At 30.9% G+C, this 115,343-nt stretch carries 114 protein-coding genes, 10 pseudogenes and 1 CRISPR repeat array (2 of these 125 cut by a window edge); of the genes and pseudogenes, 71 read left to right on the top strand and 53 right to left on the bottom strand.

The window, feature by feature from the left end; genetic code table 11:
* Positions 1–388, top strand: the 3' portion of a protein-coding gene (locus GCU34_RS06125) for a T9SS type B sorting domain-containing protein (RefSeq protein WP_072784754.1). It extends 1,427 nt beyond the left edge of the window; 388 of the gene's 1,815 nt are visible here — the last part of the coding sequence; its start codon lies beyond the left edge, outside the window; the stop codon is at positions 386–388.
* Here the strand turns inward: GCU34_RS06125 and GCU34_RS06130 are convergent, their stop codons facing one another.
* Positions 389–1,108, bottom strand: a complete 720-nt coding sequence (locus tag GCU34_RS06130) for an RDD family protein (RefSeq protein WP_072785109.1) — start codon at positions 1,106–1,108, stop codon at positions 389–391.
* A gap of 24 nt (positions 1,109–1,132) precedes the next feature.
* Between GCU34_RS06130 and GCU34_RS06135 the strand changes: the two genes are divergently transcribed.
* The 10 genes and pseudogenes from GCU34_RS06135 to GCU34_RS06175 all read left to right on the top strand — a co-directional run bounded on the left by GCU34_RS06135 (position 1,133) and on the right by GCU34_RS06175 (position 9,047).
* Positions 1,133–2,110 carry a stage II sporulation protein M gene (locus tag GCU34_RS06135; protein WP_072784756.1) on the top strand — a complete coding sequence of 326 codons (978 nt, stop codon included), beginning with the start codon at positions 1,133–1,135 and terminating at the stop codon, positions 2,108–2,110.
* Positions 2,094–3,035 (top strand): hypothetical protein, encoded by a 942-nt coding sequence (locus GCU34_RS06140; protein ID WP_072784758.1) that lies wholly within the window; start codon positions 2,094–2,096, stop codon positions 3,033–3,035. Before GCU34_RS06135 ends, GCU34_RS06140 begins: the two co-directional genes overlap by 17 nt.
* Positions 3,025–3,726, top strand: coding sequence for a DUF4129 domain-containing protein (locus GCU34_RS06145; protein WP_072784760.1), 702 nt, complete (start codon positions 3,025–3,027; stop codon positions 3,724–3,726). The genes GCU34_RS06140 and GCU34_RS06145 overlap by 11 nt, the downstream gene beginning before the upstream one ends.
* A 3-nt stretch (positions 3,727–3,729) precedes the next feature.
* Positions 3,730–4,920, top strand: coding sequence for a DUF4350 domain-containing protein (locus tag GCU34_RS06150; RefSeq protein WP_072784762.1), 1,191 nt, complete (start codon positions 3,730–3,732; stop codon positions 4,918–4,920).
* Positions 4,920–5,926 (top strand): annotated as a pseudogene (locus GCU34_RS06155) (AAA family ATPase). Before GCU34_RS06150 ends, GCU34_RS06155 begins: the two are co-directional and overlap by 1 nt.
* A 14-nt stretch (positions 5,927–5,940) precedes the next feature.
* Positions 5,941–7,274 (top strand): annotated as a pseudogene (locus GCU34_RS06160) (DUF58 domain-containing protein).
* Between the two features lie 41 nt (positions 7,275–7,315).
* Entirely contained in the window at positions 7,316–7,666 is a 351-nt protein-coding gene (locus GCU34_RS06165) for a hypothetical protein (RefSeq protein WP_143146226.1), read from the top strand.
* A 12-nt stretch (positions 7,667–7,678) separates the two neighbouring features.
* Positions 7,679–8,041 carry a hypothetical protein gene (locus GCU34_RS06170; protein WP_072784770.1) on the top strand — a complete coding sequence of 121 codons (363 nt, stop codon included), beginning with the start codon at positions 7,679–7,681 and terminating at the stop codon, positions 8,039–8,041.
* A gap of 21 nt (positions 8,042–8,062) precedes the next feature.
* Positions 8,063–8,230, top strand: coding sequence for a hypothetical protein (locus GCU34_RS13635; protein ID WP_178138358.1), 168 nt, complete (start codon positions 8,063–8,065; stop codon positions 8,228–8,230).
* A gap of 29 nt (positions 8,231–8,259) precedes the next feature.
* Positions 8,260–9,047: pseudogene (locus GCU34_RS06175) on the top strand (TrmH family RNA methyltransferase).
* On the opposite strand, the gene GCU34_RS06180 reads toward GCU34_RS06175, so the two are convergent.
* The 8 genes and pseudogenes from GCU34_RS06180 to GCU34_RS06210 all read right to left on the bottom strand — a co-directional run bounded on the left by GCU34_RS06180 (position 9,048) and on the right by GCU34_RS06210 (position 19,418).
* Positions 9,048–9,809, bottom strand: a complete 762-nt coding sequence (locus tag GCU34_RS06180; protein ID WP_072784774.1) for a shikimate dehydrogenase family protein — start codon at positions 9,807–9,809, stop codon at positions 9,048–9,050.
* Positions 9,809–10,783, bottom strand: coding sequence for a DUF368 domain-containing protein (locus tag GCU34_RS06185; protein WP_072784776.1), 975 nt, complete (start codon positions 10,781–10,783; stop codon positions 9,809–9,811). Before GCU34_RS06185 ends, GCU34_RS06180 begins: the two co-directional genes overlap by 1 nt.
* 66 nt (positions 10,784–10,849) lie before the next feature.
* Positions 10,850–12,246: pseudogene (locus tag GCU34_RS06190) on the bottom strand (tetratricopeptide repeat protein).
* A gap of 179 nt (positions 12,247–12,425) precedes the next feature.
* A complete protein-coding gene (locus GCU34_RS06195) occupies positions 12,426–13,604 on the bottom strand; it encodes an aspartate aminotransferase family protein (protein WP_072784779.1) in 1,179 nt (392 codons plus the stop codon).
* Between the two features lie 5 nt (positions 13,605–13,609).
* Positions 13,610–15,277, bottom strand: coding sequence for an OstA-like protein (locus GCU34_RS06200; protein ID WP_072784781.1), 1,668 nt, complete (start codon positions 15,275–15,277; stop codon positions 13,610–13,612).
* Positions 15,278–15,378: 101 nt separating this feature from the next.
* Positions 15,379–16,650, bottom strand: a complete 1,272-nt coding sequence (locus tag GCU34_RS06205) for an adenylosuccinate synthase (protein ID WP_072785111.1) — start codon at positions 16,648–16,650, stop codon at positions 15,379–15,381.
* Positions 16,651–16,710: 60 nt separating this feature from the next.
* Positions 16,711–17,118, bottom strand: a pseudogene (locus GCU34_RS13895) (Fur family transcriptional regulator); the annotation flags it as partial.
* Between the two features lie 78 nt (positions 17,119–17,196).
* A pseudogene (locus GCU34_RS06210) lies at positions 17,197–19,418 on the bottom strand (RelA/SpoT family protein).
* Between the two features lie 235 nt (positions 19,419–19,653).
* On the opposite strand from GCU34_RS06210, the gene GCU34_RS14215 reads away from it, so the two are divergent.
* The 5 genes and pseudogenes from GCU34_RS14215 (at position 19,654) to GCU34_RS06225 (ending at position 22,547) form a co-directional block, all read left to right on the top strand.
* The gene (locus GCU34_RS14215) at positions 19,654–20,856 is read left to right on the top strand and encodes a DUF349 domain-containing protein (RefSeq protein ID WP_317162530.1); all 1,203 of its coding nucleotides are present in this window, start codon (positions 19,654–19,656) and stop codon (positions 20,854–20,856) included.
* Between the two features lie 2 nt (positions 20,857–20,858).
* Positions 20,859–20,909 (top strand): annotated as a pseudogene (locus tag GCU34_RS14220) (hypothetical protein); the annotation flags it as partial.
* Between the two features lie 9 nt (positions 20,910–20,918).
* Positions 20,919–21,539, top strand: coding sequence for a DUF349 domain-containing protein (locus GCU34_RS14225; protein WP_317162533.1), 621 nt, complete (start codon positions 20,919–20,921; stop codon positions 21,537–21,539).
* 70 nt (positions 21,540–21,609) lie between these two features.
* Complete coding sequence (locus tag GCU34_RS06220) at positions 21,610–22,332, top strand: hypothetical protein (protein WP_152378386.1); 723 nt, start codon at positions 21,610–21,612, stop codon at positions 22,330–22,332.
* A complete protein-coding gene (locus GCU34_RS06225; RefSeq protein ID WP_152378387.1) occupies positions 22,329–22,547 on the top strand; it encodes a hypothetical protein in 219 nt (72 codons plus the stop codon). The genes GCU34_RS06220 and GCU34_RS06225 overlap by 4 nt, the downstream gene beginning before the upstream one ends.
* 8 nt (positions 22,548–22,555) lie before the next feature.
* On the opposite strand, the gene GCU34_RS06230 is transcribed toward GCU34_RS06225, so the two are convergent.
* From GCU34_RS06230 to def, 4 genes are all read right to left on the bottom strand, one after another.
* Entirely contained in the window at positions 22,556–22,843 is a 288-nt protein-coding gene (locus GCU34_RS06230; RefSeq protein WP_072784791.1) for an antibiotic biosynthesis monooxygenase family protein, read from the bottom strand.
* A gap of 397 nt (positions 22,844–23,240) precedes the next feature.
* Positions 23,241–24,020, bottom strand: coding sequence for a nucleoside triphosphate pyrophosphohydrolase (mazG, locus tag GCU34_RS06235; RefSeq protein ID WP_072784793.1), 780 nt, complete (start codon positions 24,018–24,020; stop codon positions 23,241–23,243).
* Positions 24,021–24,169: 149 nt separating this feature from the next.
* Complete coding sequence (locus tag GCU34_RS06240; protein WP_072784795.1) at positions 24,170–24,595, bottom strand: DUF5606 family protein; 426 nt, start codon at positions 24,593–24,595, stop codon at positions 24,170–24,172.
* A 125-nt stretch (positions 24,596–24,720) separates the two neighbouring features.
* Positions 24,721–25,308, bottom strand: coding sequence for a peptide deformylase (def, locus tag GCU34_RS06245; RefSeq protein ID WP_072784797.1), 588 nt, complete (start codon positions 25,306–25,308; stop codon positions 24,721–24,723).
* Between the two features lie 202 nt (positions 25,309–25,510).
* Between def and GCU34_RS06250 the strand changes: the two are divergent.
* From GCU34_RS06250 to argH, 8 genes and pseudogenes are all read left to right on the top strand, one after another.
* A pseudogene (locus GCU34_RS06250) lies at positions 25,511–26,211 on the top strand (GNAT family N-acetyltransferase).
* Between the two features lies 1 nt (position 26,212).
* The gene (locus tag GCU34_RS06255; RefSeq protein WP_072784801.1) at positions 26,213–27,415 is read left to right on the top strand and encodes an argininosuccinate synthase; all 1,203 of its coding nucleotides are present in this window, start codon (positions 26,213–26,215) and stop codon (positions 27,413–27,415) included.
* Between the two features lie 9 nt (positions 27,416–27,424).
* Positions 27,425–28,384 carry an N-acetyl-gamma-glutamyl-phosphate reductase gene (gene argC / locus GCU34_RS06260; RefSeq protein ID WP_072784803.1) on the top strand — a complete coding sequence of 320 codons (960 nt, stop codon included), beginning with the start codon at positions 27,425–27,427 and terminating at the stop codon, positions 28,382–28,384.
* Between the two features lie 12 nt (positions 28,385–28,396).
* Positions 28,397–29,533, top strand: coding sequence for an aspartate aminotransferase family protein (locus GCU34_RS06265; RefSeq protein WP_072784805.1), 1,137 nt, complete (start codon positions 28,397–28,399; stop codon positions 29,531–29,533).
* A gap of 28 nt (positions 29,534–29,561) precedes the next feature.
* On the top strand, positions 29,562–30,512 hold the full coding sequence (locus GCU34_RS06270) for an N-acetylornithine carbamoyltransferase (protein ID WP_072784807.1): 951 nt from the start codon (positions 29,562–29,564) through the stop codon (positions 30,510–30,512).
* Positions 30,509–31,318, top strand: a complete 810-nt coding sequence (argB, locus tag GCU34_RS06275; RefSeq protein ID WP_072784809.1) for an acetylglutamate kinase — start codon at positions 30,509–30,511, stop codon at positions 31,316–31,318. Before GCU34_RS06270 ends, argB begins: the two co-directional genes overlap by 4 nt.
* Positions 31,284–32,369 carry a M20 family metallo-hydrolase gene (locus GCU34_RS06280; protein WP_072784820.1) on the top strand — a complete coding sequence of 362 codons (1,086 nt, stop codon included), beginning with the start codon at positions 31,284–31,286 and terminating at the stop codon, positions 32,367–32,369. The genes argB and GCU34_RS06280 overlap by 35 nt, the downstream gene beginning before the upstream one ends.
* A gap of 2 nt (positions 32,370–32,371) precedes the next feature.
* Positions 32,372–33,682: an argininosuccinate lyase gene (argH, locus tag GCU34_RS06285; RefSeq protein WP_072784822.1), complete on the top strand. Its 1,311-nt coding sequence runs from the start codon at positions 32,372–32,374 to the stop codon at positions 33,680–33,682.
* Between the two features lie 48 nt (positions 33,683–33,730).
* Here the strand turns inward: argH and GCU34_RS06290 are convergent, their stop codons facing one another.
* The 3 genes and pseudogenes from GCU34_RS06290 to GCU34_RS06300 form a co-directional block, all read right to left on the bottom strand.
* Complete coding sequence (locus GCU34_RS06290; protein WP_072784824.1) at positions 33,731–34,201, bottom strand: Lrp/AsnC family transcriptional regulator; 471 nt, start codon at positions 34,199–34,201, stop codon at positions 33,731–33,733.
* 19 nt (positions 34,202–34,220) lie between these two features.
* Entirely contained in the window at positions 34,221–34,634 is a 414-nt protein-coding gene (ruvX, locus tag GCU34_RS06295) for a Holliday junction resolvase RuvX (RefSeq protein WP_072784826.1), read from the bottom strand.
* Positions 34,635–34,687: 53 nt separating this feature from the next.
* Positions 34,688–36,168: pseudogene (locus GCU34_RS06300) on the bottom strand (malate:quinone oxidoreductase).
* Between the two features lie 219 nt (positions 36,169–36,387).
* Between GCU34_RS06300 and GCU34_RS06305 the strand changes: the two are divergent.
* The 3 genes from GCU34_RS06305 to GCU34_RS06315 are packed head-to-tail and all read left to right on the top strand — an operon-like array spanning position 36,388 to position 38,262.
* Positions 36,388–37,203 (top strand): 2,3,4,5-tetrahydropyridine-2,6-dicarboxylate N-succinyltransferase, encoded by an 816-nt coding sequence (locus GCU34_RS06305; protein WP_072784830.1) that lies wholly within the window; start codon positions 36,388–36,390, stop codon positions 37,201–37,203.
* A gap of 4 nt (positions 37,204–37,207) precedes the next feature.
* Positions 37,208–37,651 carry a glycosyltransferase family 9 protein gene (locus GCU34_RS06310; RefSeq protein WP_152378388.1) on the top strand — a complete coding sequence of 148 codons (444 nt, stop codon included), beginning with the start codon at positions 37,208–37,210 and terminating at the stop codon, positions 37,649–37,651.
* The gene (locus tag GCU34_RS06315) at positions 37,642–38,262 is read left to right on the top strand and encodes a glycosyltransferase family 9 protein (protein ID WP_193702261.1); all 621 of its coding nucleotides are present in this window, start codon (positions 37,642–37,644) and stop codon (positions 38,260–38,262) included. The genes GCU34_RS06310 and GCU34_RS06315 overlap by 10 nt, the downstream gene beginning before the upstream one ends.
* Here GCU34_RS06315 and GCU34_RS06320 read toward each other — a convergent pair.
* Genes GCU34_RS06320 through GCU34_RS06335 form a run of 4 tightly spaced genes read right to left on the bottom strand, consistent with a single transcriptional unit; the run spans position 38,252 to position 41,628 of the window.
* Entirely contained in the window at positions 38,252–39,196 is a 945-nt protein-coding gene (locus GCU34_RS06320) for an NAD-dependent epimerase/dehydratase family protein (RefSeq protein ID WP_072784844.1), read from the bottom strand. The genes GCU34_RS06315 and GCU34_RS06320 overlap by 11 nt on opposite strands.
* Positions 39,197–40,024: a glycosyltransferase family 2 protein gene (locus tag GCU34_RS06325; RefSeq protein ID WP_072784845.1), complete on the bottom strand. Its 828-nt coding sequence runs from the start codon at positions 40,022–40,024 to the stop codon at positions 39,197–39,199.
* On the bottom strand, positions 40,017–40,838 hold the full coding sequence (locus GCU34_RS06330; RefSeq protein ID WP_072784847.1) for a glycosyltransferase family 2 protein: 822 nt from the start codon (positions 40,836–40,838) through the stop codon (positions 40,017–40,019). Before GCU34_RS06330 ends, GCU34_RS06325 begins: the two co-directional genes overlap by 8 nt.
* A 22-nt stretch (positions 40,839–40,860) precedes the next feature.
* Positions 40,861–41,628 (bottom strand): BUD32 family EKC/KEOPS complex subunit, encoded by a 768-nt coding sequence (locus GCU34_RS06335; protein WP_072784849.1) that lies wholly within the window; start codon positions 41,626–41,628, stop codon positions 40,861–40,863.
* A 73-nt stretch (positions 41,629–41,701) separates the two neighbouring features.
* Here GCU34_RS06335 and GCU34_RS06340 point away from each other — a divergent pair, with 73 nt between their 5' ends.
* Both GCU34_RS06340 and GCU34_RS06345 read left to right on the top strand, forming a co-directional pair.
* Entirely contained in the window at positions 41,702–42,211 is a 510-nt protein-coding gene (locus tag GCU34_RS06340; RefSeq protein ID WP_152378390.1) for a glycosyltransferase, read from the top strand.
* Positions 42,212–42,264: 53 nt separating this feature from the next.
* Positions 42,265–42,468: a hypothetical protein gene (locus tag GCU34_RS06345; protein ID WP_227658750.1), complete on the top strand. Its 204-nt coding sequence runs from the start codon at positions 42,265–42,267 to the stop codon at positions 42,466–42,468.
* An 82-nt stretch (positions 42,469–42,550) separates the two neighbouring features.
* Here the strand turns inward: GCU34_RS06345 and GCU34_RS06350 are convergent, their stop codons facing one another.
* Positions 42,551–43,651 carry a glycosyltransferase family 4 protein gene (locus GCU34_RS06350; protein ID WP_072784853.1) on the bottom strand — a complete coding sequence of 367 codons (1,101 nt, stop codon included), beginning with the start codon at positions 43,649–43,651 and terminating at the stop codon, positions 42,551–42,553.
* 55 nt (positions 43,652–43,706) lie between these two features.
* Here GCU34_RS06350 and GCU34_RS06355 point away from each other — a divergent pair, with 55 nt between their 5' ends.
* The 5 genes from GCU34_RS06355 to GCU34_RS06375 all read left to right on the top strand — a co-directional run bounded on the left by GCU34_RS06355 (position 43,707) and on the right by GCU34_RS06375 (position 48,479).
* Positions 43,707–44,276, top strand: coding sequence for an L-threonylcarbamoyladenylate synthase (locus GCU34_RS06355; RefSeq protein ID WP_072784854.1), 570 nt, complete (start codon positions 43,707–43,709; stop codon positions 44,274–44,276).
* Between the two features lie 95 nt (positions 44,277–44,371).
* Complete coding sequence (locus tag GCU34_RS06360; RefSeq protein ID WP_072784856.1) at positions 44,372–45,796, top strand: CCA tRNA nucleotidyltransferase; 1,425 nt, start codon at positions 44,372–44,374, stop codon at positions 45,794–45,796.
* 28 nt (positions 45,797–45,824) lie between these two features.
* Complete coding sequence (locus GCU34_RS06365; protein ID WP_072784858.1) at positions 45,825–46,334, top strand: GNAT family N-acetyltransferase; 510 nt, start codon at positions 45,825–45,827, stop codon at positions 46,332–46,334.
* Between the two features lie 64 nt (positions 46,335–46,398).
* A complete protein-coding gene (locus tag GCU34_RS06370) occupies positions 46,399–47,427 on the top strand; it encodes a COX15/CtaA family protein (RefSeq protein ID WP_072784860.1) in 1,029 nt (342 codons plus the stop codon).
* Between the two features lie 56 nt (positions 47,428–47,483).
* Complete coding sequence (locus GCU34_RS06375) at positions 47,484–48,479, top strand: hypothetical protein (RefSeq protein ID WP_193702262.1); 996 nt, start codon at positions 47,484–47,486, stop codon at positions 48,477–48,479.
* 284 nt (positions 48,480–48,763) lie between these two features.
* Here the strand turns inward: GCU34_RS06375 and GCU34_RS06380 are convergent, their stop codons facing one another.
* The 6 genes from GCU34_RS06380 to GCU34_RS06405 form a co-directional block, all read right to left on the bottom strand.
* The gene (locus GCU34_RS06380; protein WP_072784864.1) at positions 48,764–49,534 is read right to left on the bottom strand and encodes a LytR/AlgR family response regulator transcription factor; all 771 of its coding nucleotides are present in this window, start codon (positions 49,532–49,534) and stop codon (positions 48,764–48,766) included.
* 88 nt (positions 49,535–49,622) lie between these two features.
* Positions 49,623–49,925, bottom strand: coding sequence for a 2TM domain-containing protein (locus GCU34_RS06385; RefSeq protein ID WP_072784865.1), 303 nt, complete (start codon positions 49,923–49,925; stop codon positions 49,623–49,625).
* Positions 49,926–49,980: 55 nt separating this feature from the next.
* Entirely contained in the window at positions 49,981–50,280 is a 300-nt protein-coding gene (locus tag GCU34_RS06390; protein ID WP_072784866.1) for a 2TM domain-containing protein, read from the bottom strand.
* Between the two features lie 14 nt (positions 50,281–50,294).
* Complete coding sequence (locus tag GCU34_RS06395) at positions 50,295–51,626, bottom strand: 2TM domain-containing protein (RefSeq protein WP_072784868.1); 1,332 nt, start codon at positions 51,624–51,626, stop codon at positions 50,295–50,297.
* Positions 51,626–51,964 carry a hypothetical protein gene (locus tag GCU34_RS06400; RefSeq protein WP_152378393.1) on the bottom strand — a complete coding sequence of 113 codons (339 nt, stop codon included), beginning with the start codon at positions 51,962–51,964 and terminating at the stop codon, positions 51,626–51,628. The genes GCU34_RS06395 and GCU34_RS06400 overlap by 1 nt, the downstream gene beginning before the upstream one ends.
* Before the next feature lie 35 nt (positions 51,965–51,999).
* On the bottom strand, positions 52,000–52,248 hold the full coding sequence (locus tag GCU34_RS06405) for a hypothetical protein (RefSeq protein ID WP_152378394.1): 249 nt from the start codon (positions 52,246–52,248) through the stop codon (positions 52,000–52,002).
* 119 nt (positions 52,249–52,367) lie between these two features.
* On the opposite strand from GCU34_RS06405, the gene gloA2 reads away from it, so the two are divergent.
* From gloA2 to GCU34_RS13905, 6 genes are all read left to right on the top strand, one after another.
* Positions 52,368–52,757 (top strand): SMU1112c/YaeR family gloxylase I-like metalloprotein, encoded by a 390-nt coding sequence (gene gloA2 / locus GCU34_RS06410; protein ID WP_072784872.1) that lies wholly within the window; start codon positions 52,368–52,370, stop codon positions 52,755–52,757.
* Positions 52,758–52,822: 65 nt separating this feature from the next.
* Complete coding sequence (locus tag GCU34_RS06415) at positions 52,823–53,353, top strand: IS1096 element passenger TnpR family protein (RefSeq protein ID WP_072784874.1); 531 nt, start codon at positions 52,823–52,825, stop codon at positions 53,351–53,353.
* A gap of 91 nt (positions 53,354–53,444) precedes the next feature.
* On the top strand, positions 53,445–54,503 hold the full coding sequence (locus tag GCU34_RS06420; protein WP_072784876.1) for a nucleoid-associated protein: 1,059 nt from the start codon (positions 53,445–53,447) through the stop codon (positions 54,501–54,503).
* A 150-nt stretch (positions 54,504–54,653) separates the two neighbouring features.
* Positions 54,654–54,851, top strand: a complete 198-nt coding sequence (locus GCU34_RS06425) for a hypothetical protein (protein WP_072785113.1) — start codon at positions 54,654–54,656, stop codon at positions 54,849–54,851.
* Entirely contained in the window at positions 54,838–55,218 is a 381-nt protein-coding gene (locus GCU34_RS13900) for a hypothetical protein (protein ID WP_227658751.1), read from the top strand. The genes GCU34_RS06425 and GCU34_RS13900 overlap by 14 nt, the downstream gene beginning before the upstream one ends.
* Entirely contained in the window at positions 55,215–55,604 is a 390-nt protein-coding gene (locus tag GCU34_RS13905; protein ID WP_227658752.1) for an HNH endonuclease, read from the top strand. The genes GCU34_RS13900 and GCU34_RS13905 overlap by 4 nt, the downstream gene beginning before the upstream one ends.
* Before the next feature lie 145 nt (positions 55,605–55,749).
* Here the strand turns inward: GCU34_RS13905 and carB are convergent, their stop codons facing one another.
* Both carB and rpmH read right to left on the bottom strand, forming a co-directional pair.
* Positions 55,750–58,605, bottom strand: coding sequence for a carbamoyl-phosphate synthase large subunit (carB, locus tag GCU34_RS06435; protein ID WP_072784880.1), 2,856 nt, complete (start codon positions 58,603–58,605; stop codon positions 55,750–55,752).
* Positions 58,606–58,722: 117 nt separating this feature from the next.
* Entirely contained in the window at positions 58,723–58,884 is a 162-nt protein-coding gene (rpmH, locus tag GCU34_RS06440; protein ID WP_007136275.1) for a 50S ribosomal protein L34, read from the bottom strand.
* A gap of 168 nt (positions 58,885–59,052) precedes the next feature.
* Between rpmH and GCU34_RS06445 the strand changes: the two genes are divergently transcribed.
* On the top strand, positions 59,053–59,571 hold the full coding sequence (locus GCU34_RS06445) for a DUF2892 domain-containing protein (RefSeq protein WP_152378395.1): 519 nt from the start codon (positions 59,053–59,055) through the stop codon (positions 59,569–59,571).
* A 45-nt stretch (positions 59,572–59,616) separates the two neighbouring features.
* Here the strand turns inward: GCU34_RS06445 and GCU34_RS06450 are convergent, their stop codons facing one another.
* Together GCU34_RS06450 and GCU34_RS06455 are read right to left on the bottom strand one after the other, a co-directional pair.
* Complete coding sequence (locus GCU34_RS06450) at positions 59,617–60,486, bottom strand: lytic transglycosylase domain-containing protein (protein ID WP_072784884.1); 870 nt, start codon at positions 60,484–60,486, stop codon at positions 59,617–59,619.
* Positions 60,487–60,495: 9 nt separating this feature from the next.
* A complete protein-coding gene (locus GCU34_RS06455; RefSeq protein WP_227658753.1) occupies positions 60,496–61,152 on the bottom strand; it encodes an alpha/beta hydrolase in 657 nt (218 codons plus the stop codon).
* Between the two features lie 202 nt (positions 61,153–61,354).
* Between GCU34_RS06455 and GCU34_RS06460 the strand changes: the two genes are divergently transcribed.
* Complete coding sequence (locus GCU34_RS06460; protein WP_072784886.1) at positions 61,355–61,636, top strand: GNAT family N-acetyltransferase; 282 nt, start codon at positions 61,355–61,357, stop codon at positions 61,634–61,636.
* 52 nt (positions 61,637–61,688) lie between these two features.
* Here GCU34_RS06460 and rho read toward each other — a convergent pair whose 3' ends face one another.
* A complete protein-coding gene (rho, locus tag GCU34_RS06465; protein ID WP_072784887.1) occupies positions 61,689–63,350 on the bottom strand; it encodes a transcription termination factor Rho in 1,662 nt (553 codons plus the stop codon).
* 196 nt (positions 63,351–63,546) lie between these two features.
* On the opposite strand from rho, the gene GCU34_RS06470 reads away from it, so the two are divergent.
* Positions 63,547–63,957 (top strand): DUF4293 domain-containing protein, encoded by a 411-nt coding sequence (locus GCU34_RS06470; RefSeq protein WP_072784889.1) that lies wholly within the window; start codon positions 63,547–63,549, stop codon positions 63,955–63,957.
* Between the two features lie 304 nt (positions 63,958–64,261).
* Here the strand turns inward: GCU34_RS06470 and GCU34_RS06475 are convergent, their stop codons facing one another.
* From GCU34_RS06475 to GCU34_RS06505, 8 genes and pseudogenes are all read right to left on the bottom strand, one after another.
* Complete coding sequence (locus tag GCU34_RS06475; protein WP_072784891.1) at positions 64,262–64,756, bottom strand: metallophosphoesterase family protein; 495 nt, start codon at positions 64,754–64,756, stop codon at positions 64,262–64,264.
* Between the two features lie 43 nt (positions 64,757–64,799).
* A complete protein-coding gene (locus GCU34_RS06480; RefSeq protein ID WP_072784893.1) occupies positions 64,800–65,273 on the bottom strand; it encodes a hypothetical protein in 474 nt (157 codons plus the stop codon).
* Between the two features lie 173 nt (positions 65,274–65,446).
* On the bottom strand, positions 65,447–65,638 hold the full coding sequence (locus tag GCU34_RS06485) for a hypothetical protein (protein WP_152378396.1): 192 nt from the start codon (positions 65,636–65,638) through the stop codon (positions 65,447–65,449).
* A 967-nt stretch (positions 65,639–66,605) separates the two neighbouring features.
* A complete protein-coding gene (locus GCU34_RS13640) occupies positions 66,606–66,869 on the bottom strand; it encodes a hypothetical protein (RefSeq protein ID WP_072784896.1) in 264 nt (87 codons plus the stop codon).
* Positions 66,870–66,981: 112 nt separating this feature from the next.
* A CRISPR array of direct repeats spans positions 66,982–68,544; the repeat unit is 46 nt; unit sequence GTTGTGAATTGCTTTCAAAAGTTCTATTTTTACTATGATTTACAAC.
* 252 nt (positions 68,545–68,796) lie between these two features.
* A complete protein-coding gene (cas2, locus tag GCU34_RS06490; protein ID WP_072784897.1) occupies positions 68,797–69,144 on the bottom strand; it encodes a CRISPR-associated endonuclease Cas2 in 348 nt (115 codons plus the stop codon).
* On the bottom strand, positions 69,137–70,033 hold the full coding sequence (gene cas1 / locus GCU34_RS06495; RefSeq protein ID WP_072784898.1) for a type II CRISPR-associated endonuclease Cas1: 897 nt from the start codon (positions 70,031–70,033) through the stop codon (positions 69,137–69,139). Before cas1 ends, cas2 begins: the two co-directional genes overlap by 8 nt.
* A 4-nt stretch (positions 70,034–70,037) precedes the next feature.
* Positions 70,038–74,356: pseudogene (gene cas9, locus GCU34_RS06500) on the bottom strand (type II CRISPR RNA-guided endonuclease Cas9).
* A 491-nt stretch (positions 74,357–74,847) separates the two neighbouring features.
* Positions 74,848–75,597, bottom strand: a complete 750-nt coding sequence (locus tag GCU34_RS06505; RefSeq protein WP_072784902.1) for a hypothetical protein — start codon at positions 75,595–75,597, stop codon at positions 74,848–74,850.
* A 429-nt stretch (positions 75,598–76,026) separates the two neighbouring features.
* On the opposite strand from GCU34_RS06505, the gene truA reads away from it, so the two are divergent.
* The 3 genes from truA to lpdA all read left to right on the top strand — a co-directional run bounded on the left by truA (position 76,027) and on the right by lpdA (position 80,120).
* Entirely contained in the window at positions 76,027–76,764 is a 738-nt protein-coding gene (gene truA / locus GCU34_RS06510) for a tRNA pseudouridine(38-40) synthase TruA (protein ID WP_072784904.1), read from the top strand.
* Positions 76,765–76,836: 72 nt separating this feature from the next.
* Positions 76,837–78,588 (top strand): ABC transporter ATP-binding protein, encoded by a 1,752-nt coding sequence (locus GCU34_RS06515; RefSeq protein ID WP_072784906.1) that lies wholly within the window; start codon positions 76,837–76,839, stop codon positions 78,586–78,588.
* A gap of 143 nt (positions 78,589–78,731) precedes the next feature.
* A complete protein-coding gene (lpdA, locus tag GCU34_RS06520) occupies positions 78,732–80,120 on the top strand; it encodes a dihydrolipoyl dehydrogenase (protein ID WP_072784908.1) in 1,389 nt (462 codons plus the stop codon).
* A gap of 64 nt (positions 80,121–80,184) precedes the next feature.
* Here lpdA and GCU34_RS06525 read toward each other — a convergent pair whose 3' ends face one another.
* On the bottom strand, positions 80,185–80,418 hold the full coding sequence (locus tag GCU34_RS06525) for a hypothetical protein (protein ID WP_072785117.1): 234 nt from the start codon (positions 80,416–80,418) through the stop codon (positions 80,185–80,187).
* A 210-nt stretch (positions 80,419–80,628) separates the two neighbouring features.
* A complete protein-coding gene (locus GCU34_RS06530) occupies positions 80,629–81,783 on the bottom strand; it encodes a THUMP domain-containing class I SAM-dependent RNA methyltransferase (RefSeq protein ID WP_227658754.1) in 1,155 nt (384 codons plus the stop codon).
* 94 nt (positions 81,784–81,877) lie between these two features.
* On the opposite strand from GCU34_RS06530, the gene GCU34_RS06535 reads away from it, so the two are divergent.
* The 7 genes from GCU34_RS06535 to GCU34_RS06565 all read left to right on the top strand — a co-directional run bounded on the left by GCU34_RS06535 (position 81,878) and on the right by GCU34_RS06565 (position 85,961).
* Positions 81,878–82,618 carry an SAM-dependent methyltransferase gene (locus GCU34_RS06535; RefSeq protein ID WP_072784910.1) on the top strand — a complete coding sequence of 247 codons (741 nt, stop codon included), beginning with the start codon at positions 81,878–81,880 and terminating at the stop codon, positions 82,616–82,618.
* On the top strand, positions 82,618–83,328 hold the full coding sequence (locus GCU34_RS06540; RefSeq protein WP_072784912.1) for a ZIP family metal transporter: 711 nt from the start codon (positions 82,618–82,620) through the stop codon (positions 83,326–83,328). Before GCU34_RS06535 ends, GCU34_RS06540 begins: the two co-directional genes overlap by 1 nt.
* Positions 83,329–83,399: 71 nt before the next feature.
* Positions 83,400–84,215 carry an N-acetylmuramic acid 6-phosphate etherase gene (gene murQ / locus GCU34_RS06545; protein WP_072784913.1) on the top strand — a complete coding sequence of 272 codons (816 nt, stop codon included), beginning with the start codon at positions 83,400–83,402 and terminating at the stop codon, positions 84,213–84,215.
* 12 nt (positions 84,216–84,227) lie between these two features.
* The gene (locus GCU34_RS06550; RefSeq protein ID WP_072784915.1) at positions 84,228–84,728 is read left to right on the top strand and encodes a hypothetical protein; all 501 of its coding nucleotides are present in this window, start codon (positions 84,228–84,230) and stop codon (positions 84,726–84,728) included.
* A complete protein-coding gene (locus GCU34_RS06555; protein WP_072784917.1) occupies positions 84,728–84,961 on the top strand; it encodes a DUF6095 family protein in 234 nt (77 codons plus the stop codon). The genes GCU34_RS06550 and GCU34_RS06555 overlap by 1 nt, the downstream gene beginning before the upstream one ends.
* A complete protein-coding gene (locus GCU34_RS06560; RefSeq protein ID WP_072784919.1) occupies positions 84,942–85,523 on the top strand; it encodes a DUF1572 family protein in 582 nt (193 codons plus the stop codon). Before GCU34_RS06555 ends, GCU34_RS06560 begins: the two co-directional genes overlap by 20 nt.
* 69 nt (positions 85,524–85,592) lie before the next feature.
* Complete coding sequence (locus tag GCU34_RS06565; protein ID WP_072784921.1) at positions 85,593–85,961, top strand: DNA topoisomerase IV; 369 nt, start codon at positions 85,593–85,595, stop codon at positions 85,959–85,961.
* 233 nt (positions 85,962–86,194) lie between these two features.
* Here the strand turns inward: GCU34_RS06565 and GCU34_RS06570 are convergent, their stop codons facing one another.
* The 9 genes from GCU34_RS06570 to GCU34_RS06610 form a co-directional block, all read right to left on the bottom strand.
* Positions 86,195–88,441 carry a multicopper oxidase family protein gene (locus GCU34_RS06570; protein ID WP_072784923.1) on the bottom strand — a complete coding sequence of 749 codons (2,247 nt, stop codon included), beginning with the start codon at positions 88,439–88,441 and terminating at the stop codon, positions 86,195–86,197.
* A 3-nt stretch (positions 88,442–88,444) separates the two neighbouring features.
* Positions 88,445–90,967 carry a heavy metal translocating P-type ATPase gene (locus tag GCU34_RS06575; protein WP_072784925.1) on the bottom strand — a complete coding sequence of 841 codons (2,523 nt, stop codon included), beginning with the start codon at positions 90,965–90,967 and terminating at the stop codon, positions 88,445–88,447.
* A gap of 79 nt (positions 90,968–91,046) precedes the next feature.
* Positions 91,047–91,610, bottom strand: coding sequence for a helix-turn-helix domain-containing protein (locus GCU34_RS06580; RefSeq protein WP_072784927.1), 564 nt, complete (start codon positions 91,608–91,610; stop codon positions 91,047–91,049).
* A 47-nt stretch (positions 91,611–91,657) separates the two neighbouring features.
* Positions 91,658–94,306, bottom strand: coding sequence for a DNA gyrase/topoisomerase IV subunit A (locus GCU34_RS06585; RefSeq protein ID WP_072784928.1), 2,649 nt, complete (start codon positions 94,304–94,306; stop codon positions 91,658–91,660).
* 35 nt (positions 94,307–94,341) lie between these two features.
* Positions 94,342–96,240 carry a DNA topoisomerase IV subunit B gene (locus GCU34_RS06590; protein ID WP_072784940.1) on the bottom strand — a complete coding sequence of 633 codons (1,899 nt, stop codon included), beginning with the start codon at positions 96,238–96,240 and terminating at the stop codon, positions 94,342–94,344.
* 249 nt (positions 96,241–96,489) lie between these two features.
* Positions 96,490–97,140 carry a porin family protein gene (locus GCU34_RS06595; protein WP_072784942.1) on the bottom strand — a complete coding sequence of 217 codons (651 nt, stop codon included), beginning with the start codon at positions 97,138–97,140 and terminating at the stop codon, positions 96,490–96,492.
* 4 nt (positions 97,141–97,144) lie between these two features.
* Complete coding sequence (gene ychF / locus GCU34_RS06600; RefSeq protein WP_072784944.1) at positions 97,145–98,239, bottom strand: redox-regulated ATPase YchF; 1,095 nt, start codon at positions 98,237–98,239, stop codon at positions 97,145–97,147.
* A gap of 46 nt (positions 98,240–98,285) precedes the next feature.
* A complete protein-coding gene (locus GCU34_RS06605; protein ID WP_072784946.1) occupies positions 98,286–99,455 on the bottom strand; it encodes a peptidase associated/transthyretin-like domain-containing protein in 1,170 nt (389 codons plus the stop codon).
* A 105-nt stretch (positions 99,456–99,560) separates the two neighbouring features.
* Complete coding sequence (locus GCU34_RS06610; RefSeq protein ID WP_072784947.1) at positions 99,561–99,911, bottom strand: 4Fe-4S binding protein; 351 nt, start codon at positions 99,909–99,911, stop codon at positions 99,561–99,563.
* Positions 99,912–100,032: 121 nt separating this feature from the next.
* On the opposite strand from GCU34_RS06610, the gene GCU34_RS06615 reads away from it, so the two are divergent.
* From GCU34_RS06615 to GCU34_RS06645, 7 genes are all read left to right on the top strand, one after another.
* A complete protein-coding gene (locus GCU34_RS06615) occupies positions 100,033–101,088 on the top strand; it encodes an acyl-CoA reductase (RefSeq protein ID WP_072784949.1) in 1,056 nt (351 codons plus the stop codon).
* A gap of 135 nt (positions 101,089–101,223) precedes the next feature.
* Positions 101,224–102,294: a 3-phosphoserine/phosphohydroxythreonine transaminase gene (serC, locus tag GCU34_RS06620; RefSeq protein WP_072784950.1), complete on the top strand. Its 1,071-nt coding sequence runs from the start codon at positions 101,224–101,226 to the stop codon at positions 102,292–102,294.
* A gap of 81 nt (positions 102,295–102,375) precedes the next feature.
* The gene (locus GCU34_RS06625; protein ID WP_072784952.1) at positions 102,376–103,332 is read left to right on the top strand and encodes a D-2-hydroxyacid dehydrogenase; all 957 of its coding nucleotides are present in this window, start codon (positions 102,376–102,378) and stop codon (positions 103,330–103,332) included.
* Between the two features lie 137 nt (positions 103,333–103,469).
* Positions 103,470–104,108, top strand: a complete 639-nt coding sequence (locus GCU34_RS06630) for a DUF937 domain-containing protein (RefSeq protein WP_072784954.1) — start codon at positions 103,470–103,472, stop codon at positions 104,106–104,108.
* Between the two features lie 82 nt (positions 104,109–104,190).
* On the top strand, positions 104,191–104,625 hold the full coding sequence (locus GCU34_RS06635) for a DUF6146 family protein (protein ID WP_072784956.1): 435 nt from the start codon (positions 104,191–104,193) through the stop codon (positions 104,623–104,625).
* A 4-nt stretch (positions 104,626–104,629) separates the two neighbouring features.
* A complete protein-coding gene (locus GCU34_RS06640) occupies positions 104,630–104,962 on the top strand; it encodes a DUF6787 family protein (protein WP_072785121.1) in 333 nt (110 codons plus the stop codon).
* 53 nt (positions 104,963–105,015) lie between these two features.
* On the top strand, positions 105,016–105,405 hold the full coding sequence (locus GCU34_RS06645; RefSeq protein ID WP_072784957.1) for a hypothetical protein: 390 nt from the start codon (positions 105,016–105,018) through the stop codon (positions 105,403–105,405).
* 457 nt (positions 105,406–105,862) lie between these two features.
* Here GCU34_RS06645 and GCU34_RS06650 read toward each other — a convergent pair whose 3' ends face one another.
* Both GCU34_RS06650 and msrA read right to left on the bottom strand, forming a co-directional pair.
* The gene (locus tag GCU34_RS06650) at positions 105,863–106,165 is read right to left on the bottom strand and encodes a hypothetical protein (RefSeq protein ID WP_072784959.1); all 303 of its coding nucleotides are present in this window, start codon (positions 106,163–106,165) and stop codon (positions 105,863–105,865) included.
* A gap of 53 nt (positions 106,166–106,218) precedes the next feature.
* On the bottom strand, positions 106,219–106,857 hold the full coding sequence (gene msrA / locus GCU34_RS06655; protein ID WP_072784960.1) for a peptide-methionine (S)-S-oxide reductase MsrA: 639 nt from the start codon (positions 106,855–106,857) through the stop codon (positions 106,219–106,221).
* 146 nt (positions 106,858–107,003) lie between these two features.
* Between msrA and GCU34_RS06660 the strand changes: the two genes are divergently transcribed.
* The 11 genes from GCU34_RS06660 to GCU34_RS06705 form a co-directional block, all read left to right on the top strand.
* Positions 107,004–107,663 carry an ABC transporter ATP-binding protein gene (locus tag GCU34_RS06660; protein WP_072784962.1) on the top strand — a complete coding sequence of 220 codons (660 nt, stop codon included), beginning with the start codon at positions 107,004–107,006 and terminating at the stop codon, positions 107,661–107,663.
* Positions 107,664–107,824: 161 nt separating this feature from the next.
* Positions 107,825–108,589 (top strand): TIGR02757 family protein, encoded by a 765-nt coding sequence (locus GCU34_RS06665; protein WP_072784964.1) that lies wholly within the window; start codon positions 107,825–107,827, stop codon positions 108,587–108,589.
* Positions 108,590–108,711: 122 nt separating this feature from the next.
* Positions 108,712–108,870, top strand: coding sequence for a DUF1328 family protein (locus tag GCU34_RS06670; RefSeq protein ID WP_072784966.1), 159 nt, complete (start codon positions 108,712–108,714; stop codon positions 108,868–108,870).
* A gap of 138 nt (positions 108,871–109,008) precedes the next feature.
* Complete coding sequence (locus GCU34_RS06675) at positions 109,009–109,911, top strand: ABC transporter ATP-binding protein (protein ID WP_072784968.1); 903 nt, start codon at positions 109,009–109,011, stop codon at positions 109,909–109,911.
* A gap of 4 nt (positions 109,912–109,915) precedes the next feature.
* Positions 109,916–110,764: an ABC transporter permease gene (locus GCU34_RS06680; protein WP_072784969.1), complete on the top strand. Its 849-nt coding sequence runs from the start codon at positions 109,916–109,918 to the stop codon at positions 110,762–110,764.
* Between the two features lie 16 nt (positions 110,765–110,780).
* The gene (locus GCU34_RS06685) at positions 110,781–112,802 is read left to right on the top strand and encodes a choice-of-anchor L domain-containing protein (protein WP_072784971.1); all 2,022 of its coding nucleotides are present in this window, start codon (positions 110,781–110,783) and stop codon (positions 112,800–112,802) included.
* A 1-nt stretch (position 112,803) separates the two neighbouring features.
* Positions 112,804–113,175, top strand: a complete 372-nt coding sequence (gene crcB, locus GCU34_RS06690) for a fluoride efflux transporter CrcB (RefSeq protein ID WP_227658755.1) — start codon at positions 112,804–112,806, stop codon at positions 113,173–113,175.
* Between the two features lie 4 nt (positions 113,176–113,179).
* Entirely contained in the window at positions 113,180–114,193 is a 1,014-nt protein-coding gene (locus tag GCU34_RS06695) for a DHH family phosphoesterase (RefSeq protein ID WP_072784973.1), read from the top strand.
* Complete coding sequence (locus GCU34_RS13910; RefSeq protein WP_227658756.1) at positions 114,194–114,388, top strand: FKBP-type peptidyl-prolyl cis-trans isomerase; 195 nt, start codon at positions 114,194–114,196, stop codon at positions 114,386–114,388.
* Between the two features lie 29 nt (positions 114,389–114,417).
* Positions 114,418–114,744: an FKBP-type peptidyl-prolyl cis-trans isomerase gene (locus GCU34_RS06700; RefSeq protein ID WP_262884258.1), complete on the top strand. Its 327-nt coding sequence runs from the start codon at positions 114,418–114,420 to the stop codon at positions 114,742–114,744.
* Between the two features lies 1 nt (position 114,745).
* Positions 114,746–115,343: the 5' portion of a peptidylprolyl isomerase gene (locus GCU34_RS06705; protein WP_072784976.1), read on the top strand. Its footprint extends 524 nt past the window's final position; 598 of the gene's 1,122 nt are visible here — the first part of the coding sequence; the start codon lies at positions 114,746–114,748; its stop codon lies off the right edge, out of view.

Consider the following 115,343-nt stretch of genomic DNA (forward strand, 5'->3'; position numbering starts at 1 on the left):
TAATTATGAAGCACAAACTACTCCTAAGGAAATTTTTGTAAGAGTAGAAAATGATTTAGGCTGCTACACTATAACTTCTTTTCAATTACTTACAGAGAACTGTCCACCAATTATTTACAACGCTGTTTCTGCTGATAATGACGGAATTAATGAAACGTTTTTTATTGAAGGATTACATGATATTTTTGTAGATTATAAACTCGAAATTTACAACCGCTGGGGAAGATTAATTTGGACTGGAAATAATTCTAAACCAGATTGGAACGGATATATTGAAGAAGGAATTGGAACTAAACTAGCTCCAGATGGTACTTATTTTTATGTATTACATTTAAACGATGAAAAATATCCTAATGCGCTAACAGGCTATTTATATTTAACGCATTAATTACATATTTTGAGTATAAAAATTGTAATCTTTTAAAAGAGTTCTAATAAAATCTTGATCGTTACCCGAAACATTTTTTATTCCTGTAACCTGAATCACTTTCTCACGAAGTTTTATTAAAGTTGCATAATCTCTCGTAGCAACAGCTGTTTCAAAGGTTTCTTTTACAATGCGCACATCGTTATCTGATAATTTTATAACCAAAGGATACGTTGGAACATAGTCATTATTTACTTCTTGCAAAATGGTATGATTAATATTGATATTATTTTTTAAAGAAATAACCGCTGTTCCTGCAGCCATATCGCCTAGTCTTTGATTGGTTTTACTAAAAATTAAAGCTAACAAACCTATAATAGCAATATTAAATTCGATAATTCTAAACATCCATCTAATTAAATAATCTACAAAAGAAGCTTGATAACCGTCAATTTTGATAACCTTTATCTTCATTAGCTTTTTACCAAATGTTTGTCCTTCCCATAAACTTTCTAAAACAAGTGAGTAAATTAAAATAGGAGAATATACCACAATTTCCACAGCCATAACTTCCCAACCGTCATTTGAAGGTAAAAAATCTAGAACTCCAGATAAGTTTATGACAAAAACATAAGCCAAACGAATTAAGGTATCGATAACTTGCGCTAAAATTCTATCACCAACAGAGGCTACTTGAAAATTTAATGTAACATTTTGGGTTGTATTGATTGCTAATTGCATCTTAATTTCTATTTTAGCAATTCCATGAGAGAAGTTGCTTTTATTAAACAAAATAAGGAAAAATGGCTTGAATTTGAACAAGCTATTTATGGCAAAACTAAAAAAAATCCTGATGATTTGGCCAGTTTATACATTCATTTAATGAATGACTTGTCGTATGCACAAACTTATTATCCAAAAAGTAAAACAACTGTTTACTTAAATCATCTTGGCTCCCAAACTTATCAAAAAATTTATAAAACGAAGAGAACTGAAACTAATCGTTTAAAATATTTTTTTAAAACCGAGGTTCCTTTATTAGTTTATCAATATCGTCGTTACATTCTATATGCTTTTATTGCCTTTACATTGCTTACTCTTATTGGTGTTGTTTCAGCACAAAACGATGAAAGTTTTGTTAGAGTAATTCTTGGCGATCAATATGTAAACTTGACATTGGAAAACATTAAAGAAGGAGATCCTGTTGCGGTTTACAAAAGTAGTAGCGATTGGGCAAGTTTTATTGGCATTACTATAAATAACCTGAAAGTTGGTACATTTTCTTATTTCTCAGGAATTTTAGTAGGAATCGGAACTTTTTATTCCATGTTTAACAATTGCATCATGTTAGGTTCGTTCCAATATTTCTTTTATCAAGAAGGTGTTTTTTGGGAAAGTGTTCGTGGCATTTGGATACATGGTTCTATGGAAATTTTTGCTATGGTTATTGAAGCTGCAGCTGGTTTTATTTTAGGAGCTAGTATACTGTTTCCTAAAACACTATCGAGAATGAATTCTTTTAAAATTGGCTTTAAAGAAAGTTTCAAAATCTTTATCAGTACGATGCCTTTTACATTTGCTGCCGGATTTTTAGAAGGTTATATAACCCGATTTTCAAAAGCAATGCCTACATTTTTGAGTGTAGCAATTATACTTATAACTTTATCAATTATAAGTTTTTATTATTTAGTTTATCCATTTATTGTTCATAAAAAATTAAAAACAAATGTTTCAACTTTATAAAAAAAGAGATTTTAGCCAATTTATTAGTGATACTATCAGCTTTTTTAAAATTGAAGGAAAAAATTATTTTAAAAGTTATTTCACTATAAATGGAGGTTTATTACTTATTCTTGTTGTTCTAATTTCTCTTTTTGTTAAAATATTTTTTGAAGGCATGTTTTCTGCAATTCAAAACAATGAAAATCCTAACTTTTTTGTAGAACAAATGTTTTCTAATTTAGGTTTGTTCATCGGATTAGGATTTCTAATGTTCTTTGCAATTATTTTGGTAAGTGTAATCAATTATACATTTCCAGTAATTTATTTAAAAATATTAGAAGAAGGAAAAACTCCTACAACTAAAGAAATTATTGACCGATTAAAATTAAAAGCAGGACGTTCCATCTTGTTTTTTATCATTTCAATTTTTGTACTGATTCCGGTTTTTATGATCTTGTTTTTCATAACTTTTTTACTCATAATGGTTATCATTGGTTTTCCATTATTATTCATTTTAATTCCAGCTGTTTCTAGTTGGATTGCGCAAAGTTATTATCACTATATAAATACTAATTCAGGTTATTTTGATGCTCTTTTTAAAGGTTATGAAATAATCGGCAAGAAGTTTTGGCCTATAATTGGTTCAACCGCAATTATGTATGTTATTGTACAAATAATATTAACGCTAATTACATTTATTCCTTATATTTTTGGATTAATGACTATGTTTACAAATCCAGATTTAAATGAAACTAATACTCAAGAAACATTTGGATTTATCATGATATTTGTAACTGTGCTAATGGCTATATCCATATTATTCAATTACACATTACAGAATTTAATATTAATTAATCAAGGTATTATTTATTACAGCATTAAAGAAGCTGACGAAAATATTTCTGTTAATAATGAAATAGAAAGCATTGGTTCAAATGAAGAATAAACGTTCAACTTTACTTCTATCGATACTAACTCCTTTTTCAGTTTTTGCTGTAAAAAGCAACGATTCTATTGTTTATTTACAACGAAAATTTGAAGAAAACTTTCAAGACAAATACAAAGGAAGCGATTTTCAATATGAAACCGTTACTAAAACTGATCTCTCGGCTTGGGAAAGATTTTGGGCTGCCGTGTGGAGAAAACTTGGCGACCTTTTTAGTTTTGCTGATACTGGCGGAGCTTTAAATGGATTAGAAATTGTTTTCAAAATAGTAGCTTTTGCCATAATTGGACTTGTTATTTATTTAATAGTTCGCATTATTCTTAAAAAAGAAGGACGATGGATTTTTGGAAAATCGGCTAAAAAAATATTGGTTACCGAAAATGTGGAAGAAAACATTCACACTATCGATTTTAATACCATTATTAAAAATGCTACATCACAAAAAGATTATCGTGTTGCGGTTCGTTATTACTATTTATGGTTACTAAAAACATTGTCTGATAAAAACATCATTGAATGGGATATCGAAAAAACAAATAGCGATTATTTAAGAGAAATTTCAAATAGCGAACTTAAGAAAGAATTTCGCTTTTTGTCTTATATCTACGAATACAGTTGGTATGGTGAGTTTGAATTAAATGAAGAAGATTTTTCAAAAGCGCAAAATGCTTTTATCAAAAACATTAAATAACGCATGTCTAGAAGTTTAAAAGTATATATCGGAATTTTAATTGTCATCTTGATTGGTATAATCATGATTGATGCCAACCGACCTAAACCTATAGATTGGACACCAACTTTTTCTATTAAAGATAAAATTCCATTTGGTTTATATGTTTTCAATAACGAATCAGATGCTTTTTTTAAACCACAAAAAGTCACTCAATTTGGCAAAAGTCCATATGAATTTTTTGATTCAAAATACAGTTATATTGATACTACTTACTCTATAAAAGGAAACTTTTTATACATCAATGGAAACTTCGACATCGATGAAGAATCTGTTGAAGAGCTTTTATATTTTGCAGAACATGGCAATAATATCTTTTTAAGTTCTAGTGACTTCCCTTCTATTTTTGCTGATACTTTACATTTTAAAATGGAATATGATAATTCTTTTACCGATTCGCTTCAAATGAATGTCGAGTTCAAACAAAAGAAAAATTCGTTCTACTTTAATAAAGGAATAAACGCATCATATTTTACTGAAATTGATAGTACTTCAAAAGTTTTAGGAACTCAAAAAAGAAGCAATGGTAAAGTTCAAAGTAATTTTATAAAAATCCCTTACGGGAAAGGAAATTTCTACCTTCATTGCCAACCTATTGCCTTTACAAATTATTATTTATTAAAAGAAAATCAGTCTTATGCTGCTGATGTTTTAAGTAATTTACCAAATGAAAATGAAGTGTTTTGGAAAATAAAACGCTACGAAAGTGACGGATTAGAACAATCACCATTACGCTTTTGGTTCAGTCAACCTGCGTTAAAATCGGCTTGGCTACTTGCTATTTATGCTTTAATTGTTTTCATGATTTTTAATGCTAAAAGAAAACAACGCGTAATTCCAATTATTACACCACTTAAAAACACCACTATCGAGTTCACCAAAACCATTGGTAACCTTTATTATCAGGAAAAAGATTATTTGAATATCATTGATAAAAAAATTATTTTCTTCCTTGAAAAAGTAAGAAACGATTATTATTTAGATACTTTTAATTTAGACGAAACGTTTTGCAAGCGATTACAACAAAAAAGTGGTAAGAATTTACAGGACATCGAAAAATTAGTTCAACTTATAAAACAATTAAGAACTCAATCTTCTGCTACCGAAACAGATGTAATTGAGTTAAACAATTTAATAGAAAAATTTTATTCGTAATGGAAAATACATTTGAACAAAACGAACAGCAAGAAAGTGTAAACTTTCAATCTAGAATAAATTTACAGCCTTTACAAGAAAGTGTAGATAAATTAAAAGACGAAATAGCAAAAGTAATTGTAGGCCAGCACGAAATGATTGACCAATTATTGGTTTCTATTTTAGCAAATGGTCATGTTTTATTAGAAGGAGTTCCTGGAGTTGCTAAAACCATAACCGCAAAATTATTAGCAAAAACTTTGGACTTAGATTTCAGTCGAATTCAATTTACTCCAGATTTAATGCCTTCAGATATCATTGGAACATCAGTTTTTGATTTATCAAAATCTACTTTCGAATTCAAAAAAGGTCCTATTTTCTCAAATTTTGTATTAATTGATGAAATAAATCGTGCGCCAGCTAAAACACAAGCTGCACTTTTTGAAGTAATGGAAGAAAGACAAATTACTGCTGATGGTACTACTTATAAATTAGAACAGCCTTTTTAGTAATTGCTACACAAAATCCTATTGAACAAGAAGGAACTTACAGATTACCTGAAGCACAATTAGACCGATTTTTATTTAAAATTAATGTTGGCTATCCAAACCTTCAGCAAGAAATTGATATTATTCAAAAAGAGAACGAATTACAAAGTCGTGATAAATTTGAAAACATTATTTCTATTATTTCTCAAAGTAACATTATTGAGTTCCAAAAACTCGTAAAACAAATCATCATAGAACCAAATTTAGTAGAATACATTGCTAAAATTGTTATAAATACTCGTGAAAATGCCTTTTTATATTTAGGTGCTTCTCCGCGTGCTTCAATTGCAATTTTGAATGCTGCTAAAGGTTTTGCTGCGTTAAAAGCACGCGATTTTGTAACGCCAGATGATATTAAACAAGCCGCAATTCCAGTTTTACAACACCGTGTAGTGGTAACTCCAGAACGCGAAATGGAAGGTATTAGTAGTACTGAAATCATCAAACAAATAGTGGATGCTGTTGAAATTCCGAGATAAAAATTAAATTATTGATGAAGAACTTTTTCAAACAATTATACCTAAACAACTTTTTCTTTTACTGCCTTATGGGAATTATCTTCTTATTCCTATTGGCATTCTTTTTCCCTATGTTTTATAGTGCAAGTTGGTATTTATTGTTTGTACTTTTAACCTTTACAGTAATTGATGTTATTTTACTTTTTAGCTCAAAAAACGCTGTAACAGGAATACGAAATACACCCGAAAAATTATCAAATGGTGATGAAAATGATGTAACCATCTATTTACAAAATAAATATTCATTTCCGGTTTGGGTAAAAGTAATTGATGAAATTCCTTTTCAGTTTCAAAAAAGAGATTTTGAAGTAAAACGAAAAGTTAATGCTAATGAAAAAGATTCTTTTAAATACTTTTTAAGACCAACAGAACGTGGGGAGTATCTTTTTGGAAAACTAAACGTTTATGCAGCTTCACCATTACGATTAATAAGCCGTCGGTTTGTATATGAAGATCAAAAAATGGTTCCTACCTACCCTTCTTATGTACAATTAAGAAAGCATGATTTAATGGCGTTTTCAAACCATTTATTTCAATACGGATTAAAAAAGATAAGAAGAATTGGTCATACTATGGAATTTGAACAAATTAAAGAATATGTTCAAGGCGACGATTTAAGAACTATTAACTGGAAAGCTACCGCTAAAAAAATCAGTTAATGGTGAAGCAATACCAAGATGAGAAATCTCAAAATGTGTATATGGTAATCGATAAAGGTCGTGTTATGAAAATGCCTTTTAACGGTTTAAGTTTATTAGATTATGCCATTAATGCTACTTTAGTTTTATCGAATGTAATCTTGAAAAAAGGCGATAAAGCCGGAATGTTTGCTTTTTCTAAGAAAGTTGAAAACAGAATTGTTGCAGAAAAACGTTTGAGTCAAATGCAACAAATCATGGAAAATTTGTACAACATAAAAACCGATTTCTTTGAAAGTGATTTTAGCCGATTGTATGTTGATGTAAAAAAACATATTAACCAACGTAGTTTAATTATTTTGTACACTAATTTTGAAACGCTCGATGGTTTACACCGACAACTTCCTTATTTAAAAGGAATTGCTAAAAGTCACTTGTTGGTAGTTGTTTTTTTCAATAATACTGAATTAAACGACCTAATCCAGAAGAAAGCTACCAATATTCAGGAAGTCTATGATAAAGTTATTGCTGAAAAGTTTGCTTTCGAAAAACGTCTTATTGTAAACGAATTAAAGAAATATGGTATTTATTCTGTTTTAACACAACCCGAAAATTTAACTTTAGATACTATCAATAAATATTTAGAAATTAAAGCAAGAGGAATTTTATAATGCTAACAAATATAAAAATCGATAAACTAAATATTTTTTTGATGTCGTTATCAGCTTTGTTAGCTTTTTTTATTCCATTCGAATTATTTCTGTTAGTTTATGCTTTCTTGGGACCATTACATTATCTAACAGAAATTAATTGGTTACATCAAAAAAACTATTACACTACAAGCAAAAATGATTATTGGCTTTTAATAGCAATTCTATTATTCATTGGACTTATAGTTTTTAGTCCATTACGAAATTATGGTCGCAGTTTTCTACCTGTTTTTATAGCATTTGCATTCTTTTCAGCATTTGTAATGCAATTTTATGAAACTAAAAAAAGTAAATTTATAGGTTACATAATCAGTTTAATAATCAGTATTTTATTATTTGTTTTAGTCCAATAAAAAACTGAAATTGTGTTTTCTATTTTCTTACCAAGTTTAATTCACGTTTTTATTTTTACAGGATTATTCATCTTAATTGGTGCTCTAAAAACTAAAAGTTTATGGGCTAAAATTTCTCTTGTCGCTTTTATATTATGTGCAATTTCATTAATCTTCTTACCAGTTCATTCAGAATTCAATTTCATTACTAATTTAAAACTTCAAGAAAATTATCATTCATTTGAAAAGATCAATCAAACTTTAATTAACTTTTTTTCAGACAATTCAAATACTGTTTTTACCTCTACAATTGGTATCCAAATTATGCGATTTATCGCTTTTGCTTACACTTATCATTATTTAAATTGGTTTTCTAAAACATCTATTATTCAGTAGCATAAAACAACGAAATTAAAAATGATTGCAATTATTACCATTTGGATAATTTCTGTAGCTCTTTATATCTACAATTACAATTTAGGATTAAAATGGTTGTATTTATTAAGCCTCGCTCATGTATTTTTAGAGTTTCCTCTAAATTTCACTACTTTTAGAATGTTATTTTCAAGTGTAAAGAATAAATAATTAAAAGTATCTTTGCATAAATTTTCAATATGAAAAAAATAGAATCGGTTCAAAATTCGTTTATCAAATCATTAGTTCAACTTCAAGAAAAAGCCAAAGTTCGTAAACAAGAAGGAAAATTTTTAATTGAAGGAAAACGCGAAATAGAATTGGCTTTAAAAGGCGGTTATGAAATTGAAACTATTTTATTTTTACCCGAAATTATTTCTGAAAATCAACTAAGCGAATTAACTACTAAACATCTAAACGTTATAAAAATTTCAAAAGAAGTCTATCAAAAACTAGCTTATCGTGATACTACTGAAGGTTTATTGGCTGTGGCTAAAACAAAAAATTAAATTTATCCGAATTAAAGCTTTCTAAAAATCCGTTAATTCTTGTTGCAGAAGCAATTGAAAAACCTGGTAATCTAGGTGCTATTTTAAGAACTGCTGATGCTGCCAATATTGATGCTGTTATTATTGCAAATCCAAAAACCGATTTATACAATCCTAACATTGTGCGTTCGAGTGTCGGTTGTTTGTTTACGAGACAAATTGCAACTGGAACATCTGAAGAAGTGGTACAATTTTTAAAAGAAAATAACATTAACTTTTACAGCGCTACGCTTCAAAATTCGAATTCGTATCATGTTGAAGATTATACACAACCCACAGCACTTGTTGTAGGAACTGAAGCAACAGGTTTAACAGAAATTTGGAGAACAGAAAGTACTCAAAACATTGTTATTCCAATGCAAGGTGAAATTGATTCAATGAATGTTTCGGTAGCAGCTGCAATTTTACTTTTTGAAGCAAAAAGACAACGCGGTTTATAATTATTTATTCCAAATTTTCCACGCTTTCTCAGCTTGAAAAACTAGCATTTCATATCCGTTTTGAACCTTAGCACCATTTTCTTTAGCTTGCTTCATAAAAGTTGTTTCTTCTGGATTATAAACTAAATCGAAAGCAATGTGCTTATTAGTAAATAAATCATAATCTAAAGGAGGACAAGATTCAATATTGGGATGTGTTCCTAGTGGAGTTGTATTAATAATAATTTGGTAATCATTAAAAACCTCAGCATTTAATTCTTCATAAGAAAACTCATATTCTGTTGGGTTTCTAGACACAAAATCAAATTCAATTTTTAATTTTCTTAGAGCATAAGCAATTGCTTTACTAGCACCACCAGTTCCTAATATCAATGCTTTTTTATGATGATTTTCTAAAAGTGGAACCAATGCTTTTTTAAAACCATAATGATCAGTATTGTGTCCTTTTAGTTGCTTTTTTTTCGATATAGAAATGGTATTAACTGCACCAATTTTTCGAGCAGTTTTTGAAAGTCCATCTAAATAAGGAATAATTTCTTCTTTATACGGAATAGTAACATTCATTCCTTTTAAACCTTTTGTTTCACTAATAACATTAGGAAACTCTTTAATAGTTTGAATATCAAAATTTAAATATTCGCAATTATCAAAATGTAAAAGAGAAAACTTTTCATTAAAATACTTTCTAGAAAATGAGTACGAAATATTTCTACCCACTAACCCATATTTTATCTGCTTTTTATGTTTTTTATTTTTCCCCATTACGAATTGGTTTTACCTAATTTAAAAGCTAATTTTTCGAGTCCAAAAATTAAGAAAAATCCAATTAATGCCATAATAATTGCACCAAAAATTTTAGGCTCGCCAACAAACTCAATTGGTAAAATACTTCGCTCTATAAAAGGAACTGTTTCTCCATGGCTGTTTACTCTTGTTTCTAAGACTTCTTTCCAAGGCCATATTTTATTTAAAGATCCTATCATAAAACCAATTAACATTGCCAAAGTTGTATTCTTATGATGTGCAAACATCCAAGTTAATACTCTCGAGAAAAGCTTTAAACCTAAAATAGCACCTCCAGCAAATACAGCTAATTTTGTAAATGCTTGCAATAACAAATCGGTATTCATTTGTGTCAAACCTTCACGTAATTGGTTAATTGTTCCAATAACAGTTTGATAAGACCCCATTAACAGTAAGATAAATGCTCCTGAAACACCTGGCAAAATCATTGCAATTATCGCTAAAAAACCAGATAAAAATAAATATGGATAACTATCTGGTGAGCTTGTTGGCTCAGCAATTGTAATGTAATAAGATAAAATAGTTCCTATTAATAACGCTATTATTCCTTTTAAATGCCAATGCGTTATTTCTTTCCAAATGAAAACAATACTTGCAATTACTAATCCGAAGAAGAATGACCAAACTAAAATAGGTTGTGTTTCTAAAAGATGGGTAATAATCTTTGAAAAAGTTAAAACACTAATTGCAATTCCGGATAATAAAGCTAACAAAAAATTGCCGTTTACGGATCCCCAAGCTGCTTTAAAACCATTGTTTTTTAGAGTCTTAAGTGTACCAATGTTAATTTTATTTATACTGTCAATTAACTCTTGATAAATACCTGAAATAAATGCAATTGTTCCTCCTGAAACTCCAGGAACAACATCGGCAGCTCCCATAGCTATACCTTTTAAGGTAATCAATAAATAATCTGGAAATATTTTTCTCATAGTCATAAAAAAAGTCATTCTAAAACAAAAATAGTTAAAGAATGACTCTTGTACTAGTATTAAAAGTTATTTTAATCTAAACTTTTCAATTTGTGCTTGAACTTCTTCACTTCCCCAAGCAAATGGGAAGTTTTCTTCTAAAATAGTATGATTTGCAAAATTTAATCGTAAACCATTACTTAAGTGAAACTTACCTTTATCATTTTCTCCTAAAAGATAATATAATCCTGCCAATCGATATTCTATTTCAAATTCATCTGGAAATACATCTGAAGCCTGTAATAAAATTTCTATTCCATTTTCAAATTCTCCTAAAAATTGCAACATATTAGACCATAATATAAATGTATCTAAATTAATATCGCCACTTTCAAAGGCTCTACGATATCCTAACTCGGCTTCTTCATAGAAATTTAAAGCTTCATTAATAGCAGCATATCGTTTCCAATAAAAACTATTTTCACCATCAATACCAATAGCTTTGTTAACATAATACAATGCTTTTTGGAAGTTTTTTTGACGAATATAAAAATCAGTAATTGCAATCCAACCTTTATCTAAAAGTGGATCCTCGTGAACTGTTTTATGGTAATATTTAAGTGCTTTTTCTCTGTTTCCTAAACGCTCATAGCATTTTCCAATTCGCAACAAAGCAAATGATGTTGGATCGTCTAGTTCAATAGTAGTTTTAAAACTTTCGATTGCCTCTTCATAACGTTTTAGTTTTTCGAGTGACTTTCCTTTTTCCATAAAAGCACCCAAAAAAGTATCATCAATTATAGTAGCATAATCGAATGCCCAAACAGCTTTTTCATAATTTTTTAAAGCATAATACTGACGTCCTAATTGATGCCAAGCTACTTCGCTGTAGGGATTTCGATTAATAAAACTTTCTAAATACTCAATAGCTTTTTCATTTTGTTCCAAAAAATCATAACAATAAACCACATTATATAATGCCGAATAATCTTGATCGTCCTCTTCTAAACATAATATAAAATAATCTTTAGCCTTTTCCAGATCATCCATAAATAGATATTCCATTCCTATCATAGAATAAACATCGGCTAAATCATCGGTATACTTCAAGGCAAGTTTTAAAGTTTCGATAGCTTTTTCATGCTGATCTCGCTTCGAATGAATTTGAGCTTGCTGTATATAAATTTCTTCATTGGTTGGTTCTATTGCATACAATTCTTGCAATAATCTTTCCGCTAAATCTAGTTTATCTTCGTAAACCAACATTTCTACTTGAACTAATCTTAATCCTGTAGATTTTGGATGTTGCTCTAGCCCTAATTTTAAAGCTCTTTTAGCTAAATTCATTCGGCCTGTATCCATATAGTGAAGAATAATATCTTCAAACTCTTCTGAATCAAAAAGAAAACTTTATTGGTTTTCAACATCGATTCAAATTTGGATAACGAAAGGTTGTTTTCTTCTTCATCGTGACTCAATCTCATAGCTACTTCAGTTTATGGTTTTGTCCTTATTAAAATTAAGGATTTTAAAAGGGCATAATTTTTATATAACAAATTGTTTTAAACAATTTAATTAACAATTTTGATTTGGGTAAAAGGTGACAGGTTAAAGGTTTTGTTTAATTGTATATTTTTTTTCTTTTACCATTTACCTTACACCACTAACCTATACTATTTAATACGTCAATAATAATGCCACAACCTTTTCTAATTTCGTCTTTACTAATCGTTAGCGGTGGAGTAATACGAATAGCCTTTCCTTCAAATAAAAGCCAGAATAAAATAACGCCTCGTTTATGACACTCTAAAATAACATGGTTTGTTATTTCCAGACTTTCTGTCATAGCTGCAAGCATTAATCCTTTTCCTCTAACTTCTTTTATAAGTGGATGTACTAATAATTCTCTAAATAATGCTTCTTTTTCTAAAGCTTCTTGCATTAAATTAGATTCCGTTATTTCTTGTAATGTTGCTAATGATGCCGCAGCAATTACGGGATGTCCTCCAAAAGTGGTAATGTGACCTAATTTAGGATCGTGGCTCAACAAATCCATCATTTCTGCTGAAGCTGTAAACGCACCAACAGGCATTCCACTAGCCATTCCTTTTCCCATCACGACAACATCTGGAACAATGTCGTAATTTTGGAAACCAAATAATTTTCCTGTACGGCCAAAACCAGGTTGAATTTCATCTAGAATCATAACAGCACCAACTTCCGTACAACGTTCACGTACTTTCTTAAGAAAATCGTTCTCAGGTTGTATAAATCCAGCTCCTCCTTGAATGGTTTCTAATAAAACTCCCGCTGTTTTAGTAGTTATTTTCTCTAAATCGGCTTCGTTATTAAAAGTTATAAAGTCGACATCTGGAATTAAAGGCCGAAAAATTTGTTTGCGTTCTTCAAAGCCCATAACACTCATACTTCCCATTGTATTTCCGTGGTAAGCATTGTAACATGAAATCCATTGACTTCTTCCAGTTACTCTACGAGCTAATTTTAAAGCACCTTCAATTGCCTCTGTACCAGAATTTACCAAATAAGTTTTAGTCAACGGAGCTGGCATGTGAGCAGCCAATAATTTACAAAACTCGGTAGCTGGATGTTGCGCATATTCGCCATAAACCATTACATGTGAATATTTATCGAGCTGCGCTTTAATAGCATCATTAACTCTTTTAGGTTGGTGACCTAATGTATTTGCAGATACTCCAGCAACAAAATCTAGATAAGCATTATTATTAGTATCGTAAATATAACTTCCTTCTGCTCTAGAAATTTCCGTTGCTAATGGATGCGGAGAAGTTTGGGCTTGATATTCAAAAAAATCTTTAAGCATGTAATTTATTCTGATTGTAAATCGGGAATTACTTTCGGTTTTGGATTATTTTTATCGTAATCTAAAGTTTCAGGCAGAACTTCCATTGGAACGTCTTCTTCTTCAGATTTTTTCTTGCTTTCGATTAAAATTTGTTCGTGAATAATGTTTTCTTCCTCTGGAAAAATATCTTCTTTTGAACGAATTCGCTCATCTCCTCTCCAAATAAAACCTCTTAGTTTTCTAACATTTTCTGGAAATTCATTTTCTGGATGTAAAAGACTTTCTACATCTTTTTTTGCAGTAACCGTTTCAATTTGATTATCTACAATTTCCATTGTAATTTCGCTACACTTCTTTTTATCTATACCTATTAATTGATTATCATCGTCATACATATAATAAATAACCTCAGCATTACGCTTTACATCAACTTGGCTCAACTTATTATCTCTAAATTTTCCAAACAAATCGATTCCTTTAATTTGGTTATAACCATTTTCACTTAATGTATCTTTTTGAATTAAAAAAGCATTGTTAAGCACTTTTAAAGAGTCTAATTTTTGTGTAGTATTATCTCCAACTAAATGCATTACATCTCCTGTCATTTGATTGTCTTGATTCCAAATTACTGGTTTTCCAATCAATTGTGTTAACGCTGTTTTGTTATTAGAATGAATCGAATCGCATTTTCCACTCATATCAGTTTTATAAAACCTTACATTATTGAAAGCTCTAATCGTTCTATCTTCTGGCGGACCAGTTACCAAAATCTTTTTGCCATGCATAAACAAAGAATCATTTTCGACTTTTGTTACAACAACTGCCCTTTTTGTTAATATAATAGAATCTTTTCGAGTTGCTGCATCGCGCCACATTTCTGCATAATGACCTCGAGCAACCATATTATTTATAGTATCTGTAATTTTTACATTGTTGATGGCCCTTGAGAAATTCTTAGATTGATCGTAATACAAATCGTCTCCTTCAATAATTTTATTATCGTAAGTTATTTTAGAATTCTTCTGAAGCTTCCCTACATTATTCTTTGTATCGTAAAAACCATTTTCGGTATAAATTACATTTCCTTGATTGGTTATCGTTGAAGGTCCAAAAACATAAGCATGTCCCGAATTTTCGTAAAAATCTAAATGATTTGTTTCAATTTTTGCTTTTGGATTTGTAACTACAACTTTAGTATTAAATTGATACTTTTTTGAAGCTACGTAATATCTTCCTGATTTACTTTTTAACGTATTATCTTTATTAATTATGGTTCCGTAACTGTTATAAAAAGCTACTTGATTTTTTTTATCGAAATAGATTGTATCTGTAGTTAAAGTAGATTCTGGTGAACGCAAAAAAACATCGCCAGTTGCAAAAGCTAATTCTTTTTTACCGTCATATTCTGCATAGCGACTGTTCATTTGAACGGTATCACCTTGATTTATTCGAACATTACCAAAAGCTTTAATATAGTTTTCTGCATCAAAATAGTAAACCTTATTACAATTGATTTTAACTCCGTTGTGTAATACTCTAACATTACCTGTAAAAACTGTAGCTCCAGGAATTTCGTTTTGATTTCTGTCAACAAAATCAGAATTCTCAACAATAATTTTTTTGTTTTCTTGAGCCACAACTACTTGTAAAGCAGTAAGTATAAAAATTATATATGTTATTATATTTTTCAATCTACTAAAATTTTGTCAAAAATAATTAAAAAGAACTATTGCCTTTTATTATTAAGAATATTTTATAAATAAAAAACGCTCTAGTTAGAGCGTTTTTTCAATTATTTTATAATTGTTTGTGTTCTATCTGGACCAACCGATACTACTTTAATTGGTACTTCTAATTCTTGTTCAATAAAAGTAATGTATTCTTTTAATTCTTGTGGTAATTCTTCATAAGAAGACATTCCTGTTAAATCAGCTTTCCAACCTTTCATTTCTGTGTAAACTGGTTCCACATTTTCTGGTTCAATATTGTAAGGAAGATGCTTAATTTCTTGACCTTTGTATTGATAAGCTGTACAAACTTTTAAAGTATCAAAACCAGAAAGCACATCACCTTTCATCATGTATAATTCTGTTACTCCGTTTACTTGTACTGCATACTTTAATGCTACTAAATCTAACCAACCACAGCGACGAGGACGACCAGTTACTGAACCAAATTCGTTACCTACTTTTGCCATTGTTTGTCCTATTTCATCAAATAATTCTGTTGGAAATGGACCAGAACCTACACGAGTTGTGTATGCTTTAAAAATTCCGAATACTTCTTTTACTTTATTTGGTGCAATTCCTAAACCAGTACAAGCACCTGCAGCAGTAGTATTTGACGATGTTACAAACGGATATGTTCCAAAATCTACATCTAATAATGAACCTTGAGCACCTTCTGCTAAAATAGATTTTCCTTCTTTTAAAGCATTGTTCAAAAATTCTTCACTATCAATAAAAGTAAGGGTTTTAAGTGCTTTAACAGCTTCAAAAAACTCTTCTTCCATTTCTTTTAAATCGTATTGTAAATCTACATCGTAGAAAGCAATCATTGCTTCATGTTTATCTGCTAATGAACGGTATCTTTCTTTAAAATCAGCTAATTCAATATCTCCAACACGTAAACCGTTTCTACCTGTTTTATCCATGTAAGTTGGCCCGATACCTTTTAAAGTTGAACCAATTTTAGCTTTTCCTTTTGAAGCTTCAGACGCTGCATCCAATAAACGATGTGTAGGTAAAATTAAGTGTGCTTTACGAGAAATAAACAATTTAGAAGTAATATCCATATTGAATTTCGCTAATCCTTCGATTTCTTTTTGAAAAACCACAGGATCCATTACCACACCGTTTCCGATAATATTGATAGCATTTTTATGGAAAATACCAGAAGGTATAGTTCTTAAAACGTGTTTAATTCCGTCAAATTCTAATGTATGTCCCGCATTTGGTCCACCTTGGAAACGAGCGATGATATCGTATTTAGAAGTTAATACATCTACAATTTTTCCTTTTCCTTCGTCACCCCATTGAAGACCTAACAGTAAATCTACAGTCATTGTGTTGTTTGTTGTTTTAGTTGAGTTGTTTTTATTATTTTTTGTTCCGTAAAAATATAGAGAGTGATTTTGGATTTCAATACCAAATATCTCTTCCATTGTCTTTTTAATTTGTTCGATTCTAGGATCACAAAATTCGATTACTTCACCAGAATCGGTTAAAATAATATGATCGTGTTGCTTATCAAAATAAGATTTTTCGTAATGCGCTTGATTTTGTCCAAATTGATGGCGTCTTACTAATCCACAATCTAAAAGTAATTCGATTGTATTGTATAAAGTAGCTCGACTAACGCGGTAGTTTTTATTTTTCATCTTGATGTACAATGATTCTATATCAAAATGCTCATTTGAATTGTAAATTTCCTGAAGAATTGCATATCGCTCAGGTGTTTTACGATGTGCTTTCTCTTCCAAATATTTGGTAAATACATTTTTTACAATTTCTTGATTATTGCTGCTATCCATCTGATATTAAATAAAAACGTTGCAAAGATAATTAAAGTAGATTGTTTAGTCTTATAAGTTATTATAATTTTTCAACAATTAGTTTTGATAAACTCGGGTAACTTTGTCTACTCCGTCAACTTTTTTATGTTTTCTATTAGTTTTTTCAAAACTACATTATTAGGCACAACTACAGTAATTTTCCCATTAAAGATACCCGCATCGCCACTTAATGCTAAACTTTGAATGTTTACATGCATTTGACTCGAAATAACTTTTGTTAGTTCATTTGCTAAACCAAGTGTATCTAATCCTGTAATTTCTAAAATGGCTTTAAACTCTTCTTGTGTTGAATCTATCCATTTAGCAGGAATTACACGATATGCATAATTTGATCGCATACTTATAGCATTTGGACAATCTTTCCGGTGCACTTTTATACCTTCGTTAATTGTTATAAAACCAAAAACATCATCACCAGGAATTGGGTTGCAACAATTAGAAAGTTTATAATCTAACCTTTCTTGCTCGTTGCCAAATACCAATAAATCGTATTTTTTACTAATTTCATTTTTATTAATCTGCTCAGTAGGCTGAGTGTTTGGCGCCCTTTTAATGGTTTTCTTAAAGAAATTAACCAGCGTGTTATTCTTTTGAGCTGCAAAATCTTTTAACTGCTGATTTTCAATTACTCCTACTCCTACTCTATAAAACAAATCTAAACTGGTTTGCAATTTAAAATAGTTAACCAATTCGTTTACTACTGTTTCATTTAAAGTAATTTTTAAATGACGAAGCTTTCTGGTGAGTAGTTCTTTTCCTTCTTCGGCTATTTTTTTGGTATTTTCGTTTAGAACATTTTTAATTTTGGTTTTAGCTCTCGAAGTTGTAACATAATCGAGCCATTGCATAGTAGGTTTTTGATGAGGAGAAGTTATTACTTCTACCTGATCGCCACTGTTTAATACGTGATTTAACTGAACTAATTTTCCATTTACTCGAGTTCCTCTTGTTCTAATTCCAATTTCTGAGTGAATGGCAAAGGCAAAATCTAATGAAGTAGCTCCTTTTGGTAACGATTTAATATCTCCTTTTGGTGTAAAGACATAAATTTCTTTAGAATAAAGATTAAGTTTAAAATCTTCAACAAAATCTACTGCACTAGAAGTTTGATTTTCTAGAGCCTCTTTCAATTGATTTAACCAAACCTCTAAGGTGTGTTCTTCGGTGTCGCCGTTTTTGTATTTATAGTGAGCCGCGTATCCTTTTTCAGCAATTTCGTCCATTCGTTCGCTTCGCACCTGAATTTCAACCCAGCGTCCCTTTGGTCCCATAACCGTTATGTGCAATGCTTCGTAACCAGTAGATTTGGGCGAAGAAATCCAGTCTCTTAAACGACTAGGACTAGGACGATAATGATCCGTTACAACTGAATAAATTTTCCAAGCTAAGAATTTCTCGTCATGCTGATTAGATTTATAAATAATACGAAGTGCAAACTTGTCGTAAACCTCTTCAAAAGTGACGTTTTGCGCGCGCATTTTTCTTCGTATCGAATAAATCGATTTTGGACGTCCTTTTATAATAAAATCTACTCCTTCATCTTGTAAAGATTTACTCAAAACATCTGAAATTGATTTTATGTAAGCATCTTGCTCTTGCTTGGTTTCTTTTATTTTACTTACAATTTGATTATAAACTTCTGGCTCAGTATACTTTAAACCTAAATCTTCTAATTGTGTTTTAATGTTATAAAGTCCTAATCTGTGTGCAAGTGGCGCATAGATGTATAATGTTTCCGAAGCAATCTTGGCTTGCTTATAATCGGCCATACTTTCCATAGTTTGCATATTATGCAATCTATCGGCTATTTTTATTAAAATTACACGAACATCTTCATTTAGTGTAAGCAACATTTTTCTAAAATTCTCTGCTTGTAATGAAATATCTTGTTCGGTTTTAACTTTGGCAATTTTAGTTAATCCTTCAACAATTTTAGCAATTTTAGGATTAAACATTTTTTCTAAGTCTTCAACAGTGATATCTGTATCTTCAACTACATCATGCATTAAAGCTGCCGCAATAGAAGTAGCACCTAAACCAATTTCTGAAGCTACAATTTTAGCCACAGCAATAGGATGAAAAATATAAGCTTCACCCGATTTTCTTCTTTGGTCTTTATGTGCTTCAACTGCAACATCAAAAGCTTTACGAATTAATTTTTTATCTTCATCTGTTAAAGATTGATAACTAATTCGTAGCAACTCTTTATATTCTTGTGCAATTGCTTTATTTTCTGCTTCTAAGTCGATTTCCGTCATAAAAATAAGTTAACTTTTTGAAAGTTAATACAAAGTTACGAAATCTGCAAGTAAATTATTTTGGCACTACTACTTTTAAGCATTACTTAATTGAAAATGAAATCGCTTTTATTTGAACCAATTTTAATATTGTATTAATTATCGTTAAAAAAGGATACATTTAACGGTTTTTCTTTGAATTCTCGAGGCGCTTTATTATCTTCGGGCTCAATTAGTAACCTTAAGCATTTATATAATGTTAGAAGAAATGAATGATAACCTGCATGAAGCAGATGGACAAGAACAATTTGAGTCGCAAGAAGATGTTGTTGTAAAAAACCAATCTGCACAAGACGTAATCGATGATTCGAATGCAGAAGAAAATGAAGACGACTCAATTAGTGATAAACACGACATTCCGCTTTTAGACTACGAACAGATGTCTATGGAAGAGTTAGTTGCTGAACTTGACAATTTGGTTAAAAACCATAAAGTTATGGCAATTAAAGACCACGTAGAAGAAATTCGTAAGGCTTTTATGAATCACTATCATCATTTAATTGATGAAAAACGTGATGAGTTTAATGCCGAAAATCATGATGAAAACGTGGAGTTTGAATATCATTTCCCTTTAAAAAACAAATTTGAAGCGGTTTACGATGATTATAAATCTAAACGTAATAATCATTACAACCAATTACAAAAGAATCTAAAATCTAACTTAAATAAAAGAACAGAGTTAATTGAAGAACTTAAAAATCTTGTAGATAATACAGATGAAAGTTTAACAATTGCCGATATGTTCAAAAAGTTAAATGATATTCGTGAGCAATGGAAATCGGCTGGAGCAATTCCAAGAGATAAATACAACATTGTTTGGAACAACTATCATTTCCACGTTGAACGTTTTTACGATTTAATTCACTTAGATAAAGAAGCTAGAGATCAAGACTTTAAATTAAATTTAGAGCAAAAATTAGCCATTATTGAAAGAGGAAAAGAATTGTTAAACGATAGCGACATTGCAAAAGCTTTCCGTGAATTACAATTATTACACCGCGTTTGGAAAGAAGAAATTGGTCCGGTTGCTAGAGAACAAAGAGAAGCCATTTGGAACGAGTTTAGTGAAATTACTAAACAAATGCACGACAAAAGAGAAGCTTTCTTTGCTAATGCAAAAGCTAGAGAAGAAGATAATTTAGCTAATAAAAATAATATTATTCGCGCAATTGATGCTTTAGGAGACGAAGAAATTAGTTCGCACAACGGATGGCAAAACCAAATTAAAAAGATGGAAGCCTTACGAGAGCAATTCTTTAAAGCAGGTCGCGTTCCTGCTGAAGTAAACGAGGCAACTTGGGATGCTTTTAAAACTGCTGTTCGCGGATTTAACGCTAAAAAGAACAATTTCTACAAAGAAATAAAGCACGAACAACAAGAAAATCTAAACAAAAATTAGCTTTAGTTGAAAAAGCCGAGTCTTTAAAAGACAACGAAGATTTCAACATGGTTACGCCAATAATGAAGCAAATTCAGGATGAGTGGAAACAAATTGGCCATGTTCCTAGAAAATATTCCGATAAAGTTTGGGCAGATTTTAAAAACGCTTGTAATCATTATTTTGATCGTTTACACAAAGTAAGAAATCAAGAAAACAAAGTTGAAGTTGAAGCTTTTGATAAGAAAAAAGCGTACTTAGAAGATTTAAAATCTTTTGAGTTAACAGGAGAACACAAAACTGATTTAGATGCTATAAAAGCACATATTGAAGCTTGGAAAGCAATTGGAAAAGTTCCTTTTAACCGTCGCCATATTGAAGGCAAATTCAATAAAATTTTAGATGCTTTATTCGAAAAATTAAGTTTATCTAAAAAAGATACTGAAATGATGAAGTTTGATGCCAAATTAGAACAAATGGTTGAAAACGAAGACGGAAGAGCATTAGAAAAAGAACAATTCTTTATTCGTAAGAAAATTGATGAAGTACAAAATGAGATTTTCCAGTTAGAAAACAACATTCAGTTTATTACAAATGCTAAAAAAGACAATCCTTTCTTAAAAGAAGTTCAAAAGAACATTGATCGCCACAAAGACGAATTGAAATTGTGGAAGGAAAAACTAAGCAAATTAAGAGAAATTTAATACCAAACCCCAAGTGAAAGCTTGGGGTTTGTTTTATAAAAATTTTAATCTAAATCATTCTTCAATAAATATGAAATCTATAAAACTTGTCATTTTATTATTATCTCTAAGTTTTTCTTGCTACTCACAAAAGAAAGAAACTATTAAAATTCCTGAAGGAATAGTTTACAAATACAGTAATCCAAAGATTGTTGAAAAAGCTAAATTATTAATTCAGGAAAACTTAATTAATAATTCAAAATATGATCTAGCAGATACGAATCTTATTATTGGACCTATTTTGTGGAGAAGATTCAAAGAATATGAAAAAATTAATACAATTGAAGGTGGAAACGTAGAGTTTCATGTTGACAATCTAGTTTTAAAAGGAAAAATTAGCAAAAGTATTGAAGATTCAAAAATCATTTGGGATGTTTTTAGAGATGAAATAAAATCTGATTTTAAAATTAGAAAAGCAACTGAATTTGAATTAACATATTACTGGACTGTAATTTCTTTTGATATTGAAGAACCACTTTTAATTGTTGAAACCAAAGAACACAATTACATTTTAAATTTAGATCCAAAAGGTTTAAAATTATTTTGGCTTGATGAAGTTCCAAATAATAACAAGAATTTTGTTCAATATAGAAATGGTGAAGAAGTTAAAGATATTCCTAAAGGCGAAAAAGAAACTGCTATAGAAAGTATTACACTTTTAAATACCGATGAAGAACTTCGAGAAAATACATCTGTTGAAGATTTAACAGAAATAATAAATGAAACTAAAAAGATTTTGAAGATTTATTTATGAATTCAGATAAATCTGGTAAAATTATGGTTCATTTCGAATTAAAAAAAGATACCAATGAAGTTAATTTTGCAGTAAAAGATGATGTTGATTTAATTCTAATGAAAGAATTTGAGAATAGAGTTTTATCACTAAAATTACCAAAATCTAAAAAGGAATCTATTCAGTTTAAAATTCTATTTAAAATAAATTCATTTAATGAAACTAATGAAAATTAATTAAAAAACTAAAACTCATATTCGCGTTCTACTTTTGCAATGCGTACTTTGTAGTTTTTATACCAGGTAGATTTTCCTTTTTCTTGAGCAAAAAGATGTTCGGTGTTTGCTTTCCAAGTTTTTATAGCTTCTAAACTTTCCCAATAGGAAACCGTAATACCCATTTCATTTCGTGCACTTTCTACACCTATAAAACCAGGTTGCTGTTTTGCTAATTCCATCATTCGTATAGCGGTTTCGGCATAGCCTTCTTCTACTTCGGTTCTTCTTGATGTAAAAATTACGGCGTAGTACATTTAAATTATGAATTAAAAATTACGAATTATGAATTGTTCTCGATACTATTTCTTCGAAATCACTCGAACTGACGACTGCGACAGAAGACTATAGCTTATTGTTCAAAATTAAACATTTAAGTCATATAAGATCATTTTAGAACTATGTAAACTATGTTAAATGAAATGCCTAAAATCAACACAATGCAATACTAATGTGGCTATGTGTTTAGAAAAGAGATATTAAAATCGAGATTCAACGAAGTTAAACAAGTTCAGTATGACAAATTAGGAATTGTTAGTTCTCGATACAATTTCTTCGAAATCACTTGAACTGACGACTGCGACTGCAACTGAACACTACAACTTCTTCGCTTCTTCCCTTTTTGAATTTGAAAATCAAAGATTTTCCAATTACTTATTTTGGTAATCGCTTCGCTTCTTCCCAAAAAACATCCATTTCAGCTAAGGTCATGTCGGCTAAAGATTTTCCTAATTCGGAAGCTTTGCTTTCTAAATACTGAAAACGCTTTATGAATTTTTTATTGGTGTGTTCCAAAGCATCTTCAGGATTCACTTTTAAAAATCGGGCATAATTAATCATCGAAAATAACACATCGCCAAACTCGGCTTCTATTTTATCCTGATTTCCTTCATTAACCTCAACTTGAAGTTCTTGTAATTCTTCTTGAACTTTATCCCAAACTTGATGCGGCTCTTCCCAATCAAAACCTACGCCTTTTACTTTATCTTGAATGCGACTTGCTTTTACTAATGCTGGTAAACTTTTGGGCACTCCTTCTAAAACTGATTTTTTACCTTCTTTTAGTTTTAACTTTTCCCAATTTTGTTTTACTTGCTCTTCATTCTCTACCACTACATCGCCGTAAATATGCGGATGTCTATCTATTAACTTATCACAAATTGAGTTTGCTACATCGGCTATATCAAAATCATTAGTTTCGCTACCTATTTTAGCATAAAACACAATGTGTAGCAACAAATCGCCCAACTCTTTTTTAATTTCCATCAAATCATTATCTAAAATGGCATCGCCTAGTTCATAGGTTTCTTCAATGGTAAGATGACGTAAACTTTCTAAAGTTTGCTTTTTATCCCACGGACATTTTTCACGTAAATCGTCCATGATGTCTAATAATCTATTAAAAGCGTCGAGTTGTTGTTGGCGAGAGTTCATATTGAAAGTTTATGGTTTATGGTTTGTAGTTAGATGCTAAAAATCGAAGATTCAAAGAAGTTAAACAAGTTCAGCATGACAAATACAATTGTAAAAATAAAAAATCCCACGTGGAAAACGCAGGATTTTATATATAATTAGAAAACTTTTTATTCAGCAGTTTCTTCTTTAGATTCTTTTGGAGTTAAAGCTTCAACAGTTACAAAACCTTTTGGCTGTAATAAGTTGTACCAATTTAAAACCTTTTTAATATCTGATGTATATACTCTATCTTCATCAAACTCAGGTAAAATTTCTCTAAAATAATCTCTAATTTTAGCTTCGTCTTCTTTGTGAGATAATGCTAAACCGTCATTTTCTTTTGTAGCAATAGCTTTAAATACTTCACTTAAACGAACTTCTTCTGTATAGGTATATACTGCTATTTCAGATAATAAACTAACATTACTTCTTAAACCAACTGTTATTTTTTTACCATCAATTAAAGATTCAGCAACAAAACCAGTTCTCGTTTGTAATTTTAATTCATATAATCCTGGCTTACCAGAAATAGCTAATATTTTTTGAACACTCATAACATTAATTTTATTAAAGGATGGCAAATATATTATTTAAAGTGAAAAGTGAAAAGTGAAATGTAAAAAAGTTTCTTTAAAATCAGTACTTGCTAATTACTAGTCCCTTTTTACTAATTACCTTTTTAACGTCCTTTTTTATTTGCAAATTTCATTTTATAGTCAGGTCTTGCTTTACCTTCCATAATATTCATTAATTTTTTTCCAACCAATTTCTTTTTCAAAGTAGATAAATGGTCCGTAAACAAAATTCCTTCAATATGATCATATTCATGCTGAATTACACGAGCAATCAATCCATCAAATTCTTCTGTCTTTTTATTAAATTCTTCGTCAAAATATTCAATTGTAATTTTTTCGTGTCTAAAAACATCTTCTCTTACATCTGGAATACTTAAACAACCTTCATTAAATCCCCAAACATCACCTTCTTCTTTTAAAATTTTAGCATTAATAAAAGTCTTTTTAAATCCTTTTAACTCAGCAGCTTCTTCTTTAGAAACATCATCACTATCAGCAAAAGGCTCCGTGTCTATTACAAATAAACGAATTGCTAAACCAACTTGTGGCGCCGCTAAACCAACTCCATGAGCATGATACATGGTTTCAAACATATTAGCAATTGTCTCTTTTAAATTTGGATAATCTTTAGATATTTCGGCTCCCATTTTTCTTAAAACAGGTTCTCCGTATCCATATATTGGTAAAATCATATTCACATTTATTTTTCGAATGCAAAATTACGTAATTAAATTATATGTTTTTATAGATTTTTTAAACACAAAATAAATAAAATATCTTAAATAGTTCTTTAAAAAAAATATTTTATCCAAATTAACATTTAATCAGGTTAATTTATCCTTAATTTTAAATTGATAACAAATTTTGTATCTATATTTGTCGCCTTATTTGGATATGAACTCTATGGTATTTAAAATTGAACAAGCTTCAGAAAAACATTTACAATATGCTGAAACTATTTGTAACGAAATGGAAGCCTCAGCTAAAGTGAGAGGCACTGGCATTGCAAAACGTTCACCCGAATATTTAGAAAAAAAAATGTTGCAGGGAAACGCCATTATTGCTCTTACCGAAAAAGGTGATTGGGCTGGATTTTGTTATATCGAAACGTGGAGCCACGAAAAATTTGTAGCCAATTCTGGTTTAATTGTATCCCCGAATACCGTCAGTTTGGTTTGGCAAAAAAAATCAAACAAGCTGTTTTTAATCTTTCAAGAACCAAATATCCTGATTCTAAAATCTTTGGTTTAACCACAGGCTTAGCAGTTATGAAAATCAATAGCGATTTAGGTTACGAACCTGTCACCTATTCTGAATTAACGCAAGATGAAGATTTCTGGAAAGGCTGTTCTTCTTGTGTCAATTTCGAAATCCTAAAAAGCAAAGACCGCAAAAACTGTATGTGTACCGCTATGCTGTGGGATCCCGCTGAAAAAGAAAAAGAAAAACGATTAAAAATTGAACAGAAATCGTTAGCCAAAGAAAGATTAAGAAATATGAAAAAGAAACAATCCTTATTCAAGATTATTTCGCAAAAATTAAAAGGAAACAAAAAATCATTACGTTATTTTTTAACTATTAAAATCAAAAATTAAAATGAAAAAGAAGGTAGTATTAGCATTTAGTGGAGGATTAGATACTTCATTTTGTGCTATTTATTTAACCAAAACTTTAGGATACGAAGTTCACGCTGTGACTGTAAACACTGGTGGTTTTTCGGATGAAGAAATCCAACAAATCGAAACTCGAGCATTGGCTTTAGGCGTTGACTCCTACCATTGTGTAGATGCTGTAAAAAGCTATTATGAAAGTTGCATTAAATATTTGGTTTTTGGTAATGTTTTAAAAAATAACACCTATCCGTTATCGGTTAGTGCCGAAAGAACTATTCAGGCGACCAGTATTGCCAATTATGCATTACAAATTAATGCCGATGCTGTAGCACACGGAAGTACCGGAGCAGGAAATGATCAAGTGCGTTTTGATGTGATCTTTTCGGTAATTTGTCCGCAAATTGAAATCATTACACCTATTCGTGATTTAAAATTATCGCGTGAAGCCGAAATTGAATTCTTAAAAGAAAATGGTGTGGAAATGAATTTCGAAAAAGCCTTATATTCTATCAATAAAGGACTTTGGGGAACTTCTGTTGGTGGAAAAGAGACACTGACTTCTCACGAATATTTACCGGAAGACGCTTTTCCTTCTCCATTGGAAAAAACAGAAGCAGAAAAAATCAATTTGACTTTCAGACAAGGAGAATTAGTAGGCATTAACGGATTTGAATTCCCTCATCCATCAGAAGCTATTCAACATTTAGAAAAAATAGCCGCTCCGTTTGCTATTGGTCGTGATATTCACGTGGGCGAAACGATAATCGGAATCAAAGGGCGTGTGGGTTTTGAAGCGGCTTCAGCTTTAATTACGTTAAAAGCACATCATTTATTAGAAAAACATACGCTTTCTAAATTTCAATTGAGCATGAAAGCACAATTATCAGAATGGTATGGCAGTTGGTTACACGAAGGTTTATTTCTTGATCCTGCCATGCGCGATATTGAAGCTTTTTTACAAAATTCTCAAAAGATGGTAAGCGGAAAAGTTTTCGTCACTTTATTACCGTACCGATTTATTTTAAATGGAATTGTATCGGAACACGATTTAATGGCTTCTAAATTTGGCAGCTATGGCGAAATGAATAATGCTTGGACTGGAGAGGACGTAAAAGGTTTCTCCAAAATTGTAAGCAACTCACTTTCTATTTATTACCAAGTAAACAAAGAGAAGCAAAACCTTTAGAAATCTAATATGGTTACAGTTGGAATTATAGGCGCAGCCGGCTATACGGGTGGAGAATTGATTCGTTTGTTACAAATTCATCCCAAAGCGAAATTACAATTCGCATTGAGTCGCACGTACAGTGGGAAATTGGTTTCAGATATTGATACGGATTTGGTTGGCGAAACAGATTTAACTTTTACAGATGCTGTTGAAAAAACCGATGTGCTTTTTTTGTGTTTACCGCATAAAGAAAGTAAAACTTGGTTACAAGAAAACCCGTTGGATACCAATACAAAAATTATCGATTTAGGAAATGATTTCCGTTTAGACGGCACTTTTGAATTAGGCGAATTTGTTTACGGTTTACCAGAATTTCAAAAAGAAGCCATCAAAAAAGCACAATATATTGCTAATCCGGGTTGTTTTGCCACTGCAATTCAGTTGGCGTTATTACCATTGGCACAAAAAAATATGTTGAGTGAAGTCTATACCACGGGAATTACAGGTTCAACCGGTGCCGGACAATCGCTATCACCTACTTCGCACTTTAGTTGGAGAGCCAATAATATTTCGGCTTATAAAACCTTAACGCATCAGCATTTGGGCGAAATTAAAAAAACGCTAAATAGCTATAACAACACAATTCAAATTCAGTTTGTGCCTTGGCGTGGCGATTTTACGCGTGGAATTTACACGAGTTCCACAATTAAAGCAACGTTGAGTTTAGACGAATTATATACTTTTTACGAATCGTTTTATGCAGATGCACCGTTTGTTGCCGTTTCTAAAAATAGGATTGATTTAAAACAAGTAGTAAATACAAACAAAGCGCTTGTACATATTGAAAAACAAGATGATTTTGTGGTAATTCACTCGGCTATAGATAATTTATTAAAAGGTGCTTCAGGCCAAGCCATTCAAAACATGAATTTGATGATGGGTTGGGAAGAAAACACCGGATTACAACTTAAAGCAAACGCTTTTTAAATTTTTATACAGATGAAATTATTTGATGTTTATCCGTTATTTGATGTAACACCTGTAAAAGCTTCAGGAAGCTATCTTTGGGACGAAAACGGAACAAAATATTTAGATTTATATGGTGGTCACGCTGTCATTTCAGTAGGTCACTCGCATCCGCATTATGTAAAAAGAATCACCGAACAATTGCAAAACATCGGTTTTTATTCAAATTCGGTTCAAATCCCGATTCAAAACCAATTGGCTGAAAAATTAGGACAATTGAGCGGTTACGAAGCGTACCATTTCTTCATGTGTAATTCGGGGGCAGAAGCCAATGAAAATGCATTAAAACTAGCTTCTTTCCACACCGGAAGAAAAAAAGTAATTTACTTTTCAAAAGCTTTCCACGGAAGAACTTCGGCTGTTGTTGCCGCAACGGATAATCCAAGTATTGTGGCTCCGGTAAACGAATCGGATAATTTCATTTTACTGCCATTCAATGATGAAAACGCTTTAGCAGAAGCTTTTCAACAACATGAAATTGCAGCAGTAATTATCGAAGGTATTCAAGGTGTGGGGGGCGTTCAAATTCCGACTACAGCTTTTATGCAAAAAATAAGAACACTTTGTACCGAATTTGGTGCTGTTTTTATTTGCGACGAAATCCAATCGGGTTACGGAAGAACCGGAAAATTCTTTGCACATCAATTTGCAAATGTCACACCTGATGTCATCACTGTTGCTAAAGGAATGGGCAACGGTTTTCCCGTTGGTGGCGTACTAATCGCCCCTTCAATACAAGCAAAATATGGCATGTTGGGTACAACTTTCGGCGGAAATTATTTGGCTTGTGCTGCTTCTTTGGCAGTTTTGGAAATCATGGAAGATGAAAGCTTAATTAAAAACACTGCTGAAATGGGCAATTATTTGGTTGCCCAATTAAAAGACAACAGTGCTATTCAAGAAATTCGTTATCAAGGTTTAATGATCGGCATCGAATTGAAATCGCCTTGTGCTCCTATTCGTAAAAAACTATTAGAGGAATACAAAATGTTAACCGGAAATGCTTCGAACCCAAATACACTACGCATTCTTCCGGCTTTAACAATCAGTAAAACAGAAATTGATGAGTTTGTCATAGCTTTTGAAGCGCTAACAGCTGTTAACGTATAATTTTAAAAACAATTTATAACCATAAAAAATGAAACAATTTATTTCAGTTAAGGATGTAACCAATTTAAACGAATTGGTAAATGAAGCCTTAGCTTTAAAAGAAAATCCATTCGCATTTGAAACTTTAGGCAAAGGAAAAACTATAGGTTTGGTCTTTTTAAACTCAAGTTTGCGTACGAGGATGAGTTCGCAAAAAGCAGCTCAAAACTTGGGAATGGAGGTTATGGTTTTAAATGCCGGACAAGATGCTTGGAATTGGGAATTTGAAGAAGGAGCTATCATGAACGGCACAACGGTTGAACACATTAAAGATGCGGCTCGTGTTTTAAGCGAATATTGCGATATCATTGGCATTCGTTGTTTTGCCGGATTGAAAAATAAAGAAGAAGACATTCAGGAAAAAACCTTGAGTTTGTTTATGAAATACGCTACTGTTCCGGTGGTTTCGTTAGAATCGGCGACTTTGCATCCGTTGCAAAGTTTAGCCGATTGTATCACGATAGCCGAACATCCGTTAGCAAAACCAAAACCCAAAGTAGTGTTGACTTGGGCACCGCATATTAAATCGATTCCGCATGCTGTTGCCAATTCTTTTAGCGAATGGATGCAGGCAAGCGATGTAGATTTCGTTATCACACATCCCAAAGGGTATGAATTAGATGAAAAATACACTCAAAATGCTGTGGTAACGACTAATCAGGAAGAAGCTTTGAAAGATGCCGATTTCGTTTACGTCAAAAACTGGTCTTCTTTTACCGATTATGGACAAGTATTGCCAACAGAAGAAGAATGGATGTTAACTCCTGAGAAACTAACGGTAACCAATAGTGCAAAAATTATGCATTGCCTTCCGGTGAGACGAAATGTTGAAGTAAGTGATGCTGTTTTAGATAGCGAAAATTCATTGATTTACGAACAAGCCAAAAACCGAATCTATTCGGCACAAGTTGTTTTCAAGAAAATTTTGGAACAATTATGAGTACAGAACCAATTAACATCATAAAAATAGGCGGAAATGTCATTGACAATCCAGATACTTTAGCCCAATTCCTAACTGATTTTGCTCAGGTAAAAGGGCTAAAAATATTGGTACACGGCGGTGGAAAATTGGCTACAAAAATGGCTGAAGGTTTACATATTTCGCAACAAATGATTGATGGAAAACGCATTACCGATGCCGAAACCTTAAAAATCGCAACTATGGTTTATGCTGGTTATATCAACAAAAATATGGTAGCCCAATTGCAAAAATTAGGTTGTAATGCTATGGGGTTATCCGGTGCTGACGGAAATGCAATCCAAACTACTAAACGCACAATTGAGCCAATTGATTTTGGTTTCGTTGGCGATATGACTGAAAAAAGTATTAATACCGAATTAATTGAAATCCTTTTAAAACATACACTTGTCCCCGTTTTCTGTGCAATAACTCACGATGCAAATGGACAGTTATTAAACACCAATGCCGATACTATTGCACAATCATTAGCGGTTTCACTTTCTGAAAAATATGATGTAAATTTGATTTACTCTTTCGAAAAAAAAGGCGTTTTGACCAATATTGAAGACGACAACTCTTTTATTCCTGAAATCAATTATAACTATTTTTTAGAGTTAAAGGAAAAAGGAATCATCAACAAAGGCATGTTGCCAAAATTACAAAATGCTTTTACCGCTATTGAAAATGGTGTTAAAAATGTATTTATAATCAAAGAAGATGCGATGCTTTCGCTCTTAAATAAAAACTCGTATGAAGGTACTCGAATTACAAACGGAACAACATAATATTTTATATCAAAACGCTTTAGATTTATTAAAGAAATTAATTGCTACGCAATCTTTTAGTAAGGAAGAAGAACAAACCGCTTTACTCATTGAAGATTTCTTTAAACAACATCAAATTCCATATCAAAGAGAACAAAATAACATTTGGGCTTTCAACAAATTTTACGATGAAAGTAAGCCTACCATTTTGTTGAATTCGCACCACGATACCGTAAAACCAAACAAAAGTTATACTTTAAATCCGTTTGAGCCTATTGAAAAAGACGGGAAACTATTCGGATTAGGCAGTAATGATGCCGGAGGTGCCTTGGTTTCGCTATTGGCTACTTTTGTGTATTTCTACGACAAAGAAAACCTCAACTATAATTTAGTAATGACCGCTACTGCTGAAGAAGAAATTTCGGGAGTTAATGGTGTCGAATCTATTTATTCCAAATTAGGTGCTATTGAATTTGCAATTGTAGGCGAGCCAACCGAAATGCATTTGGCCATTGCCGAAAAAGGATTATTAGTTTTAGACTGTTTAGCCAAAGGAACGCCTTCGCACGCGGCACATTCGAATAATGACAACGCTTTACTAAATGCTGTAGACGATATTTTGTGGTTCAGATCGTATTCGTTTCCTAAAAAATCGGAATTATTAGGCGAAGTAAAAATGACTGTTACCGTGATTCATGCCGGCGAGCAGCACAATGTAGTTCCCGATAAATGCCAGTTTACCGTTGACGTTCGCACTACAGAAAACTATTCGAATACAGAAGTTTACGAAATCATACAACAACACGTAAAAAGTGAAGTTACACCAAGGTCGTTGCGATTAAATTCGTCTTCGATTCCTTTGGAACATCCGTTTGTTCAGGCCGGAATTGCTTACGGACGAAAAACCTACGGCTCTCCAACTTCATCCGACCAAGCGGTAATTCCTTGTGCTTCTTTAAAAATGGGACCAGGATTATCGACACGTTCGCATAGCGCTGACGAATACATTTTTTTGGACGAAATTAAAGACGGAATATCCATTTACATCAACGTACTTTCTAAAATTTTATAACAATGGGAAATAAAATTTGGCAAAAAAAATCAACTGAAAACTTAGATCATGCTGCCATTATCGAAAAATTCACTGTAGGTAATGATACTGATTTCGATATGTTATTGGCTGAATTTGACGTTTTAGGTTCATTGGCACATACCAAAATGCTCAACAGCATCGGGTTGATTTCGGATGAAGAATGGATTATTCTAGAAAAAGAACTCAACACCATTCTAGGCGAAATTGAATTGGGTAAATTCCAAATAGAAGAAGGAATTGAAGATATTCATTCGCAAATAGAATTTATGCTGACGCAACGCATTGGCGAAATCGGAAAGAAAATCCACAGCGGACGTTCGAGAAACGATCAGGTTTTAACCGATTTAAAATTGTTTTTAAAGCACGAATTAGGCGAAGTTGCCCAACTTACCACCAATTTATTCGAACAATTAATTGCGTTGAGTGACCAATATAAAAAAGTGCTTTTGCCTGGTTATACGCATTTGCAAATTGCTATGCCGTCGTCATTTGGTTTATGGTTTAGTGCTTACGCCGAAGCTTTAACTGACGATATGGAATTTTTAGTAGCTGCATATAATGTGACCAATAAGAATTCGTTGGGTTCTGGTGCGGGTTATGGTTCTTCTTTTCCTTTGAATCGAGAAATGACAACTGAATTACTCAACTTTGCTGATTTGAATTACAATGTGGTTTATGCGCAAATGACACGTGGAAAATCAGAAAAAGCAGTTGCAGTGGCACTATCAAGTATCGCTGCAACACTGAGTAAATTTTCGTATGACGTTTGTTTGTATATGAATCAAAATTTTGGTTTTTTATCCTTTCCTGATTCGTTAACCACCGGAAGCAGCATAATGCCACATAAAAAAAATCCGGATGCATTTGAATTGATTCGCGCAAAATGCAACCGAATTCAAGCCATTCCGAACGAATTAGCGCTTTTGACCAATAATTTACCTTCAGGGTATCACAGAGACTCGCAATTGACCAAAGAATGTTTATTTCCGGGTATTGAAGCCTTAAAAGACTGTTTATCAATTTGTCAATTCATGCTGAACCATATCATCATTAAAGACAATATTTTGGATGACGAAAAATACAAATACTTATTCAGCGTGGAAAACGTAAACCAAGAAGTTTTAAACGGCATGTCGTTTAGAGAAGCCTATAAAAAAATTGGTTTGGAAATTGAAAATAATACTTACAAACCTGAAACCAATTTACATCACACACACGAAGGTAGCATAGGAAATTTGTGTCTTGATGAAATCAAAAACGCATTTTATAAAGTTAGAAATAAGGTTGTATAAATATTCTTAATTTAAAAAACATCTCGACTCCGCTCGATGTAACAAACATTATTTAGGAATTTTAAAAGCTGTTTCTTTTTTTACCTCATTTAGGACGATACTACTGTGATATTGTCCTATGTTTGGTATGTTAGAAACTACATTTACCACGAAATTATTATAACTTCCAATATCTGTTGAAACAATCTTCATAACATAATCGTAAGTACCAGACAAACTGATTAATTCTTGAATTTCAGGAATAGAAACCGCTATTCGCTCAAAATCCATTAAAGCTTCTTTAGACTGTTCTTTTAAGGTAATATAACAATACACCACAATATCTAATCCAACTTGAACACGATCAACAAGAGCAACATATTTTTTTATAATTCCTCTACGTTCTAAACTTTTAATGCGTTCGTAAGTTGGCGTAAAAGAAAGTCCAATTTGTTCGCCAATATCTTTTACAGAAAGTGTAGAATCACTTTGTAATATATCAAGAATTTTTAAATCTTTATCGTCTAGCGTTGCTTTCATATACCACTAAATTACAGAATTATTTTTTAAAATTTAGATAATCTTGCAGAAGAATTGTTGCAGCAATTTCGTCAATTAAACCTTTGTTTTGACGTTGTTTTTTCTTTAATCCACTATCAATCATGGTTTGAAAGGCCATTTTAGAAGTAAAACGTTCATCCATTCGTTCCAAACTTATTATTGGAAATTCTTTTTGGAACTGAACCACAAATTTTTCAATTATTTCAGCACTTTCTGAAGCAGAACCATCCATTTGTTTTGGTTCACCTATAATCGCTTTTTCAACTTTATGTTTTGAAAAATAATCTTTTAAGAAAGGAATCAATTTATCTGTATCAACAGTTGTTAATCCCGATGCTATAATTTGCATATCATCAGTAATAGCAATTCCTGTTCTTTTTTTCCCGTAATCTATTGCTAAAATTTGTCCCATAAAAAGATTAAAGAACAAATTTAAAAATAAAAAAGTGGGAAACCCCACTTTTTTTATGCTTCTAAATGTAAAACTTCGGTTGTCATCTTTTTTACCGACTCAAAAACTGCTTCGTTTTCATTTAATTTTATTCCGTATGAAGGAATTATTACTTTCATCTTCTCTTGCCATTCTGCTGACCTCATTTTCTCACAAAAACATCTTTCTAACAATTCAATCATAATAGAAACTGCAGTTGATGCGCCAGGAGAAGCTCCTAATAATGCCGCAATCGAACAATCAGAAGCACTTACAATTTCAGTTCCGAATTGTAAAACTCCTTTTCCATCTTTATCTTTCTTTATAATTTGAACACGTTTTCCAGCTTCTTCTAAAACCCAATCTTCCGATTTTGCATCGGGATAATATAATTTTAAATCGGCCATTCGTTCTTCTTGAGAATGCATCACTTGTTCGATTAAATATTTCGTTAAAGGAATATTGTGAGCTCCGGCATAAAGCATAGGCCAAATATTATTTGTTTTTATCGATTTTAATAAATCAAAATATGAACCTTTTTTAAGAATTTGGTTGTAAATCCGGCATAAGGTCCAAATAACAATTCTTCTTTACCATTTATTTTACGAGTATCTAAATGCGGAACCGACATTGGCGGAGCACCAACAGCCGCTTTTCCGTATACTTTTGCATGATGTTGTTTTATTACATCTTCATTTACACAACGTAACCATTGACCTGAAACTGGGAAACCACCGAAACCTTTTCCTTCTAAAATTTTTGATTTCTCTAATAAAGGTAATGATCCTCCACCAGCTCCAATGAAAACGAATTTGGTTTTTAACTTTCTCTTTTCACCTGTTACTAAATCTTTCACTTTTAGCAACCATCTACCGTCTTCTTCCTTTTTAAGCTTTTTAACTTCGTGATTAAAATACATTTCAACACCATCTTGTACTTGAAGATATTGAAACATACTTCTTGTTAAATTACCAAAATTAACATCAGTACCTCTGTGCATGTAAGTTGCGGCTACCTTTTCATTTTCGTCTCTGCCCTTCATAACAAGTGGCATCCAAGATGTAATTTCATCTGCTGAAGTTGAAAACTTCATTTCTTTGAAAAGTGTATTTTTAGTTAAACCTTCGTAGCGTTTCTTTAAAAATTTCACATTGTCTTCACCCCAAACAAAGCTTGAATGTGGTATTGTTTTAATAAAATTTTCTGGTGAAGTAATTAAATTTTGTTGTACTAGATAAGCCCAAAATTGTCTTGAAACTTCAAATTGTTCTGCAATATGAATTGCTTTAGACACATCTACAGAACCATCTGGTTTTTGTGGCGTATAATTTAGCTCACAAAACGAAGAGTGTCCTGTTCCAGCATTATTCCAAGCATCAGAACTTTCCGTAGAAGCTGTGTCTTGTTTTTCAAAAATTTCAATTGTTATATCAGGTTGTAACTGTTTAAGTAATGTTCCAAGTGTGGCGCTCATTATACCTGAGCCTACCAAAACAACGTCTGGATTAACGTTCATTTTAAATTGTATTTTAAAAATTGAAAATGCAAAGATATTGCTATTTTAATAAAAATTATTTTTTAGTTTCAAGTTTTTACTGAAAATTTATCAATAAAAATAGATGAAAACGATGTAGTTAATAAATAAAATTCAATAAAGAATTGTTTTTTTAGCTTAAAAATATGTTTTTCTATTTTTTAAGTAGTTTTAGGTTTTATATTTGTAAAAAATTACACAATGGAAAATTTAAAAAATATTATAGAAAAAGCTTGGGATAACAGAGCTTTATTACAGGAAGACGCTACTCAAAATGCTATAAAAGAAGTTATTGAGTTATTAGATAATGGAAAAATTAGAGTTGCGGAACCTACAGCTAACGGTTGGCAAGTTAATGAATGGGTAAAAAAAGCTGTAGTAATGTACTTCCCTATTCAAAAAATGGATACTTGGGAAGCTGGTATTTTTGAATATCATGATAAAATGGAATTAAAGCGTAATTATGCTGAAAAAGGTGTTCGTGTAGTTCCTCCAGCAACAGCTCGCTATGGTGCATATATTTCTTCAGGTGTTATTTTAATGCCAAGTTATGTTAACATTGGTGCTTATGTAGATGCTGGAACTATGGTCGATACATGGGCAACTGTTGGTAGTTGTGCGCAAATAGGTAAAGATGTACATTTAAGTGGTGGTGTTGGAATTGGTGGAGTATTAGAACCATTACAAGCTGCTCCTGTTATTATTGAAGATGGTGCATTTTTAGGTTCAAGAAGTATTGTTGTAGAAGGTGTTAGAGTTGAAAAAGAAGCCGTTTTAGGTGCCAATGTTGTATTGACAGCTTCAACAAAAATTATTGATGTTACCGGAGATCAACCTGTTGAATACAAAGGTGTTGTTCCTGCTCGTTCGGTTGTAATTCCTGGAAGCTACACTAAGAAATTTGCAGCTGGCGAATATCAAGTTCCATGTGCATTAATTATTGGACAAAGAAAACCTTCGACTGATTTAAAAACTTCACTTAACGATGCGTTAAGAGAATATAATGTAGCTGTTTAAAACAATGAAAGTACTTGTCATACAAATCAAAATGATAGGTGACGTACTGGCAAGTACTGTCATTTGTGAAACTATTAAAGAGCAAAATCCTAATTGCGAAATTCATTATTTGATTCAAAAAAATAGTTTTGCAGTTGTTGAAAACAATCCTTGTATTGATAAAGTTATTTTCTTTGAAGAAGAAAAGTACAAAGGCTTCAAAGGTTTTATTCAATTAGGAAAAGAATTTAAGCAAGAAAATTACTCAGCTATAATTGATGCTTATGGAAAATTACAAAGTATTATTCCGAGCTATTTAAGTAATATAAAAACCAGAATTGCTACTAAAAAATGGTATACTGATTTACTATTTACAGAAACTGTAATTCCAGATACTGAATGCGAAGGAACAGCCAATGCTTTCCGACTTTTATTAGTCAAAACTTTTCTAAAAAAGAAGTGGATTTAATTTATCCTAAAATTCATTTAACTCCCCAAGAAATATCTAATGCTAAATCTATAATTGAAAGTCAGCTCGATACGAGTAAACCTATTTTTATGATTAGTGTAGTAGGAAGTGCTCCAAATAAAAGTTTACCGAATGAATACATGGCAAAAGTATTAGATACTATTTCTGAAAGTAATAAAAATGCACAACTTGTATTTAATTACATGCCCAATCAATTTGAGGAAGCAAAAGCAATTTTTGATAGTTGTAATCTAGCAACTCAAAAGCAAATAGTTTTTGACTTCTATTGCAAAGGATTAAGAACATTTATTAGTGTTTTATCACAATGTAACGCTTTGATTGGAAATGAAGGTGGCGCTACTAATATGGCAAAATCTTTAAATATTCCTACGTTTACAATTTATGCACCTTGGATTAATAGAAATTCTTGGAATATAATGGAAACATCTGGTTTACACGATATTGTTCACTTACGTGATTATTATTCAGACCTTTATAAAAACAAACACCCTAAAAACTTTAAGGAAAAGTCTTTAGAGTGGTATGATAAATTGAATCCAGATTTGTTTTGCGAAAAATTAAAACAATTTGTAAAAAGAATTAGTCAATAAACTTTTCTTTATACCATTTTACTTGTTCTTTTAATCCTTCTTCAAAACTTGTTTTAGGACTATAATCCAATAATTTACGTGCTTTATCAATTACTGCAGCTGTACGTTGTTGATCTCCTTTTCTAGGTGGTTTATGGTCAATTAATAATTTTTTATCCATTATTTTTTGTACCAAATCAATTCCTTGCCCAGTTGTATTTACCTCATCTGTTCCAAGGTTGATTATCTCTCCGTCTATTTTGTCTTCTTTACCAATAATTGCACTTAATCCTTCTACAATATCTCCAACATAAGTAAAACTTCTCTCGTGTTTTTCACTTCCTTCAAATAAAGGAAATGGCTTGTTGTTGAATAAATTTTCAACCAACATGGTATATAATTTCTCAGGACGTTCTCTTGGTCCGTAAACCGAATACAAACGTATTGAACACGATTTTAATTTTTGAGTTCTAGATAATGCTAAAACCAATTGCTCAGCAGCTAATTTAGTAGCACCATAAAAAGAAACTGGTTGAGGCGGAACTGTTTCGTCTACTGTAGCTTCTAATCCATAAACAGAAGAAGTTGCAATATTTACAAACATCTTCAAATCAGGATTGTACTTTAATACAAAATCTAAAAGATTTTGTGTAGCATAAATGTTATTGGTAACATATTCTTCTAAAGAAGTCGTTGCCGAAATTCCTGGTTGAGCGGCTAAATGATATATATAATCGTAATTGATTTCAAAAACTTTTGATAAATCATCATTTAAATCTATTTCAAAAATTTCAACTCCCTTAGCATTTAAATCAGTTGCGTTTAAGCGCTTTAATTTAGTATCATAATAATTATTAAAATTATCGATTCCATACACTTTATGACCTTTATTAACTAAAGTTTCGCATAAATGTGACGCAATAAATCCGGCAGCTCCTGTTACTAAAATATTCATTTAATTATCTTTTTTAATTCCAAATGGAGTCCATTTAATTCTTTTCTCTTTTACCTCTTTTCTAATCGCTAAATTAGCTGCAAGAGATTCTGGAGTTTTATATCCTCTAGGGTGATCTAAATGCACTACAATTGCTTTGTGTCTTATTTGTTTTCCTTTTACACCATAATTTTCTAAACGCTCGCCAAATTCTCTATCTGGACCTCCATACTTCATGCGTTCATCGTAACCATTAATTGCAATCATATCTTCTTTAAAACCAGAAGAATTACAATTATTAAAAGATGGTGTAGTAGGTGAAATAATATCTAAAATTTTGCCTAAAAAGACACTTGAACCTAATTTTAATGTATTAGAAAAATCTAACTTATCAATAGCATTCAGCCATTTTACATTGAAACAATTTTGGTTTAAAATATCTTCTTTTGTGATAGCTTTACTAGTTTTCATTGAAAGTTTACAATAACCGCCAGATAAAAATCTACCTTTTTCTGCTTGTTGTGCGTGAATTTCAACAAAATCGGCTCTTGGAATACAATCACCATCCGTCATTAAAATATACTCATGACTAGCCTCAACAATTGCAACATTTAATATTTCTTGACGTCTATAGCCTTCATCTTCGTGCCATAAATGCCTTACAGGTACCGGATAATTGGCTGCATATCGATCAATTAACTCTTTTGTTGTTACACGAGAACCATCATCGGCTATAATTAATTCAAAATCTTTATAGGTTTGAACACTGTAACCAATTAAGACTTTCTCAAGCCATTCTTCTGCATTATAAGTACTTACAACAACTGATATTTTTAAATTATTATTCAATTTTATCTTTTTTTATTCCGTTTTTAATCCAAGTAACGTTATTTTTCTTGTTGAAATTTCGAATTGCTAAATTATTCAAAATTTTAGACTTATCCGCATATTTTCGTTCATGATCTAAATGAAGACAAATTGCAGAATACCTAATTTGCTTCGCTAACACACCAAGATTAAACAATCGCTCTCCTACTTCTCTATCTAAACCACCATATTGCATTTCTTCATTAAAGCCATTTATTGCCAGTAAATCTTCCTTATAACAAGATGTATTGTGACCGTTAAAGGTTTTTTTTGTTGGTGTTACCCAATTCATGAAAGCTGCAACAATTATATTTTTGGTTAATTTAGATAATTTAAAAGATTTTTTAACTCCGTTTTTTACCAACCAATTTATGGAAAAACAATCGCCATTTAAAATATCTTTTTCATTAATTCTTTTTGAAATTTCTAAAGGCAATTTAAAATAACCTCCACTTAAAAAATAACCTTTCTCTTTGTACTGCAAGTGTTTTGCTATAAAATCTTCACGTGGAATACAATCGCCATCAGTAAACAATAAATAATCTGATTTTGCTTCGAGAATCGCTTTGTTTAAAATTCTACACTTCTGAAAACCTTCATCGGGTTGCCATACATGAACAATCGGAAATTTAAATCTTGATTGAAATGAATCTATTAGACTTTTCGTTTTGTTGGTTGAACCGTCATCTGCTATTACAATTTGAAAATCGCTGATGGATTGCTTTAAATATCCAATCAAAACTTTTTCAAGCCATTCTTCAGAATTGTATGTTGTTATTATAACAGATAATTTCATTAATAGATAAAAAACTAATGTACTACTTTTTCCAGAATTTAATCTTCTTTTTTATTTTCTTTCTTCTATTAAATCGCTCTAGAAAACCATTAGCTTCTTTCATTAACAATTGAAAAAAATCATTTTCGTTTACTTGATACAATTTAGCATATTCTTTTGCTAAAATTGAATTGATATCTTCTTCTGTAGTTAATTTTGCAATATTTCTGGCTCGTTGCTCCATGCTTAAATTAGCATGAAAACTCATTCTATTTAAATCTACCAAATAAAATTGATAATCGTTATCACCAACTTTTTTAATTAAAGTATTTCCTGCAGTATTATCAATAAATTCAATTCCTTCGTTATGAACTTTGAAAAAAAATTGTGCCGTTTGTTTTATTATTTCTTCACGATTTGGATAATTTGGATCGAAAACTAAATTTCTAAACATCAAATCAATATTTTGTTGGTTACTGAAGTAATAACTTTGTTCTAAACCTAAAACTGATTTATTCTCGTAATATGCATAAGGTTGTGGAGTTCCTATTCCTTTTTCTAAAAGTAAAGTAGCATATTCAAATGAGCGTTGCGCTTTCGATTTTCTTATATAACCATAAATAATTGCGTTTAACAAATTCGGTTTTTTAAAAGACTTTACATTTACTTCTGTTCCATCTTCCAAATCAAAGAATTTGATTACATTTCGCTTTTCAGAACCTATTAATTCACCTTCTTTTTTAAATTTATTTAAAATACAATCAAATTGATTTTCTAAATGTTTAAAATTTGGGCGAAAAACTTTCTTCATCTTATTTATTGCTAATAATTGACAAAAGTAAGTTTTTTTATTTATTTGGCTTATTTTTACAAAAAAATAGAATATGTTCAAACATCTTTTAATTACGAGATTTAATCTTAAAAATCCAGAATGGAAACAATTAACTAAAAACAACGAATCGCTTTTAGACGATAGTTGGATGAATGAACGACTAGAATTATTTGCTAATTATTGTTTTCCTTCAGTTAGCAATCAAACCAATCAAAACTTTGAATGGTTGCTGTATTTTGATGTTTCTACAAGCGAAAATCACAAAAATAAAATAGCAGAAATTATTGGTAATAAAACCAATATCAAAAGTTTCTTTATTGACGGAATGCCTGTTTTTAATGAAAGTATTATAAAATATGTTGAAGAAAATATTTCGACAGAGTATTTAATTACCTCGAGAATTGACAATGACGATTGTATTCACAAGGATTTTATAAACGAAATTCAGAAGCATTTCGACAAACAAGATTTCTTAGCTATTGATAATATTGAAGGTTATACTTTACAAATTGAACCTAATTTTATTTTGGGTAAAAAGAACACATTTTCAATCCTTTTATAAGTTTAATTGAGAAAAATGACCAACCTAAAACGGTTTGGCATTATGTTCACAATATGTGGAAAAAAGAACCTCGATTAATTCACGTAACTGAAAAAAGACTTTGGCTTTCTGTTATTCACGGAAAAAACAAAGTAAATGAGTTTGATGGTTATGGAAACATAAAATGGAATTCTTTAAAAAATGATTTTATAGTTTCGGATAAAGTTTCTCAAAAATTGAGAACGACCAATTGCCGTTCTCAAAATGGTGGTTTTTAAGCCTTCGAAATTTTTTATATGTAAAACGTGTTTTATTAAGTAAACAACTTAAAAAAATGTTAGGCGTTTATAAGAAATAATTTTATTTACAAACCGATTTTAATTCGTTAAACATTTTCTTAGCAATGACTTCTTTAGTAAAATTATTTACAAGGAATTCATAACCTTTTTGTTTAAATTTTTCTTGTAATTCTGTGTTCGCTAGAAGTTCTTCAACTTTATCTGCAAAAGAGATTGGGTTACCAACTTCCGCTAAAAATCCGGTTTCGTTTTCAACTACAACTTCAGGAATTCCACCAGCTTTAGCGGCTACAATTGGCACTTTACATGCGTAAGACTCTAATAAAACGCCTCCTGTTGGTTCATTGTTTGATGTAAACATAAACAAATCGAATTCTGGTAAAATTTCGGGAATATCGCGTCTAAAACCTGTAAAAATAATTTCGTTTTCTAAACCTAATTCTTTTACTTGCGCTCTAACTTCTTGTTCTAAGGAACCTTTACCTACTAAAATATATTTGGCTTTAACACCTCTTTTTACAAGTTCTGCAACTGTATTTACCCAAGTTTTATGATCTTTAAAACCAGTAAATTCAGCTATATTTCCAATAATTTTATAATCCTCAGGAATATTAAACTCTTTATGTAAAAGTCCAGTTTTTTCTTGTTTTTTAAACTTATTAATATCGGTTACACTTCCTACAACACAAAGCTTACTATGATCTTTAACTGCAAATTTTAAAACATCTACAACTGGCCCCGAAACACAAATAATCTTCTTAATACCTTTATAATTGTATTTCCATTTTCTTAAAAGATTAGTATCTACTCTTCTTATTAAGGTTCTACACAATACTAAAGGAGCTTTTAATCCATAAAACATTGCCGATAAAACCGCCAAAGTATGCGATTGACTATTGTGAATGAAAACTACATCAGCATTTTTCTCTTTTGCAATTTGACTCAGTTTTTTTGCATATTTTAAATCATATTCCGATTTGTATTCTAAAGTAATAACATTCATTCCTTTTTCTAAAGCTACCCTTTGAACTTCAGAACCTTCACTACAAATTATCCATTGATCTTCTACATAGCCAAAATCTTTAAACGCTTCATATAAATAAATAATTTTTTGTTCGTGGCCACGCCATCCCATTGAAGCTGTTAATTGAATTAATTTCATTTATTTAAGAATTTACTCCAAAAGTAATACTTTTGTATAAAGTTTCATATTTACAATGATTGATATTCAGAAAGAAACCCAAAACGCTTTAGAAGTAATCAAAAACGGTGGCATTATCCTTTACCCAACAGATACTGTTTGGGGCATTGGTTGTGATGCTTCAAATGAAGAGGCTGTTAAGAAAATTTTTGCTTTAAAACAACGTGAAGAAAGTAAGAGCATGATTGTTCTCGTTAATGGCGAACGTATGTTATATCAAGTTTTTAATGAATTACCTCAAGTAGCTTGGGATATATGGGATAACTCTAAAAAACCAACCACATTAATTTTAGACAAACCAAAAAATGTTGCCAAAAACATTATCGCAGAAGACAACACGTTAGGTGTACGCATGGTTTCTGAGGAATTTTGCTATAAATTAATGGAACGAATGAAACGACCATTAGTTTCAACTTCGGCTAATATTTCTGGGGAACCTACACCAAAATCTTTCAAAGAAATTTCTCCTGAAATTATAAAAGGTGTGGACTATGTTGTAAATTTGCATCACGATAAAATTTGTGACAAACCTTCTACGATTATTAAGCTTACCCTTGATAGTCAAGTGAAGATTATTAGAAAATAAGACAATTTATAAATGTGTCAATTAGTCAATGTGCCAATAAGTCAATTTAAACTGTGACTGAAAACTGTGACTGAGACTATAACATTCCTGAATTCGTGGCTTTAAACTATAGAGAACATTTAAATAACAAAATATTCAAAATCATCACACAAGCTGCACATGAGCTTCAATTAGAATCTTATGTAATTGGCGGATTTGTTCGTGATATTTTACTACAACGAGACCACAAAAAAGATATTGATATTGTTGCTGTTGGTAGCGGCATCGATTTGGCTTTAAAAGTTTCTTCTTTGTTACCAAATACTCCTAAAGTTCAAGTTTTTAAAAATTATGGAACCGCCATGTTACGCTACAAAGACATGGATGTTGAGTTTGTGGGTGCTCGTAAAGAAAGTTATAATTTTGAAAGCCGAAATCCAGTTGTAGAAAACGGGACGCTGAAAGACGATCAGGAACGTCGCGATTTTACGATAAATGCTTTAGCTTTTTCGCTTAACGAAAATAATTTTGGTGATTTAGTCGATCCTTTTGGTGGCGTTCAAGATTTAGAGAACAAAATCATTCGTACACCTTTAAATCCAGATATTACCTATTCTGACGACCCCTTGCGAATGATGCGTGCCATTCGTTTTGCTACACAATTGCAGTTTGAAATTGAAAAAGATTCACTTGATGCGATTACTCGTAATGCGGAACGCATCAAAATCATTTCTGGAGAACGAATTGTAGACGAATTGAATAAAATTTTGGCAACGCCAAAACCTTCAATTGGCTTTTTATTATTACATAAAACTGGTCTTTTAGATATAATTCTTCCTGAATTAACCGCTTTGAACAATGTGGAAGAAGTAGAAGGTCATACACACAAAAACAATTTTTACCACACGTTAGAAGTTGTCGACAATATTTGTCCGAATACAGAAGATCTATGGTTACGCTGGTCGGCATTACTTCACGATATTGGCAAAGCACCAACAAAGAAATTTCATAAAAAACAAGGTTGGACCTTTCACGGACATGAATTTTTAGGTGGAAAAATGGTGAAGAAAATTTTCATGCGTTTGCATATGCCTTTGAACCAAAAAATGAAATTTGTTCAAAAAATGGTCATGATGAGTTCGCGACCAATTGTTTTAGCGCAAGAAGAAGTAACAGATTCAGCTGTGCGTCGTTTGGTTTTTGATGCTGGTGAAGATGTGGAAGATTTAATGACACTATGTGAAGCCGATATTACGACAAAAAATCCGAAGAAATTTCAGAAATACCACAACAACTTCAAGATTGTTCGTACTAAAATTGTAGAAGTAGAAGAAAAAGATAGAGTTCGTAATTTTCAACCCCCAATTGATGGAGAAGAAATTATGCAATTATTTAATTTGAAACCTGGAAGGGAAATTGGCGTTTTAAAAGAAGCAGTCAAAGAAGCTATTTTAGAAGGTGAAATTCCAAATGAATATGATGCTGCTTACCAATTTGTTTTGGCAAGAGCCGAAAAAATGGGGTTAAAATCAGTTAGATAAAGTTTCAATTAGCCAATGTATTGAAAATATGAAAAACTTTACTTTTAGAAAAGCGGTTATAGAAGATAAAAATAGTATTTGGAACATCATTCAACAGGCTATTTTAAGAAGAAAAGCTGATGGAAGTAATCAATGGCAAGATGATTATCCTAATGAACAATCTATCGAAAATGATATTGTTACTGATTTTGGTTTTGTTTTAGTTAATGAAGAAAAAATTATTGGTTATTGTGCAGTAATTATAAACTACGAACCAGCTTATGATGCTATTGAAGGTAAATGGTTAACCAATGATGATTTTGTTGTAATTCATAGAATTGCAATTGATGAAAACTACTTAGGACAAGGTTTATCAGGAAAAATTATAGAAAACGTTGAAAAGTTGGCTAAAAAAAACAATATTTTCAGTGTAAAAGTAGATACAAACTTTGACAACATTGCTATGATGAAAATATTTGAAAAAAGAGGATATCAATATTGTGGCGAAGTCTATTTTAGAGGAAGTGCTAGAAGAGCTTATGAAAAAGTTTTAAAATAAATTATGATTTGTTTTCATAGTTAAAAAACCAAATCGAGTAATTTTATAAAAATTAAATTTAAAAATGAAATCGAATAAACCAGTCATTTTTTGGCTACTTTCAGGTTGTGTGTTACTTTTTATAATGGTAATGGTTGGCGGTATTACTCGTTTAACTAATTCGGGTTTATCAATGACCGATTGGCATTTAATTACTGATACTTTTCCACCTACAACAGAAGAAAAATGGAATGAAGCTTTTGAAGCTTACAAAACCTTTCCTGAATACCAAAAAATTAACCAATACAAAACAGGCGGGTTTCATTTAGAAGATTACAAATTCATTTATTTCTGGGAATGGTTTCACCGTTTTATCGGCCGAATCATTGGAATCGTTTTCATAATTCCTTTTATCTACTTTTTAGCGAAAAATAAATTAGACAAAGAAACCATCAAAAAATGCATTATACTTTTAGTAATGGGTGGTTTTCAAGGCTTTTTAGGTTGGTTTATGGTAAAAAGCGGACTAATAGATAATCCTGATGTAAGTCACTTTCGTTTAGCATTACACTTAACGTTTGCTTTTATTACGTTTGCATACACACTTTGGGTAGCTTTAGATTTAATTTATCCTGAAAAAACGGAAACACTTTATCCGCAATTAAAGAAAATAGCTCGAATTGCATTAATTGTTTTAATTATGCAGATTATATGGGGTGGATTTGTAGCTGGTTTAAACGCAGGTTTGGTTCACAATTATTGGCCATTAATGAGTGACGGACAATTTTTTCACGAAAGTATTTTATTAGAACAATCTAACTTTTTAAAAGCCATTGTCGAAGGAAAAAGCGGTGTACAATTTTTCCACAGAACGTTTGCTTATGTTGTGGTTTTCTTGATGGTTTTATTGTATTTCAAAAGCAAAAAAGTCGCTTTAAACTCACAACAACAAAAAGGAATCATTCTATTACAAATTGTAGTTTTATTACAATTTACTTTAGGCGTTTTAACACTGTTGTTTCACGTTCCACTTTGGTTAGGATTAGCACATCAATTAGTTGCTTTTGGATTATTAACTACAATGGTTTACACCTTGCATCGATTGAGTAAATAACTAAACTTGTAACAATTATTCACTTCAATCGTTTTAATTAAATAAAACCAACTATTATGAAGTGTTTAAAAGTTCTATTCAGTTTATTTTTTGTTTTTTCAATTAGCATTGGAAATGCTTGTAGTATGTATAAAATAACCAAAAATGGTAAAACATTTGTGGGTTGTAATCATGATGCTTGGTTAACAACTCCACAAATTTGGTTTGAAATTGGAACAGAAAATTCACCATACGGTACAGTTTTTACAGGTTCAAGATTTGATGGAGAGAATGGTTATGCACCACAATCTGGAATGAATGAACACGGTTTAGTTTTTTCGCGTTTAGCTTCTTATCATCCAAAAATTGAAAATTCAATAATGGATTCTAGAACAAAAATTACTAATCCAACATTCTATCTAAAAGACATTCTTCACAAATGTAAAACTATAGCTGAAGTAAAAGCTTATATTGAAAAATATGACCAAAGCTTGTTTATAGAAGATGTTTTTATTTACATCGACAAATCGGGCGATTATATTGTGGTGGAACCTTATAAAATCATTGAAGGAAACGACCCAACTTATGTTTTAGCTAATTTTTGTCCGTCTATTACTTCTGAAGATGATGCAAGACGAATAGAGCGTTATAAAAAGGGTTCTGACTTTTTAAAAATTAATTACGAAGCTAATTTAGACTTTTGCAGAAGTGTTTCTGATACCATGCATGTTTGTCGCGATAAAATTGGCGATGGAACTTTAATAACTTCCATTTTTGATTCGACTAAAGGAACGGTAAACATTTACTTTTATCACGATTACAACCATACTGTTCAGTATAATTTAAAAGATGAATTAGCCAAAGGAAATCATATTTTAAAAGTTGATGATTTATTTCCCAAGAATGAAGAATTTGAAAAACTTATACAATTTAAAACACCAAAAAACTCAAATGCAATCCGAATGTTCCTTTTACTAATTGGTTTGTTCTTTTTGGCAAATTCTCTTTATTTCCTTATCAACTATTTTAGAACAAGAAAACAAAAAAACACAATTGGGTTAAATTATTTTTAATCCTAATTGGTCCTTTTTTATTCTATTTCATGTTCATTTTGAATACCAATACCAATATTTTTTATTTTCCTGCTCCTTATTATGATTCTCATAGCGTAACGGTGACTTTAGCTTCTTATTTACCACATTTATTGGTAATTGCAATTATTCCGTTACTGATAATAAATTATAGAATAATTAAGGAAAAATCATGGAAAACATTTTCATTGCTAACATTCAGCATAAACAATGTTTTGTACTTAGTTTTAATCGGATTTTTTGTGTATTGGCAAATGTTTTTCTAATTACCCAATCCAATCTTTAAATTCGTTTACACGCTCGCGAGCTACAATTACCTCATCTTCTTTATAAGTTGGGAGAATGAGTTTTAAACGCGAATTGGTATGCATTTGAATTTCTTTAATCGCCTTTAACGGAACAATGAATTTTCTATTGATTCGGAAGAAATCTTTTGGTTTTAATTCGCTTTCAACGACTTCTAAAGAACTATCGACCAAATAATCTCGATTGTCTAGCGTGTGTAAATACGTTCCTTTATTTTCACTGTAAAAACATTCGACCTCATCGATAGCAATGACTTTAATTTGGTTTCCAACTTTTACAGAAAAACGTTCTTTATATTCCTTTTCTACCGGATTAACCAACATTCGCTTTATCGCTTCAAAATCTAAAGTTGCAATAGAATTCTTTTGAAATTGATTTTTGAATTTTGAAATAGCAACTTCTAATTCGTCTTCGTCAATAGGTTTTAGTAAATAATCGATGCTGTTCAATTTAAAAGCGCGTAAAGCATATTCATCATAAGCGGTTGTAAAAATAATAGCACTTTGCAATGGTTTGCCAACTTTATCAAAATGTTCGAAAATTTCAAAAGACAAACCATCAGACAATTGAATGTCTAGAAAAATTAAATCGGGTTGTGCGTTATTTGAAAACCAATTTATCGCTTCTTCAACAGAATGTAACATTTGGTTAACAGCAAAACCTAATTTTTCAACTTTTCGTTGCAACAATCGTGCTGCTGGTTTTTCGTCTTCTATAATAATGATGTTCATTTTTTTTGCTTTAAGCTTAAAGCATTATGCCATAAGCAGTTTTATAAAACATTTTCAAATTTTCAAATTAACCTATTATCAAATCAACTTATTGTCGCATCGATTTCTCTTTCTCCATAAATTCTCTAATTTTTCTCTCTTCCCAATCTTTTCCTAAAAGATAATTAGGTAAAAAAACCGACAATCCATGCGATAAAAGTCCGATTCCCCAAAATAATGGTGTCATTAATGTTCGCCATTGAAAAATGCTTTCTCCAGCAGGAATTTCTCTTGCGTTTATAACAAAGATCATAATATTTACAACAACATAAATGGTTGCGTGTGTATAAAATCCTTTGATTCTTTTTACTCTTTTTTGTGCTTCTTTATATCTTATTTCTTCTGATGTCATGATGTTTTGAATTATAAATTATTAATTATGAGTTTAAAATACTTTTTACTTAAAACTATTCCCACTTGTTTTTTTGATCTTTATCCATTAATTCGTCAATCTTTCTTTTTTCCCAATCTTTCCCAAAAAATGGAACTACTTTAAAAGCGGCTAATCCGTGAAATAAAAGTCCGATTCCCCATCCAAAAGCCGACCATAAAAACCATAAATATTGTGGTGAAAATCTTAGATTTATATAAATCATAAAACCTGTACACAAAATGTAAACCAACAAATGTCTATAAAAACTCTTGATTTCTTTTACTTGTTTTTTTGCTTCTTCGTAACGTTCGTATTCCGATTTATAGTTGCTCATTGTTTATTTTTTAATTAGTTAAAACGTTTGTTCTCTTTATCTTTATTCATAATTTCATTAATCTTTTTCTCTTCCCAATCTTGGGCAAAACCAAAAGTTTGAAATCCGTGAAAAACCAATCCCATTCCCCAACCTAATGCTGGAAACCAAAACCATTGAAAATCGGATGTTTTGTAGTTAATAAAAAATAAGAACGGTATTACTAAGCAATACGAAATTAAACTGCTATAAAATTCTTTAATCTTTTTTACTTTGTCTTTGGCTCTTATATAAGCCATATCTTCGTTGTACGTTTCTATTGTTTGCATGATATTTACTTGTTTAGTCAAAATAGGAAGTTTTATGCGAAACACTTTATCTGTTTCTAAAACTGAAACTTTTCTATCAGTTAGAATGGCATATCGATTTACAATATTTTGTAAGCCTACACCTTTTCTGTCTTGTAAAACTTCTTTCTTTTGTTTGTTATTTTCTACTATTAATTCGTTATTCTCGATATAAATTTTAATGTGAAGCGGTTTTTGTTCGCTCACAATATTGTGTTTGATACAGTTTTCCAATAGTAACTGTAACGAAAGCGGCACTACTCTAGCTTCAATATTTTCAAAATCATTTGGTAATTCAAATGAAATACTATTTTCAAATCTCATTTTTAAGAGATTCATGTACGTTTTTGCAAAAGCTAATTCTTCTTGAACTGTTACCAATTCTTTATCGCGCTGTTCCAAAACATATCGATATACTTTTGATAACGAAGTGGTGAACCTTTGCGCGTTATCCGGATTTTCTTCAATTAAAGAACTTAAAACATTTAAACTGTTGAACAAAAAATGTGGATCGAGCTGATTTTTTAAACTTTCGAACTGTGCCGAAGCTGTTCCAGCAATAATCTTTTCTTGTTTAACTCGGTTTTCTTGGTAGTTTTTATAAAAATAAATTAAGTGTACAATTAACGTAACCACTAGCGTTATTATCATGGCTACAACATAATTGGAAACCGTTTCTTCTTTAAAAAATTCTTCTAAGCTTAATTTTTCGACTAAAACTTCTTCAAAAATTCTCAGAAAGAAAATTGCAATTCCTGAAATTAAAAACGAAGCTAAAAATCCTATTACCAATCTTTTTAAATGAAATCTATTTTTTTCAAAGTACTTATCGAGTTGTATAAAAACTATTGCATTAGCAAAATACAAGACCAAACTGTATAATATTGTAAAAATGAAATTGAATTTTAAAGCATCAAAATCGGGTAATTGTAAATTGTAGACATAATTAATCGCCTGAATTACAATAAAAATTATAACCCCAATACCAATAGCTTTTATAAGTTCTTTTTGAATATTCATTAGTTTTTACATTGTTTAATTTTACTCTGTGCAATTGGTAAACCCCAACTTGGATGCCATTTACTTTCAGGTTTAAAGGTAGCAAAAAGTTCAATAGCGTGTTCTAGTTCTTTACAGTACTCGCTTGTATCTTGACCAAAATACTGTGCTTTTCCCATGTTGTACATTGTTTTTTGTAAAACTACTCTTGGGTTGTTTGGCGCTAACTGTGTCGCTTTTTGAAATATATATTCAACATCTAACGAATAACGCTGACCAAACTCAAATGGATCAAACACTATCCAACCTGTATTAATTAACGCTTGTGTTAGTAAAACTTCAGCATTTTCGGGTTGCATTTTATTAATCTTGTCCTGATTTTTTTGTGCTGCTTCTAAAAAGCTTTCATCTTTACTAAATCATTTCTGTTTTCTAATGCTTGTGTTGCATTCATTAAAGAAAGATAATAATACGGTAACCAATTCTCAGTTTCTTTTTTTACTTCATTCTGAAATAAAACCTTCGCTTGAGCTGTTTCATTCTGATTAAACAAAGTAACAGCTTCTTCAAAATTACTTAATTTGTTTTGTGCCGATAACATGCTTACTATTAGTAATGCAATAAAAGTGATAATTCGTGTCATAATATTTAGTTTTTTCTGATTTACAAGACAAAGTTGCAACACTTGCTCCACCTTTTAAAAAACAACTTACCGAATTGTAGAATTTGAAGGATGAATTGTAAATTGCACAAAAATTAACGATGCTTCAGCTAAAAAAAGTCCACCATATTGCCATTATTTGTTCTAATTATGAACGTTCTAAAAAATTCTATACCGAAATTTTGGGTTTGCAAATTATTCGCGAAGTATATCGTGAGGAACGCGATTCTTACAAACTCGATTTAGCAATTGGTGATAATTATGTAATCGAACTTTTTTCGTTTCCAAATCCGCCCAAGAGAACTTCAAGACCAGAAGCTTGCGGTTTACGACATTTAGCTTTTGAAGTAGAAGATATTCAAGAAACTCATAATCTTTGCATAAAGAATAATATTAAAGCAGAAACTATTCGCATTGATAAATTTACCAACAAAAAATTCTTTTTTAGTAACGACCCTGATAATCTACCAATTGAGTTTTATGAAAAATAAACTTCAAAATTTAAAAAAGTAAAGTCTAAAATTATGCTTACTTTTGTGTTTCAAATATTCAAAATATGATTTACAAATTTAGAGCTATTCTCGATGCAGAAGAGGATATTTTTAGAGATATTGCTATAGAAAAAGAAGCTTCTTTAGAAGACTTACATAATGCTATTGTGAATGCTTTCGGGTTCGACGGAAGCGAAATGGCAGCTTTTTACACTTGTGATGAAGACTGGACACAAGACGAAGAAATTCCGTTGTTTGACACTGGAGATGTTCCAGGTGAAATGCGTATTATGAACGATTTTGTTCTAGAAGATATTTTACACCAAGACCAAACTAAAATTATTTATGTTTATGATTTCTTCAACATGTGGACATTCTTAGTAGAATTGGGCGCAATTGAAGAAAAAGAAGACGGCGAAAGCTACCCTGCTTTATTGTTTTCTCACGGTCAATTACCAACACAAGCTCCTGACATGAATTTTGAAGGCGAAGATTTCGGTTCTGAATTTGAAGACGATTACGACGATGAAGATTTCGATATGTTCGATGGCGACGATAGCTTCGAAGATTTTGGATTTGAAGAGAATTGGAACTAAACTAATACGACAATAAGTCTATGTGGCAATTTGCCAATGACTTTTTAATAAATGGCACATCGACTAATTGACTAATTGACACATTAATAAAATGATCAATCTATATAACACGCACATAGAAAACCTATCGATTCACCGAGTAGGAAATAAAAGTAAAAATGAAGGTTTATACTTATCGGAAGCGCCTTATGCTTTAAACGATGAAATTACGCCTTTATTAAAAGAATTTTTCTTTAAACCATTTCGCGATAAAGAAGAAAACTATTATCAGTTTGCGCACGATGTGGATTTAGAATACAACGAAATGTACAATTTTGTAACGGAAATTTTCAACAATCCGTCGCAAGTACACGAAATTTCTAAAAAGATAAATCAACATTTATACGAGCAATCCAACCATCCACACATTAAAAGTGGCGAAGTGTATGTTACCTATTTAACACATTTAACCATCGATAACAATCCTGTTGATGCTATTGGCGTTTTCAAAAGTGAAATTAAAACAGATTTCTTACAGTTTGAAGAAAACAACAGCAGTTTAGAAATGGTGTTACAACAAGGCATTAACTTAAACAAGTTAGACAAAGGTTGTATCATTTTCAATTATAAAAAAGAAGAAGGTTACAAAATTTTAACCGTAGATAGCAATCGTTACGATGCACGTTATTGGTTAGAGCATTTCTTATCGGTTGATGTTTTTGAAGACGAAAACTTCATGACTAAAAAATACTTACAGTTTTGTAAAGATTTCGCTAAAGATGTGGTATTACCTGCCGAAGACAAACAACAAGAAGTTTTGTTTATGAATCGTGCTATTAATCACTTTGCAAAAAACGATGAGTTTGAAGAAACGGCTTTCTTAAACGAAGTAATGGAAAACCCTGAGTTTATTCCTGAGTTTAAAAACTACAAAGTAGACAAAGGTGCCAAATACAGCATTGAAGATGTTTCCAACTTCCCTATTTCGAACCCAGCGGTGACGGATGCGCGTAAGAAAATTAAAAATACGATACAACTTGATACCAACATACAAATTAAGCTCGACTTTATTAACCCGGAAAGCGCTGAGAAATTTGTAGAAAAAGGTTGGGACGAAGAAAAACAAATGTATTATTATCTGGTATATTTTAACAAAGAACAAAAGAGTTAATGCTCAATTTATATACTTAAAAATCCTTCTTGAAAAAGAGGGATTTTTTGTTAATAAGTTTGTAATGATTAAAATTTAATTTTTATCATCAAAATTGTAAATTGCATTATGCAATATTACCATTAAATAATAATGAATATTAAAAATGTAATGACAAGAGAAGATTTTATGAGGTTTTTTCGTAACACTGAAAAGTTAAATGAATTAACTGTTGATGACAGGATAGAAATTTTTAGAACAATTTTAGTTGGTAGTTCAGATTTAACTAAAGATTTATTAAATGAAATTTTAGGAGATTATAACGTTAATAATCTTGAAATAATTGAAGTAACAAATGATAAAATCTAAAAATTGGACAAAAGAAGAAACAATTGTTGCTTTCAATGTTTATTGTAAAATACCTTTTAAAAGTAGCAGTAAAAATCATCCAACAATTATAAAATATGCTAATATAATTGGTAGAAGTCCATCTGCACTTAATATGAAAGTTGGTAACTTTGGTAGACTTGATCCAGAATTAAAAAAACAAGGAATTGTAGGATTAGGGAATGGGAGTAAACTTGATGAGATTGTTTGGAATGAGTTTAATGGAAATTGGGAGAACTTAGCTTATGAAAGTGAATTATTAATCGCTAAATTTCAAAATAAAAAATTGATGATATTATTGATGATGAAGTTCTTGAATTCCCAATTGGAAAAGAGAGAGAAACTTTGATAAAACAAAGAGTAAATCAAAACTTCTTTCGTTCAACAATACTTTCTTCTTATAATTTAAAATGTTGCATTACGGGATTATCTGTTTCTGAATTTTTAGTTGCAAGTCACATAATTCCTTGGAAAAAAGATGAAAAAAATCGTTTAAATCCTCATAATGGATTGTGTCTAAATTCAATTCATGACAAAGCATTTGATAAAGGTTTTATAACAATTACTCCTGACTATAAAATAAAGATTTCAAAAAAGTTTGATGATTTCAAAAAAGATATTGCAGTTCCAGATTTCTTTTTGAAATATGAAAATCAACCAATTATTTTACCAGATAGATTTCTTCCTTCAAAAGAATTTTTAAATTGGCATTACTCAAATATCTTTAAAAAATAAAGGTGAAAAGAGTGAATCTTATACCCCCCACTACCGCACAAATCCCTTCTCGTTAAAAAATACCCTTTACAAAGCTAGTTGAATCGGATTTACAATCCGTGCAACCTAAAATAAAAAGCTCCGCAATTGCGAAGCTTTTTTATTTTTATCTTGTTAAGTACATTTTTCTTCTTGAGTACAATTCGTAGAATTGGTCGTCTTTTAAATCGTCTATAAACAAAATACTTTCACCTGTCGATTTCATTTCTGGCCCTAAGGATTTGTTTACATTCGGGAATTTATTGAAAGAGAAAACCGGTTGCTTAATGGCATATCCTTTTAATTGTGGGTTAAAAGTAAAATCGGTAACTTTCTTCTCACCTAACATTACTTTAGTCGCATAATTTACATAAGGCTCTCCATAGGCTTTTGCGATAAAAGGAACCGTACGAGATGCTCTAGGATTTGCTTCAATAATGTAAACCGTATCATCTTTTACTGCAAACTGAATATTGATTAAACCAACAGTTTTTAAAGCTTTAGCAATTTTATGCGTGTGATCTTTAATTTGTTGCATTACAAACTCACCCAAGTTAAATGGCGGTAAAGTTGCGTTACTATCGCCCGAGTGAACTCCACAAGGTTCAATATGCTCCATAATTCCGATGATGTATACATTGCCATCGGCATCACAAATGGCATCTGCTTCTGCTTCAATAGCACCATCTAAATAATGGTCTAACAATAATTTGTTATTCGGAATATGTTTTAAAATCTCGATTACGTGTTCTTCTAACTCTTGTTTGTTGATTACAATTTTCATTCCTTGTCCACCTAATACATAAGAAGGACGCACTAATAATGGGAAATCTAAAGTATCCGCTAATTTTGATGCTTCTTCAGCATTTTCAGCTACACCAAACTTAGGGAACGGAATATTCAAGTTCGTTAACAATTCTGAAAAACGTCCTCTATCTTCCGCTAAATCTAATGCTTCAAATGAAGTTCCAATAATTTTTACTCCATTTTTCGATAACTTATCTGCTAATTTTAAAGCAGTTTGTCCACCTAACTGAACAATTACACCTTCAGGTTTTTCATGCTGAATGATGTCGTAAATATGTTCCCAAAATACAGGTTCGAAATATAATTTATCAGCAGTATCAAAATCTGTTGAAACCGTTTCAGGATTACAGTTAATCATGATGGTTTCGTAACCAATTTCTTTAGCTGCTAAAACTCCGTGTACACAAGAGTAATCAAACTCAATCCCTTGTCCAATACGGTTTGGTCCAGAACCTAAAACTACTACTTTCTTTTTATCAGTAACAATGCTTTCATTGGCAACATAACGCGTTCCATCTGCTTTTTCAATTTCCGCTTCAAAAGTCGAGTAATAATAAGGTGTTTGAGCTTTAAATTCAGCGGCACAAGTATCTACTAATTTATATACACGCTTCACGCCCATTTCTTCACGCAATTTGTACACTTGGCTTTCCAAGCATCCCATCATGTGCGCAATTTGACGGTCACCATAACCTTTTTGTTTTGCTTCAAGCAATAATTCTTTAGGCAACGTGTCTATTTTATATTTTGAAATTTCTTTTTCTAAGTGGAATAATTCTTCGTATTGCTTTAAGAACCACATATCAATCTTCGTGATTTCGTGGATTCTACTTAATGGAATTCCCATCGCAATAGCATCATAAATTACGAAAACTCTATCCCAACTTGCGTAAGTAAGTTTTTCGATAATTTGCTCATAATTTTTATAACCTTTACCGTCAGCACCTAAACCATTACGTTTAATTTCTAATGATTGTGTTGCTTTATGTAAAGCTTCTTGGAACGAACGTCCAATTCCCATTACTTCCCCTACCGATTTCATTTGAAGTCCTAATGTTCTATCAGCACCTTCAAATTTATCAAAGTTCCAACGAGGTATTTTTACAATTACATAATCTAATGTTGGCTCGAATAAAGCCGAAGTCGATTTTGTAATTTGATTGTTTAATTCGTCTAACGTATAACCTAACGCTAATTTTGTAGCAATTTTAGCAATTGGATAACCCGTTGCTTTACTTGCTAATGCCGAAGAACGCGATACACGTGGATTAATTTCAATTGCAATAATATCTTCCTTATCATCAGGACTAACTGCAAACTGAACGTTACATCCACCAGCAAAATCACCAATACTTCGCATCATTTTAATCGCCATATCACGCATTTTCTGGAAAGTCGTATCCGATAATGTCATGGCTGGTGCTACAGTAATACTATCTCCAGTATGAATTCCCATTGGATCCATATTTTCAATCGTACATATAATTACCACATTATCGTTAGCATCGCGAAGTAATTCTAATTCATATTCTTTCCAACCTAAAAGTGCTTTATCAATCATAACCTCGTGGATAGGAGAAACTTCTAATCCGTGAGTTAATAATTTATCGTAATCTTTTTCTTCGTAAACAATTGCTGCTCCTGCTCCACCTAAAGTGAACGAAGAACGAATACACAATGGAAAACCAAACTTTTGTGCAATTTCTTTACCTTTTAAGAAAGAGTTTGCTGTAGCTTGTGGCGCCATTGGAACGCCAATTTTTTCCATTAAATTTCTAAACTGCTCACGATCTTCCGTAATGTTAATAGCATCAATATCTACACCTATTAACTTTACACCAAAATCTTTCCAAATTCCTTTTTCATCTGCTTCAATACATAAATTTAAAGCAGTTTGTCCACCCATTGTAGGTAAAACAGCATCAATTTGCGGATGCGCTTTTAAAATTTCGATGATTGATTTTGTGGTAAGCGGTTTCAAATACACATGATCAGCCATTGAAGGATCTGTCATGATGGTTGCAGGATTTGAATTAATTAAAACTGTCTCAATTCCATCTTCACGTAAAGATCGTAAAGATTGTGACCCAGAATAATCGAACTCGCACGCTTGTCCGATAACAATTGGCCCTGATCCAATAATTAAAACCGATTTAATAGAATTGTCTTTTGGCATTGTATTGTGTTGTTGTTTAAGTTGTTGTGTTTAGTGTTTAGTGTTAAAATTCAAATATAAAAAAAAGGTGTCACTAATAAAAAGTAACACCTCTATTTTATGCTAGGTAAAAGAACATTATTTTTTGTGTCTTGGTTCACAAGAAACAGTTAATTTGTGTCTTCCTTTAGCTCTTCTACGAGCAAGCACTTTTCTTCCGTTAGCAGAAGCCATTCTATCCATGAAACCGTGCTTGTTTCTTCTTTTTCTTTTTGATGGTTGAAATGTTCTCTTACTCATTGCTTGTATTTTTAAATTCTAATAATAAAATCTACTTTAAACTCTAGTGGTTACCGTTTTCCGAAAACCGAGTGCAAATATACAAAGACTTTTTTCATTAGCAAGTACTTTTTTAAAAATATTTTTAATTGATTTTATTACCTTTGCCTCTCATTAAAAAAATAGATCATGTTTAACAAAAATATTAAATTAGTTTTAATTGTACTAATCGTAGCGTTTGCAGTTTATCAATTCACAGAAAACAACATAGGAAATGGTATTTTCTTATTATTACTAACTGTGTTTCCAGCCTTTTTTTATTTTAAAAACGAATTTATTTTATTGGCTTTCCTTAAATTAAGAAAGCAAGATATGGATGGAGCTAAAAAATGGTTAGATAAAATTTCGAATCCTGAAGGCGCTTTAGTAAAGAAACAACAAGGTTACTATAACTATTTAAATGGTATTATGGTATCGCAAACTAATTTATCGCAAGCAGAAAAATATTTCAAAAAAGCAATTGAGTTAGGTTTATCAATGGATCAAGACTTAGCTTTAGCTAAATTACAATTGGCAGGAATTGCTATGACAAAGAGAAGAAAAATTGAAGCTGAAAAATTATTAGCGGAAGCAAAAAAACTTGACAAACACAATATGTTGAAAGATCAAATTAAAATGATGCAACAACAAATGAAAAAATCTAAATAAAAAAGGGCAATTTTAAAATTGCCCTTTTTTATTATTCTATCTTATTTAAAATCCTGAAGTTGGAATTACGATTTCATATTTTTTACCTGATTTATTTAGTAACTTAGAATCGCGCATCCATTGATTGTGTAACTTTAAAACTTTATAATTTATTCCTTGTCCCTTTGCAAAAGCTACCAAATCATTTATGGTAGTATCTACTTCAACTTTACGAACAGGTACATTTTTATACAACATCTCGTTCGGAATTACAAAACCGTATTGATCAGGATTTTGCATAATTTCTTTTAAAGCTAAAATTCTGAATACATAACGAGAGGTTTCTTCTGGCAATAATAAATCGTAAAAAGTTTCTACTTCTTGCTCATTTAAACGTCTTGAAACTCCGCCCATTCCACCATTATAAGAAGCTGCAGCAAGTGTCCAATTTCCGAATTTATTCTTAGCATCTAATAAATATTCACACGCTGCTTGAGTTGATTTCTCTAAATCGTATCTTTCATCTACATAATCGTTCACTTCTAAACCTTTTTCTTTTGCTGTTGCAGGCATAAATTGCCAAACACCGCGAGCTCCAGCTGGAGAAACTGCATTTACTAAACTACTTTCAATTACTGCCAAATATTTAAAATCATCTGGAATTCCATTCTTTTTTAAAATAGGTTCAATAATTGGAAACACTCTATTTGCGCGTTTAATTACTAAAGTCGTGTTGGTATGATAATTTATATTAGTTACCATCTCTCTATCTAAACGTTCTTGTACATCGGCAATTGCATAAGGTACGCTTTCGCCAGCAAAATCCATTTGTTTTGGATAATTTACATGAACCGTTTCTTTAATTTTTGTAGCTGTAGCAAAAATAAACATTCCGCTAACTGCCATAATTCCCGCAATCATTACAATCTTTTTCATAATCTGTTTTTAATTTTCAAGTATTAATTTAGGTAAATTTTCATTTAACCATTTGAATTTATTAATTATCATCACATGAGTTCCACCTGGCACTGGAATATAATCTTTTATATATTCGGGAGGAAAAACTTCATCTTTATCTCCGTGAACATGCACAACATCTTCCTTTGGTTTAGAACGCGACCACAAAATAACATTTTCAATCGCCCAATCCAAATATTTTTTATCGCGCATATTCAAAAACTTCTCATAAAGCTTTAATCGTTTATTAATTGATTCTCCGAAAGAAAATTTTGCTAAAGCTTCAATATTTGAGATTAAACCAGTTGGAATCAATTTATATGCCAATGTTTTCTTCGCAAATTTCATTCGTCTTGGCATTTCTTTATTCGATTTAACACTCGAAATAATTATTACTTTTCTCGCTGAAATGAATTCGCTCATTTCTTGCACTAAAATTCCACCGAAGGAAACTCCAACTAAAACTGGGTTTTCATGTTTTACATCGCCACACATTCTCTTTGCATATTCTTGCAACGTTTCTTTTTCTAATGGAATTTTCCATTCTAACAAAACCATTTCAAATTGATCTTCAGGTAAAACAATATTTTCAAAAATTGCTGTACTTGCCGCCAAACCTGGCATAAAGTAAACTGGTATTCTCATTTATTTTTTTTATAAATTTATTTAAATCAAAGTGACTAAAATATTTTTTTATGATAATTTTTTGCTAAAAAATTTAGTTAATTCGAAGTAATTTGGTTAATACTTTGATAGTCGATTGTAAATTAGTACCTTTGCATAAGATTTAAAAACTACTCTTTTAAGTCGTTCACAATTTCTAAAAACACTTTATTTTTATAGCAAAATGGAAATAAAAGACAATGAACTATTACGTCAATTTGAAGTAAACACTGAAGAAGGTTTAATTGCAATTGAGTACTCTTTACAAGAACGAAAAATATTTTTAACTAAGTTTTGTAGCAACGGTAATGAAGATTTAGATTTTCATAATGAATTTATCAAAAATGTATTAGATATTGCCGAAAGCAAAAAATTAAAAGTTGTCCCTACTCACGCTAAAATTATTTCTTTCTTTAGAAAAAATAGACGTTATCAAGAAATGTTACCTCCAGGCATTAAAATTTAATCATTAAAATCTAAATAAAAAAGCCGATTTTAAAATCGGCTTTTTTTATTATTTATTCATTCATCGAAATTAAGAACTCTTCGTTGTTTCTTGTTTTCTTAAATCTGTCGAAAATAAAATCCATTGCTTCAACGGGATTCATATCTGCTAAATATTTTCGCATAATCCACATTCTTTGAATCGTTTTTTCATCTAATAATAAATCGTCGCGACGTGTACTAGATGACACTAAATCAATTGCAGGGAAAATACGTTTATTAGCAATTCTTCTATCTAACTGAAGTTCCATGTTGCCAGTTCCTTTGAATTCTTCAAAGATTACTTCATCCATTTTAGAACCCGTTTCTGTAAGTGCTGTTGCAATAATACTTAATGAACCGCCATTTTCTACATTACGAGCCGCTCCAAAGAAACGTTTTGGTTTTTGTAAAGCATTCGCATCAACACCACCACTCAACACTTTTCCTGATGCTGGTTGTACTGTATTATAAGCACGAGCCAAACGTGTAATTGAATCTAATAAAATAACAACATCATGACCACATTCTGTTAAACGCTTTGCCTTTTCTAAAACAATATTAGCAATTTTAACGTGCTCTTGTGGTTCTCTATCGAAAGTTGACGCTACAACTTCTGCTTTTACACTTCGTTGCATATCTGTAACCTCTTCTGGTCTTTCATCAATTAGTAAAACAATCATGTATACTTCAGGATGATTTGCTGCAATTGCATTAGCCACATCTTTCAATAACATTGTTTTACCTGTTTTAGGCTGCGCTACAATCATACCACGCTGACCTTTCCCAATTGGCGAAAACAAATCGATAACACGAGTAGAAATTGTACTACTTCTTTCTGCTAAATTGAATTTCTCTTTAGGGAAAATTGGAGTTAAATGCTCAAATGAAATTCTATCGCGAACAACTTGAGGATCAAATCCGTTTATTTTTAAAACTTTAACTAGTGGGAAATATTTTTCTCCTTCTTTTGGAGGACGCACTACTCCTTTTACTGTATCACCCGTTTTTAAACCAAATAATCTAATTTGAGATTGTGATAAATAAATATCATCTGGCGATGCTAAATAGTTATAATCTGAAGAACGTAAAAATCCGTAACCATCAGGCATCATTTCTAAAACACCTTCACTTTCGATAATTCCATCAAATTCATAATCTGGCTCACGATAATTAGGTTTAGCGTTTCCACCACCGTTATTATTTGCAGCTTGATTATTCTTTTTATAACTAGGATGATTGGGATTATTTTGATTAGCCTTGATAATTTGTTGTTGACGGGCGTCTAACTTTTTATCATTATCAGCTTCTGTTGGTTTGCTTTCAGTTGGGGCTTTTTCAGCAAGTTTTGGTTCTTCAAGAGGTAATTCTGGTTGTTTTGTATTTTTTACAGGTCTTTTGGGTTTTTCTTTTACTTCTTTAACCTCTTTAACTTCTTCTTGGTCTTTTGGAACTATTCTTTCAGTACTTTCGCTTTCAACTTTTGCAGAGATTCTTAGTCTTTTGGGTTTTACTGCAGTTTTTTCTTCAACTTGCTCTTCTTTTTTAACAGTTTCAGGATTAGCAGCTTGCATATCTAAAATCTGATAAATAAGTTCGTCTTTTTTTAAAGATCGATACTTTTTTATCTGAGCAACTTTTGCAATTTCTTGCAAATCAGAGAGTTTCATCTCCTTTAATACTTCAATATCAAACATGAATAGTATGTAATAAATTTATCTATGAATAATTTTTGGTTGTGCTAAAAAAATGATGAGATTTTTTTGATGCTTTAGAAATCGTAAAATGAAGTACTTACGATTTTGTCTTGCAATATTACAAATAAAAATGAAGAAAACAATAGTTTTTTAAAAAAGAAACTATATTTTTGCTCCACTAGATTTTGATTTACACATGTTACAAAGAATTCAAACCATATATCTTTTACTAAGCGCAATTGCTTGTGGTGTATTGCCGTTTGTTTTTTCTTTATGGACAGAAGAAAGTGGTAAAGTAATTTACGGTACTGATTTAACTACTAGTATTGTTTTATTTGCTGCAAGTACTTTGTTAAGCGTTATTAGTATTTTTAGTTTTACAAAGAGACAAAATCAATTTGTGTTAAACAGATTGAACATGATATTTAACTTTATTTTACTAGGATTTTTTGTGTATCGAACGCTAAGCTTATCCGGAGAAGCGGAAGTTTCTGAGAAGGGTATTGGGGTTGTTCTTCCGGCCATTTCTATCGTGCTTCTTGTTCTTGCGAACAAAGCAATTAAAAAGGACGAAGACCTCGTAAAATCAGTGGATCGATTGCGATAAACCTAACATCTTAGTTTATTAGTGCGTTAAAATCCGGAACCAATGGTTTCGGATTTTTTTATTTACTTAACTTTTCTTTACTCGCATAAAGAAAAGTTACAAAAGAAATGCGTTTATTTTCTTTTTACGAGGAATTTTTAAATTTCATTTAAAACCAACTGAAAAACTTTGCGTCACTTTGTTCCTGAATTCAAAGCTTTTTCAGTTTATTCTGCGTAAAAAGTTTTTAAAGCTTCGCTTTAAATTAACCAAATCTATTAAATACTATAAACTGAAACTAAGAACTGAGACTGTAGACTAAAAATCACTTCTTCCCCAATTCAATAACTTCTAAATTCTGAATTTTATCACCTTCAATTTCAAAACGAAGCATTGTTCGCACTTGATGAAATCCGTGTTTTCCAGCCGCTCCGGGATTCATATGTATCAAATTCAGTTTTTTATCAAACTGTACTTTTAATATATGGGAATGTCCGCAAATAAAAAGTTTAGGCGGATTTTTACGAATTTCTTCTCGTATTGCTGGACTGTATTTATCGGGATAACCTCCTATATGGGTAATCCAAACATCTACACCATCAATTATAAAACGATTGTGCAATGGAAATTCTAATCGCGCTTCGTGATTATCTATATTTCCAAAAACAGCACGTAAAGGCTTTATTTTTTTTATAGTATCGGTTACAACTAAATCTCCAATATCGCCAGCATGCCAAACCTCATCAGCTTGTTGAACATATTTTAAAATTTGCTCATCTATATGACTGTGGGTATCGGAAAGCAATAAGATTTTTTTCATTGAACAAAAATATAAAAATATTTAAGCCAAATATTTTAAACAATTATCTGTAAGCTCTAAAAGTTCCATTTGTAATTTCAATTGTATCTCCATTTTCGTCTTCACCCACAAAAGAAAAAGACCCTTTAATATATTCTTCATCAAATTCTGTCACTTCAAAAATTCCACTCGTAGCAGTATATATCATATCATCAATCCAAAAATCTGCATTATACAAAGTTTCAAGATTATTATCCGTTGGAAAATCATCTGTTATTGTATGACTTCCATTAACGGGATTAATTGGCATCCATAATGAAATTCTTTTATAAGCATTGTTAGTGTTTTGCTCTGCCATAATCAATCGTTGAAGAGATGAGATTGTTGTAGGGTTTAAATCGTAATTAATCCCACTAACTGTAAATCTAACATAAAGTTGATTATTACCATTATTTGATGAATCAGAATCATTATCAGAAGAACAAGAACTAAAACTTATTGAAAATAAGATTAAGAATAAAAAAGTTAATTTTTTCATGGTATTTTTTTATAGTTAGTTTCAAAAATAGTATATTTTTTTGGTTAAGATAATCTCACAAAGGTTTAATTTTTATTATTATTTGTTCTACAATACTATTCGAGTAAAATAAAAAGTAGATATTAATAAAAAATATATGATTAAGTATGATAGTGTAATTAAAGAAGCGATTTTTAAGTTCTAAAATCTTCTAACTCTTCTTTAGAAATATTGGCAAATTTTGCATAATCAGAAAATGTTATGCGATGATGTTTTTCTTTCTTAAAATACAATCGAATGTCTTCAATAACATCACGACCTTTTCTCTCGCTACAACCTTCAATGTTGGCAATATCTTTTGCTGTTATAATTATTCTTTTTGGCACACCTTTCATGACAAAATAATCCTCTAAAGATTGAAATATCCTTTTTCTTAATATTCATAAGTTGCTATTTGTGGTTAAACTTTTTTACAAATTTAAAACGAGAAAAGATAATAACAAAACCAAACTTTTTAACAAAAATCACTAGTTTTCAACATTTTTTATTAAAAATTATTACATTTAATACAAAATTGCAAAAAGAAAATGCAAATTACTGTTACAATAAAATTTTTTAATAAACAATAAGATGTAATACTACTAAACTTTGTTTTATTTCATGAAAAGTTAATCTTATAATATATTTGAACTAAAAAATCTAGATTGCATAACTTAAAAATCAAATCAAAAAACCGTTAATTTCCTATTCTTTATAACAAAAAGAACTTTCAGGGCCCATTGCAAATAAAATTGCAAAAGTTTTATTTAGCGAAAAAATATTTTAAGAATCGCTTTCAATCAAGTGAAGTAAATGACAAATAGCTTAAAAGAATAATAAGTCTTTAAAACAGCTAAGAATTTTATTTTTACTATTATTTACAACATTTAAAATCCTTTAATTTTATTGAAAATAAAAAAAGAGACTAAATTTCCGAGGACTGCCGTAGCAAGCTCCAAAGAAGGGGAAATTAGTCTCAATTATATAACAAAGTTATAAAAAATCTCAAACCATTCACTAAATTTCTATTTTTTACTGTTTTTATAAAAATGAAACATCTGAATGTTTTTCTAAAAATAAACCTAAATCTGCTTAAACAAGCATATCAGTATCTAAGATAGGCATTTTGTACTTCTACTCCTTTTACTTCGTGCAAGATTATTTTTACTAATTCTATTGGTTTAATTTAAAAAAATTACAACTGTCATTAAGAATTAAAATGTAAAATTTTTTAATCAAGTCATCGAGCCTTCCTTTTCTTTAAAATATAAATTTAGATTAGAGAACTTTGAACAATTTATTTTCATAAAATCATCAGATTAGAAGTTTTTGAATATTTTTTTTATCTTTATTCAAAAGTTCGTTAATTAAAAGAGATTTCTTCACAGATTTGCTCTTAGGTAAATTAACGGACTTTTTTATAACTTTAGATTGTGAATTGCTTTCACTCGAGCGAAGCGACTGATGAATACATTTAAAAACAATCAACAAAGCATTCATAAAAGTTCTATTTTTACTATGATTTACAACAATACCTTCTTTTGCTCCTTTCAAATCTCCGTTGTGAATTGCTTTCACTTGAGCGAAGCGACTGATGAATACATATAAAAACAATCAACAAAGCATTCATAAAAGTTCTATTTTTACTATGATTTACAACTCTATATCAATGTTTCCGCTTATTGAAGTAGTTGTGAATTGCTTTCAAAAGTTCTATTTTTACTATGATTTACAACTCACATCCGTAGTATTCGCCATCAGGTTTTGTTGTGAATTGCTTTCAAAAGTTCTATTTTTACTATGATTTACAACACATTTTCTTCTATTGTAGGAACATTTACTGTTGTGAATTGCTTTCAAAAGTTCTATTTTTACTATGATTTACAACTGATGCGGTTAAATTTGTAGCTGAGAGGGTGTTGTGAATTGCTTTCAAAAGTTCTATTTTTACTATGATTTACAACTAAAATCCCTAACTTCAGTTGGAAGCCTCAGTTGTGAATTGCTTTCAAAAGTTCTATTTTTACTATGATTTACAACATATATAAATTATTTTCTTATAATTAATTCGTTGTGAATTGCTTTCAAAAGTTCTATTTTTACTATGATTTACAACTTCACTTTTTCCTGAAACATCTCTACCTGGTTGTGAATTGCTTTCAAAAGTTCTATTTTTACTATGATTTACAACCAGTACTTATTTAAAGTAACCTCGGCAGCGTTGTGAATTGCTTTCAAAAGTTCTATTTTTACTATGATTTACAACGATTCTTTATCAATAATGAAATATGGCATAGTTGTGAATTGCTTTCAAAAGTTCTATTTTTACTATGATTTACAACTTGCTTGTAGCAGTGGCGAATAGATAGATTGTTGTGAATTGCTTTCAAAAGTTCTATTTTTACTATGATTTACAACATAACATTGCTTTTTAATTGGAGAAACACCGTTGTGAATTGCTTTCAAAAGTTCTATTTTTACTATGATTTACAACAGGTTTAACTGGATTGCGTTCAGGCATTACGTTGTGAATTGCTTTCAAAAGTTCTATTTTTACTATGATTTACAACCCAGAGCAACCTTTGGTTTTGGATTTTTTAGTTGTGAATTGCTTTCAAAAGTTCTATTTTTACTATGATTTACAACCTAATGGATATTGCGGCACAACGCCAAATAGTTGTGAATTGCTTTCAAAAGTTCTATTTTTACTATGATTTACAACGCAAACCTGTGTTAGCATTAGTGCGGTTATGTTGTGAATTGCTTTCAAAAGTTCTATTTTTACTATGATTTACAACATTCCTAACGCTGATTTAATGGCTTACATTGTTGTGAATTGCTTTCAAAAGTTCTATTTTTACTATGATTTACAACGAATTAAAAACCTTTCACGCAGGTAACGAGTTGTGAATTGCTTTCAAAAGTTCTATTTTTACTATGATTTACAACGAGAGCAATCTTATTTATCTGCAGAAGAAAGTTGTGAATTGCTTTCAAAAGTTCTATTTTTACTATGATTTACAACTACAATGGACACGAACATATGGCGTAATTAGTTGTGAATTGCTTTCAAAAGTTCTATTTTTACTATGATTTACAACCAGTTTTCTATGTATAACGAGTTTGTGAGAGTTGTGAATTGCTTTCAAAAGTTCTATTTTTACTATGATTTACAACTATATGGTACAAATTGACCTTGTTGATTAAGTTGTGAATTGCTTTCAAAAGTTCTATTTTTACTATGATTTACAACATACCCCTTGTTAAAGTGCTGGTATGTTGTAAGTTATATTGATAAGTAGAAATAAAAAATGAAACCATTTTTTGTTCTCAAATTAATTCAAATACATTCTTTTTCTATCCTATCTAATTAAATTGCAAAAAGTTAAATTATTATATTGAATTACAATTCAGTAAATCATGTCTAACTGAGCAATGTCACACTGAGCTTGTCGAAGTGTCTTCGAAGTGTCTTCGAAGTGTTGTCGAAGTACAGCCTTAAAACTCAAAACAACTCTAATTGTTGATTAGGAGTATCTGGCTCAACCGATTTTTTACCATAAAAAATCTCCATCATCCCAAATTGTTTATCAGTAACTTGCATAAAGCCTATTTTACCTTGGGGAGGTAAATTATTTTTTAATCGTTTAGTATGAACCTCAGCATTTTCTTTACTCGCACAAAAACGCAAATAAATAGAAAACTGAAACATCGTGAAACCATCATCTAATAAATGTTTTCGAAAACGAGTAGCTACTTGCCTATCCTTCTTGGTTTCTGTGGGCAAGTCAAAAAAAACTAAAATCCACAAACTACGGTATTGATTAAGTCTTGAAAAACGATCCTCATACATAATCAGGATATAAAATTTTACGCGATTCCCCACTAAAACATTCATAAAGCGAATTAGTAGTTCTACTCATAGCCACTAGCAAAGGGCTACGTTTACCATCAAGCACCACATCTGTGGCAATAATTCCTAACAAATCTTTTTTTATTTCGGTAGTTAATTCCTCTACTGAAACATGCTTAACCAATAAATCAAGTACTAAAGCATCTACAAATGGACGATAAGGTTCCATTATATCATCGGCTAAACAATAAGCATTATATTTATTTCGATGAAAAATGCCGAAAGTTGGGTGCATACCCGAACCTATTAAAGCTCGAGCAGTAACTCCTCTTAAAATAGCATAGCCATAATTCAATAAATTATTAGGAGGAATACCGTTTTGATGCCGATTAAATCCTTCCATCGGGAACAATTGTTGCCAATAATAGGCAGCTGCACGAGCTTCGTGGTTTTGGGTATCGCCCGATGTAACACTCTTTGCCCAATGTTTCATGTTTTGAGTGGGGACTCCCCTAGTTTGCAACACACTCGCCTGATTCAATATTTTAGCTGTAACAGTTTGTTGCCACAAATTCTTTTTTAACGGTAACGACGCATGTATTTGAGTGCGAAACCGTTCCGATTGTTCACTATGACCATTTAATGGCATTAATAAACCAATGGGCATATGTTGCTGATTACAGTTAATAACAGCAACATTATTTGTAATTAACTTTTCTAACAACCCATTTGTAACCGTAATTTGTTGGTTTTCCATTACAATAACCCCTATATCTTCAATAGGAACGGTTTTAGCAGCTTGTTCCTCATCGGGATAGTTGACCACTAATTGTTCGTTTTTGGTACTCAAATAAGCAGGATTACCGAAAAAGAGGGTTCGTTTAATCATAAATTTAAGCTTTTGAAATGTTTCCTAATCTATCGACATTAAGTTTCATTAAAGTTTCTTTTTCATTTGTAAATTCTATTTTGTTAAGTTGGCTATATTCTATTTTGTTAACAATAACAGAAGCTACATTTATTGGGATAACATAAAGACGATTTCCTGTAAAACTAACGACTTTATATATCCTGTCTAATTCTTCTTTATTACCGTTTATAGAATCAATGTTGTCATATTCTTTAGAAGTATAAACTAAATCATTTGGAGACAAACTAAATTCTAATTTATTCCCTTTTTCATTAGTTTCAGGAACTGAAAGTAGCCCTTGCTTTTGCCTCTCAATAACTTCATTTAAAGGAATTGTAGCATAATTTCTTTTCCCATTGCGGTCTTCATAAACAGCAAAAAACAAATTGGTTCCTTTAGCTGTTTCTACATATTTATCTTTTTATTTCCTGTTTGACCTAAAGGAAACTTACTTCCCATTTCAAAAATTCTGACTTTATAAATAGGTTGATGTGGTTTACCATCATTATATTTTTCGATGTTTTTGTTCATGTCTTCAATTCCTTCGGGCGAAAAAGCTAACTCTGAATTTCCGTCTTTACTCAACAAGTAATTTTGAAGAATTTTCTGTATTCCTGTATCCGTTATAGATTCTATGTTTTTTAGATTGAATGAGGTATCAATACTTTTCCTTGTTGCTGTAAGTATTTTTCCCTTCGGAATTTTAATTCTTGGTAAATCAACTTTCCCTGAAACAGTATCCTTATGCATTGGCTTTCGTATAGCCCAATTCAATCCTTTTTGTTCTACCAATTCCTTTTTCAACTCTCCATTTTTCTCAACCCATTTTTCATATTTATTAGTTGCTTTATTAATTACACGAAGATTTTGTTTAAAACTCACTACAATTGTTTCTAATGAGTTTCTTGTGTCTTCTGTAAATGTATTCCAAGGCTTTTTGAACTCCGTAAACTTATCTCGTTCTTTACCGTTTTTATCATTCCATTTTCTAGTATGACGTAATTTAAGTTGTAAATCATATCGCTTTATTTCTGATTTAGCTGATTGATTATTTAATAAATTAACATGATCTCTCGTTGCACAAGCAATTATTAAAGCATCTAAAGCGTGATGACGATGGTCAATTCTCTTCTTTTGGAAGCCTTTACTTTGTTCAAAAGGGACAATTGGTAAATATTTTTGATGTTTTTCGTTATATGTAGTATATAAATTACTATTCGTAATTTGATTCATTCGTTCAAATCGAGGTAATATTAAGTCATTCCAAACATCGTTTAACCCCCAATCTTGTTTTAATTCAGAAGTTATTTTACCATTCAACGGAATTACATTTTTAGAATTTACTCCGTCATCATCTTTTTCGTTTCTAACAATGTTTGACAAAACATTAGAAATAAACTTACTGATGTATCTCGTGTCGTTCAATTGACGTTCAATCATTTTTTCAGGAATTTCTTCCAATAAAAGTTTGTTTCGCTTATTTCTGTTTTTTGAATAATTCTCTTTGATGAAATCTCTATATTGGTCTTCTGTGAAAATTTGAACTTCTTTTCCAAGTTCTACAGGAACTTTTTGTCCGTAATGATTTTTAATGAATTCCAAACCGAGCTGATTGTCTTTTAATTTATTAACAGCCGATTCACAAATTACTTTATTACTGAAACTATCATCAAAAAATCGACTTTGAGGAATAATGTGTTCTATTTCGTATTCGTGTGTAAATAGTTTATTTAATGGAATTATTTGTCCTGTATAAGGCGAACGGTATTTCTGTTCTAACCATAATTTGTAGCGTTGTAATTCCAATTTTGTTGGCTCTGCCTTTTTACTGATTTTTAATATTTCTTCTTCAACTTCCACATTCGAATTTAAAACTCCATCTTCGTAGATTTTTAAAATTTCCTGTTGCATTGGAGAGTACGGGCGAACATTTTCAACTTCTGAATCGTTCATCATTTCTATTAGCAGGGCTTTGATTCTGAGGTTTGTGTTTTCGTTTTCGGTAACAATATTTGTTAATCGTTTGCGTTCATCGGCTGTATTTTTCATTTCTCGAGCCAATTCAATATGGATTTCGTCAAAGAAATCTTTTTCACCATTGCCATATTGTTTCCAAATATCCTTAACAACACGAAGTGTCTCCGTTACAATTTGTTCTACAATCGGATTTCTTAAAGAATGTTGTTTAAAATCATTCAAATATTTTTCCAAATCATTTACCGAATTCCACTTTCCTGCAATATCTGCTTCTGAATGTCTATCATAAACGACATACTGAGCTAACCAAAGAGGTAATCCTTGAAAATCTGTTTCTTTTTCTAACTTGTTCTTTTCTGCTTTTTCGCGAACAATTATCTTGATTTGTTCATCAAATTCTCCTGTTAAAAGTTTTTCAATTCGTGATTTTGTTTTTTCATCAATAATGTTCCAATTCCAATATTTTCCAATTCTTAATAACGGAAGTAGTTTTTTAATTGCTTTCTCTGAAAATGTACCATATTCACTTTTAAAAGGAGGGAATTTTTTGAAATTTTCCACAAAAGACGAGATGTCTAAATGATGTTTTTCTGCGAATGATTCTATTGCTTTTTCATATTCTTTTTTATCTGTTACAGAATAAATAAGATGCCATAACTGTTGTTCAATTTCTCTAGTCAAAAAATTAGATGGGATATTACTTATTTTATTTAATCTCCTATTGATTTCATATCCCGTCTCATTCATCGGGAATTTCTTTGATTCATCTTTATCAGAATCATAAACATAGTTCCAACGATATTTAGAGATTTCTTCATTTTGTGCCTTTCCTTTCAAATTTTTGAAAAAATATTTCAAAATATCCTTATGGTCAACTTCCTTTTGACTCATTAAAAAATCAAAGAGATTTTCTAGATCTACTTGAGTTTTTATAAATTCGGATGTTATATCAGTGTCATCTTCTTTTTTGTAGATTTTCAGATTGTACAACCATTGCCAAACTCTAAATTCTTGATAATACGGATTTGATTTCGGGATGGCTTTTAAATATTCTTTTTTTTCAATACCGTCAATTTTGTATTTTCTATATTCTAAACTACAGTTTCCAATGGATGATTTTTGACTTCGTAAAGGTCTTTGATAGAAAATAATATCCTCCAAAAATAAATGAAGAAAATCCTTTTTACTTAAAGTTAGTTGGTGAGCTTCGTTATTTCTGTATAATTCTCTGATACAATCATTATATAAATCATCATTGAATAATTCAGGTTGTAATTCTATTTGCTTTTGTAAAATTGCTCTTATTTCCTCTTTGTAAAACTTACGTTCAATAGTACGAACTAATTTCCCTTTGATTTTTTGAGTTGGATTTTGAAGTAATGAATCGTAAATATATGTTCCAACTGTTTTATACGATTGTTCAATTTCTTGTTCAGTCTTTTTCTTTACTAATCCCCAATCGTTTTCACTCGGTGCTCTAAAGCTACGTTTTTCATTACCTTCTTTGTCTGTTTTTACTGAGCCATCATCATTCAAATCAGTTGTTACAATAAAATCTCTTGTTTTATTTTTCCAATCATCTAAAGATACTTTACTCGAACGCCTGTATACCCATCCATTTTCTAATACTAGAGAATACCACGTTTCTCCTTTATTGTTAGGCTTTTCATCAGGAATTACATCTGTAATTTTTAATGAATAAAACTCTACTAATTTATTTGGATTTTCTTCCTCTTCTTCTCCTCTTAGTTGATAATAACCTCTTTTTTGATTGAAGTTTAACAGTATCCAAGCAAGTTCTTGTCTATCTATTTTTTGAGTTAATGCTTTTTTGCGTAAATAATAAATTGTCCAATCATGAGGAACTAATTTATCTTTTCCATTTTCTTCTAAATATAACTGAGGTTGATATTTCTTGAAATCCTCCAACATTTCTTCAAAAGATTTCTTGAAAATAAATTGCTTGTTGTCATAGACTAATTTTGGTTCTAGTTCCGCCTTGAATTGTCCAAATCTTTTCTCAAAATCAATTTGATTTGCATAATGTTTTGGTAAAAAATTTAACACATTTAATATTCTATGCAATCTTTCTCTACGAAGTAAATGTCTTTCTCTTAATCTACGAACACCTCTGTATCCTGTCCTTTCTGAAGTTTGTGTTTTTGATGGTTTCCCTGCACCAAAATTATCTAAAACATCTTGTGTCATGGGAATTATTCTACTTCCCATCCCAAGAATTTTTCCTTGTTTATTTTTAAAATCTTGTTCTATCAACGCCCACCCAATAGAGTTAGTTCCTAAATCCAATCCTAATATTTTTTTCATAATATGTAAAAGTTATTTCTTTAGAGGTCACATTATCGCGTTTTATTTATACATGTTTGTCTACGCAAACTTTTAATTAGTAACGATTTTATAATTCACCTCAATAAGTTTAATTAAGTTGTTTATCAAAAATAATAAAAAAATATTTTTTTTATAAGGTTTTAAACTTATTAATTAAAAATATAATATATTTGCTTTAGAATTTTTGAAAAGCAATTCACAATAAGGATTATTCCGTTGTGAAAACATTTGGGTTGCCTCTTGTCCATTAATCAGGAGGCTTTTTTATTGACCTAAATCTCTCAAAACTAGGAAATTCATTTTTTTTAATATTAAATAAGTATAAATACAAAAATCAATTAATCCATTAGGTAATGCAGCATGTGTGTAATACAATTACTGTTTTTGTCCTAACGGATTATCTCCAAAATATAAAAACGCTGCTATTGCTAGCAACGTTTTTTAATTCTCAATTGAACACTAATAAAAAACTAACTTACCTTTAATAGGTGTAATACATTATAAGCTCCATTATTAAGTAAATACTGCATCCCATTTACCTCTTGAAAAAATTCAATCAATAATAAATGAAGTTGTACTCCCGTAACGGCAGGAACTGCATTAGGGGTTAAAACAGGTGTAATAGTACCTTGTACTAATGGATAAACTTGTTCTACACTTTGAGTAAGTTCAAAAGCACCTGTTGCAAAATCTAAATTTAAAAACCCAGCTTGCAAACTAAAATGAGTAGCGCCTTCTGCAGCACGCAATTGCTCCATTGGATTGAAAGAGGCAAAACTAATACTTCCATCTGTTGTATTAACAGTAATAGCAGTATTCAATACACTTGCTAAAGAAGCTTTAATATTAAAATCAAAACCTTCAAGCAAAAGTTGTCCCTCTAAAGTAGAAATACCTTCATTTACATTGCGTTGCCCTCTAACACTTGTACTATCTAATTTTTTAATTTCAGATAAAACTTTAACAAGCCTACTCGTCAGTTTACTGTCTTTCGCTTTAAATACCATCGGCCCTAATGCCGTTCGAATTAATTTACCTGATGCTGCAATACTAGCAAACTCTGACAAGTTTTCTCTAGTCCTTACAAAGGCAGGATCATTCATAATTCTGTTTTTACTTACACCACCCTTGGTGCGTACAAAGTGCCCGTCTGCACTTTTGTAGAAGGTCAAGTTATCTAACGTACCTTCAATCTTTACTAGGCTGTTTACTTTTGCCATTTTAAAAATATTTATTGTTAATAATGACACAAAGTTAGAGGCGCTATAAAAATTGTATTTTCAAATTTGCCGATAACATCACAAATCGCATAAAATTGCTAAAAAAAGGTATATTTTGCCATTAGTAGCACTTTTTGCCATATTTGCCAAAAAACAAACCTAACAAACTACACTTCAGTTAATTAAAAAAATAATATTTACATACAAAACAGAAAAAACAAATCAATTAATACAATTGTTTTAGGCATGGGCAATCCCATAGATACGCTATACATACCCTATACATACCCTATGGAATTCTTATATTTCATTAATAATTTCTTCAAACATTTTTAATAAAACTTTAAAACGAACTCTCCTTTTTCTTTGTAAATTTGCTTTCTGTAAAATTCAGAACTACCAATTACTGATTACTGACTATACTATATTTTGAGGTATTTTATAAAATTTGCTTATAACGGAAAAAACTATTTTGGGTATCAAATTCAACCCAACGCTGCATCTGTACAAGAAACCTTAGAAAAAGCACTTTCTTTATTATTAAGACAACCTATTGCTATTGTTGGCGCAGGAAGAACTGATAGTGGTGTGCATGCTAAAGAAATGTATGCACATTTTGATATTGAGTCAGCAATTGATACGCCAACTTTAATCAAAAAATTAAATTCTTTTTTACCTAAAGATATTGTCGTTTATGATTTTATAAAAGTAGATGATGAAGCTCATGCCCGTTTTGATGCAACTAAAAGAACTTATGAATATCTTATCCATACGTTTAAAGATGTTTTTATAAATGAAGGTAGTTGGTACCAACATCAAGAACTGGATATTGAAAAAATGAATGCGGCTTGTAAAATTTTATTCGAATATTCAGATTTTGAATGTTTTTCAAAAGTACATACTGATGTTCATACTTTTAATTGTAAAATTTATGAAGCCAATTGGCAACAAAATGGGAACCAATTAAAATTTACCATTTCGGCTGATCGATTTCTTCGCAATATGGTTCGAGCAATTGTAGGTACAATGATAAATATTGGTATGGGAAAAATATCTTTAGAAGATTTTAGAAAAATAATTGAAAGCAAAGACCGAAGCCAAGCCGGATTTTCAGTTCCAGCTCACGGTTTGTATTTGGTAAAAGTAGAATATCCTTATATCAATTGATAATGAACAATTAACTATGGATAATCAATTAAAAAACTCGTAATTCGTAATTTTAAACTCGTAATTGAATAAATGAAAATACTTCGCTCAAAATCTTTAAATAAAGTAATGCAATATGCCAAACCTTATAGAAACAGGTTCAATTGGGTAATTGTATGGGCTATTTTATTATCAATTTTTGCAGCAACAAGACCTTACGTTTTCAAAAAAATAATAGATGAATATTTATTAAATATTGACGACAAAAGTGGCTTTATGCTATTTGTTGGTATTATGGCTTTTACATTAATTGCAGAAGTAATTACTCAGTTTTACTTCACTTATTGGGCAAATTGGCTTGGCCAAGATATTGTAAAAGATATTCGCGATAAGCTTTTTGTACACATTACAAGCTTTAAAATGAAATATTTCGATAAAGAATCTGTAGGTAAATTGGTTACCAGAACAGTTTCTGATATCGAATCGATTGCTAGTATTTTCAGTCAAGGACTTTTTATGATTGTCAGTGACGTTTTAAAAATGCTTATCATTTTAGTTTTCATGTTCAGCAATAACTGGAAAATTTCATTTATTGTTGTTGCCATCATGCCTGTTATTTTATATGCTACCAATATTTTTCAAAAGAAAATGAAAGTAGCTTTTAACGAAGTGCGAAATGAAGTAGCCAACTTAAATACTTTTGTACAAGAACGACTTACTGGAATGAAGATTGTACAATTATTTAATCGTGAAAAAATTGAAGCTAAAAAGTTTGAAGAAATCAATCAGCGTCATAATAAAGCTTGGTTAAAAAACATTTTATACAACTCTATCTTCTTCCCTATTGCCGATATTATTTCGAACATAACTTTAGGTTTAGTAGTTTACTTTGGTGCTTTGTTTATTATAAAAGGAGATTTTTCAACTACGATTGGAGATTTAATCTCGTTCAATATGTATATACCAATGTTATACAACCCGTTACGCCAAATTGCTGATAAATTTAATGTGATGCAAATGGGAATTGTAGCTGCTGAACGTGTTTTTGAAATTTTAGAAACTGAAAGTCAAATTCAAGATAAAGGTACAATTGAAGCCACACATTTTAATGGCAATATTTCGCTTCAAAATGTTCGTTTTAGTTATGTAGAAGGTGAAGAAGTTTTAAAAGGAATTAACTTAGATGTGAAAGCCGGACAAACCATCGCAATTGTAGGAAGTACGGGTGCTGGAAAATCGACTATTATAAATTTACTGAATCGTTTTTACGAAATTGATTCGGGGGAAATTACAATTGAAGGTGTTAAAATTCAAGATTATACACTTTCTAGTTTACGCAAACAAATAGCCGTAGTATTACAAGATGTTTTCTTGTTTGCCGATACTATTTACAATAATATTACGCTTTACAATCCTGAAATTACTCAGGAACAGGTTGAAAATGCCGCTAAGAAAATTGGCATTCATAACTTCATTATGAGTTTGCCAAATGGTTATCAATACAATGTAAAAGAGCGCGGCGTAATGCTTTCATCTGGCCAAAGACAATTAATTGCTTTTTTGAGAGCTTATGTTAGCAATCCTAGTATTTTAATTTTAGACGAAGCCACTTCTTCAGTAGATACTCATGCAGAAGAAATGATTCAAAGTGCTACCGAAAAAATAACTAAAGACAGAACATCAATTGTTATTGCACATCGTTTGGCAACTATTATTAATGCCGATACTATTTTAGTAATGGATAAAGGTCAAATAGTTGAAAAAGGTTCTCACAACGAATTAGTTCAAAAAGAAAATGGTTATTATCGAAAATTATACGATTCACAGTTTTCAGTTAGCGCGTAGTTAATTCGTAATTGATAATTCGTAATTGATTTAAAATAATTCCTTAAATTCGCAAACACAAATAAACAAACCGAATAAATAATTAAAAATGAAATGAGCTTTGCGAATTCCATTTTTTACCTTAAAAAAATAAAATTTAAAAAATGAAATACGATATCATAGTTTTAGGAAGTGGTCCTGGTGGTTATGTTACCGCTATTAGAGCATCGCAATTAGGATTTAAAGTTGCTGTAGTTGAAAAAGAAAACTTAGGTGGAATTTGCTTAAACTGGGGATGTATTCCTACGAAAGCATTATTAAAATCTGCTCAAGTTTTTGATTACTTAAAGCATGCTTCTGATTATGGTTTAAAAGTTGACAATGTTGAGAAAGATTTTGGGGCTGTAATTGCACGTTCTCGTTCTGTTGCTGATGGAATGAGCAAAGGTGTTCAGTTCTTAATGAAAAAGAATAAAATTGACGTTATTGATGGTTTTGGAAAATTAAAACCAGGTAAAAAAGTTGATGTTACAGCTGCCGATGGTAAAGTAACAGAATATAGTGCAGATCATATTATTGTAGCAACTGGTGCTCGTTCTAGAGAATTACCTAACTTACCTCAAGATGGTAAAAAAGTTATTGGTTACCGCCAAGCCATGACGTTACCAGAACAACCAAAATCGATGATTGTTGTAGGTTCTGGAGCAATTGGTGTTGAGTTTGCACATTTTTATAACGCAATGGGAACTGAAGTTACTATTGTAGAATTTATGCCGAATGTTGTTCCTGTTGAAGACGAAGATATTTCAAAACAATTTGAGCGTTCTTTAAAGAAAGCTGGAATTAATGTAATGACAAATTCTTCTGTTGAAAGAATTGATACTTCTGGAAACGGAGTAAAAGCTTTCGTAAAAACAGCAAAAGGTGAAGAGGTTTTAGAAGCAGATATTTTATTATCAGCTGTTGGAATTAAAACTAATATTGAAGGAATTGGTTTAGAAGAAGTTGGTATTGCAACTGATAGAGATAAAATCTTAGTAAACGATTATTACCAAACTAATGTTCCTGGTTATTACGCTATTGGAGATGTTACTCCAGGTCAAGCTTTAGCACACGTAGCTTCAGCTGAAGGAATTTTATGTGTGGAAAAAATCGCAGGAATGCATGTTGAAGCTTTAGATTACGGAAATATTCCTGGTTGTACTTATGCTACTCCAGAAATTGCATCTGTAGGTTTAACTGAAAAAGCGGCTAAAGAAAAAGGTTACGAAATTAAAGTTGGTAAATTCCCATTCTCGGCTTCTGGTAAAGCAAAAGCAGCTGGAACACCAGATGGTTTCGTAAAAGTAATTTTCGATGCTAAATATGGTGAATGGTTAGGTTGCCACATGATTGGTGCTGGTGTAACCGATATGATTGCAGAAGCAGTTGTAGCGCGTAAATTAGAAACTACAGGTCATGAAATCTTAAAAGCAGTTCACCCTCACCCAACAATGAGTGAAGCGGTTATGGAAGCTGTTGCAGATGCTTATGGTGAAGTAATTCACCTTTAAGAGAAAAGAAGAAAGAAATAGAATACAGACAAAAAAACCGTTACAAATTGTAACGGTTTTTTTATTACTTCACCTCTTTTATCCCTTTTACAAATAACCATTTCATAAAAATTTTATCACCTTCCGCTGTTTTAATAAACTGAAATTTAGGCGATAAAAATATCGAAATCACTAAAGCAATCATTTTAGGTAAAAAACCTTCCATACCAAAAACATTAGTACAAATCACCCATGTTGGTACAAAAAACACCATAAATCCAGCTAAATTATATAAGAATGCTTTTGTCTTTTTACTCATGATTTTTAGTTTATTTGTTGATTTGATTATTTGTTTATTCGCAAAATTTGTCATTAGCTTCGCTCCGTTCGGTTTTACCTCGAGTCCGAACTTGTTTCGGAATCTTAAAATACACCTATCTCGATATTACCGCAAATTTCTTTTGCTCCTCTTAATATCAAATGCTCGAAGTGACATAACAATTGACGTATCGACACATTTTCTAATTGTCTAATTAAACTTGGCTCTTTTACTTCCTTCGTACATTTCGTATTTCACCAAACGCGCTTCTAATTTTCCATTAAATAGCTTAATTTTTCTACTAGGTTTTAACCCTACAAATTTTAGAGCTTCTAAATTTGCCGTAATAAACCAAGCATTTGTATTAGGATAATTACGTTTTAAAGTATCGCCAATTTCTCTGTAAAAACGTTCCATTTCAATATTTAAACGTTCTCCATACGGCGGATTGAAAACAATATGTAACGGACCTTCGCACATTTTTTCAGTTTGGAAAAAGTCTTCATGACGGATAGAAATATAATCATCTAAATTCGCATTACGAATATTATCTTTTGCTTTACTTACAGCACTTGGCGCTTTATCGTAACCTGTAATTGTATAATGAAATTCTCTCGTTTTCTTTAATAATGATTCTAAAATCATATCGAACAATTCACTATCCCAATCTTTCCATCTTTCAAAAGCAAATTCTTTTCGGTTAATATTTGCTGGAATATTACACGCTATCATAGCAGCTTCTGCTAAAATAGTTCCACTTCCACACATAGGATCTAAGAAATGAGAATTTCCTTCCCAACCTGTTAACAACAACATTCCAGCTGCTAACACTTCATTAATAGGAGCAATATTTGTTGCCGAACGATATCCTCTATGATGTAAAGATGCACCCGAAGTATCTAATGAAATAGTTGCAAAATCTCTATCAATATGAATATGAATGCGTAAATCTGGAAAATCTTTATCAATATTTGGTCTTTTACCCGTTTTCTCACGAAATTGATCTACAATAGCATCTTTTGTTTTTAATGCTACAAATTGACTATGATTAAAATGTTCAGAATGTAATGTTGTTTCCACAACAAATGTATTGTGTTCAGACAAATATTCTGTCCAATCTACACTTTGAACTCCTTTATATAAAGAATTATCGTTATACGCTTTAAATGTTTTAATTGGTTTTAAGATTTTTAAAGCAGTTCTTAAACTTAAGTTTGCTTTATACATAAATCCTTTATCGCCAACAAAGCTTACTACACGCGTTCCTTTTTCAACATTTTGAGCTCCTAATTGTTGTAATTCTTTGGCTAATATTTCTTCGAAGCCAAAAAAGGTTTTGGCTACCATCTTAAAGTTTTGTTCCATTGTCAATTTTCTTCGTTCTAAATTCCTTCTTTAGAACATTTATTGTGCAAAAATACATTAAATTTGCATGTTTAAACCTTTTGATTCAGAATAAATGCCTAATACAGAAAATCAAAAAAAGAATTGGTTCGCCTCTTGGTTCGATACGCCTTATTATCACATTTTATACAAAGACAGAGATTATACTGAAGCACAACACTTTATGGATAATCTTACACAATATTTAAACCTTCCAGAAAATGCTAAAATATTAGATTTAGCTTGTGGAAAAGGGCGTCATTCTATTTATTTGAATTCTTTAGGTTATGATGTAACTGGAGCTGATTTATCAGAAAATAGTATAAAAGAAGCTTCTCAATTTGCAAATGAAACTTTGCATTTTAAAGTTCACGATATGCGTGAAACATGTGAAGAGAAATACGATGCAATTTTCAACTTATTTACAAGCTTTGGTTATTTTGAAGATGATGCAGATAATTTAACAACTTTAAAAGCGATTCATAACAGTTTAGATGAAACTGGTTTTGCTTGTATCGATTTTATGAATGTTGATTATGTTATTGAAAATTTAGTTCCTGAAGAAGTAAAATCTGTTGATGGTATTGATTTTCATATTAAACGCTATGTAAAAGACAATCATATTTACAAAGAAATTGATTTTGAAGCAAATGGAGAAAAACATCATTATACTGAAAAAGTACAAGCTTTACGTTTAGAAGATTTTGAACAAATGATGAAAGAAGCAGGAATTTACTTGTTGGATATTTTTGGTAACTACAAATTACAAAAATTCTACAAAAATCAATCGGAACGCTTAATTATGATATTTAAATAATGAATATAGAAATTTATATTTTTCCCCTTTTATCTGTTTTAATAGGTTATTTTATTGCTTTGTTTTTAAAACCAAAAAGCAAGAAAAACTTAAAACTATTACTTGCCTTTAGTGGTTCATTCCTTTTAGCTTTAACGGTGATGCATTTATTACCTGAAGTTTACGAAGCAGATTTACATCATAGTGAAGAACATCACCATCATCACAGTAGTCCAATTGGGATTTTTATTATGGTGGGAATTATATTTCAAATTATACTAGAATATTTTTCTAAAGGTGCTGAACACGGACACGTTCATTCTCACGACCATCATCATAACATGCCCTGGTTATTATTTTTTAGTTTGTGTTTACATGCTTTATTAGAAGGAATGCCAATAAACCAAAATAATCATTTAGCTTACGGAATTGCGATTCATCACTTCCCTATTGCTATTATTTTAACTACGTTTTTACAAAATGCGAAACTGAATAAAAATGCAATTTTCTTGTTCATGATAGGCTTTGCATTAATGACTCCAGTAGGAACCTATTTGTCTGAAAATTTAAATTTCTTGACGCATTATTACACGCAAATCTCTGGAATTGTAATTGGTATTTTATTCCATATTTCATCTACCATTATTTTTGAAAGTAGTGAAGGCCACAAATTTAATTTAGCAAAATTATTAGTTATCGTTTTAGGTGTAGTTTTGGCCTATTTTATTTAATTTTTCATTGTTGCACTTATAAACAATTTCAAAACAATATTTTATATATTTGAATAGAAAATATTCTACCAATGAATTTCACCAAAACCACTGAGCAATCTTCAAAATATGAACATTTAGAAAAAATGTCGGTTTCTGAATTGTTGCAAAACATTAATAACGAAGACAAGACTGTTCCTTTAGCTATTGAAAAAGCCTTACCACAAATTGAAATTTTAGTGGAGCAAATAGTTGCCAAAATGAAAAATGGAGGGAGATTATTCTACATTGGAGCTGGAACTTCTGGACGTTTAGGAATTGTTGACGCTTCTGAATGTCCACCAACATTTGGAGTTCCTTTTGATTTGGTTATTGGATTAATTGCTGGTGGCGATAATGCTATTCGAAAAGCTGTTGAATTTGCTGAAGATGACACTAATCAAGCTTGGAAAGATTTACAAGAATGGAATATCAATGAAAATGATGTTGTAATTGGTATTGCGGCTTCAGGAACAACGCCTTATGTTATTGGTGGATTGGAAAAATGTAATCAAAATAATATCATAACAGGTTGCATTACGTGTAACGAAGGAAGTCCATTATCGAAAACGGCTCAATTTCCTATTGAAGTTGTAGTAGGTCCTGAATTTGTTACAGGAAGTAGTCGAATGAAAGCTGGAACTGCACAAAAATTAGTATTAAACATGATTTCTACTACTACTATGATTCAATTAGGTCGCGTAAAAGGAAACAAGATGGTAGACATGCAATTGAGCAACAATAAACTTGTAGATAGAGGCACTCGCATGATTATGGAAGAACTTTCGGTAAATTATGACGAAGCTAAAGAATTATTAATTAAATTTGGAAACGTAAGAAACGCTATAAATAATTATAACACAAAATAACCTTAATCAATTATGAAGAAGTTACTTTTTATATTTTTCGCTTTAATCGGTTTTACTGCTTTTGCTCAAAGAAATATTGGTCCGAAAGAAATTCCGGCTAACAAGCCAATCGAATTAACAAAAGGAAAATTCTTTGTAGATGGCGAACAATATTCTAGCTACGACATTAAAAATCATTTAAAAAACAACAATTTAGAAGCTTATAATTTATACAAAAAATCTAAAACTAAATCTTCTTTAGGAGGTTTTGCATTAGGTCTTGGTTGTGGTTTAATTGCTGGAGATGCCGTTAAAGCTTTAGTTTCTGATGAGGATTATCCTGGACCTTTTACTTATGTAGGTGCAGGACTAGTGGCTGTTTCTATTCCTATTTTATCGGGAAGAACAAAGAAAATGGAACAAAGCATTGAAACTTATAATAGTACTTTATCGAAAGAAAAAACTCTAGGTTTCAACTTTGATGTAAATATTATTACAAACAAAAACGGAATTGGTCTTAATGTAACTTTCTAATGGCAACAGATAAAGAAGTTTTATTTAAAGGCGTAAAAAAATTAGCAGGCTCACTTCCTTTTTTATTTATGGGACCGGTTGTAATTAATAGTGCTTTTAAAAATCAAGGTCATCCTTTATATCCTTTTGTACTGTTATTAGGAATTTTAATTTGTGTTTTAGCGGTTTATTTACTTTTTAAAGGAGTAACTACCATTACAAAAAGCATGTTTGATGGCGACAGAAATAAGTGATATCTATCTTGAAAGCATCGAAAAGCAAATGTTGTATTATAAAACAATTGCTGAAAAAGCTATAGATCAACTTGAAGATTCGCAACTTTTTATTTCGGTTAATGATGATACCAATTCGATTGCGGTTATTATAAAACACATGGCTGGAAATATGTTATCGCGTTGGACAGATTTTTTAACAACTGATGGAGAAAAAGAATGGCGTAATAGAGATGGTGAATTTGAAAATGAACTCGTTACTAAAACCGAACTTTTAGCTTTTTGGAATAAAGGTTGGGATTGCTTTTTTTATACCCTAAACAGTTTACAACCCGAAGATTTAAATAAGATTATTTACATTCGCAATCAAGGACAAACTGTTGTTGACGCTATAAATAGGCAATTAGCACATTATCCTTATCATATAGGTCAAATTGTTTTTTATGCCAAAATGCTAAAACAAACTTCTTGGGATAGCCTTTCTATTCCAAAAAACAAATCAAATGATTATAATGCTGATAAATTTTCGCAAGAAAAATCGTTACAGCATTTTACTGATGATGAATTAAAAAAATTAAAATAGCCCAGATAGTAGCGATATCCTTTTTTACAAAAAAAAGATAAAGCGAATAGCTGGAAAAGCTCCTTATAAATGAAAAAAATTGCATTATTATTCTCTTTAAGCTTAGTTTCGTGTTACCAACAAGAAAGAAATTGCACCGATTTTAAAACGGGAAAATTTGAATTTTCTCAGGAAATTGATGGAAAAACCGAAACTTCGGTTTTTGAAAGAAACGACTCGTTACAAATTGAAAATTTTAGAGGAACAATTGATACATCTAGTGTGAGATGGATTAATGATTGTGAGTTTGTTTTACAAAAATTGCACCCTAGAAATAGAGAAGAGAAAAAATCGATTCACATGAAAATTTTGACTACAAACGATAAGGGTTATTCTTTTGAATATTCTTATGTGGGTGAAACAAAAAAACAACGAGGTGTTGTTACAAAAGTGAAATAACTTTGAAATAAAAACATTAAAAAAGCCGAGTAAAAATCGGCTTTTTTTACAACACAACAACTTAAATTTTATTTATTTCACTAATTCCTTTGAAATAATTTCTATCTAAATCTACTATAGCGAAAGTATAAATTGTTTGTAACGTTATTTTAAACAAACTCTTACTTTAAATTTATCTCTACATTAATGAATTGTTAGGTGATTAAGTAATTATTAACTTAATATCAATTAATTTAGTAATTAACATTTAAACCAAAACCTAAACCCATATCACTGTCATAATGAGTAGTAACCGATAGGTTTTTTCCAACTATATATTTTAAACCAGACATATACTCTTTGTCGGTATTTACCATAAATGCAAATCTTAATCTTTTTGAAACTGGAATATCTTCACGCATTAATTGTAATCTCACATTCCCATCATGATATACTTCTGTTTGAAAATTAATCAATAAAGGTAATGTGTAAACAAATCCGACACTTGCTTGTAAACGTTTGTCTTTTGTACTTTCTTGTCCAAAAATATTTTCTTCAATTTCTCCCGTATCTAATTTTCTATAACGAGCATCAAAACCAATGAAAGGCATAAACCATTGATTTTTCCCAATATAACGACCAATGTGAGTTTCGGATTCATAACCGTGATCATCATTGTAACCTAATCTCCATTCTGTTCCAATACTCCATCGTGTATTTTGAAACTTCATTCTACCGTCATTTCCATTTGTAGCAAAATCATTTTCTGCCATAAAATGCCACTGATTACTTTCTTCTTGAAGCATTTTATAAGCTTTTTCTTTATTTGGTAAATATGGATTTGGAGATGAATTTTCATAACTAAAAACTCGATTCATTCCCGACATCATATGATACAAAATATGGCAATGAAAAAACCAATCGCCATCCGTATTGGCTTCAAATTCAATTACATCAGTTTCCATTGGTAAAATATCCAACACATTTTTTAAAGGAGCGTATTCATTTTTGCCGTTTAATATTCTAAAATCGTGTCCGTGTAAATGCATTGGGTGACGCATCATTGAATTATTTACCAATGTTATGCGAACTACTTCTCCTTTTTTAATCAGAATTTTATCGGTTTCAGACATCACTTTATTATCCATACTCCACACATAGCGATTCATGTTTCCAGTTAATTCAAAACGTAATTCTTTAACAGGAAGTGAATCTGGAAATGAAGTTTTAAAAGGAGCTTTTAGCATTCCATAATTTAATGTAACTAGTTTTGAATTTGGTTTCATTTCCATAGAATGCATAGAATGGTCTTCCATTTTATGATCCATAGATTTCATTTCCATTTTCTCTTCAGTATTTTTCTTTTTATCGGATTTCAATTCAGGATACATCACTTGGTTCAAATCCATTTTTTGAAAACTCATTTTCATACCCATATCATTCATTGTCCCATCCATATTCATCATGTCGTTCATCATTTTCATTCCTTCAAAATATTGAAGACGAGGTAATGAATCTGCTTTCATTTTATGCCCATTTCCTAAAAAAAGTGAAGCTGAACCTATTCTATCTTCAGAAGTTGCTAAAAATTCATAAGACATGTTCATTGGAACTGTAACTACAACATCATAAGTTTCTGAAACTCCAATTATCAGGCGATCTACTTCAACTGGTTCTACATCATTTCCATCATTTGCCACAACTGTCATTTTTCCACCAGCATAAGTCAACCAGAAATAAGAAGAAGCTCCTCCATTTGCAATACGAAGCCTAACTTTATCTCCTTTTTTAAACTGAGATAATTGATTGGTTTGCTTTCCATTGATCAAAAAAGAATCGTAATAGACATCACTAACATCCATTGCCAACATTCTTTTCCACTCATTATTAAATTTTGTTGCAAAATGTCCTTCCTTGATTGCTTCGCCATAACTTTGAACAGCATTTTTCTTAATAGCAAACCAATCGGATGCACTATGTAACATTCTATGAACATTCTTTGGATTATAGTTCGTCCATTCACTTAACATAATGGGAACTTGCGGTAAATCGTCGATTCCTGCTCTAAATGTCTTGTCTTCTTCTTTTTTATTAAGAATTAGCATTCCATACATTCCGATTTGCTCTTGCATACCACTATGACTGTGATACCAATGCGTACCCGACTGTATAATAGGAAATTTATAAACATATTCAGCACCAGGTTGAATTGGTTTTTGTGTTAAAAAAGGAACACCATCTTCTTTATTTGGAACATATAATCCGTGCCAATGTAAGGACGTTGTTTCTTTTAGCTGATTATAAACGTGAATTTCTGCAATATCGCCTTCAGTAAAGGTTAGAGTTGGCATAGGAATTTGTCCGTTTACAGCTATAGCTCTTTTTTCTTTTCCTGCATAATTTACTATTGTGTCTTTTACATATAAATCATATCTCACTACTTTTTGAGCAAATACTATTATTGAGAAAAACAATAGAAATAATATATATAGCTTCTTCATGATTTAAATTTTAATGGTTCGTAATCGTAATGCATTTGCTATAACTGAAACAGAACTAAAACTCATTGCTAATGCAGCAATCATAGGTGAAAGCAGTAATCCGAAAAAAGGAAATAAAACTCCTGCTGCAACCGGAATTCCTAATGAATTATAAATAAATGCGAAGAATAAATTCTGTTTGATATTTCGCATGACAGCATGACTCAAGTTTTTTGCTTTCACAATTCCCATTAAATCGCCTTTAACTAAAGTTATTTTTGCACTTTCAATAGCTACATCAGTTCCTGTTCCCATTGCAATTCCAATATTCGATTGTGCTAACGCAGGTGCATCATTAATTCCATCGCCAGCCATGGCAACAATTTTACCTTCAGCTTGCAACATTTTAATATACTCTAACTTATCTTGAGGTAAACAACTAGCTTTATAATTCGTTAAGTTAACTTCAGATGCTACTGCTTTTGCTGTATTTTCATTATCGCCAGTTAACATAATAACCTCTATTCCTTGATTTTGCAATTCTTTTATGGCTTGTAAACTCGTTTTCTTAATAGCATCTTTTATAACGATATAAGCCACAACTTTTTTATCAATAGCAATATATGAAACCGTTTTACCTTGTTTTTGCGCTACTAATACTTCATCTTCAAATTGACTACTTATTAGAATTTGTTCTTGTTCAAGCAATTTTTTGTTACCAATGTAAACCGAAGCTCCATTGACTATTCCTTTAACTCCTTTACCCGTAATTGAATCAAATTTTTCTACGTTTTGCGATTGAATTCCTTTTGAATGAACATAATCTACAATAGCATTTGCTAATGGATGTTCGCTATTTTTATTTAATGAAGCAATCTTACTTAGTACATCTTCATTATTTCCTTTTTTTATAACAATGTTTTCTACAGATGGTTTTCCCTCAGTTATTGTTCCCGTTTTATCAGTAATTAAAACATCAATTTTATCCATTTTTTCGATGGCTTCAGCATTTTTAATTAGCACACCTGAATGAGCTCCTTTTCCAACTCCAACCATAACCGACATTGGCGTAGCCAAACCTAAAGCACAAGGACAAGCAATAATTAAAACCGCAATAGCATTAATAAAAGCGTAAACCAATTTAGGATTTGGACCAAATTGCCACCAAACTAAAAATGTTACTACTGAAATAATAACTACGATGGGAACAAAATACTTCGAAATTTTATCTACTAAATTTTGAATTGGCGCTCTAGAACGACTAGCATCTGTTACCATTTGAACAATTTGTGACAATAAGGTTTCGGAACCAACTTTTTCAGCAACCATTAAAAATGATTTTGTTCCGTTAATAGTTCCAGAACTCACTTTATCTGCTACATCTTTCTCAACTGGAATGGGTTCACCAGTAATCATCGACTCATCTATACTTGTAGAACCTTCAGTAATTGTTCCATCAACAGGAATTTTTTCACCAGGCTTTACTCTTAAAATTGCTCCTTTTTGAATGGAATGTATGGATACTTTTCTTTCTATACCATTTTCTTCAATTGTAGCTTCCGAGGGCGCTAATTTTAATAATTCCTTTATAGCACCACTTGTTTTAGTATGTGCTTTGGCTTCTAATAATTGGCCTAATAAAACTAATGTTAAAACAACAGCTGTGGCTTCAAAATACAAGTGAACAGTTCCTTCTTCGGTTTTAAATTCGGGTGGAAAAATAGCTGGAAATAATAAACCGAAAATACTAAAAATAAAGGCTACACCTGTACCAATTCCAATGAGTGTAAACATGTTCAAATTCCAATTTACTATAGAACGCCATGCTCTTTCAAAAAACATCCAACACGCGTAAAAAACAACAGGTAGTGTTAAAAAAAATTGCATCCAATTCCATTTTTCCATACTCATAATATGATGTAAAGGATTATTCGGAATCATATCGGACATGGAAATAATAAAAACAGGAATACTAAAAAGTAATGCTATTTTCATTTTTTTCCACAGTTTTTGATATGTTTCTTCTTCTTCTGAAGTTGTTGGTTCAAGTGGAACTAAATCCATTCCACATTTTGGACAACTTCCCGGTTCATCTGAAATTACTTCGGGATGCATAGGGCAAGTAAACTGTACTTTTTGAATAAGTTCTGGTTGTTTTACTAAATCCATTCCGCAAACAGGGCAATCGCCAGGATTATCATAAACTTTATCGCCTTCGCAATGCATAGGGCAATAATATTTACCGGGTTGTATAGAAAAACTACTTTCCTTTGATTCGTGATGATGATGTTCTGAAACAGAACAACAAGACTTAGGCGGTTCTGGAAGTTTATCTTTTGTAGTTGAAATTTGATATTTACTTTCGTTTCCTCCTAAATTTTCTTGTAATTCTTGGAGCGAAACATGATTTTGCATCGTAATTTCAGTAATTCCTGTTGCTTTATCTATTACTACATCTGAAATTGAAGTATTTGCTTGAAGCTTTTTTTTCACGTTTGCAACACAACCATCGCAAGTAATTCCTGATATTTTATAGGTATGTTTCATAGTTGTAATATTTTACATTACAAATTTCTGAAACTGCTCACAAAATAATTTACACAATTATGGATAGAATTTGCAACTTTTATAATTTATCAAGTTGGATGCGTTTACTACCTTTCATCTTTTTAAAATAAGAAGGTGTAAAACCCGTTACTTTTTTAAATTGGTTACTTAAATGAGCACTACTACTATAATGTAATAAATCGGCAATTTCAGAAAGTGATAATTCGTCATAAACAATTAATTCTTTTACTTTTTCAATCTTCAAATTGATGAAGTATTTTTCGATACTAATGCCTTCTATATCCGAAAACAAATTGCTTAATTTACTATAATCTTGATGTAATTTATCTTGTAAATAATCGGAAACGTTTACCAAAATATCGTTGTGCTTATTCTGAATCAAATCGATTAAAGTAGCTTTTATTTTTTCTATCGTTTTACTATTATCATCGTCTAATAATTGAAACCCAAAAGGCTCTAATTGAGCACTGATTTTCTTTTTATCGTCATCAGAAATAGAATTTTGGAAAATAACTTCACCTAAATTAATTTCTTTCACTGGGAAATTTAATTTATCAAGTTCGGTTTGTACAACTAATACACAACGATTACAAACCATATTTTTTATATATAACTTATTCATAACACCTGAAATTACAAAAAATCCTGCATAAAAGCAGGATTTTAATATTATTCTAAACTTAAAGTAATTTGTCCATCATCTTCCAAATCTGTTTTTATTTCTTCTGAAACATCTTCTTCATTAGTAACTTCCATTTTTTCTGGTTCAGGTTCAATTGGTTCTTCAAAAAGAAGCGGTTCTAACATATTAATTTGTTTTATCTTATCTGTCGTTAATTGGTTACCCAAAGCTTTTATTCCCTTAACTGAAATAAATTCTTCTAAGTTAACCGTTAAATTTTCTTTTTGAATACCTTTTATTTTAGCAAAAACAACCTCAGCCATTGGTCGCCAATCAGTAGAAACAATTTCCAATTGAGATTTCTCATGCTCCGAAATAAAAATTTCTTCTTTATTCTCATTTTCAATTAAAAATCGTTTAACATAGTAACGCTCTTTTTCTCCATCATAATAAATGGCTGAAATTGGTTTTGTTGGCTTCCATTTTTCTAGAACAATCATATCGTCATCGAAATGCGTTGTCAATTCTGGAATAATTGTTTTTATTTTCCCCGATTGATTGATAATTAATAATCGATCGTTTGGTTTAAATTCGCCTAAAAGCTCTCCTCTACCATCTACATTTAAACGCTGAACGGTATCGTCGAACCAAATTTTACGCGGACGAAGTGTTGAAATTCCTTTTTCTTTTAATTCGATTCTCTTTATTGGATATTTTGAAACCGTATTTCCTTTAGAAGCACGCCCTTTAATCATAATATCTGCAAAATCGACATCCCATTTTAGTTTTTTTACACTTCCAACTTGGCGTAATAAAATGGTTACTACTTCTGCTTCTCCATTTGGATTTGCAGAGAAATACAACACTTGAGTTCCAGGTTTTTCTTGTGTTAAATCATATTCTTTATCTCGAGTAACTCCCGAAACATTGAAACGTTTTATAAACGAAGCTCCGTTTTTACCATCGCGATAAATCATGTTGTAAATCGTACGCTTATCGTTTTTATCGAAAACAGAAATATGAATAATATCTTTACCTACAAACTTCTTATCATCTACTTTTGTAATCACCATTTTACCATCGCGTAAAAAGACAATTACATCATCAATATCAGAACAATCCGCAACATATTCATCTTTTTTCAAGCTTGTACCAATGAAACCTTCTTCGCGATTTACATATAATTTTGTATTACGTAAAACTACTTTAGTAGCTTCAATTGTATCAAAACTTCTTAATTCAGTTTGACGTTCGCGACCTTTTCCGTATTTCTCTTTTAAAGTCGAAAAATAATCAATGGCAAATTCAATTAAATGTTCTAAATGATGTTTTACTTGTTCAATTTCAGACTCTAATTTTGCAATCACATCATCTGCTTTATCCGAATCGAAACGTGTAATACGAATCATTGGAATTTGCGTTAGCTTTTGTAAATCGTCATCTGTAATTTCACGAATTAAGATATCTTTAAATGGTTCAAAGCGTTTATATAAATATTGATATAATGACTCTCTATCGCTATACAATTTGAAATCGATATACATTTCTTCACGAATGAATATTTTTTCCAAATTTGCAAAATGCCATTTATTTTCTAATTCATCTAATTGAATCTCAAGCTCTCGCTTTAATATATTTACCGTTCTGTTTGTTGAAATCTTCAACATATCAGAAACACCAATAAACAAAGGTTTGTTACAATTTTCGATAACACAACCTAATGGAGCAATTGACGATTCACAATCAGTAAAAGCATATAAGGCATCAATAGTTTTATCTGGTGATACACCTGCAGGTAGATGTACTAAAATTTCAACCTCAGCAGCTGTATTATCCTCAATCTTCTTGATTTTAATTTTCCCTTTTTCGTTTGCTTTCAAAATACTATCAATCAATTTTGAAGTATCAGAACCAAAAGGTATTTGTGTAATTACTAACGTATTTTTATCTAATGTAGCTATTTTAGCTCTAACACGAACACGTCCGCCACGCATTCCATAGTTATAATTGGAAACATCTGCAATACCTGCAGTTGGAAAATCAGGATATAGTGTAAAAGGTTTTCCTTTTAAAATTTTTATTGAAGCGTCAATTAACTCGTTGAAATTGTGCGGTAAAACTTTGGTAGATAAACCTACTGCAATTCCTTCTCCACCTTGTGCTAACAACAATGGAAACTTAACTGGAAGATGCACGGGTTCGTTTTTACGTCCGTCGTAACTCAATTGCCATTCTGTAACTTTTGGTGAGAATAAAACATCTCCTGCAAACTTACTCAAACGCGCTTCTATATAACGCGGAGCTGCTGCGTCATCACCTGTTAAAATATTACCCCAGTTTCCTTGACAATCGATTAATAAATCTTTCTGTCCAATGTTAACCATAGCATCGCCAATACTTGCATCGCCATGTGGATGATACTGCATGGTATGTCCGATGATGTTGGCAACTTTATTGTAACGACCATCATCTAACTCCTTCATTGAATGCATAATACGACGTTGAACCGGTTTAAAACCATCTTCAATTGCCGGAACAGCACGCTCTAGAATTACGTAAGAGGCATAATCTAAAAACCAATCTTTATACATACCGTTTACCTTAACGATAGAATCGGAATGTTCTACTTGCTCTTGATTTTCAGGAACAAATTCTGGATTTTCTTCTGGATTTATATTTTGATTTTCTTCGCTCATATTTCAGTTGTCATTTATCGGTTGACATTTGACAGTTAATTGCTTTTCAATAAATCTTCTGCTGTGTCTAATTCGACTTTCAAGTTATTGATGATAAATTCTTGTCGGTCTGGTGTATTTTTCCCCATGTAGAATTCTAATAACTTTTCGATAGACATGGCTTTATCTAACATTACTGGATCGAGACGCATATCGGCACCAATGAAATGCTTAAATTCATCAGGTGAAATCTCTCCTAATCCTTTGAATCGTGTAATCTCTGGTTTAGCTCCGCTCCGTTCGCCATTGGCTCGGGTTGGTTTCAATTTCTCAATTGCGCTTACACGTTCTTCATCGCTATAACAATAAATTGTTTCTTTTTTGTTTCTTACACGGAACAAAGGTGTTTGTAAAATGTACAAATGTCCTTCTTTTATTAGTTCAGGAAAAAACTGCAAGAAAAATGTAATTAATAACAAACGAATGTGCATACCATCGACATCGGCATCAGTTGCAATTACAATGTTGTTATAACGCAAGTTTTCATAATCTTCTTCAATATCTAATGCTGCTTGAAGTAAATTAAACTCTTCATTTTCGTATACAATTTTTTTAGTCATCCCATATGAATTCAAAGGCTTACCACGAAGTGAGAAAACCGCTTGCGTATTTACGTCACGTGATTTAGTGATAGAACCCGAAGCCGAGTCTCCCTCAGTAATAAAAAGTGTACTTTCTAAGTAACGAGGATTTTTAGTATCGGGCAAATGCACACGACAATCGCGTAATTTTTTATTGTGTAAACTTGCTTTTTTAGCACGTTCTTTTGCTAATTTACGAATACCAGAAAGTTCTTTACGTTCACGTTCTGCTTGTAAAATTTTACGAAGTAAAGCATCGGCAACTTCTGGATTTTTATGTAAAAAGTTATCTAATTTCGTTTTAATGAAATCATTAACAAACGTACGAACGGTTGGACCTTTCGGACCAATATCAGTTGAACCTAATTTGGTTTTCGTTTGCGATTCGAACACAGGTTCTTCCACTTTAATAGCAATAGCTGCCACAATCGATTTGCGAATATCAGAAGCTTCGAAGTTTTTATTATAAAACTCTTTTAATGTTCGCACAACCGCTTCACGAAAAGCACCTAAATGTGTTCCTCCTTGCGTTGTGTTTTGTCCGTTTACGAAAGAATAATATTCTTCTGAATATTGTGTTTTACTGTGTGTAATGGCGATTTCAATATCGTCTCCTTCCAAATGAATAATTGGATATACTCTTTCTTCTTCAAGGATATTTTCGTCTAATAAATCTTTTAATCCGTATTCTGAATAAAACTTTTCGCCATTGTAGTATAAGGTTAACCCACGATTTAAATACGTGTAGTTTTTCAACATTTTTTCTACATACTCGTTGCGATATTTGTAGTTTTTAAAGATCGTATCATCGGCAATGAAGGAAACTTTTGTTCCGCGACGCTTTGTAGATTCGGCTACATCTTCTTCTTGCGTTAAAATACCAGCTGAGAATTCGGCAGCTTTTTGTTGGTTATCACGTACCGATTCTACTCTAAAAAAAGTAGAAAGTGCATTTACAGCTTTGGTACCCACACCATTTAAACCGATAGATTTTTTGAAGGCTTTAGAATCGTATTTACCTCCGGTGTTCATTTTAGACACTACATCGACCACTTTTCCAAGAGGAATTCCACGCCCATAATCGCGAACGGTAACCAAACGATCTTTAATAGTTACTTCAATAGTTTTACCAGCACCCATAGCAAATTCGTCGATACAGTTATCTAAAACCTCTTTTAGAAGAATATAGATACCGTCATCGGGAGTAGAACCATCGCCTAGTTTACCAATATACATACCCGGACGAATACGGATATGCTCTTGCCACTCGAGTGAACGTATATTGTCTTCGGTGTATTGATTTTGCTCTAGCATATGCAGTTTTTGGATTTTCTGCTAATATAAAGGAAATGAGCTAAAAATAAAACGGTTACAAAATAAAGTTATTAAGATTTTTTAGTTTAAAACCTAATTAATCTTTCTTATAATGCGTAGAAATTCCTAAATCGAAGATTGTCCATAATGCAGCTTTTTGATTTGCAAAGAAATAGAATTTTAGAAATACAAAAGGAATAAAAAACATACATTAGAATACAATTAAATAAAAGTTAATCTGTATTCCTTTTATAAATTAAAACTCCAATTCAAAATTAAGTTAATTGAATTTGTTTTGATAGTTCCATCATTAAAAACTTTTACATCACTAGTATTTACTAATCCTAAATTTTCTCTCAATTCAACTTTTAAATTGTTTTTTTCATCTAACTCAAACAATTTACCAAATCCAAAAACTAAACCAAAATCACTTTTTTTATTCATTTCGGTTGTATCTTTTGTAGAATTAAACTGTTTTGAAGTATACTTTGAGTCTATTAAATATCCCGTAAAAAATCCTCCATTTACGTAAAAATCTTTTTTCGAACCAAAATAATAATTGGCATATACTGGCACTATCAAATAATTGTATTTCAACTTACTATCACTTTTATCTACTTCAGTATAACCATATTCATCTGTTAAATAGAAATAACCATCATCTTTAACTAACTTTTGCTCAAAATTTACGTTAGCATTTATTGATATATTTTCTTTGACAAAATACTCAAACGAAATTCCTCCTAAAAAAGAAAAACCAGATTTTAAATTTTCAGACAATTCATTACCTCTCAAACTAGAATAATTTAATCCTCCATTTATACCCAATTTAACTTTACTTTGTGCCCAAAATGTAGTCGAAATACATAAAAAAGTAACTATCCAAAAAAGCTTTTTCATTTTACTATACGTTAAATCTAAAATGCATTACATCACCATCTTTAACAATATATTCTTTACCTTCAACTCTTAATTTTCCAGCTTCTTTTACTTTAGCTTCTGAACCGTAATTAGAATAATCATCAAAAGCAATTACTTCAGCTCTAATAAATCCTTTTTCAAAATCAGTATGAATTACTCCAGCAGCTTTTGGTGCTGTATCTCCAATTTTGATTGTCCACGCACGTACTTCTTTAACTCCTGCAGTAAAATACGTTTGTAAGTTTAATAATTTATAAGCTGCACGAATTAAAACGGCTGAGCCTGGTTCTGTTAAACCTAAATCTTGAAGAAACATTTGACGTTCTTCGTAGCTTTCTAATTCGTTAATATCTGCTTCTGCACCAACAGAAAGCACAATTACTTCAGCATTTTCATCTTTAACTAATTCACGAACTTGGTCTACATATTTGTTTCCGTTTACAGCCGATGCCTCATCTACATTACAAACATATAAAACTGGTTTTGCTGTAATTAATTGGAATCCATCGAACAATTCTTCTTCATCATTTGATTGTGGCGTTACCGTACGAGCAGATTTTCCTTGCAATAAAGCTTCTTTAATTCTATCTAATAAAGCTTTTTCAACTTGTGCTTCTTTATTGCCTGTTTTTGCCGCTTTATTTACTTTTTCTAAACGTTTTTCAACTGTTTCTAAATCTTTTAATTGTAGTTCGATATCAATCGTTTCTTTATCGCGAATTGGATTTACATTACCGTCAACGTGAACAATATTATCGTTATCAAAACAACGCAATACGTGAATAATAGCGTTACACTCACGGATATTACCTAAAAATTGATTACCTAAACCTTCTCCTTTACTTGCACCTTTAACTAAACCTGCAATATCAACAATATCAACAGTTGCCATTTGTACACGCTCTGGTTTCACTAATTCTTCTAAACGAGCAATACGTGGATCGGGAACGTTTACAACACCAATATTTGGCTCAATAGTACAAAACGGGAAGTTTGCACTTTGTGCTTTAGCATTTGACAAACAATTAAATAAAGTTGATTTTCCAACATTTGGTAAGCCTACAATACCTGCTTTCATATTAAATTTTATTTAAAGGAGCGCAAATATAAGGGTTAAAATCGAATTAATCTATCGAATCTTTTAAAGCAACTAAACTTTCGATTATTTTTTTCTCGTCTGCAGTAGGTTTTAGACCAGAATCGAATTCCCAATACTCAGTAAATACTGTAGATTTTTTATTAATAAGTGATTTATCAGTAAAGATATTATGCTTATCGTATTGAAAAATTTTCTTATCAAAATTAGTGGTTACCATGTGGTTTTTAACTTCAATTTTTCTTTTCTCTTTCTTGTATTTTTTGTAAAACCCAATTACTTCTTTAGAATTGGCTAAATAATACATATTCCCTTCGGTTCTAAATACATTTTTATATTCTAACTTATGCATTTTAGAATTTTCTTCTTCCTCTAAAATTTTAATTCGTTTTGCCGATAAAAAAGCACTTACTTCCATAATAATTTTCTTTTTAGAATCGTAAAGCACATAAAAATCGGAAAGCATTCCTTTTGATTCATCAAGTGGAAGTGCTCTTAAAATTAAATATTCTTCATTTTGAGGGTATGTTTTTACTTGGAAATCATATTCTTTTCGGGCTGCTCTGGTGAGAATTTCGTCTAAATATTTAAAACTGTAATAATTTTCAATGATGTTATTTAAATTATATCCTAAAACACCATCGTCAATATCTTCATCCAATAATCCGATAGTTCTATTTTGTTCTACTAAAATATCAGTACTTATTTTAGAATTAGATCCTAAAATTTGAAAATTTACCAATCCGTCATTAAAGAAAACAAACTTATCATTTCGTTTATAAAACTCTCTTAAATACATTTTTAAGTTAGCCGGAATAGTAATTTTATCTCTTGAAGTTTCAACCAATGCCTTTAGAATATCCTGAGGATGATCTTTTGTTAAAATAACTTCCTCTAATTGTTGGGTTTTAGCATCTAAATAAACTACGTTTATTTTTTTATTCAAAGTTTCCGATTTTACAACCATAGAATTGTAAGAAGAATGTGTAAATTCTAAAGTAGAAGCTTTAGTCAAGTTCACTAAAACTTCGCCATCAGCATTTGTTAAAAAACCCTGATGCGTTTTTAAAGCTGTAACAGTAACTTCATCAATAGGTAAATCGGTTTCAAAGTCTTTTACAACAATTCTAATTTTAATTTCTTGAGAAAATGCAAAAATTGTAAGTAATAATACAAGGCTGGTAAAAATCTTCTTCATATTATTGAACTAATAGCAATAGTGGTTGTTAAGTAAAAGTAGTATAAAAAAAAGAATCTCCATAGAAATAAGGAGATTCTTTAATATTATTTTTCTTTCTAAGGGTTATTCGTTGTGTAAAAACGCTTGACGGTTTAATAATGTTTCTTCCGATTCTACATGATCATCATCTGGAACACAACAATCTACCGGACAAACAGCAGCACATTGTGGCTCTTCATGAAAACCTTTACACTCTGTACATTTTCCAGGAACGATAAAGTACACATCGTCAGAAAATGGTGTTTGTGGAGCATCAGCATCAACTTCAGTTCCATCTGGTAAAACTACTTTTCCTTGTAATTTAGTTCCATCTTTCCATCTCCAATCATCAGCCCCTTCATATATTGCTGTATTTGGGCACTCAGGTTCGCAAGCACCACAATTAATACATTCGTCTGTTATTTTTATAGCCATTTTGTTAATTTAAAAATTAGAATTTAGAAATCTGAATAGATTAATCGTACCTATTTCCAAATAATATAATTAATTTTGCGGAACAAAAGTACGAAGCAAACTATTTAAAAACAAGTTACAAATGTTACAAAGTGAAATTAAATCGAGTTTTATTGATTTAGGTCTTTTTTTAAGCCAATTTGAATTCGAAAATTATCAATTGAACCCAATTGTTAAACACAATGACTTGTTTTATAATGAAATGATTGATTTAATTAGTTTATCTCAATCTCATAACGGATGGTTTACAAAAGATAATGTTTGTTTTGCTTTACAATCTTGGGCAAAAGCATTAACAGAATACAATTTAGATAAATGGTTAAATCCGTATAACTTCACGATAGTAGAACCTAAAAAAATTGGTTTAATTTTAGCTGGAAATATTCCACTAGTGGGTTTTCACGATTTACTTTCGGTTTTAATTAGCGGCCACGAAGCTATTGTTAAACTTTCTTCAAACGACCAACATTTAGTAAAATTCTTGGTAAAATACCTTATTGCTTTAGACAATAATTTTGCTCAAAAAATAACTTTTATTCAAGGAAAACTAGAAGGTTTTGATGCTGTAATTGCAACAGGAAGCAACAACACTTCACGTTATTTTGAATATTACTTTAAAGACAAACCAAATATCATTCGTAAAAATAGAAATTCGGTTGCTATTTTAACTGGGAATGAAACTAAAGAAGAATTAGAAGCACTTGCAGAAGATATCTTTAGATATTTTGGTTTGGGTTGTCGCAATGTTTCAAAAATATTTATTCCTAAAGAGTACGACTTTACTTTGTTTTTTGAATCAATTTTTAGTTTTGGAGAAATTATCCATTATGAAAAATATGCAAACAACTACGATTATAATAAAGCTGTATTTTTAATGAGTAACTTTAAACTTCTTGATAACGAATTTTTAATTTTAAAAGAAGACGAAAGTTACGCTTCTCCTATTGCATCTTTATACTATGAATATTATGATAATACAGCAAGTTTAAACGATAAACTGAAAGAAGATGCCGAAAAAATTCAATGTATTGTAGGTAAAAACAATGAAAACTTCATTTCTTTTGGAAAAACCCAAAAACCTGAACTTTGGGATTATGCTGACAATGTTGACACAATAGACTTTTTAATAAATCTTTAAAAAAAGACCGCATATTTTTTCAACTCAAACGTTTTCGTTAAAAACTAGGCTAAATTATTACGAGATTATTTGCATGTAATTTTCAATCATTTACGAAATTTGTTGCTTATTTAAACAACACTTTAAATTTAAATAATGAAAAAACATAATTTTAGTGCAGGTCCAAGTATTTTGCCACAAGAAGTATTTGAAAAAGCCTCACAAGCGGTATTAAATTTTAACAATTCAGGACTTTCTATTCTAGAAATATCGCACAGAAGTAAAGATTTTATTGCTGTAATGGAAGAAGCTCAAGCTCTAGCCTTAGAATTATTAGGATTAACAGGAAAAGGTTATCAAGCTCTATTTTTACAAGGAGGAGCCAGCTTAGAATTCTTAAGAATTCCATACAACTTAATGAAAGAAAATGGAAAAGCAGCTTATTTAGATACAGGAACTTGGGCAAGCGGTGCCATTAAACAAGCAAAAGCTTTTGGTGAAACTGTTGTAGTTGCTTCATCTAAAGATGATAATTACAATTTTATTCCAAAAGGATATGAAATTCCTACTGATATAGATTATTTTCACTGTACTTCAAATAACACTATTTTTGGGACTCAAATGAAAGAATTCCCAAAAACTGATGCTCCTTTAGTTTGCGATATGAGTTCAGATATTTTTTCAAAAGATATCGATTATTCGCAATTCTCTATTATTTATGCTGGTGCTCAAAAAAATATGGGACCTGCAGGTACAACTTTAGTTGTTATTAAAGAAGAAATCTTAGGTAAAACAGGAAGAAATATTCCTGCCATGTTAGATTACAGCCAACATATTGCTAAAGAAAGTATGTACAATACTCCACCGGTATTTGCTGTTTACACCTCAATGCTAACTTTACAATGGTTAAAGAATTTAGGCGGTGTAGAAGCAATTGAAAAAATGAACGAAACTAAAGCCAATTTATTATACAAAGAAATTGACCGCAATCCTTTATTTAAAGGTGTTGCAAAAGCAGAAGATCGTTCGTTAATGAATGTAACTTTCACATTAAACAATGAAGAACACCAACCTATTTTTGATGAACTTTGGAAAGCGGCTGGAATTTCTGGCTTAAACGGACACCGTTCTGTAGGTGGTTATAGAGCATCTATTTACAATGCAATGCCATTAGAAAGCGTTCAGGTATTAGTTGATGCCATGAAAGAATTAGAAAACAAAATATAATTCGGTAACGAATTATCAAATACGAATTAATAAAAGAGCTCGTGGCAAATTGCCTAAAGCTTGTAGATAAAAATATATAAAATGAAAGTATTAGCAAACGACGGAATTTCTACAGCAGGTATTAAAGTTTTAGAAAAAGCCGGATTTGAAGTAATTACAACAAAGGTTGCACAAGAGCAAGTTGCCAATTTTATTAACACACATAATGTAGCTGTTTTACTTGTAAGAAGTGCTACAAAAGTTAGAAAAGATATTATTGATGCTTGCCCAGGATTAAAAATTATTGGTCGTGGTGGTGTTGGTATGGATAATATCGATGTAGATTATGCAAGACAAAATGGTAAACACGTTATCAATACACCTGCTTCATCATCTGAATCTGTAGCAGAGTTAGTTTTTGCTCATTTATTTTCAGGTGTACGTTTCTTACACGATTCTAATAGAAATATGCCTCTTGAAGGGGAAACAAACTTCAACGGACTTAAAAAAGCATATGGTGAAGGAATAGAATTACGTGGTAAAACATTAGGAATTATTGGTTTTGGTCGCATCGGACAAGCAGTTGCTAAAATGGCTTTAGGTTTAGGAATGCGCGTAATTGCTGCTGATAAATTTGTAAGCGAAGCAGTAATTAGAGTTGATTTTTATAACGGGCAGTATATTAATGTTGACATTAAAACAGAACCCCTAGAAGACGTATTTAAACACTCTGATTTTATTACCATACATGTTCCAGCTCAAAATGGATATGTAATTGGAAGAGAAGAATTAATGATGATGAAAGACAATGTAGGTATTGTTAATGCATCTCGTGGTGGCGTTGTAGATGAAGTAGCATTAGTTGAAGCTTTAGACGAAGGTAAAGTTTTATTTGCTGGTTTAGATGTTTTTGAAAACGAACCAACTCCAGCTATCAAAGTATTAATGAATCCAAAAATTTCATTAACACCACATATTGGTGCTGCTACAAATGAAGCACAAGACAGAATTGGAACTGAATTAGCAGAACAAATTATTAGTCTTCTTAAAAACGAATAATTTACTGTAATCCATACAATTTAAAACGAGTAGATTTTCCCTACTCGTTTTTTTTTGAAATAATAACTTTAAATGTTTATAAACCTGTTTTATTTTTTGTAATTTTAAAATTCTGTAACTTATAAAATCATTACAAAATGAGCGGAATTTTAGACTTAGTAAATAGCGATTTAGGAAAACAATTAATCGATAATATTTCAGAACAAACAGGAATTGATAAAAGTAAAGCTTCTGATGTTGTTTCATCTAGTGTTCCTGAACTTCTAGGAGCAATGCAAGGTAATATGCTATCAGGGGACGGAGCATCAGGTTTATTAAAAGCTCTAACAAGTGGAAAACACGACGGGAGTATTTTAGATAATCTAGGTGGATTTTTAAATGGTGGCGATTTTTCCGATGGAAATAAAATTTTAGGTCACGTTTTAGGAGATAAACTAAGTGCTGTTGAAACGGGAATTAGTAGTAAAACTGGCGTAGATAGCAGTATTATTTCTAAAATTTTACCCATGTTGGCTCCTATCATTATGGGATATTTAGGAAAACAAACTAAAAGTGGTAAAGTATCTAGTGCAACTGATTTAGGTGGACTTCTTGGTGGTTTATTAACAAGTGCTACAAGCGGAAATTCTTCTGGAGGGTTAGGAAGCAGCATTTTAACTTCTGCTTTAGATCAAAATGGAGACGGAAAATTAGACGCAAGTGATGCTATTGCTGCAGTTACAAAGAAAAAAGGTGGTTTAGGCGGACTTTTAGGTGGTTTATTTGGAAAAAAATAAATTCTTATAAATAAAATATTGTTAAAAGCATCGATTAAGTCGGTGCTTTTTTTTATCTTTAACTGTTCTAAATAACAACTTTTTGAAAGTTTATTTTTACATATTCTCCATTTTTTTTGCACTACTCTTTTCGTGCAATTCTAATAAAACCGTTCAAAATGAAACGGAAAGTAAAACTATTTTAACAAGTGATACTGTAAGAATTGCTAATGATGAAATTGAATATGAAGTTGTGGTTATAGATCCAGGATTTACATCTTGGTTTAATGGTCACGCAAAACCAAAAGGATTTTATAATCAAAGTTATTTAGAAGCTAGAAATATTTTTTGGGTAACCGAATGGAACAGAAGAGTTTTACTTCCTATGCAATATGATCCTAATTTATATACCATGTTGATTAATTACGAATCGGGTATTGATTATGGTTACGAAGTAAACTACATGATTTATAACTATTTGGTTTATTTTCAATTGACAAACAATCAAAAATTAGGAGGATTTTCGCCACGTTTATAAAATGATGAAGAAATTAAAAGAACGCTGGAATGTAACCAGTAACTTTCAGTTAGTTGTAATTTTTATAGTTTTTGCCATAACCGGATTTAGTTCTTTAAAACTTGCTGTTCCTTTTATGCAATTTATTGGCTTAACAGACGATGTAATTCCTCATTGGCTTTATCGTGTATTACGTCTAATCTTAATTTTTCCTATTTACCAAGTTCTTCTCGTAACTATTGGATCTGTTTTGGGTCAATTTAAATTCTTTTGGTGGTTCGAAAAAAAGATGCTTCGCAGTATGAAACTTGGCTTTATTGCTGATTTTTTAGATCAGAAGTTTAAAAATAAGCCATAACATTTTTGTCTTGGTTTTATCCTTACTATTGTAAACAATTTTAATTTTTCAAAATGAATTATAAAAATTTTCTTTTAATATTATTATTTTCAATTATTACAGCAAATGCTCAAAAAAGAGAAATTAATGCTGAAATTATTAATTTTAATAATGATACAATTAAAACAATAATGATGGTTCGTGTTAATTTATTTAATAATTTAATGATAAATGAATTAAGTTTCATTAAAAAAATTACAACAATTGATACTACAGGAAACAAAACAAATATACCAGCTAAGCTAATAAAAAAATTAACGTTTGCTGATTTTGCAAATAGAGTTAGAACTTTTAAATACGATGGGAAGAAACAACTGTTGGAAATAATTTATGATGGAAAACATAAAGCGTTTGTCACTTACGCTGCAAATCCATATGATGGATCAATAGTTTCATATATATAGATTTTTATAATACCGAAGGTAAAAGAATTAAAGTCGGTGCCTTTAAAACTTCGAAATCTGCTTTAAAAAAAGTTGTTCAAACTAGACCTGATTTAGTCAAATTTATTGATAAATCTAATTTAACTCATTATGAAGTTATTAGGCATGTCCTATCAGAGTTGGATAAAGATTTTTAAAAAAATTGGTTTTTAGTTATATTTTTAATGGCTGGGTGTGTTGTGTTTTGCTGCTATTTTAAATCCGTAGACCGTTACAAATTAATTCAATAATAGAAATAATAATACTTTCTTTAATTTTAATTACAGTAGGATTTTTCTAATGCCTTTCACAATGTAATAAAATTTAAAGCCAAAAATTGAAATAAAAAGAGAAAGAAATAGTAATATGGGAGTTTTAATATTTAAACAATTATAACATTGAATTGCACTTAAAAAAAGCGACTTTCTAGTCGCTTTTTTTATGGTTCTCTCTTTATAACATAAGTATAAATCCAAGTTAGTGTAAATGTGGGAACAAAATCAAGTCCGGGTAAGACTTCTTCAATGAAACCAATAATTCCGGCAACTTTACCTGTTGTTCCTTTAAACATTGCTACCAAAAGTAATCCTGAAATTGGTGCCCAAACAACATCGGTCACTTCAGCCAATAAAGGCACAATGTAAGACATCATTCCTATTAAATCAAAAATGATACTTAAAACAAGTTTTGCTTTTTTATTTGTTGGTTTTGAAACCGTTTCTACTTGAACTTCTTGCGTCATGAATTAAAAGTTTAAGGTTTATGTCTAAAATTTAAGCAAATACTACGCCAAAATTATTTCAACTTAGATTGATAATATTTACGCAATTTTTCAAGTTTTGGAGCAATTACCATTTGGCAATAACCTTGTTGCGAATTTTGACTGTAATAATCTTGGTGGTAATCTTCTGCAGCATAAAATTCGGTAGCAGGTGACACTTTGGTAACAATTGGTTTGCTATATAATTGTTCATTTTCAATAAACTTGATGTAATTTTCGGCTTTTGTTTTTTGTGCTTCCGAATAATAAAAAATTTCACTTCTATATTGTGTTCCCACATCAGCTCCTTGCCTATTTAAAGTTGTAGGATCATGTGTTCCAAAGAAAACTTCCAACAAATCTTCATAAGCAACTTGTGTTGGATTAAATGTAATTTGAATTGCTTCTGCATGACCAGTTTCCCCGCTACAAACTTCTCTATAAGTTGGATTTTTAGTTTTTCCGCCAATATAACCCGATGTTACTTTTTCTACACCTTTAATTTCTTGAAAAATTGCTTCGGTACACCAAAAACAACCACCAGCAAAAGTCGCTACTTCTTTTCCACTTTGTATTTCCATTTTTATTGGTTCTTTAAATTCTTGAACAGTATATTTTTTCTCTTTCGCTTGACAGCTCACTAATAAAATTAAAGATAAAACTAATTTTTCCATAACTACTTTCTTTATTTATCAATCCACTTTTAAGGCTTACTTAACTTCCATTTTATAACTCAAAATTACGTTTTAAAAGACGTTATGAATGTTATTTAGCTAACATTTAGCATAAAAATAACAAAAAACTTTGTTTCTTTGTAAACATGATAGAGGCTTTTAATATTCATAAAAACTACGACGATTTACACGTTTTAAAAGGTGTAAATTTACATATTAAAAAAGGAGAAATTGTTTCAATTGTGGGCGCTTCGGGTGCAGGTAAAACTACACTTTTGCAAATTTTAGGAACGCTTGACAAACCTGCAAAAAACAACGATTCTAATTTAAGTATTAACGGAGTTAATATCCTAAAACTTTCTGATAAAGAATTATCAAAATTTAGAAATCAGCAATTAGGTTTTATTTTTCAATTTCACCAACTTTTACCTGAATTTACAGCTTTAGAAAATGTTTGCATTCCTGGTTTTATTGCAAATAGAAACAAAAAAGAATTAGAACAAGAAGCCGAAAAATTATTAGAATATCTTGGACTTTCACATAGAATACATCATAAACCTAGTGAACTTTCTGGTGGAGAACAACAACGTGTTGCAGTAGCAAGAGCTTTAATTAACAAGCCTGCTGTTATTTTTGCCGATGAACCTTCTGGAAATTTAGACACACATACGGCCGAAAATTTACACCAACTGTTTTTTAAATTGCGTGATGAATTTGGTCAAACATTCGTAATTGTAACACACAATGAAGAATTAGCCGAAATGGCAGATCGAAAAATTACAATGATTGATGGGAATATTATTTAATAAGTAAAAAAATTAAAGACAAAAGTCAAAAGTTGTTATTGTTAAGAATCGAAGAAATCTTAATAAATTTAAAATTTTTAATAAATATTTGCGATTTCTTGTAATAAATCTAAACTTTCTAATTAACTCCTCGACTCCGCTCGAAGTGACAAAAAAATAAAATGACAAAAAACGAATTAAAAGAATTTTTAGACGAAAAAGTTGAATTATACAATCGTACAGATTTTATAGAAACTGATCCTATACAAATTCCGCATTTATTTTCTGCCAAAGAAGATATTGAAATTGCATCGTTTTTAACTTCTACTTTGGCTTGGGGAAATCGCAAAATGATTATCAACAGTGGCACAAAGCTCATGAATGTTTTAGGAAATTCGCCTTACGATTTTGTACTTTCTCATAACAACGAACAACTTGAAAAACTGGACACTTTTGTTCACAGAACTTTTAATAACGAAGACGCTAAAACTTTTATAAAAGCACTTCAAAATATATATTTGAATCATGGCGGACTTGAAAAAGTCTTTGCGCAACACCAAAATCAAAAAGATCAAACGGAAAGTATCTCTAACTTTAAAAAAGTCTTTTTCGAAATAGAACACCAACCGAGAACTACAAAACATGTTTCTGATCCTTTGAATAATTCTGCTGCAAAAAGGCTGAACATGATGTTAAGATGGCTCGTGAGAAAAGACAATAAAGGAGTCGATTTTGGCATATGGAATTCTATTTCAACCGCTCACCTATCTTGTCCTTTAGATGTTCACTCTGGAAATGTAGCGCGCAAATTAGGTTTACTTACTCGTAAACAAAATGATGCAAAAGCCTTAGCTGAACTGGATACTAACCTAAGATTACTAGATAATCAAGATCCTGTTAAATACGATTTTGCCTTGTTTGGACTTGGTGTATTTGAAGGTTTTTAACTTCTTACCTTAATATTTTATAACAATACGTTGTAATCCTGTAACACGTAACTTAGCCTTGTACTCTAACTTTGTAATATCAAATTAGAAAAACAATTTATTAACTATAAAAACAAAAAGCTATGTTACGTTGGACAATCATATTCATAATACTTGCATTAGTTGCCGGAGTTTTAGGTTTCGGTGGTATTGCAGCCGGAGCAGCAGAAATTGCTAAAATATTATTCTTCATTTTTATTATTTTATTCATTTTATCGATAATAAGAGGAAGAAAAGTTTAAGAAATAAAATATCTCATATAGTTTAGTTAGGTTAAGTTTGTAAAAAAGCACGTGTATTTTATGCGTGCTTTTTTGTTTGTAACAAATTATTTTATTGGTCGTCTTATCTTATGATGTTTAAAATTAAACTACAATCATTTGGAAACAATACTTAGCATTCAAAACTTAAACAAAATCTACGGTAGAAAAGTTCATGCTGTTAAAGATTTATCATTTGAAATTCAAAAAGGAAATGTTTACGGAATTTTAGGGCCAAATGGTTCTGGAAAATCTACAACGCTAGGAATTGTTCTAAATGTTGTAAATAAAACTTCGGGCGAATTTCAATGGTTTAATGGAAATCTTGATACACATCAAGCACTTAAAAAAGTTGGTGCTATTATAGAAAGACCAAATTTTTATCCTTACATGACTGCCGAAGAAAATTTGCAGTTGGTTTGTAAAATTAAAGGAATTCCGTATGCTAAAGTTGAAGAGAAATTAACATTAGTTGGACTTATCGAAAGAAAAGACAGCAAATTCAGAACATTTTCTTTAGGAATGAAACAACGTTTAGCTATTGCATCTGCCCTACTTAATGATCCTGAAATTTTAATTTTAGACGAACCCACAAACGGTCTCGACCCTCAAGGAATTAGACAAATTCGCGATTTAATTAAAATAATTGCTGCTCAAGGAACTACAATTTTATTAGCATCTCACCTTTTAGATGAAGTAGAAAAAGTTTGTAGTCATGTAGTCGTTTTACAAAAGGGAGTTATGTTATATCAAGGAAGCGTTCATGGAATGGTTTCAAACGAAGGTTTCTTCGAATTAGAAGCAAACGACATGACAAAACTTGAGCTTGAAATGCAACAACATCAATCAGTAGAAAAAATTGTATTCGAAGATGGCAAATTGATGGTGTATTTGAAATCAAATTTAGATGCCGCTGAACTGAATTCTTATTTAATTTCAAAAGGAATTGTTTTGAATCATCTTGTAAAAAGAAAACACAGTTTAGAGGAGCAATTTTTACAATTAACCAATCATCAATCTTAATTTTATGTATCGTTTACTTTCTATAGAATTCCAAAAAATATTCAAAAACCGAATTAGTAAAATATTGGTTATCATTTATTTTTCATTGCTTTTATTACTTTTTTTAATTAGTAATATTGAGTTTGAATTATTTGGTATTCCAATTAGAATCGCCGATCAAGGAATTTTTAATTTTCCATTCATTTGGCATTTTAATACTTATGTAGCCGATTATTTTAAAATTTTCTTTGCCGTTGTAATTGTTTCCATGATGGCCAATGAATATACTTATGGAACGCTTAAACAAAATTTAATTGATGGTTTTACAAAAAAGGAAGTCATCTTGAGTAAATTCTTGAGTATTATTGTTTTCTCATTTATTTCGACAATTTTAGTTTTTGCCATAACCTTATTTTTAGGACTCCGATTTTCATCGTATGACGAACCATCAATTATATTTTCTCAGTTAGAATATGTTTTAGGATATTTTATAAAATTAGTAGCCTTCTTTTCTTTCTGTTTATTCTTAAGTGTTCTTATAAAACGTTCAGCTTTTGCTTTAGGATTTTTAATCTTTTGGTACATTTTCGAATTTTTAAGCCATGGAATTATAAAATATGTATTCTTAAAAGAGAAAGAAAAAACGGATACTTTAGTCGATAAAATTTATGATTTCTTCCCTTTTGAATCGATGTCAAATATTGTTGTGGAACCTTATACAAGAGTCAATTTTATAAAAACTATTGGAACACAAGTAGGAATGGGAAATTTAAAAGATTATAGCGTTCATTTTTCATCTATTCTAATTGTACTTTGCTGGATATTTATTTTTATTTTCTCGTCTTATCAATTGCTAAAAAGAAGAGATTTGTAGTATCTTTGCCGATGCTATGAAAGTTAAACATATTATATATTTTTTCGCTATTCTACAGTGGCAATTTGGAATTTCTCAATACATTGCCGTAGATAATACGTATACTGCAGAAAACTTAGTAAAGCAAGTGCTATTTAATAACTCTTGTGGAAATGTTACTAATGTATCGGTATCAGGAGGAAATTGGGGAAATGGACAACAAAGTTGGGGACGTTTTGATGCAAATGGATCATCTTTCCCTTTTCAAGATGGAATTATTTTAAGTACTGGAAAAATTGACAATGCTGTTGGACCAAACACCACACTTTCTGATGATGGAAACAATATGGGATGGAACGGTGATACAGATTTAAATCAAGCTTTAAATATTTCTAATTCGATTAACGCAACAACTTTAGAATTTGATTTTACACCACTAGGTAATCATATCAGTTTCCAATATATTTTCTCTTCAGAAGAATATCACGGAAACGCTCCTTGTAATTATTCTGATGGTTTTGCGTTCTTACTGAAGGAAGTTGGCACTTCAAATTATCAAAATTTGGCCCTTATTCCTGGAACAAATATTCCTGTAAAAGTAACATCAGTTCATCCTAATATTCCTGGAGCTTGTGGTCCGCAAAATGAACAATATTTTGATGCTTTCAATGGTACAAATCATCCAACAAATTATAACGGGCAAACTGTAGTTTTAACTGCTGAAGCAAATGTTGTTGCTGGACAAGTTTATCATATTAAGTTAGTTATTGCTGACGAAGGAAATTTCCGATACGATTCAGCTATTTTCTTAAAAGGAGGAAGTTTTACATTTGATTTTGATTTAGGAGACGATAGAACTATTGCAAATGAAAATCCGGTTTGTTTTGATGAAACTGTTACTTTAGACGGAACAAGTTTTAGTACTACTACTTATCAATGGTATTTTAATAACAACATCATTCCTGGTGAAACAAACAGTACTTTAACTTTAAATCCGCCTTACAACACTTTAGCAAACGGATTATATTCGGTTATTGTAGATGCAGGAGATCCTTGTGAAAGAAGAGGTGATATTAATTTAGATTTTTCAGAGGATTTACAAGCAGTTGACAATACTTTTGTAAAATGTGATGACGATCAAACACAAGATGGCTTCGCTCAAATTACGGCTACTGAAATTGCATCAATTATTAGTAATTTGTTCCCAACGCTACCTTCAAATTACAACGTGGCCTTATTTGCAAACCCTACGGATACAACTCCAATTGCTATTCCTTATACAAATAATACTGCTTTTACCGAGACTTTATATGCTAAAATAACCAACTTCAATTGTTATGCAAATAATGCGTTTCCGGTTAATATTAGTATTCAAACTTTTGGGGAAGTAATTAATGATGAAACAATTGGACTTTGTGCAGGAAATACAGCTGTACTTCAGGCAAATTTAGGTTATACTTATTTGTGGAATACAGGTGAAACCACTTCTTCAATATCGGTAACTTCTGCAGGAACTTATAGTGTTGTTCTAACGAATGCAAATTCTTGTACACAAACTAAAACTTTTACAGTTATTGGTTCCCAAATTGCAACACTTATTGATATCATCACAACAGATTTTGAAGATAATAATACAGCAGAAATTGTGGTTTCAGCGGGTGGCGATTATGAGTTTTCATTAAACGGAATAGACTATCAAGATAGCTCAATATTTTATAATTTAGGCGAAGGACAATACACTGTTTTTGTAAACGATAAAAATGGTTGTGGACAAATTAGTGCGACTTTTTATATTTTAAATTATCCGAAATTCTTTTCGCCTAATAATGATGGTTATAACGATGAATGGACAATTAAAAATTTAGATAAAAAAGGACTTCTAGCAAGTAAAATTTATATATTTGACCGATTTGGTAAGTTAATCCAACAAATTATTCCTGGAGAAAAAGGTTGGAACGGAACTTATAATGGTAAGAAAATACCAGCCGATGATTATTGGTTCATTTTAGAATTAGCAAACGGAGAAACCATAAAAGGTCACTTTGCATTATTAAGATAATATGATAAAGAGTTTACTTTTTGTTGCTTTAGGTGGAGGTTTAGGAAGTGTTTTACGATATTTAGCAAATGTTACTATTGCAAAAAACCTTCCTGGAAAGTTACACTATGCCACATTTTTAGTAAACATTATTGGTTGTTTGTTAATTGGATTTTTAATTGGATATCTTCAAAAAAGTCAGCCAAATAACGAAACTTTAAAACTACTTTTAGTAACCGGATTTTGTGGAGGTTTTACCACATTTTCTACTTTTGGACTAGAAAATTACTCATTTATACAATCCGATAATTTTATTACAGCTTTAAGCTATACTGCATTGAGTATTATAATTGGAATACTTTTTGTTGGAATCGGAATATATTTAGCGAAATAAATTTATGTTTACATCTTCAGAATTAAACGAGCTAAAATCACTTTTAGCTGAACCAAAAAAAATTACAATTGTTTCACACAGAAATCCAGATGGAGACGCAATGGGTTCTTCTCTAGGTTTACTTCATGTTTTAAAACAATTAAATCACCAAGTAACTTTCATTTCTCCAAATGAATTTCCAGAATTTTTAGCTTGGTTACCCAATTCTAATGATGTTGTAATTTTTGAAAAACAACAAAATGTTGCAGAAGAACTTTTAAAAAGCTCAGATTTAATTTTTACTCTAGATTTTAATGCACTTCATAGAACTGGAGATTTTATGGGTAATTTTATGAAAACTTTATCGAATACTATGGTTTTAATAGATCATCATGAACTTCCAGATGACTATGCAAAATACCTGTTTTCGAACACCAATTATGGTTCTACATGTGAAATGGTATACGATTTTATTAATGCATTAGATTACAATAATTTAATCAATAAAGAAGTTGCAACTTGTATTTACACAGGAATTTTAACCGATTCAGGCGGATTTAGATTTCCGAAAACAACACCAGCAACTCATAGATGTGTAGCACAATTAATTGAACGAGGTGTTAATAATAGTGAAGTGTATAATTTGTTATATGACAATTCTACTTATAACAGATTACAATTATTGGGAAGAGCGCTTCAAAACCTAAAATTACTGCCTGAATTTAACGCTTCGTATATTACCTTATCTCAAGAAGAATTAAATGATTTTAATTACCAAAAAGGTGATACTGAAGGAATCGTAAATTACGGATTAACCATAAAAGATGTATTCATTACAGCAATTTTTATTGAAAATAAAGATGAAGGCATCATAAAAATTTCTTTCCGTTCTCAAGGCGATTATGATGTAAACCAGTTTGCTCGTAAATATTTCAACGGTGGTGGACATATTAACGCAGCTGGAGGAAAATCTTTTTCAAATTTAGAAGAAACTGTAAACCAATTTATTGCTAACTTAGCAAAAGAAAAACAATCTTAAATGAAAAAATTGCTAATTGCCCTTGTAGCAGTATCTATACTTACTTCTTGTTCAAAACAACAAGCAAGAAAACCTGTATCTTATACATCAAACAATTTTATGAAAGAATCAATTGCTAGAAATAAACAATTGATTGCCAATGAAGAAAAATTAATTAGCGATGTCATCAAAAAGACAGCATCAATAGTTATATAGCTTCAAATAAAGGATATTGGTACAAATACATAACAAAAGTTAACGATTCTACTCCATTTCCTAAAAGAGGTGATATTGCTTTTTTTGATTATGAAGTTAAAAATATGTTGAATAAAATTATCTACACAAAAGATGAAAATCGTCCGCAACAATATTATGTAGATAAACAAGAAATGATTACAGGACTACAAGATGGAATTAAATTAATGAAAAAAGGAGAAACTGTAACTTTTCTTTTCCCATCGCACATGGCATTTGGTTACCACGGCGATGATAAAAAAATTGGCTCAAATCAACCCTTAATTTATACCGTTACCCTAAACGATATTAAAATTGACTCTACTAATACCAAATAAAATGAAACACTTAAAACAACTATTAGCAAGTATTTTAGTATTTGCTTCACTTTTATCTTGCAAAAATGAACATACCGATTTAGGCGATGGTATATTTGCTCAAATCAATACGAATAAAGGTGACATTATCGTACAGTTAGAATACGAAAAAGTACCCGTAACAGTAGCTAATTTTGTTTCTCTTGCTGAAGGAAAAAATCCTTTTGTTGAAGAACAATACAAAAGAAAACCCTTTTATGATGGTTTAAAATTTCACCGAGTTATTTCTGTTGCTAACGGAGATAGCGAAGATTTCATGATTCAAGGTGGAGATCCAATGGGAGACGGTTCTGGCGGACCAGGATATCAATTTAAAGATGAATTTCATGCCGATTTAAAACATGATAAAGGTGGAATTTTATCTATGGCAAACGCTGGTCCAGGCACAAATGGTTCTCAGTTTTTTATCACAATAAAAGAAACTCCTTGGTTAGATGGTAAACATACTGTTTTTGGTCACGTTGTAGAAGGTCAAGAAATAATTAATACCATTCTTCAAAATGATGTTATCGAAAAAATAACAATCTTAAGAAATGGAGCTGAAGCTAAAAAATTTGATG

Origin of the sequence: Flavobacterium haoranii (assembly GCF_009363055.1) — a bacterium.
GTDB lineage: Bacteria > Bacteroidota > Bacteroidia > Flavobacteriales > Flavobacteriaceae > Flavobacterium > Flavobacterium haoranii.

Excerpts from the sequence above, each read along its gene's own strand:
- GCU34_RS06415 (WP_072784874.1), top strand. The coding sequence starts at position 52,823 with ATGATTTACAAATTTAGAGCTATTCTCGATGCAGAAGAGGATATTTTT.
- GCU34_RS06565 (WP_072784921.1), top strand. The coding sequence starts at position 85,593 with ATGAAAAAAATTGCATTATTATTCTCTTTAAGCTTAGTTTCGTGTTAC.
- lpdA (WP_072784908.1), top strand. The coding sequence starts at position 78,732 with ATGAAATACGATATCATAGTTTTAGGAAGTGGTCCTGGTGGTTATGTT.
- GCU34_RS06515 (WP_072784906.1), top strand. The coding sequence starts at position 76,837 with ATGAAAATACTTCGCTCAAAATCTTTAAATAAAGTAATGCAATATGCC.
- GCU34_RS06365 (WP_072784858.1), top strand. The coding sequence starts at position 45,825 with ATGAAAAACTTTACTTTTAGAAAAGCGGTTATAGAAGATAAAAATAGT.
- GCU34_RS06530 (WP_227658754.1), bottom strand. The coding sequence starts at position 81,783 with ATGGAACAAAACTTTAAGATGGTAGCCAAAACCTTTTTTGGCTTCGAA.
- def (WP_072784797.1), bottom strand. The coding sequence starts at position 25,308 with ATGATTTTACCAATATATGGATACGGAGAACCTGTTTTAAGAAAAATG.
- crcB (WP_227658755.1), top strand. The coding sequence starts at position 112,804 with ATGATAAAGAGTTTACTTTTTGTTGCTTTAGGTGGAGGTTTAGGAAGT.
- GCU34_RS06185 (WP_072784776.1), bottom strand. The coding sequence starts at position 10,783 with ATGAGAAAAATATTTCCAGATTATTTATTGATTACCTTAAAAGGTATA.
- GCU34_RS06640 (WP_072785121.1), top strand. The coding sequence starts at position 104,630 with ATGAAGAAATTAAAAGAACGCTGGAATGTAACCAGTAACTTTCAGTTA.
- GCU34_RS06195 (WP_072784779.1), bottom strand. The coding sequence starts at position 13,604 with ATGCTTAAAGATTTTTTTGAATATCAAGCCCAAACTTCTCCGCATCCA.
- GCU34_RS06130 (WP_072785109.1), bottom strand. The coding sequence starts at position 1,108 with ATGCAATTAGCAATCAATACAACCCAAAATGTTACATTAAATTTTCAA.
- GCU34_RS06540 (WP_072784912.1), top strand. The coding sequence starts at position 82,618 with ATGAATATAGAAATTTATATTTTTCCCCTTTTATCTGTTTTAATAGGT.
- GCU34_RS06390 (WP_072784866.1), bottom strand. The coding sequence starts at position 50,280 with ATGAGCAACTATAAATCGGAATACGAACGTTACGAAGAAGCAAAAAAA.
- GCU34_RS06650 (WP_072784959.1), bottom strand. The coding sequence starts at position 106,165 with ATGACGCAAGAAGTTCAAGTAGAAACGGTTTCAAAACCAACAAATAAA.
- GCU34_RS06680 (WP_072784969.1), top strand. The coding sequence starts at position 109,916 with ATGTATCGTTTACTTTCTATAGAATTCCAAAAAATATTCAAAAACCGA.
- argH (WP_072784822.1), top strand. The coding sequence starts at position 32,372 with ATGGGAAATAAAATTTGGCAAAAAAAATCAACTGAAAACTTAGATCAT.
- GCU34_RS06505 (WP_072784902.1), bottom strand. The coding sequence starts at position 75,597 with ATGGCAAAAGTAAACAGCCTAGTAAAGATTGAAGGTACGTTAGATAAC.
- GCU34_RS13635 (WP_178138358.1), top strand. The coding sequence starts at position 8,063 with ATGATTGCAATTATTACCATTTGGATAATTTCTGTAGCTCTTTATATC.
- GCU34_RS06695 (WP_072784973.1), top strand. The coding sequence starts at position 113,180 with ATGTTTACATCTTCAGAATTAAACGAGCTAAAATCACTTTTAGCTGAA.
- GCU34_RS06550 (WP_072784915.1), top strand. The coding sequence starts at position 84,228 with ATGAAGAAGTTACTTTTTATATTTTTCGCTTTAATCGGTTTTACTGCT.
- GCU34_RS06280 (WP_072784820.1), top strand. The coding sequence starts at position 31,284 with ATGAAGGTACTCGAATTACAAACGGAACAACATAATATTTTATATCAA.
- GCU34_RS06135 (WP_072784756.1), top strand. The coding sequence starts at position 1,133 with ATGAGAGAAGTTGCTTTTATTAAACAAAATAAGGAAAAATGGCTTGAA.
- GCU34_RS06570 (WP_072784923.1), bottom strand. The coding sequence starts at position 88,441 with ATGAAGAAGCTATATATATTATTTCTATTGTTTTTCTCAATAATAGTA.
- GCU34_RS06225 (WP_152378387.1), top strand. The coding sequence starts at position 22,329 with ATGAATTCAGATAAATCTGGTAAAATTATGGTTCATTTCGAATTAAAA.
- GCU34_RS06685 (WP_072784971.1), top strand. The coding sequence starts at position 110,781 with ATGAAAGTTAAACATATTATATATTTTTTCGCTATTCTACAGTGGCAA.
- GCU34_RS06270 (WP_072784807.1), top strand. The coding sequence starts at position 29,562 with ATGAAACAATTTATTTCAGTTAAGGATGTAACCAATTTAAACGAATTG.
- GCU34_RS06595 (WP_072784942.1), bottom strand. The coding sequence starts at position 97,140 with ATGAAAAAGCTTTTTTGGATAGTTACTTTTTTATGTATTTCGACTACA.
- GCU34_RS06450 (WP_072784884.1), bottom strand. The coding sequence starts at position 60,486 with ATGAAAAAGATTGTAATGATTGCGGGAATTATGGCAGTTAGCGGAATG.
- GCU34_RS06230 (WP_072784791.1), bottom strand. The coding sequence starts at position 22,843 with ATGTACTACGCCGTAATTTTTACATCAAGAAGAACCGAAGTAGAAGAA.
- GCU34_RS06340 (WP_152378390.1), top strand. The coding sequence starts at position 41,702 with ATGTTCAAACATCTTTTAATTACGAGATTTAATCTTAAAAATCCAGAA.
- GCU34_RS06165 (WP_143146226.1), top strand. The coding sequence starts at position 7,316 with ATGTCGTTATCAGCTTTGTTAGCTTTTTTTATTCCATTCGAATTATTT.
- GCU34_RS06590 (WP_072784940.1), bottom strand. The coding sequence starts at position 96,240 with ATGCTAGAGCAAAATCAATACACCGAAGACAATATACGTTCACTCGAG.
- GCU34_RS06560 (WP_072784919.1), top strand. The coding sequence starts at position 84,942 with ATGGCGACAGAAATAAGTGATATCTATCTTGAAAGCATCGAAAAGCAA.
- GCU34_RS06610 (WP_072784947.1), bottom strand. The coding sequence starts at position 99,911 with ATGGCTATAAAAATAACAGACGAATGTATTAATTGTGGTGCTTGCGAA.
- ychF (WP_072784944.1), bottom strand. The coding sequence starts at position 98,239 with ATGAAAGCAGGTATTGTAGGCTTACCAAATGTTGGAAAATCAACTTTA.
- GCU34_RS06615 (WP_072784949.1), top strand. The coding sequence starts at position 100,033 with ATGTTACAAAGTGAAATTAAATCGAGTTTTATTGATTTAGGTCTTTTT.
- GCU34_RS06220 (WP_152378386.1), top strand. The coding sequence starts at position 21,610 with ATGAAATCTATAAAACTTGTCATTTTATTATTATCTCTAAGTTTTTCT.
- GCU34_RS06310 (WP_152378388.1), top strand. The coding sequence starts at position 37,208 with ATGAAAGTACTTGTCATACAAATCAAAATGATAGGTGACGTACTGGCA.
- GCU34_RS06355 (WP_072784854.1), top strand. The coding sequence starts at position 43,707 with ATGATTGATATTCAGAAAGAAACCCAAAACGCTTTAGAAGTAATCAAA.
- argB (WP_072784809.1), top strand. The coding sequence starts at position 30,509 with ATGAGTACAGAACCAATTAACATCATAAAAATAGGCGGAAATGTCATT.
- GCU34_RS06205 (WP_072785111.1), bottom strand. The coding sequence starts at position 16,650 with ATGACTGTAGATTTACTGTTAGGTCTTCAATGGGGTGACGAAGGAAAA.
- GCU34_RS06555 (WP_072784917.1), top strand. The coding sequence starts at position 84,728 with ATGGCAACAGATAAAGAAGTTTTATTTAAAGGCGTAAAAAAATTAGCA.
- GCU34_RS06305 (WP_072784830.1), top strand. The coding sequence starts at position 36,388 with ATGGAAAATTTAAAAAATATTATAGAAAAAGCTTGGGATAACAGAGCT.
- GCU34_RS06385 (WP_072784865.1), bottom strand. The coding sequence starts at position 49,925 with ATGACATCAGAAGAAATAAGATATAAAGAAGCACAAAAAAGAGTAAAA.
- GCU34_RS06475 (WP_072784891.1), bottom strand. The coding sequence starts at position 64,756 with ATGAAAAAAATCTTATTGCTTTCCGATACCCACAGTCATATAGATGAG.
- serC (WP_072784950.1), top strand. The coding sequence starts at position 101,224 with ATGAAAAAACATAATTTTAGTGCAGGTCCAAGTATTTTGCCACAAGAA.
- GCU34_RS06145 (WP_072784760.1), top strand. The coding sequence starts at position 3,025 with ATGAAGAATAAACGTTCAACTTTACTTCTATCGATACTAACTCCTTTT.
- GCU34_RS06575 (WP_072784925.1), bottom strand. The coding sequence starts at position 90,967 with ATGAAACATACCTATAAAATATCAGGAATTACTTGCGATGGTTGTGTT.
- GCU34_RS06330 (WP_072784847.1), bottom strand. The coding sequence starts at position 40,838 with ATGAAATTATCTGTTATAATAACAACATACAATTCTGAAGAATGGCTT.
- GCU34_RS06670 (WP_072784966.1), top strand. The coding sequence starts at position 108,712 with ATGTTACGTTGGACAATCATATTCATAATACTTGCATTAGTTGCCGGA.
- GCU34_RS06320 (WP_072784844.1), bottom strand. The coding sequence starts at position 39,196 with ATGAATATTTTAGTAACAGGAGCTGCCGGATTTATTGCGTCACATTTA.
- GCU34_RS06630 (WP_072784954.1), top strand. The coding sequence starts at position 103,470 with ATGAGCGGAATTTTAGACTTAGTAAATAGCGATTTAGGAAAACAATTA.
- GCU34_RS06535 (WP_072784910.1), top strand. The coding sequence starts at position 81,878 with ATGCCTAATACAGAAAATCAAAAAAAGAATTGGTTCGCCTCTTGGTTC.
- GCU34_RS06605 (WP_072784946.1), bottom strand. The coding sequence starts at position 99,455 with ATGAAGAAGATTTTTACCAGCCTTGTATTATTACTTACAATTTTTGCA.
- GCU34_RS06480 (WP_072784893.1), bottom strand. The coding sequence starts at position 65,273 with ATGAAAAAATTAACTTTTTTATTCTTAATCTTATTTTCAATAAGTTTT.
- GCU34_RS06290 (WP_072784824.1), bottom strand. The coding sequence starts at position 34,201 with ATGAAAGCAACGCTAGACGATAAAGATTTAAAAATTCTTGATATATTA.
- GCU34_RS06660 (WP_072784962.1), top strand. The coding sequence starts at position 107,004 with ATGATAGAGGCTTTTAATATTCATAAAAACTACGACGATTTACACGTT.
- GCU34_RS06395 (WP_072784868.1), bottom strand. The coding sequence starts at position 51,626 with ATGAATATTCAAAAAGAACTTATAAAAGCTATTGGTATTGGGGTTATA.
- msrA (WP_072784960.1), bottom strand. The coding sequence starts at position 106,857 with ATGGAAAAATTAGTTTTATCTTTAATTTTATTAGTGAGCTGTCAAGCG.
- GCU34_RS06370 (WP_072784860.1), top strand. The coding sequence starts at position 46,399 with ATGAAATCGAATAAACCAGTCATTTTTTGGCTACTTTCAGGTTGTGTG.
- GCU34_RS06405 (WP_152378394.1), bottom strand. The coding sequence starts at position 52,248 with ATGACACGAATTATCACTTTTATTGCATTACTAATAGTAAGCATGTTA.
- murQ (WP_072784913.1), top strand. The coding sequence starts at position 83,400 with ATGAATTTCACCAAAACCACTGAGCAATCTTCAAAATATGAACATTTA.
- GCU34_RS13910 (WP_227658756.1), top strand. The coding sequence starts at position 114,194 with ATGAAAAAATTGCTAATTGCCCTTGTAGCAGTATCTATACTTACTTCT.
- GCU34_RS06425 (WP_072785113.1), top strand. The coding sequence starts at position 54,654 with ATGACAAGAGAAGATTTTATGAGGTTTTTTCGTAACACTGAAAAGTTA.
- GCU34_RS06255 (WP_072784801.1), top strand. The coding sequence starts at position 26,213 with ATGAAAAAGAAGGTAGTATTAGCATTTAGTGGAGGATTAGATACTTCA.
- GCU34_RS06240 (WP_072784795.1), bottom strand. The coding sequence starts at position 24,595 with ATGAGTGTTCAAAAAATATTAGCTATTTCTGGTAAGCCAGGATTATAT.
- GCU34_RS06400 (WP_152378393.1), bottom strand. The coding sequence starts at position 51,964 with ATGCAACCCGAAAATGCTGAAGTTTTACTAACACAAGCGTTAATTAAT.
- GCU34_RS06150 (WP_072784762.1), top strand. The coding sequence starts at position 3,730 with ATGTCTAGAAGTTTAAAAGTATATATCGGAATTTTAATTGTCATCTTG.
- GCU34_RS06665 (WP_072784964.1), top strand. The coding sequence starts at position 107,825 with ATGACAAAAAACGAATTAAAAGAATTTTTAGACGAAAAAGTTGAATTA.
- GCU34_RS06420 (WP_072784876.1), top strand. The coding sequence starts at position 53,445 with ATGATCAATCTATATAACACGCACATAGAAAACCTATCGATTCACCGA.
- cas1 (WP_072784898.1), bottom strand. The coding sequence starts at position 70,033 with ATGATTAAACGAACCCTCTTTTTCGGTAATCCTGCTTATTTGAGTACC.
- GCU34_RS13900 (WP_227658751.1), top strand. The coding sequence starts at position 54,838 with ATGATAAAATCTAAAAATTGGACAAAAGAAGAAACAATTGTTGCTTTC.
- GCU34_RS06645 (WP_072784957.1), top strand. The coding sequence starts at position 105,016 with ATGAATTATAAAAATTTTCTTTTAATATTATTATTTTCAATTATTACA.
- GCU34_RS06525 (WP_072785117.1), bottom strand. The coding sequence starts at position 80,418 with ATGAGTAAAAAGACAAAAGCATTCTTATATAATTTAGCTGGATTTATG.
- GCU34_RS06445 (WP_152378395.1), top strand. The coding sequence starts at position 59,053 with ATGTTTAACAAAAATATTAAATTAGTTTTAATTGTACTAATCGTAGCG.
- rpmH (WP_007136275.1), bottom strand. The coding sequence starts at position 58,884 with ATGAGTAAGAGAACATTTCAACCATCAAAAAGAAAAAGAAGAAACAAG.
- rho (WP_072784887.1), bottom strand. The coding sequence starts at position 63,350 with ATGTTTGATATTGAAGTATTAAAGGAGATGAAACTCTCTGATTTGCAA.
- GCU34_RS14225 (WP_317162533.1), top strand. The coding sequence starts at position 20,919 with ATGAAGCAAATTCAGGATGAGTGGAAACAAATTGGCCATGTTCCTAGA.
- GCU34_RS06345 (WP_227658750.1), top strand. The coding sequence starts at position 42,265 with ATGTGGAAAAAAGAACCTCGATTAATTCACGTAACTGAAAAAAGACTT.
- carB (WP_072784880.1), bottom strand. The coding sequence starts at position 58,605 with ATGCCAAAAGACAATTCTATTAAATCGGTTTTAATTATTGGATCAGGG.
- gloA2 (WP_072784872.1), top strand. The coding sequence starts at position 52,368 with ATGCTTCAGCTAAAAAAAGTCCACCATATTGCCATTATTTGTTCTAAT.
- GCU34_RS06585 (WP_072784928.1), bottom strand. The coding sequence starts at position 94,306 with ATGAGCGAAGAAAATCAAAATATAAATCCAGAAGAAAATCCAGAATTT.
- cas2 (WP_072784897.1), bottom strand. The coding sequence starts at position 69,144 with ATGTATGAGGATCGTTTTTCAAGACTTAATCAATACCGTAGTTTGTGG.
- GCU34_RS06265 (WP_072784805.1), top strand. The coding sequence starts at position 28,397 with ATGAAATTATTTGATGTTTATCCGTTATTTGATGTAACACCTGTAAAA.
- GCU34_RS06380 (WP_072784864.1), bottom strand. The coding sequence starts at position 49,534 with ATGAACATCATTATTATAGAAGACGAAAAACCAGCAGCACGATTGTTG.
- GCU34_RS06455 (WP_227658753.1), bottom strand. The coding sequence starts at position 61,152 with ATGAGAATACCAGTTTACTTTATGCCAGGTTTGGCGGCAAGTACAGCA.
- GCU34_RS06375 (WP_193702262.1), top strand. The coding sequence starts at position 47,484 with ATGAAGTGTTTAAAAGTTCTATTCAGTTTATTTTTTGTTTTTTCAATT.
- GCU34_RS06140 (WP_072784758.1), top strand. The coding sequence starts at position 2,094 with ATGTTTCAACTTTATAAAAAAAGAGATTTTAGCCAATTTATTAGTGAT.
- GCU34_RS06460 (WP_072784886.1), top strand. The coding sequence starts at position 61,355 with ATGGAAATAAAAGACAATGAACTATTACGTCAATTTGAAGTAAACACT.
- GCU34_RS06180 (WP_072784774.1), bottom strand. The coding sequence starts at position 9,809 with ATGGGGAAAAATAAAAAACATAAAAAGCAGATAAAATATGGGTTAGTG.
- GCU34_RS06625 (WP_072784952.1), top strand. The coding sequence starts at position 102,376 with ATGAAAGTATTAGCAAACGACGGAATTTCTACAGCAGGTATTAAAGTT.
- GCU34_RS06350 (WP_072784853.1), bottom strand. The coding sequence starts at position 43,651 with ATGAAATTAATTCAATTAACAGCTTCAATGGGATGGCGTGGCCACGAA.
- mazG (WP_072784793.1), bottom strand. The coding sequence starts at position 24,020 with ATGAACTCTCGCCAACAACAACTCGACGCTTTTAATAGATTATTAGAC.
- GCU34_RS14215 (WP_317162530.1), top strand. The coding sequence starts at position 19,654 with ATGTTAGAAGAAATGAATGATAACCTGCATGAAGCAGATGGACAAGAA.
- argC (WP_072784803.1), top strand. The coding sequence starts at position 27,425 with ATGGTTACAGTTGGAATTATAGGCGCAGCCGGCTATACGGGTGGAGAA.
- ruvX (WP_072784826.1), bottom strand. The coding sequence starts at position 34,634 with ATGGGACAAATTTTAGCAATAGATTACGGGAAAAAAAGAACAGGAATT.
- GCU34_RS06335 (WP_072784849.1), bottom strand. The coding sequence starts at position 41,628 with ATGAAGAAAGTTTTTCGCCCAAATTTTAAACATTTAGAAAATCAATTT.
- GCU34_RS06470 (WP_072784889.1), top strand. The coding sequence starts at position 63,547 with ATGTTACAAAGAATTCAAACCATATATCTTTTACTAAGCGCAATTGCT.
- GCU34_RS06580 (WP_072784927.1), bottom strand. The coding sequence starts at position 91,610 with ATGAATAAGTTATATATAAAAAATATGGTTTGTAATCGTTGTGTATTA.